General features: G+C 58.0%; 101 protein-coding genes and 3 pseudogenes (2 of these 104 running past the window's edge). 54 read left to right on the top strand and 50 right to left on the bottom strand.

Features of this window, described 5'->3' with window-relative positions; all coding sequences use genetic code 11:
* The 4 genes from ACZZ0G_RS02235 to ACZZ0G_RS02220 all read left to right on the top strand — a co-directional run.
* A protein-coding gene (locus tag ACZZ0G_RS02235) for a TetR/AcrR family transcriptional regulator (RefSeq protein WP_016986747.1) crosses the window boundary here: on the top strand, positions 1–133 show its 3' end. The gene continues 575 nt to the left of window position 1, outside the view; only the last 133 of its 708 coding nucleotides appear in the window; its start codon lies beyond the left edge, outside the window; it ends in the stop codon at positions 131–133.
* A 158-nt stretch (positions 134–291) separates the two neighbouring features.
* On the top strand, positions 292–1,302 hold the full coding sequence (nagZ, locus tag ACZZ0G_RS02230; protein ID WP_463555151.1) for a beta-N-acetylhexosaminidase: 1,011 nt from the start codon (positions 292–294) through the stop codon (positions 1,300–1,302).
* A 12-nt stretch (positions 1,303–1,314) separates the two neighbouring features.
* Positions 1,315–2,052 carry an S-methyl-5'-thioinosine phosphorylase gene (locus ACZZ0G_RS02225; protein ID WP_397484429.1) on the top strand — a complete coding sequence of 246 codons (738 nt, stop codon included), beginning with the start codon at positions 1,315–1,317 and terminating at the stop codon, positions 2,050–2,052.
* A 9-nt stretch (positions 2,053–2,061) separates the two neighbouring features.
* Complete coding sequence (locus ACZZ0G_RS02220; protein ID WP_463555150.1) at positions 2,062–5,355, top strand: DEAD/DEAH box helicase; 3,294 nt, start codon at positions 2,062–2,064, stop codon at positions 5,353–5,355.
* A 168-nt stretch (positions 5,356–5,523) separates the two neighbouring features.
* Here ACZZ0G_RS02220 and ACZZ0G_RS02215 read toward each other — a convergent pair whose 3' ends face one another.
* Genes ACZZ0G_RS02215 through mfd form a run of 3 tightly spaced genes read right to left on the bottom strand, consistent with a single transcriptional unit; the run spans position 5,524 to position 12,252 of the window.
* A complete protein-coding gene (locus ACZZ0G_RS02215; protein WP_463555149.1) occupies positions 5,524–8,214 on the bottom strand; it encodes a DEAD/DEAH box helicase in 2,691 nt (896 codons plus the stop codon).
* A gap of 11 nt (positions 8,215–8,225) precedes the next feature.
* Positions 8,226–8,792, bottom strand: coding sequence for a CsiV family protein (locus tag ACZZ0G_RS02210; protein WP_463555148.1), 567 nt, complete (start codon positions 8,790–8,792; stop codon positions 8,226–8,228).
* 10 nt (positions 8,793–8,802) lie between these two features.
* Positions 8,803–12,252, bottom strand: coding sequence for a transcription-repair coupling factor (gene mfd, locus ACZZ0G_RS02205; RefSeq protein WP_463555147.1), 3,450 nt, complete (start codon positions 12,250–12,252; stop codon positions 8,803–8,805).
* Positions 12,253–12,606: 354 nt separating this feature from the next.
* Between mfd and ACZZ0G_RS02200 the strand changes: the two genes are divergently transcribed.
* Positions 12,607–14,070 carry a glyceraldehyde-3-phosphate dehydrogenase gene (locus ACZZ0G_RS02200; RefSeq protein WP_016986741.1) on the top strand — a complete coding sequence of 488 codons (1,464 nt, stop codon included), beginning with the start codon at positions 12,607–12,609 and terminating at the stop codon, positions 14,068–14,070.
* 159 nt (positions 14,071–14,229) lie between these two features.
* Here ACZZ0G_RS02200 and tcuC read toward each other — a convergent pair whose 3' ends face one another.
* A complete protein-coding gene (tcuC, locus tag ACZZ0G_RS02195; protein WP_463555146.1) occupies positions 14,230–15,528 on the bottom strand; it encodes a tricarballylate/proton symporter TcuC in 1,299 nt (432 codons plus the stop codon).
* A gap of 116 nt (positions 15,529–15,644) precedes the next feature.
* Between tcuC and ACZZ0G_RS02190 the strand changes: the two genes are divergently transcribed.
* Positions 15,645–16,628, top strand: a complete 984-nt coding sequence (locus ACZZ0G_RS02190; RefSeq protein WP_463555145.1) for an FAD:protein FMN transferase — start codon at positions 15,645–15,647, stop codon at positions 16,626–16,628.
* 201 nt (positions 16,629–16,829) lie between these two features.
* Positions 16,830–18,224 (top strand): Si-specific NAD(P)(+) transhydrogenase, encoded by a 1,395-nt coding sequence (gene sthA, locus ACZZ0G_RS02185; protein ID WP_158955726.1) that lies wholly within the window; start codon positions 16,830–16,832, stop codon positions 18,222–18,224.
* Positions 18,225–18,266: 42 nt separating this feature from the next.
* Here the strand turns inward: sthA and ACZZ0G_RS02180 are convergent, their stop codons facing one another.
* Both ACZZ0G_RS02180 and ACZZ0G_RS02175 read right to left on the bottom strand, forming a co-directional pair.
* Positions 18,267–18,989 carry a glycerophosphodiester phosphodiesterase gene (locus ACZZ0G_RS02180; RefSeq protein ID WP_007910500.1) on the bottom strand — a complete coding sequence of 241 codons (723 nt, stop codon included), beginning with the start codon at positions 18,987–18,989 and terminating at the stop codon, positions 18,267–18,269.
* 14 nt (positions 18,990–19,003) lie between these two features.
* Positions 19,004–19,585, bottom strand: coding sequence for a PilZ domain-containing protein (locus tag ACZZ0G_RS02175; RefSeq protein ID WP_150651522.1), 582 nt, complete (start codon positions 19,583–19,585; stop codon positions 19,004–19,006).
* Between the two features lie 94 nt (positions 19,586–19,679).
* On the opposite strand from ACZZ0G_RS02175, the gene ACZZ0G_RS02170 reads away from it, so the two are divergent.
* The 3 genes from ACZZ0G_RS02170 (at position 19,680) to ACZZ0G_RS02160 (ending at position 22,929) form a co-directional block, all read left to right on the top strand.
* The gene (locus tag ACZZ0G_RS02170; RefSeq protein ID WP_034156426.1) at positions 19,680–20,930 is read left to right on the top strand and encodes a lipoprotein-releasing ABC transporter permease subunit; all 1,251 of its coding nucleotides are present in this window, start codon (positions 19,680–19,682) and stop codon (positions 20,928–20,930) included.
* Positions 20,923–21,621, top strand: coding sequence for a lipoprotein-releasing ABC transporter ATP-binding protein LolD (gene lolD, locus ACZZ0G_RS02165; protein ID WP_095121059.1), 699 nt, complete (start codon positions 20,923–20,925; stop codon positions 21,619–21,621). The genes ACZZ0G_RS02170 and lolD overlap by 8 nt, the downstream gene beginning before the upstream one ends.
* 63 nt (positions 21,622–21,684) lie before the next feature.
* Positions 21,685–22,929, top strand: a complete 1,245-nt coding sequence (locus ACZZ0G_RS02160) for a lipoprotein-releasing ABC transporter permease subunit (protein ID WP_102902248.1) — start codon at positions 21,685–21,687, stop codon at positions 22,927–22,929.
* A 39-nt stretch (positions 22,930–22,968) separates the two neighbouring features.
* Here the strand turns inward: ACZZ0G_RS02160 and ACZZ0G_RS02155 are convergent, their stop codons facing one another.
* Both ACZZ0G_RS02155 and ACZZ0G_RS02150 read right to left on the bottom strand, forming a co-directional pair.
* Positions 22,969–24,315, bottom strand: coding sequence for a heavy metal sensor histidine kinase (locus tag ACZZ0G_RS02155; protein ID WP_463555144.1), 1,347 nt, complete (start codon positions 24,313–24,315; stop codon positions 22,969–22,971).
* Positions 24,315–24,995, bottom strand: a complete 681-nt coding sequence (locus ACZZ0G_RS02150; RefSeq protein WP_463555143.1) for a heavy metal response regulator transcription factor — start codon at positions 24,993–24,995, stop codon at positions 24,315–24,317. The genes ACZZ0G_RS02155 and ACZZ0G_RS02150 overlap by 1 nt, the downstream gene beginning before the upstream one ends.
* A gap of 165 nt (positions 24,996–25,160) precedes the next feature.
* Here ACZZ0G_RS02150 and copI point away from each other — a divergent pair, with 165 nt between their 5' ends.
* Both copI and queF read left to right on the top strand, forming a co-directional pair.
* The gene (gene copI / locus ACZZ0G_RS02145) at positions 25,161–25,694 is read left to right on the top strand and encodes a copper-resistant cuproprotein CopI (protein WP_463555142.1); all 534 of its coding nucleotides are present in this window, start codon (positions 25,161–25,163) and stop codon (positions 25,692–25,694) included.
* 61 nt (positions 25,695–25,755) lie between these two features.
* Positions 25,756–26,586: an NADPH-dependent 7-cyano-7-deazaguanine reductase QueF gene (gene queF, locus ACZZ0G_RS02140; protein ID WP_463555141.1), complete on the top strand. Its 831-nt coding sequence runs from the start codon at positions 25,756–25,758 to the stop codon at positions 26,584–26,586.
* Between the two features lie 186 nt (positions 26,587–26,772).
* Here the strand turns inward: queF and ACZZ0G_RS02135 are convergent, their stop codons facing one another.
* Both ACZZ0G_RS02135 and ACZZ0G_RS02130 read right to left on the bottom strand, forming a co-directional pair.
* A complete protein-coding gene (locus tag ACZZ0G_RS02135; RefSeq protein WP_463555140.1) occupies positions 26,773–27,036 on the bottom strand; it encodes a DUF4404 family protein in 264 nt (87 codons plus the stop codon).
* A gap of 108 nt (positions 27,037–27,144) precedes the next feature.
* Positions 27,145–27,765 (bottom strand): HAD family phosphatase, encoded by a 621-nt coding sequence (locus tag ACZZ0G_RS02130; RefSeq protein WP_463555139.1) that lies wholly within the window; start codon positions 27,763–27,765, stop codon positions 27,145–27,147.
* Between the two features lie 198 nt (positions 27,766–27,963).
* Between ACZZ0G_RS02130 and ACZZ0G_RS02125 the strand changes: the two genes are divergently transcribed.
* A complete protein-coding gene (locus ACZZ0G_RS02125) occupies positions 27,964–28,653 on the top strand; it encodes an MlaA family lipoprotein (protein ID WP_463555138.1) in 690 nt (229 codons plus the stop codon).
* A 52-nt stretch (positions 28,654–28,705) separates the two neighbouring features.
* Here the strand turns inward: ACZZ0G_RS02125 and ACZZ0G_RS02120 are convergent, their stop codons facing one another.
* Complete coding sequence (locus ACZZ0G_RS02120; protein WP_463395446.1) at positions 28,706–29,005, bottom strand: PilZ domain-containing protein; 300 nt, start codon at positions 29,003–29,005, stop codon at positions 28,706–28,708.
* A 275-nt stretch (positions 29,006–29,280) separates the two neighbouring features.
* On the opposite strand from ACZZ0G_RS02120, the gene rssB reads away from it, so the two are divergent.
* Both rssB and rssC read left to right on the top strand, forming a co-directional pair.
* Positions 29,281–30,462: a two-component system response regulator RssB gene (gene rssB, locus ACZZ0G_RS02115; protein WP_150694584.1), complete on the top strand. Its 1,182-nt coding sequence runs from the start codon at positions 29,281–29,283 to the stop codon at positions 30,460–30,462.
* Positions 30,462–30,944, top strand: coding sequence for an anti-sigma factor antagonist RssC (rssC, locus tag ACZZ0G_RS02110; protein WP_003226553.1), 483 nt, complete (start codon positions 30,462–30,464; stop codon positions 30,942–30,944). The genes rssB and rssC overlap by 1 nt, the downstream gene beginning before the upstream one ends.
* A gap of 202 nt (positions 30,945–31,146) precedes the next feature.
* On the opposite strand, the gene tal is transcribed toward rssC, so the two are convergent.
* Together tal and ACZZ0G_RS02100 are read right to left on the bottom strand one after the other, a co-directional pair.
* Positions 31,147–32,073, bottom strand: coding sequence for a transaldolase (gene tal / locus ACZZ0G_RS02105; RefSeq protein WP_038362268.1), 927 nt, complete (start codon positions 32,071–32,073; stop codon positions 31,147–31,149).
* Positions 32,074–32,275: 202 nt separating this feature from the next.
* Positions 32,276–33,223 (bottom strand): cellulase family glycosylhydrolase, encoded by a 948-nt coding sequence (locus tag ACZZ0G_RS02100; protein WP_463555137.1) that lies wholly within the window; start codon positions 33,221–33,223, stop codon positions 32,276–32,278.
* 293 nt (positions 33,224–33,516) lie between these two features.
* On the opposite strand from ACZZ0G_RS02100, the gene ACZZ0G_RS02095 reads away from it, so the two are divergent.
* The 8 genes from ACZZ0G_RS02095 to ACZZ0G_RS02060 all read left to right on the top strand — a co-directional run bounded on the left by ACZZ0G_RS02095 (position 33,517) and on the right by ACZZ0G_RS02060 (position 43,098).
* Positions 33,517–33,957, top strand: a complete 441-nt coding sequence (locus tag ACZZ0G_RS02095) for a low molecular weight protein-tyrosine-phosphatase (RefSeq protein ID WP_463555136.1) — start codon at positions 33,517–33,519, stop codon at positions 33,955–33,957.
* 39 nt (positions 33,958–33,996) lie between these two features.
* Complete coding sequence (locus ACZZ0G_RS02090) at positions 33,997–36,225, top strand: polysaccharide biosynthesis tyrosine autokinase (RefSeq protein ID WP_463555135.1); 2,229 nt, start codon at positions 33,997–33,999, stop codon at positions 36,223–36,225.
* A gap of 40 nt (positions 36,226–36,265) precedes the next feature.
* The gene (locus ACZZ0G_RS02085) at positions 36,266–37,348 is read left to right on the top strand and encodes a glycosyltransferase (protein ID WP_463555134.1); all 1,083 of its coding nucleotides are present in this window, start codon (positions 36,266–36,268) and stop codon (positions 37,346–37,348) included.
* 15 nt (positions 37,349–37,363) lie between these two features.
* The gene (locus ACZZ0G_RS02080; RefSeq protein WP_463555133.1) at positions 37,364–38,476 is read left to right on the top strand and encodes a polysaccharide pyruvyl transferase family protein; all 1,113 of its coding nucleotides are present in this window, start codon (positions 37,364–37,366) and stop codon (positions 38,474–38,476) included.
* Positions 38,473–39,705 carry an MATE family efflux transporter gene (locus ACZZ0G_RS02075; protein WP_463555132.1) on the top strand — a complete coding sequence of 411 codons (1,233 nt, stop codon included), beginning with the start codon at positions 38,473–38,475 and terminating at the stop codon, positions 39,703–39,705. Before ACZZ0G_RS02080 ends, ACZZ0G_RS02075 begins: the two co-directional genes overlap by 4 nt.
* Positions 39,696–40,799, top strand: a complete 1,104-nt coding sequence (locus tag ACZZ0G_RS02070; protein ID WP_016986717.1) for a hypothetical protein — start codon at positions 39,696–39,698, stop codon at positions 40,797–40,799. Before ACZZ0G_RS02075 ends, ACZZ0G_RS02070 begins: the two co-directional genes overlap by 10 nt.
* A 12-nt stretch (positions 40,800–40,811) precedes the next feature.
* Positions 40,812–41,858: an acyltransferase family protein gene (locus ACZZ0G_RS02065; RefSeq protein ID WP_463555131.1), complete on the top strand. Its 1,047-nt coding sequence runs from the start codon at positions 40,812–40,814 to the stop codon at positions 41,856–41,858.
* Positions 41,859–41,967: 109 nt separating this feature from the next.
* Positions 41,968–43,098: an SGNH/GDSL hydrolase family protein gene (locus ACZZ0G_RS02060; protein WP_463555130.1), complete on the top strand. Its 1,131-nt coding sequence runs from the start codon at positions 41,968–41,970 to the stop codon at positions 43,096–43,098.
* Positions 43,099–43,226: 128 nt separating this feature from the next.
* On the opposite strand, the gene ACZZ0G_RS02055 is transcribed toward ACZZ0G_RS02060, so the two are convergent.
* Together ACZZ0G_RS02055 and galU are read right to left on the bottom strand one after the other, a co-directional pair.
* Positions 43,227–43,640 carry a mannose-1-phosphate guanylyltransferase gene (locus ACZZ0G_RS02055; RefSeq protein WP_463555129.1) on the bottom strand — a complete coding sequence of 138 codons (414 nt, stop codon included), beginning with the start codon at positions 43,638–43,640 and terminating at the stop codon, positions 43,227–43,229.
* 29 nt (positions 43,641–43,669) lie between these two features.
* Positions 43,670–44,503 (bottom strand): UTP--glucose-1-phosphate uridylyltransferase GalU, encoded by an 834-nt coding sequence (gene galU / locus ACZZ0G_RS02050; protein ID WP_463555128.1) that lies wholly within the window; start codon positions 44,501–44,503, stop codon positions 43,670–43,672.
* Positions 44,504–44,894: 391 nt separating this feature from the next.
* On the opposite strand from galU, the gene galE reads away from it, so the two are divergent.
* The 6 genes from galE to ACZZ0G_RS02020 all read left to right on the top strand — a co-directional run bounded on the left by galE (position 44,895) and on the right by ACZZ0G_RS02020 (position 51,094).
* Positions 44,895–45,911, top strand: coding sequence for a UDP-glucose 4-epimerase GalE (gene galE, locus ACZZ0G_RS02045; RefSeq protein WP_463555127.1), 1,017 nt, complete (start codon positions 44,895–44,897; stop codon positions 45,909–45,911).
* 230 nt (positions 45,912–46,141) lie between these two features.
* Positions 46,142–46,378 carry a hypothetical protein gene (locus tag ACZZ0G_RS02040; RefSeq protein WP_007910552.1) on the top strand — a complete coding sequence of 79 codons (237 nt, stop codon included), beginning with the start codon at positions 46,142–46,144 and terminating at the stop codon, positions 46,376–46,378.
* A gap of 90 nt (positions 46,379–46,468) precedes the next feature.
* Positions 46,469–47,584 carry a polysaccharide biosynthesis/export family protein gene (locus ACZZ0G_RS02035; protein ID WP_174244467.1) on the top strand — a complete coding sequence of 372 codons (1,116 nt, stop codon included), beginning with the start codon at positions 46,469–46,471 and terminating at the stop codon, positions 47,582–47,584.
* A gap of 11 nt (positions 47,585–47,595) precedes the next feature.
* Positions 47,596–48,261, top strand: a complete 666-nt coding sequence (locus tag ACZZ0G_RS02030) for a YjbF family lipoprotein (protein ID WP_463555126.1) — start codon at positions 47,596–47,598, stop codon at positions 48,259–48,261.
* The gene (locus ACZZ0G_RS02025; protein WP_463558810.1) at positions 48,261–49,019 is read left to right on the top strand and encodes a capsule biosynthesis GfcC family protein; all 759 of its coding nucleotides are present in this window, start codon (positions 48,261–48,263) and stop codon (positions 49,017–49,019) included. The genes ACZZ0G_RS02030 and ACZZ0G_RS02025 overlap by 1 nt, the downstream gene beginning before the upstream one ends.
* Positions 49,016–51,094, top strand: a complete 2,079-nt coding sequence (locus tag ACZZ0G_RS02020; protein ID WP_463555125.1) for a YjbH domain-containing protein — start codon at positions 49,016–49,018, stop codon at positions 51,092–51,094. The genes ACZZ0G_RS02025 and ACZZ0G_RS02020 overlap by 4 nt, the downstream gene beginning before the upstream one ends.
* Before the next feature lie 480 nt (positions 51,095–51,574).
* Here the strand turns inward: ACZZ0G_RS02020 and ACZZ0G_RS02015 are convergent, their stop codons facing one another.
* From ACZZ0G_RS02015 to ACZZ0G_RS02005, 3 genes are all read right to left on the bottom strand, one after another.
* Positions 51,575–52,969: an undecaprenyl-phosphate glucose phosphotransferase gene (locus ACZZ0G_RS02015; RefSeq protein ID WP_007950006.1), complete on the bottom strand. Its 1,395-nt coding sequence runs from the start codon at positions 52,967–52,969 to the stop codon at positions 51,575–51,577.
* A gap of 392 nt (positions 52,970–53,361) precedes the next feature.
* Positions 53,362–53,994: a winged helix-turn-helix domain-containing protein gene (locus tag ACZZ0G_RS02010; RefSeq protein ID WP_463555124.1), complete on the bottom strand. Its 633-nt coding sequence runs from the start codon at positions 53,992–53,994 to the stop codon at positions 53,362–53,364.
* Between the two features lie 279 nt (positions 53,995–54,273).
* Positions 54,274–55,014 carry a winged helix-turn-helix domain-containing protein gene (locus ACZZ0G_RS02005; RefSeq protein WP_463555123.1) on the bottom strand — a complete coding sequence of 247 codons (741 nt, stop codon included), beginning with the start codon at positions 55,012–55,014 and terminating at the stop codon, positions 54,274–54,276.
* Positions 55,015–55,519: 505 nt separating this feature from the next.
* On the opposite strand from ACZZ0G_RS02005, the gene ACZZ0G_RS02000 reads away from it, so the two are divergent.
* Entirely contained in the window at positions 55,520–56,353 is an 834-nt protein-coding gene (locus ACZZ0G_RS02000) for an undecaprenyl-diphosphate phosphatase (protein WP_110720582.1), read from the top strand.
* On the opposite strand, the gene ACZZ0G_RS01995 is transcribed toward ACZZ0G_RS02000, so the two are convergent.
* Positions 56,354–56,725, bottom strand: a complete 372-nt coding sequence (locus ACZZ0G_RS01995; protein WP_463555122.1) for a DUF2388 domain-containing protein — start codon at positions 56,723–56,725, stop codon at positions 56,354–56,356.
* Between the two features lie 75 nt (positions 56,726–56,800).
* Complete coding sequence (dusA, locus tag ACZZ0G_RS01990) at positions 56,801–57,775, bottom strand: tRNA dihydrouridine(20/20a) synthase DusA (protein ID WP_099756768.1); 975 nt, start codon at positions 57,773–57,775, stop codon at positions 56,801–56,803.
* A gap of 139 nt (positions 57,776–57,914) precedes the next feature.
* On the opposite strand from dusA, the pseudogene ACZZ0G_RS01985 reads away from it, so the two are divergent.
* From ACZZ0G_RS01985 to ACZZ0G_RS01975, 3 genes and pseudogenes are all read left to right on the top strand, one after another.
* Positions 57,915–58,091 (top strand): annotated as a pseudogene (locus tag ACZZ0G_RS01985) (site-specific integrase); the annotation flags it as partial.
* 244 nt (positions 58,092–58,335) lie between these two features.
* Positions 58,336–59,112, top strand: coding sequence for a zinc ribbon domain-containing protein (locus ACZZ0G_RS01980; protein WP_463555121.1), 777 nt, complete (start codon positions 58,336–58,338; stop codon positions 59,110–59,112).
* Between the two features lie 409 nt (positions 59,113–59,521).
* A complete protein-coding gene (locus tag ACZZ0G_RS01975) occupies positions 59,522–60,397 on the top strand; it encodes a hypothetical protein (protein ID WP_463555120.1) in 876 nt (291 codons plus the stop codon).
* Between the two features lie 512 nt (positions 60,398–60,909).
* Here ACZZ0G_RS01975 and ACZZ0G_RS01970 read toward each other — a convergent pair.
* The 4 genes and pseudogenes from ACZZ0G_RS01970 to ACZZ0G_RS01955 form a co-directional block, all read right to left on the bottom strand.
* A complete protein-coding gene (locus ACZZ0G_RS01970) occupies positions 60,910–61,698 on the bottom strand; it encodes an FRG domain-containing protein (RefSeq protein WP_463555119.1) in 789 nt (262 codons plus the stop codon).
* A gap of 140 nt (positions 61,699–61,838) precedes the next feature.
* Positions 61,839–62,213, bottom strand: a pseudogene (locus ACZZ0G_RS01965) (phage late control D family protein); the annotation flags it as partial.
* A 162-nt stretch (positions 62,214–62,375) separates the two neighbouring features.
* The gene (locus ACZZ0G_RS01960; RefSeq protein WP_463555118.1) at positions 62,376–63,338 is read right to left on the bottom strand and encodes a hypothetical protein; all 963 of its coding nucleotides are present in this window, start codon (positions 63,336–63,338) and stop codon (positions 62,376–62,378) included.
* A 325-nt stretch (positions 63,339–63,663) separates the two neighbouring features.
* Complete coding sequence (locus tag ACZZ0G_RS01955) at positions 63,664–65,115, bottom strand: RES family NAD+ phosphorylase (RefSeq protein WP_463555117.1); 1,452 nt, start codon at positions 65,113–65,115, stop codon at positions 63,664–63,666.
* A gap of 819 nt (positions 65,116–65,934) precedes the next feature.
* Between ACZZ0G_RS01955 and ACZZ0G_RS01950 the strand changes: the two genes are divergently transcribed.
* A complete protein-coding gene (locus ACZZ0G_RS01950; protein WP_463555116.1) occupies positions 65,935–66,297 on the top strand; it encodes a DUF6124 family protein in 363 nt (120 codons plus the stop codon).
* A gap of 87 nt (positions 66,298–66,384) precedes the next feature.
* Here ACZZ0G_RS01950 and ACZZ0G_RS01945 read toward each other — a convergent pair whose 3' ends face one another.
* The 3 genes from ACZZ0G_RS01945 to ACZZ0G_RS01935 form a co-directional block, all read right to left on the bottom strand.
* Entirely contained in the window at positions 66,385–67,800 is a 1,416-nt protein-coding gene (locus tag ACZZ0G_RS01945; RefSeq protein WP_463555115.1) for an amino acid permease, read from the bottom strand.
* Positions 67,801–67,926: 126 nt separating this feature from the next.
* Positions 67,927–68,979, bottom strand: coding sequence for an ornithine cyclodeaminase (locus tag ACZZ0G_RS01940; RefSeq protein WP_463555114.1), 1,053 nt, complete (start codon positions 68,977–68,979; stop codon positions 67,927–67,929).
* A gap of 49 nt (positions 68,980–69,028) precedes the next feature.
* A complete protein-coding gene (locus tag ACZZ0G_RS01935) occupies positions 69,029–70,063 on the bottom strand; it encodes a histone deacetylase family protein (protein WP_463555113.1) in 1,035 nt (344 codons plus the stop codon).
* A gap of 119 nt (positions 70,064–70,182) precedes the next feature.
* Between ACZZ0G_RS01935 and ACZZ0G_RS01930 the strand changes: the two genes are divergently transcribed.
* The gene (locus tag ACZZ0G_RS01930; RefSeq protein ID WP_099756755.1) at positions 70,183–70,683 is read left to right on the top strand and encodes an Lrp/AsnC family transcriptional regulator; all 501 of its coding nucleotides are present in this window, start codon (positions 70,183–70,185) and stop codon (positions 70,681–70,683) included.
* A gap of 13 nt (positions 70,684–70,696) precedes the next feature.
* Here ACZZ0G_RS01930 and ACZZ0G_RS01925 read toward each other — a convergent pair whose 3' ends face one another.
* Positions 70,697–71,362 carry a TIGR02466 family protein gene (locus ACZZ0G_RS01925; protein ID WP_463555112.1) on the bottom strand — a complete coding sequence of 222 codons (666 nt, stop codon included), beginning with the start codon at positions 71,360–71,362 and terminating at the stop codon, positions 70,697–70,699.
* A gap of 126 nt (positions 71,363–71,488) precedes the next feature.
* Positions 71,489–72,040: a UDP-4-amino-4,6-dideoxy-N-acetyl-beta-L-altrosamine N-acetyltransferase gene (gene pseH, locus ACZZ0G_RS01920; protein ID WP_463555111.1), complete on the bottom strand. Its 552-nt coding sequence runs from the start codon at positions 72,038–72,040 to the stop codon at positions 71,489–71,491.
* Between the two features lie 135 nt (positions 72,041–72,175).
* Between pseH and ACZZ0G_RS01915 the strand changes: the two genes are divergently transcribed.
* Positions 72,176–72,388 carry a hypothetical protein gene (locus ACZZ0G_RS01915; RefSeq protein WP_463555110.1) on the top strand — a complete coding sequence of 71 codons (213 nt, stop codon included), beginning with the start codon at positions 72,176–72,178 and terminating at the stop codon, positions 72,386–72,388.
* A 63-nt stretch (positions 72,389–72,451) separates the two neighbouring features.
* Here ACZZ0G_RS01915 and ACZZ0G_RS01910 read toward each other — a convergent pair whose 3' ends face one another.
* From ACZZ0G_RS01910 to ACZZ0G_RS01890, 5 genes are all read right to left on the bottom strand, one after another.
* Positions 72,452–74,107: a glycosyltransferase gene (locus ACZZ0G_RS01910; RefSeq protein WP_463555109.1), complete on the bottom strand. Its 1,656-nt coding sequence runs from the start codon at positions 74,105–74,107 to the stop codon at positions 72,452–72,454.
* A gap of 202 nt (positions 74,108–74,309) precedes the next feature.
* The gene (locus ACZZ0G_RS01905) at positions 74,310–74,495 is read right to left on the bottom strand and encodes a hypothetical protein (RefSeq protein WP_463555108.1); all 186 of its coding nucleotides are present in this window, start codon (positions 74,493–74,495) and stop codon (positions 74,310–74,312) included.
* 136 nt (positions 74,496–74,631) lie between these two features.
* Positions 74,632–75,423, bottom strand: a complete 792-nt coding sequence (locus tag ACZZ0G_RS01900; protein ID WP_463555107.1) for a transporter substrate-binding domain-containing protein — start codon at positions 75,421–75,423, stop codon at positions 74,632–74,634.
* A gap of 300 nt (positions 75,424–75,723) precedes the next feature.
* Entirely contained in the window at positions 75,724–76,995 is a 1,272-nt protein-coding gene (locus tag ACZZ0G_RS01895; RefSeq protein ID WP_463555106.1) for a hypothetical protein, read from the bottom strand.
* Between the two features lie 135 nt (positions 76,996–77,130).
* A complete protein-coding gene (locus tag ACZZ0G_RS01890) occupies positions 77,131–77,601 on the bottom strand; it encodes a hypothetical protein (protein WP_463555105.1) in 471 nt (156 codons plus the stop codon).
* 164 nt (positions 77,602–77,765) lie between these two features.
* Between ACZZ0G_RS01890 and ACZZ0G_RS01885 the strand changes: the two genes are divergently transcribed.
* From ACZZ0G_RS01885 to ACZZ0G_RS01870, 4 genes are all read left to right on the top strand, one after another.
* Positions 77,766–78,431 carry a ribonuclease T2 gene (locus tag ACZZ0G_RS01885; RefSeq protein WP_123595092.1) on the top strand — a complete coding sequence of 222 codons (666 nt, stop codon included), beginning with the start codon at positions 77,766–77,768 and terminating at the stop codon, positions 78,429–78,431.
* 135 nt (positions 78,432–78,566) lie between these two features.
* Positions 78,567–79,064 (top strand): PAAR domain-containing protein, encoded by a 498-nt coding sequence (locus ACZZ0G_RS01880; RefSeq protein ID WP_150811783.1) that lies wholly within the window; start codon positions 78,567–78,569, stop codon positions 79,062–79,064.
* A gap of 3 nt (positions 79,065–79,067) precedes the next feature.
* Positions 79,068–79,802, top strand: coding sequence for an alpha/beta fold hydrolase (locus ACZZ0G_RS01875; RefSeq protein ID WP_463555104.1), 735 nt, complete (start codon positions 79,068–79,070; stop codon positions 79,800–79,802).
* Complete coding sequence (locus ACZZ0G_RS01870) at positions 79,795–80,319, top strand: hypothetical protein (RefSeq protein ID WP_463555103.1); 525 nt, start codon at positions 79,795–79,797, stop codon at positions 80,317–80,319. The genes ACZZ0G_RS01875 and ACZZ0G_RS01870 overlap by 8 nt, the downstream gene beginning before the upstream one ends.
* 17 nt (positions 80,320–80,336) lie before the next feature.
* Here ACZZ0G_RS01870 and ACZZ0G_RS01865 read toward each other — a convergent pair whose 3' ends face one another.
* Complete coding sequence (locus ACZZ0G_RS01865) at positions 80,337–81,194, bottom strand: LysR substrate-binding domain-containing protein (protein WP_463555102.1); 858 nt, start codon at positions 81,192–81,194, stop codon at positions 80,337–80,339.
* Between the two features lie 110 nt (positions 81,195–81,304).
* Here ACZZ0G_RS01865 and ACZZ0G_RS01860 point away from each other — a divergent pair, with 110 nt between their 5' ends.
* From ACZZ0G_RS01860 to ACZZ0G_RS01850, 3 genes are all read left to right on the top strand, one after another.
* Positions 81,305–82,009 carry a haloacid dehalogenase type II gene (locus ACZZ0G_RS01860; RefSeq protein ID WP_463555101.1) on the top strand — a complete coding sequence of 235 codons (705 nt, stop codon included), beginning with the start codon at positions 81,305–81,307 and terminating at the stop codon, positions 82,007–82,009.
* Between the two features lie 15 nt (positions 82,010–82,024).
* Positions 82,025–82,798, top strand: coding sequence for an aldolase (locus tag ACZZ0G_RS01855; RefSeq protein ID WP_463555100.1), 774 nt, complete (start codon positions 82,025–82,027; stop codon positions 82,796–82,798).
* Positions 82,799–82,975: 177 nt separating this feature from the next.
* Complete coding sequence (locus tag ACZZ0G_RS01850) at positions 82,976–84,547, top strand: sensor domain-containing diguanylate cyclase (protein ID WP_463555099.1); 1,572 nt, start codon at positions 82,976–82,978, stop codon at positions 84,545–84,547.
* A gap of 145 nt (positions 84,548–84,692) precedes the next feature.
* Here ACZZ0G_RS01850 and ACZZ0G_RS01845 read toward each other — a convergent pair whose 3' ends face one another.
* The gene (locus tag ACZZ0G_RS01845; RefSeq protein WP_463555098.1) at positions 84,693–84,992 is read right to left on the bottom strand and encodes a hypothetical protein; all 300 of its coding nucleotides are present in this window, start codon (positions 84,990–84,992) and stop codon (positions 84,693–84,695) included.
* 186 nt (positions 84,993–85,178) lie between these two features.
* Here ACZZ0G_RS01845 and ACZZ0G_RS01840 point away from each other — a divergent pair, with 186 nt between their 5' ends.
* Positions 85,179–85,619, top strand: coding sequence for a carboxymuconolactone decarboxylase family protein (locus ACZZ0G_RS01840; RefSeq protein ID WP_463555097.1), 441 nt, complete (start codon positions 85,179–85,181; stop codon positions 85,617–85,619).
* A gap of 138 nt (positions 85,620–85,757) precedes the next feature.
* Here ACZZ0G_RS01840 and ACZZ0G_RS01835 read toward each other — a convergent pair whose 3' ends face one another.
* The 3 genes from ACZZ0G_RS01835 to ACZZ0G_RS01825 form a co-directional block, all read right to left on the bottom strand.
* Positions 85,758–87,350, bottom strand: a complete 1,593-nt coding sequence (locus ACZZ0G_RS01835) for a DHA2 family efflux MFS transporter permease subunit (protein ID WP_463555096.1) — start codon at positions 87,348–87,350, stop codon at positions 85,758–85,760.
* The gene (locus tag ACZZ0G_RS01830; RefSeq protein ID WP_463555095.1) at positions 87,347–88,456 is read right to left on the bottom strand and encodes an HlyD family secretion protein; all 1,110 of its coding nucleotides are present in this window, start codon (positions 88,454–88,456) and stop codon (positions 87,347–87,349) included. The genes ACZZ0G_RS01835 and ACZZ0G_RS01830 overlap by 4 nt, the downstream gene beginning before the upstream one ends.
* Before the next feature lie 96 nt (positions 88,457–88,552).
* The gene (locus ACZZ0G_RS01825; protein WP_463555094.1) at positions 88,553–89,317 is read right to left on the bottom strand and encodes an AraC family transcriptional regulator; all 765 of its coding nucleotides are present in this window, start codon (positions 89,315–89,317) and stop codon (positions 88,553–88,555) included.
* A 98-nt stretch (positions 89,318–89,415) separates the two neighbouring features.
* Between ACZZ0G_RS01825 and ACZZ0G_RS01820 the strand changes: the two genes are divergently transcribed.
* From ACZZ0G_RS01820 to ACZZ0G_RS01790, 7 genes are all read left to right on the top strand, one after another.
* Positions 89,416–90,549 (top strand): MFS transporter, encoded by a 1,134-nt coding sequence (locus ACZZ0G_RS01820; RefSeq protein ID WP_463555093.1) that lies wholly within the window; start codon positions 89,416–89,418, stop codon positions 90,547–90,549.
* A gap of 108 nt (positions 90,550–90,657) precedes the next feature.
* Entirely contained in the window at positions 90,658–92,385 is a 1,728-nt protein-coding gene (locus ACZZ0G_RS01815) for a ShlB/FhaC/HecB family hemolysin secretion/activation protein (RefSeq protein WP_463555092.1), read from the top strand.
* 97 nt (positions 92,386–92,482) lie between these two features.
* On the top strand, positions 92,483–96,952 hold the full coding sequence (locus tag ACZZ0G_RS01810; protein WP_463555091.1) for a hemagglutinin repeat-containing protein: 4,470 nt from the start codon (positions 92,483–92,485) through the stop codon (positions 96,950–96,952).
* 113 nt (positions 96,953–97,065) lie between these two features.
* Positions 97,066–97,443, top strand: a complete 378-nt coding sequence (locus tag ACZZ0G_RS01805; RefSeq protein ID WP_463555090.1) for a c-type cytochrome — start codon at positions 97,066–97,068, stop codon at positions 97,441–97,443.
* Between the two features lie 92 nt (positions 97,444–97,535).
* On the top strand, positions 97,536–98,027 hold the full coding sequence (locus tag ACZZ0G_RS01800; RefSeq protein ID WP_463555089.1) for a sigma-70 family RNA polymerase sigma factor: 492 nt from the start codon (positions 97,536–97,538) through the stop codon (positions 98,025–98,027).
* A 40-nt stretch (positions 98,028–98,067) separates the two neighbouring features.
* Positions 98,068–99,051, top strand: a complete 984-nt coding sequence (locus tag ACZZ0G_RS01795; protein WP_463555088.1) for a FecR family protein — start codon at positions 98,068–98,070, stop codon at positions 99,049–99,051.
* Positions 99,052–99,149: 98 nt separating this feature from the next.
* The gene (locus tag ACZZ0G_RS01790; protein WP_463555087.1) at positions 99,150–101,576 is read left to right on the top strand and encodes a TonB-dependent siderophore receptor; all 2,427 of its coding nucleotides are present in this window, start codon (positions 99,150–99,152) and stop codon (positions 101,574–101,576) included.
* A gap of 53 nt (positions 101,577–101,629) precedes the next feature.
* On the opposite strand, the gene ACZZ0G_RS01785 is transcribed toward ACZZ0G_RS01790, so the two are convergent.
* Together ACZZ0G_RS01785 and ACZZ0G_RS01780 are read right to left on the bottom strand one after the other, a co-directional pair.
* On the bottom strand, positions 101,630–103,138 hold the full coding sequence (locus tag ACZZ0G_RS01785; RefSeq protein WP_463555086.1) for a trypsin-like serine peptidase: 1,509 nt from the start codon (positions 103,136–103,138) through the stop codon (positions 101,630–101,632).
* 93 nt (positions 103,139–103,231) lie between these two features.
* Positions 103,232–104,383, bottom strand: coding sequence for an MFS transporter (locus ACZZ0G_RS01780; RefSeq protein WP_463555085.1), 1,152 nt, complete (start codon positions 104,381–104,383; stop codon positions 103,232–103,234).
* Between the two features lie 285 nt (positions 104,384–104,668).
* Here ACZZ0G_RS01780 and ACZZ0G_RS01775 point away from each other — a divergent pair, with 285 nt between their 5' ends.
* Positions 104,669–105,652, top strand: coding sequence for a diaminopimelate epimerase (locus ACZZ0G_RS01775; protein ID WP_463555084.1), 984 nt, complete (start codon positions 104,669–104,671; stop codon positions 105,650–105,652).
* A 15-nt stretch (positions 105,653–105,667) separates the two neighbouring features.
* On the opposite strand, the gene ACZZ0G_RS01770 is transcribed toward ACZZ0G_RS01775, so the two are convergent.
* The 9 genes and pseudogenes from ACZZ0G_RS01770 to ACZZ0G_RS01730 all read right to left on the bottom strand — a co-directional run bounded on the left by ACZZ0G_RS01770 (position 105,668) and on the right by ACZZ0G_RS01730 (position 113,945).
* Positions 105,668–106,513 (bottom strand): T6SS immunity protein Tli4 family protein, encoded by an 846-nt coding sequence (locus ACZZ0G_RS01770; protein ID WP_463555083.1) that lies wholly within the window; start codon positions 106,511–106,513, stop codon positions 105,668–105,670.
* A gap of 104 nt (positions 106,514–106,617) precedes the next feature.
* Positions 106,618–106,983: a hypothetical protein gene (locus ACZZ0G_RS01765; protein WP_463555082.1), complete on the bottom strand. Its 366-nt coding sequence runs from the start codon at positions 106,981–106,983 to the stop codon at positions 106,618–106,620.
* Positions 106,983–107,210, bottom strand: a complete 228-nt coding sequence (locus ACZZ0G_RS01760) for a hypothetical protein (RefSeq protein ID WP_463555081.1) — start codon at positions 107,208–107,210, stop codon at positions 106,983–106,985. Before ACZZ0G_RS01760 ends, ACZZ0G_RS01765 begins: the two co-directional genes overlap by 1 nt.
* A gap of 121 nt (positions 107,211–107,331) precedes the next feature.
* Positions 107,332–108,382: pseudogene (tssI, locus tag ACZZ0G_RS01755) on the bottom strand (type VI secretion system tip protein TssI/VgrG); the annotation flags it as partial.
* 231 nt (positions 108,383–108,613) lie between these two features.
* The gene (codA, locus tag ACZZ0G_RS01750) at positions 108,614–109,861 is read right to left on the bottom strand and encodes a cytosine deaminase (RefSeq protein WP_463555080.1); all 1,248 of its coding nucleotides are present in this window, start codon (positions 109,859–109,861) and stop codon (positions 108,614–108,616) included.
* Between the two features lie 16 nt (positions 109,862–109,877).
* Entirely contained in the window at positions 109,878–111,149 is a 1,272-nt protein-coding gene (gene codB / locus ACZZ0G_RS01745; protein ID WP_463555079.1) for a cytosine permease, read from the bottom strand.
* A gap of 245 nt (positions 111,150–111,394) precedes the next feature.
* Positions 111,395–112,207, bottom strand: a complete 813-nt coding sequence (locus tag ACZZ0G_RS01740; RefSeq protein WP_463555078.1) for an alpha/beta fold hydrolase — start codon at positions 112,205–112,207, stop codon at positions 111,395–111,397.
* Positions 112,208–112,423: 216 nt separating this feature from the next.
* Complete coding sequence (gene queD, locus ACZZ0G_RS01735; protein WP_007915588.1) at positions 112,424–112,780, bottom strand: 6-carboxytetrahydropterin synthase QueD; 357 nt, start codon at positions 112,778–112,780, stop codon at positions 112,424–112,426.
* 85 nt (positions 112,781–112,865) lie between these two features.
* Positions 112,866–113,945 carry a patatin-like phospholipase family protein gene (locus tag ACZZ0G_RS01730; protein ID WP_463555077.1) on the bottom strand — a complete coding sequence of 360 codons (1,080 nt, stop codon included), beginning with the start codon at positions 113,943–113,945 and terminating at the stop codon, positions 112,866–112,868.
* Positions 113,946–114,187: 242 nt separating this feature from the next.
* Between ACZZ0G_RS01730 and ACZZ0G_RS01725 the strand changes: the two genes are divergently transcribed.
* Both ACZZ0G_RS01725 and ACZZ0G_RS01720 read left to right on the top strand, forming a co-directional pair.
* Positions 114,188–114,496 carry a PepSY domain-containing protein gene (locus ACZZ0G_RS01725; protein WP_463555076.1) on the top strand — a complete coding sequence of 103 codons (309 nt, stop codon included), beginning with the start codon at positions 114,188–114,190 and terminating at the stop codon, positions 114,494–114,496.
* Positions 114,496–114,706 carry the 5' portion of a PepSY domain-containing protein gene (locus tag ACZZ0G_RS01720; RefSeq protein ID WP_038362521.1) on the top strand. Its footprint extends 101 nt past the window's final position, so only the first 211 of its 312 coding nucleotides appear in the window; its start codon is at positions 114,496–114,498; its stop codon lies beyond the right edge, outside the window. The genes ACZZ0G_RS01725 and ACZZ0G_RS01720 overlap by 1 nt, the downstream gene beginning before the upstream one ends.

The following is a 114,706-nucleotide window of genomic DNA, read 5'->3' as shown; positions in this document are numbered from 1 at the left end:
GCAAGTGATGCGCCTGATGGTGCCGTTCCTCGCCGCCGGTATGCGCGCTGAAACCGGTGTTACTGATACGGCTATGGCCACCGCACAACTGCGTCCGCGCAGCAAATCAACGCCGGTTGCCGCCAAGGTTTAACCGCGCACGGGTGGGCGCGGCTGCTTGTATCCGCTAAGCTAGCCGCCCATGCCGACTCTCGTTCTGAATCCGAAATCCATAGAAATTGCCGACCTGCCGAGCACTGCTTACGGTAGCGATTTGCTGTGGGTCGGGTTTTTCGTTTTCAAGGAATCTCTATGACTGCTGGCCTGCAAGGCTCGTTGATGGTGGACGTCGCCGGTACCTGGCTGACGGCCGAAGATCGCCAATTGTTGCGTCAGCCCGAAGTGGGCGGCCTGATCATTTTTGCGCGCAATATCGAGCATCCGCGCCAGGTGCGTGAGTTGAGTGCAGCGATTCGCGCGGTCCGCCCGGATCTGCTGTTAGCGGTGGATCAAGAGGGCGGTCGCGTGCAGCGTCTGCGTCAGGGCTTCGTGCGTCTGCCGGCCATGCGTGCCATCGCCGACAATCCGAATGCCGAATATCTCGCTGAACAATGCGGCTGGATCATGGCCACCGAAGTGCTGGCGGTCGGTCTCGACCTGAGTTTTGCCCCGGTACTCGATCTGGATTACCAGCGCAGCGCTGTAGTCGGCACTCGTTCGTTCGAAAGTGATCCCGAGCGCGCGGCACTCCTCGCCGGAGCGTTCATTCGCGGCATGAACCGCGCGGGCATGGCGGCGACCGGCAAGCACTTCCCAGGCCACGGCTGGGCAGAAGCGGATTCCCACGTTGCGATCCCCAACGACGAGCGCAGCCTCGACGAGATACGCGCCAACGACCTCGTGCCATTCGCGAAGCTGAGCAAGCAACTGGCAGCGATCATGCCGGCGCACGTTATCTACCCGCAGGTCGATTCGCAGCCTGCCGGCTTCTCCCGCCGCTGGTTGCAGGACATCCTGCGCGGCGAATTGCAGTTCGACGGCGTGATCTTCAGCGACGACCTGTCGATGGCCGGCGCCCACGTGGTTGGCGATGCCGCTAGCCGTATCGAAGCCGCTTTGACTGCCGGTTGCGACATGGGCCTGGTGTGCAATGACCGCGCCGCTGCCGAACTGGCACTGAGCGCCGCACAACGCATGAAGGTCAAGCCGTCCGCCCGAATCGCCCGCATGCGCGGCCAGGCATTCGCCAGCACCGATTACCGTCAGGATCCGCGCTGGCTCACCGCCATCGGCGCGCTCAAAGACGCTCAACTGATCGATTAAGGATTTTTCGCTATGACGGTTTACGCAATCATCGGTGGCACCGGCCTGACTCAACTCGAAGGTTTGACCATTCGCCAATCGCTGGCGGTCGACACGCCCTACGGCGCGCCATCGGCCGACGTGCAGATCGGCGAATACGCCGGCAAGGAAGTGCTGTTCCTCGCCCGTCACGGCCATCCGCATCGCTTCCCGCCGCACAAGGTCAACTATCGCGCCAACCTGTGGGCTCTGAAGCAGGCCGGTGCCGAAGCGATCATTGCCGTTAACGCGGTGGGCGGTATTCACCCAGCGATGGGCACCGGTCACTTCTGCGTGCCGCACCAGATCGTCGACTACACCAGCGGCCGCGAGCACACCTTTTTCGCCGATGATCTGGAGCACGTCACCCACATCGACTTCAGCTTTCCTTACAGCGAACCACTGCGTCAGCAATTGATTGCTGCGGTGGCTGCCGAAGGCTGTGAGTACAGCGATCAGGGCGTGTATGCCTGCACCCAGGGCCCGCGTCTGGAAACAGTCGCCGAGATCGTGCGTCTTGAGCGTGATGGCTGTGACATCGTCGGTATGACCGGTATGCCGGAAGCGGCGCTGGCCCGTGAGCTGGAACTGGATTACGCCTGTCTGGCGCTGGTGGTGAACCCGGCGGCGGGCAAGACCACGGAAGTGATCACCATGGCCGAGATCGAACAGGCGTTGCATGACGGCATGGGCAAGGTGAAATCGGCACTGGCGCGGGTGCTGGCCGGCTAAGGACTGCCCATGAGCATTCTCATCGAACGGCTTAAGTCGTTGGCCTGGACTCGGGCATTCAGTAGCAAGGCGCTGGCCAAGGCTCGCGCTTATGCCGCCGAGGACCGGGTAGAGATCATCGAGATCAATGACAAAAAGATCGAGGCGTTCTGCGTCGGTTCGGAAAGTCAGGCGTATGAACAAAGCATTTACCTGTCCGAAGATCGGCAGGGTTCCGTCAACTTGCGTTGCCTGTGCAGCTGTCCTGTCGTAATCGACTGCAAGCACTGCGCTGCGGTGCTCTATCACCTGCAGGGCAGTGTTGATGATGCGTCTGAAAGTGACGCACAGACCCAGTTGGGTCGGGCGCTGGAACATTGGCTTTCGACCATCCCCGTGCCGGCCAAACCCGCTGAAGAAGGCGCGCAAACCGCAGGCACGCGCCTGTTTTACAAGCTCAAGCCAACGCCTGTGAGCGGCAAGTGGCTGCTCGATATTTTCAAGGTTTCCCAGCTCAAGAGCGGCGAGTTGCGCGAAGTCAAACCGATGTACTCGCTGGCGGAAATGCTCATGCGTCAGCCCGGCTACCTCACCGAGCTGGATCTGCGCGTCGCCAGGCTGCTGGTTGCCATGCACTCCCATCACGCCTATTACAGCGGCTATCCGCTGGAAGGCAGCAGCGGCGCCGAACTGCTGGAAATGCTCTTGCGCACCTCGCGGCTGTTCCTTGATTTCGAGGATCTGCGACCGCTGGTGTCGGGGGCGAAACGCATCGGCCAGTTCGCGTGGGCCGAGCAGGCCGACGGCGGCTTCCGCGCGCAGTGGAGCAGTGCCGAGGCGGCGAAGGAAACCGTGTTGGCGCTGGAGCCGCTTTACTACCTGGACCGTGAGCAGCGGCAGATTGGCCCTCTGTTCAATGAACTGGAAGAAAAACTTGCCAGCCATTTGACTCTGGCGCCGGACATTCCGGCGCGTCAGGCCATGCAGTTCAGCCATCGCATGAGCGCGGCAACGAGAATCCCGCCGCCACACCAACTGACCGAACGGATCATCGACGACGTACTTCCACAGCCACAACTGACCCTCGTCAGCGGTCGGGAGCGCTCGCGCTGGGAATACATTCTCGAGCACCGTGCCGCCCTGGTGTTTACCTACTACGGCCAGCCGACGGTGGATCGCAACCCGGAAGTGATGATCCTCAACGGCACCGAAACCCAGCGCATTCAACGCCAGCCCGCGGTGGAAAAGAAACTGCGCCAGATCCTGCAAAAGCACGGTTTCAAGAAAGCCACGCGCAAGAGTTCGCTGGATCGTCCTGGTGAGATGTTCACGTTGCCGGATGATTCCGCCTGGCTCGGGTTTATGCACGAAGGGCTTGCCACGCTGCGCGCCTCGAACTGGGAGGTGGAGATCAGTCCCGGCTTTCATTTCAATGTGCAGCCAGTCGAGCATTGGTACGCCGAGGTCGAAGAAGAGGCAGGGCATCAGTGGTTCGATTTGCAATTGGGGATTGTCGTCAATGGCCAGCGCTACAGTTTGCTGCCGATCCTGCTGCACTTGTTGCGCACCCAGCCGCGCTTGCTTGACCCGGTCAATCTGGCACAACGCAGCGATGAGGAAAAACTCCTGATCGAACTCAAGCCCAGTGGTTTTGGCGACTCTTCGGGCGACAAGGTCGCGCTGCCGCTGAGCCGGGTCAAACCGCTGATGACCGCGCTCGGTGAGTTGTACCTGGGCGGTCATCAGGGCGATGCTCTGCGCTTGAGTGTCCCGGACGCCGCGCGCTTGAGTATGCTCGATGGCCTTCCGCTGGATTGGCAGGGTGGCGAGCGGCTGCGCACTTTTGCCAAGCGCCTGCAGAGTTCCAGTCACACCCACGTCGCTGCGCCGGCCGGCCTTAACGCGCAACTGCGCCCGTATCAGCTCGAAGGCCTGAACTGGATGCAAACCCTGCGCGAGCTTGAGGTCGGCGGCATTCTGGGCGATGACATGGGGCTGGGCAAAACCCTGCAAACCCTGGCGCATCTGCTCACGGAAAAACACGCCGGTCGTCTCGATTGCCCGGCTCTGGCGGTGATGCCGACCAGCCTGATTCCCAACTGGCTCGACGAGGCCGAGCGTTTCACCCCGCAGTTGAAAGTATTGGCGTTGCACGGCACGGGGCGGCAAAAGGATTTCGCTAGTCTGGCTGAGTACGATCTGGTGCTGACCACTTACGCGTTGCTGCCAAGGGATTTGGAGACATTGCAGCCGCAGTTGTGGAGCGTGCTGATTCTCGACGAAGCGCAGAACATCAAGAACCCGCTCAGCAAAGCTGCGCAAGCGGCCCGTGATCTGCAGGCCCGTCAGCGCTTGTGCCTGAGCGGCACGCCATTGGAAAACCACTTGGGCGAGCTTTGGTCGCAGTTTCATTTCCTCATGCCCGGTTGGCTTGGCGACAGCAAGTCCTTCAATCGCGATTACCGCACGCCAATCGAAAAGCACGGCAATGTTCAGCGCATGCAGCACCTGACAGCGCGCATCAAGCCGTTTTTGTTGCGACGTAAAAAGGATCAGGTCGCCACCGAGTTGCCGCCGAAAACCGAGATTGTCCATTGGGTCGATCTCAGCGACGGCCAGCGCGATGTCTATGAGACGGTTCGCGTGGCGATGGACAAAAAAGTGCGCGACGAAATTGCCCGCAGTGGCGTGGCGCGCAGTCAGATCATCATTCTTGATGCCTTGCTCAAGCTGCGGCAGGTCTGTTGCGATTTGCGCCTGATCAAGATGCCAATGACAGCGAAGGCACTGCGTTCCGGCAGTGGCAAGTTGGTCAGTTTGATGGAGATGCTTGAAGAGCTGCTCGGCGAAGGCCGAAGGATTCTGTTGTTCTCGCAGTTCACCTCAATGCTCGCCTTGATCGAGGAAGAACTGCAGCAACGTGACATTGCCTATTCGCTGCTGACTGGTGACACCACGGATCGGCGTACGCCGGTGAAGAATTTTCAGGGCGGCAAGGTGCCGTTGTTTCTGATCAGTCTTAAAGCCGGGGGCACCGGTTTGAACCTGACCGCGGCGGACACAGTGATCCACTTCGACCCTTGGTGGAACCCGGCGGTGGAAAATCAGGCAACCGATCGGGCGTATCGAATCGGGCAAAACAACCCGGTGTTCGTTTACAAGCTGATTGCCCGTGGCACGGTGGAGGAAAAAATACAGGCGTTGCAGCAAGAGAAAGCTGCGTTGGCCGGGGCGGTGCTTGAAGGCGGGACTACAGGAGGCTGGAAGCTGGAGCAGAGCGACATTGAGGCATTGTTTGCGCCGTTGCCTGTATCCAAGGGTTGAGCCTGGGGTTAACCGTTAGACCGAGGTGAGCCATTCGCGAGCAGGCTCGCTCCCACATTAGATTTGTGGGATTCACAAGATCCCTGTGAACACTGGATTGGTGAATGCCACAGATCCAGTGTGGGAGCGAGCCTGCTCGCGAAAGCTGTTTAACCAGCACTGCAGATTTCAGCGCTTTTCGAGCTTATCCGGCAAAGGCGCAAACAACGCTTCAATATCATCACTCTGCAACTTCCAGTCCCCGGCCTTGCGCCCATCCAGCACGCCCGCCGCCAAGTCGGATTTTTCCTTTTGCAGGTGCTGAATCTTCTCTTCCACCGTGCCCCGGGCAATCATCTTGTAAACGAAGACCGGTTTTTCCTGGCCGATTCGATACGCGCGGTCGGTCGCCTGATTCTCGGTCGCCGGGTTCCACCACGGGTCGTAGTGAATCACCGTATCCGCTTCCGTCAGGTTCAGACCCACACCGCCAGCCTTCAGGCTAATGAGAAAGATCTGACGCTTGCCGCTCTGGAATTCCTTCACCGGCGTGCGCCGATCACGGGTCTGGCCAGTCAGCAGCGCGTAGGACACGTTACGTTTTTTCAGCTCTTCCTCAATCAACGACAACATCGAAGTGAATTGCGAGAACAGCAGAATCCGTCGTCCTTCCTCGAACAATTCCTCAAGCATTTCCATCAGGCTGTCGAGCTTGCCCGAAGTGCTGCCGCGAGCGGGCGGGGTGACGTCGTTGACCAGACGCAAATCGCAACAAACCTGACGCAGCTTGAGCAGCGCCTCAAGAATGATGATCTGACTGCGCGCCACGCCTTTGCGGGTGATCTCGTCGCGGACTTTCTTGTCCATCGCCAGGCGCATGGTTTCGTACACATCGCGCTGCGCTTCGTTAAGATCGACCCAGTGGATGATCTCGGTTTTCGGCGGCAGCTCGGTGGCCACCTGTTCTTTGGTGCGGCGCAGCAGAAACGGTTTTATCCGACCGTTGAGGTGCTGAAGTCTGACTTCACTGCCGCGCTTTTCAATCGGCACGCGGTAATCGGCGTTGAAGCTTTTCACGTCGCCGAGCCAGCCCGGTAGCAGGAAGTGGAACAGTGACCATAGCTCGCCCAAGTGGTTTTCCAGCGGCGTACCGCTGAGGCACAGGCGCTGGCGGGCATTCAGTTCGCGTGCTGCTTGAGCGGCTTTGCTGTTGGGATTCTTGATGTACTGCGCCTCATCCAGCACCAGCACATGCAGCGGTTGCTTGGCCAGACGTTCGACGTCTTTGGGCAGCAGTGCATAGGTGGTGAGGATCAGGTCGTAATCCGCCAGATTGTCGAAATGCTTTTTGCGCGTGGCGCCGTACAGCGCGACCACTTTCAGTTGCGGGGTGAAGTGCGCCGCCTCATCCAGCCAGTTCGGAATCAGGCTGGTCGGCATCACCACCATGCACGGCCGATCGAGGCGTCCGGCGTTTTTCTCGCTGAGAATATGCGCCAGGGTCTGTAGGGTTTTACCCAGGCCCATGTCGTCCGCAAGAATCCCGCCGACTTCCAGTTGCCGCAGCGACTGCATCCAGCTCAAGCCTTCGAGCTGGTACGGACGCAGTGTCGCGTTCAAGCCTTGTGGCGCTTCAGCGCTGAAATCACGGATGTCGCGCAGGCGCTGAGCGAACGTGCGGATCTGCTCGCCGCCCTCCCACAGCAGCGGAATGCCTTCCAGCGAGTTGAGGCGTGTGGCATCGGCCTTGCTCAGGCGCAGGGTGGTTTCGCCCGGCTCCTGCAAATAGAACTCGCCGAGCGTCATCAATACCGGCTTCAACCGGCCCAACGGCAAAGCCACCTGCAGTGGCCCATGCTCGCTGGTGCGTTGCGGAATATTGACCAGAATCAGTTCGTCGTCGCGGCGTCGCGCGAGGCGTTCCGGGTTGAGGATTTCCGTATGCGAGCGCATCAGATTGAGCAGGATCGGCAACAGGCTCAGGCGCTCGCCGTTGACGATGATCCCCAGTTCCAGATCAAACCAGTCGCGCTCCGGCACCTGTTCGACGGTGGCGTACCAGTCATCCACGGCGGTCAGATCGAAGCCGAATTCCTCATCGATCTGCAATTCCCAGCCTTGAGTGCGCAGCTTCGGCAAGTCGTTGAGGGTGAAGGTCAACCAGGCGCTGTCGTTGACCATCTCGTACAGCTCGCCCGCGCTTTCCGGCAACGCTTTGCTTTGCCGCGTGGCGATACGAAAGCCGAGGATTCTTAACTGTTCGCGGTAGGACTGTTCGACTTCCGGGTGGCGTTTTATCCGCAGCGTCTGGGTTTCCTGGCGGATCAGGATGTCGCTGTTCTTCTGCCCGCTGACGTATTCGTCGAGATAGCTGAACGACAACGCCGCGCGATGCTGAATGTAGCGCTGCATCTTGCCGTTGCGCGGTTCGAAAGCGCTGAACTCGACACTGGCCAGCCACAGGCGTGGTAATGGCTGCACGTTGTCGACCAACACTTGCGGCGGCGCTTTCGGGCTGCGGTTTTCCAGCACCGCTTGCAGCTTTTCCAAAAGTTCGGCGTCTTTGGCGGCGGCGGGGTAATCGAGGGTTTCCTGGATTTTCAGCAGTACCGCAGCGCAGTGTTTGCAGTTGCTGCGAACCGGGCAGGTGCAACCGGCATCGACCAACAACAAAGTGCCTTTGGCTGACTCGCGCAGATGAATCGTCTGACGGTAAACGTTACCGCCAGAGCCTTCGCAACTGGCGGTGATCGTCGCATCACCGACCTGGGCGATGCGTACCCGGTTTTCCAGAGCGTAGCGGCGGCCACGCTCCAGGCTCTGTTCCTTGAATCGGCTGACCCAGGAGGGCGCCAACGGTTTACTCAGCGGCGGGTTCATAAGGACTTCGATCAGTCCGGAATCGCTTCAGGCGCTTCCCGTGGCGCAGGCGCGGTCAGGGACGTGATCTTGATCAGCAGGGCTAGATGGCCGTTGTCCAGGTAGTTGAGTTGGCCGTTCTTGGTGTGGCTGTCCTGTTTCAGGCGCTCGCTCGCGGTGACCAAGCCATTGGCGTCGATCTGATTGACCCAGAAGTCGGCAGTGACGTCGGTGAAACGCCCGAGTTTCATCTCCAGCGTGCCTTCGATCGGGAACTGGCCGAACTGCTCCTGGCCGTCGCTGACCGCAACTTTCGCCGGTGCTTCGCCGAGGGTTTGCTGCCAGGCCTTGTGCATCAGCACGCTGTAATCGCCGCTGGCGGTGAGTTTAGTCACCACGTCATTCAGCGCAGGTGTGCGTTTGCTGTCATCGCCCAGGCGCTGAGCGCCAGCGGCCCAGTCTTCCGGCGCGGCACGGCTGACGATCGCCGGTACGGCGTTCTGCCGGACCAGAATCATTTCGACCTGATACAGGTCATCGGCGAAAACCGAGGGTGCTGCCAAGGTCAGCAGCAAAGTCAGCGAACGAAACAGGCGCATTGGGCGTCCTTCAAACAGATTTCGGGAGGAGGCGCTCAAACAGCGCCTCTACAGTATTAAAGCGCTCTTCCGGGCGTTCCATCGGCACCTGGAACTTGAACATCGTCGCGCCTTCGAATTTGTAGCGTTTGGGCTGGCTCTGAATCAGCTTGATCAGCGTCATCGGGTCGACCGGCGTCTGCGCTTCAAACTCGATGCGTCCACCTTGCGGGCCACCATCGACTTTCTTGATGCCCAATTGCTCAGCCTGCAATTTCAACGCCGTGATGCGCACCAGATTCTTCGTCGGTTCCGGCAACAAGCCGAAACGGTCGATCATCTCGACTTGCAGATCCTTCAGGCCTTCCTCATCGGTCGCCGAAGCAATGCGCTTGTACAGAATCAGGCGAGCGTGAACATCCGGCAGATAATCTTCCGGAATCAGCGCCGGCACCCGCAGATTGACTTCCGGGCCACCGCCCAGCGGCTGATCGAGGTTCGGTTGCTCGCCCTTGCGGATCGACTTCACCGCGCGCTCGAGCATTTCCATGTACAGCGTGAAGCCCACGGCCTGGATCTGCCCGCTCTGGCCATCGCCGAGCAGTTCGCCGGCGCCACGGATTTCCAGGTCATTGGTCGCCAGCACGAAGCCGGCGCCGAGATCCTGAGTATTGGCAATCGCCTCCAGACGCTTTTCCGCGTCCGAAGTGATTTGCTGGCGCGGCGGCGTCAGCAAGTAGGCATACGCCTGGTGGTGACTACGGCCGACACGGCCACGCAACTGGTGCAGTTGCGCCAGACCGAATTTGTCGGCGCGCTCGATGATGATGGTGTTGGCGCTCGGCACGTCGATGCCGGTCTCGATGATGGTCGAGGCGATCAGCACGTTGAAGCGCTTGTGATAAAAGTCGCTCATCACTTGTTCGAGTTCGCGCTCGCGCATCTGCCCGTGACCGATGCCGATACGTGCTTCCGGCACCAGTTCGGCGAGGTCGGCGGCGCATTTCTCGATGGTTTTCACATCGTTGTGCAAGTAATAAACCTGACCGCCGCGCAGCAGTTCGCGGAGCAGGGCCTCTTTGACCGTGCTCTTGTTCTGCTCCATGACGAAGGTGCGCACCGACAGGCGTCGCGCCGGTGGCGTGGCGATGATCGACAAGTCGCGCATGCCCGACACCGCCATGTTCAGCGTGCGCGGAATCGGCGTAGCGGTCAGGGTGAGAATGTCGACTTCGCTGCGCAGGGCCTTGAGCTGTTCTTTCTGGCGGACACCGAAGCGGTGTTCTTCGTCGATGATCACCAGCCCGAGGTTTTTGATCTTCACATCATCGGACAGCAATTTGTGCGTGCCGATGACGATGTCGATCTTGCCTTCCGCCAAGTCGGCGATCGCCGCGTTGACTTCCTTGGCCGACTTGAAGCGGCTCATCACTTCCACAGTCACCGGCCAGTCGGCAAAGCGGTCGCGGAAGCTGTTGTAGTGCTGTTGGGCGAGGAGGGTGGTCGGCACCAGGATCGCCACTTGACGGCCACCGTGTACGGCGATGAACGCCGCGCGCATGGCCACTTCGGTCTTGCCGAAACCGACGTCGCCGCAGACCAGGCGATCCATCGGTTTCGGCGCGAGCATGTCTTCGCGCACGGCTTCGATGGTCGATTGCTGGTCCGGGGTTTCTTCGAACGGAAAGCCTGCACTGAACGTCGCGTAATCGGCTTTCGGGTCGGCGAACGCATAGCCTTCGCGGGCGGCACGACGGGCGTAGATGTCGAGCAATTCAGCGGCAACATCGCGCACCTGTTCGGCGGCTTTGCGTTTGGCTTTCTGCCAAACCTCGGAGCCGAGGCGGTGCAGCGGGGCCAGCGAATCGTCGCTACCGGTGTAGCGCGCGATCAGATGCAGGTTGGCCACTGGCACGTAGAGCTTGGCGTTCTCGGCGTATTCCAAGGTGAGGAATTCCGCTGCCTGATTGTCGATTTCCAGAATCGTCAGACCCAGATAGCGGCCGACACCGTGATCGATGTGCACCACCGGCGCGCCTTCGCGCAGCTCGGTGAGGTTCTTGATCACCGCGTCATTGCTGACGTCGCTGCGTTTTTCGCGACGACGGCGTTGCATCACGCGCTGACCGAACAGCGGACTTTCCGCTACCAGTGCCAGCGCCGGTTCGTCGAGCATCAAGCCCTCGTCGAGCGGGGCAATGGTGATCGCCAAGCGATCCTTGCTCGCGACAAAGTCCGGCCAGCTGTCGACGGTCTTTGGTCGCAGCTTCAGACGCTCCAGCAACTCCAGCAGGACTTCACGACGACCGGCGGATTCGGCGGTGAACAACACGCGACCGGGGAATTCATCGAGGAAACCGGCCAGCGCTGCCAGCGGTTGCGTGGCTTTGGCTTCGATCGCCAGATTCGGCAGTGCCTGCGCGGGGAAGCGCTCGCGGCCGACGCCGGTTTCCACGTCTTGCTGGCTGGCGACCACGCGTGGCCAGCTCTTCAAGCGGGCGAAGCAGTCTTCCACCGGCAGGAACAATTCTGCGGGCGGCAATAAAGGACGCGAAGGATCGACGCGGCGCTCTTCATAACGATTGCGCACATCGTTCCAGAAATTTTCCGCCGCTTGCTCGATGCCCGGCAGCGAGAATACTTGCGTGTCTTGCGGCAGATAATCGAACAGAGTCGAGGTTTCGTCGAAGAATAGCGGCAGGTAGTACTCGATACCGGCCGGGGTAATCCCGCTGCTCAGATCCTGAAAGATCGGGCAGCGCCGGAAGTCGACGTCAAAGCGCTCACGGAAGCGCGCCTTGAAGCGGGTGACGGCGTCTTTCTGCAGCGGAAATTCGCGGGCCGGCAGCAGCTTGACCGAATCGACCTTGTCGATGGAACGCTGGTTTTCCGGATCGAAGGTGCGCAGGGTTTCGATTTCGTCATCGAACAGGTCGATGCGGTAGGGCAGTTTGCTGCCCATCGGGAACAGGTCGATCAGTGCGCCGCGTACGGTGAATTCGCCGTGTTCGTAAACCGTATCGACGTAGCGATAGCCACTGGCTTCGAGCCGCGATCGCATCTGCTCAACGTCGAGCTTCTGCCCGACATCCAGCACCAGGCTGCTGCCGAGCAAAAACTTGGTCGGCGCCAGGCGATGCAACGCTGTGGTGATCGGCACTACCAGCACACCGTGTTCCAGTTCCGGCAGCCTGTATAGGCTGGCGATGCGCTGGGAAATGATGTCCTGATGTGGCGAGAACAGGTCGTAGGGCAGGGTTTCCCAGTCGGGGAAATGCAGTACGGGCAAATCCGGGGCGAAGAAACTCAGCTCCTGTTCCAGTCGTTCAGCGCTCTGGCTGTCGGCGGTCAGTAGCAGGGTGAAGCGCTTGGCAGCGCTGGCAGCCTCGGCAATCGCCAGGCTGAGGGCAGCACCGGGCAAATTGCCCCAATGCTGTTTACCTGCTTCGGCAGGGAGTAGCGGTAGACGCAGAACGGGCACGGAAGGTTGAGCTCCAGGCTTTGCGACAAAGTCGGTAATTGTAGCGGCGTCCGGTGCCGCCTGTCAGTTGCAGACTACGTCTATCTTCGCTGTTTGGACGAAATGTAGTGGTAACCATAAAAACCGGCCGTTTTTTTGTGGTTATGTAGTGCCGAAAGTGGGTGGTGTTACGGAGGGTTACAGACATCGTCTAACAGTCGTCGAAAAATTGACTGCGCTGAAAGCCCCGGTTTTACTGGGCTTGAGAGGGGCGTAATTTTTTTGAACGGAATTTTGTTACCGATTTCGCGACAAGCGCGCATTGCTACAGGAGGTTGTCGGCGGCATAATGTAGCCCCTTTTTTCTGCCCCTACATGTGGAAGGTTACCGTGACTCAGAAGCCCGACCAGTGTCTTGGTGAATGGATCGACCGTGAAGCACTCGCAGAAGCGATGATTCCGCTTATCGGTCAGCTCTACCGCAATAACAACGTGGTGAGCTCGATCTATGGCCGCAGCCTGATCAACCAGTCTGTCATCGCGATTCTCAAAGCTCACCGCTTTGCGCGCCACCGTTCTTCCGACGACAGCGAACTCTCCGTCCACGAAACATTCCCACTGCTCAAAGCCATGAGCGAGCTCAAGCTCGGCGCGGCTTCGGTAGATCTGGGCAAGTTGGCGTTCAAATTCCGCAACGAAGGCAATGGCCGCAGCGCCGAGCAATTCGTTCGTGAAGAAATGGCTGATGTGGTTGGCCAGCAAAACGCTTCCGCACGTAAAGGCACCGACGTTGTGCTGTACGGCTTCGGTCGTATCGGCCGTCTGCTGGCGCGCATCCTGATCGAGAAAACCGGTGGTGGCGACGGCCTGCGTCTGCGTGCCATCGTTGTGCGCAAAGGCGCCGAAAATGACCTGACCAAACGCGCCAGCCTGCTGCGTCGCGATTCGGTCCATGGTTCGTTCAACGGCACCATTACCATCGACGAAGAAAACAACACCATCACCGCCAACGGTAACCTGATCCAGGTGATCTACGCGAAGAACCCGACTGAAGTGGATTACACCCAGTACGGCATCAAAGACGCGCTGCTGGTGGACAACACCGGTGTATGGCGTGACGCTGATGGCCTGGGCCAGCACTTGCAGTGCCCGGGTATCGATCGCGTTGTTCTGACCGCGCCTGGCAAAGGCAAGCTGAAGAACATCGTTCACGGCATCAACCACGGTGAAATCACCGCTGATGACAAGATCGTCTCCGCCGCTTCCTGCACCACCAACGCCATCGTGCCGGTGCTGAAAGCTGTGAATGACAAGTTCGGCATCATCAACGGTCACGTCGAAACCGTTCACTCGTACACCAACGACCAGAACCTGATCGACAACTTCCACAAAGGCGATCGCCGTGGTCGTAGCGCCGCGCTGAACATGGTGATCACCGAGACCGGTGCTGCCACCGCTGCTGCCAAGGCCCTGCCTGAGCTGGCCGGCAAACTGACCGGTAACGCGATCCGTGTTCCGACGCCAAACGTGTCGATGGCCATTCTCAACCTTAACCTTGAGAAAGCTGCCACCCGTGAAGAGATGAACGAGTACCTGCGCTACATGGCGCTGCACTCCGATCTGCACAAGCAAATCGACTTCGTCAATTCGCAGGAAGTGGTTTCGACCGACTTCGTTGGCTCGCGCCACGCCGGTGTGGTCGACGCTGAAGCGACCATCGTTCAGGACAACCGCGTTGTTCTTTACGTCTGGTACGACAACGAGTTCGGTTACAGCTGCCAGGTTATCCGCGTGATGGAAGACATGGCTGATGTGAATCCGCCAGCGTTCCCACGCTAAGCGATAGCTGCACATGAAAACGCCCCGACTTTGGTCGGGGCGTTTTTGTTTGTGTGCCTTTTAGAACTGTTGTGTCAGTGCTGGCCCCTTCGCGAGCAGGGGATCTCCTGAGCGACACAGATCCAGTGTGGTAGCGAGCCTGCTCGCGAAAGCGTCCTGTCAGACACCGCCGGGTACGGCCGCTTGCGCGGTACGCAGTTCGTGCTTGTTGCCATGGAACAACACCAGCGTCGCAATCAATCCCAGCACCGCTGCACCACTGAGCCAGATCCCCGGCGCAGCCTTGTTATCCAGCACATGAATCAGATACGTACACGCCGCCGGGGTAAACCCGCCGAAGGTTGCCGTCGCCAGACTGTAGGCCAGCGAGAAGCCAGTCGTACGCACTTCCACCGGCATGATCTCGGTCAGCGCCACCACCATCGCGCCGTTGTACGAACCGTAGAGGAACGACAGCCACAACTCGACGATCAGCAAATGGCTGAAACTCGGATTCGCCACCAGCCACGACAGGGCAGGGTAAGCGGTGAGAATCGCCAGAATCGTCGCCGCGAGCAGTAAGGGTTTGCGTCCAATCTTGTCAGATACCGCGCCCATCACCGGTAACCAGAAGAAGTTCGACAGACCGATGCACACCGTCACCAGCAACGCATCGAAGTCCGACAGGTGCAACTCAGCCTTGCCGAAGGTCGGGGTGTACGCGGTGATCAGGTAGAAAGAAACAGTGGTCATCACCACCAGCGCCATGCCAGCGATGACGATGCCAAAGTTCTGACCGATCGAGCGGACAATTTCCCGCAAGGTAGGGCGATGTTTGCGTGCCTGGAATTCGGGGGTTTCCTCAAGCGAACGACGAATGACGAAGATCACCGGCACAATCATGCAGCCGATCAGGAACGGCACGCGCCAGCCCCAATCGCCCATTTGCTCCGGGCTTAGCCAGTGATTCAGGCCGACGCCGAGCAGGCCGGCGAAGACGACGGCTGCTTGCTGGCTCGCAGACTGCCAACTGACGAAGAAGCCTTTGCGGCCTGGTGTGGCGATCTCTGCCAGATACACCGATACGCCGCCCAATTCCACACCGGCCGAAAAGCCTTGCAGCAAACGGCCAAACAGTACGAGCAGCGGTGCGGCGACGCCGAGGGTCGCGTAACCCGGAACGCAGGCAATCAGCACCGTGCCGGCAGCCATCAAGGCCAGGGTAATGATCAGTCCCTGGCGGCGGCCGTGCCGGTCGATGTACGCGCCGAGGAAGATCGCCCCCAACGGACGCATCAGGAAGCCAGCACCAAAGGTCGCCAGCGCCAGCATCAGAGATGCAAAGGCGCTGTCAGTCGGGAAGAAGGTCTTGGCGATGGCCGTGGCGTAGAAGCCGTAGACCATGAAATCGAACATTTCGAGAAAATTGCCGCTGACAACGCGAAAAATCGCTTTGCCGTTGCCGGTCGTGGAGGACATTTCTGAGTACTCACTTTAAATCTTGTAAGAAAGCGTTTCGCTCGTGTCCCATAATGGCCGTCGCGGTTTTGCAGGGAGATGAATAATTGTTCACTGGACGATGGCGTGGGGTCGTGATGCTGGCTGGCCTTTTGGCCGGCTGCGGCAATGGCGATTCGATGGAGAGTTTCGGTGGCCCCACCATGGGCAGCACGTATTCGATCAAGTACGTGCGTCATGCAGGTGATCCCGACTCGTCGCTAGTTCGCAGCGAAGTGGAAGGGATCCTCGCCGAACTCGATCGGCAACTGTCCACCTATCGCAGTGATTCGGACATCGAGCGCTTCAATGCCTTGCTCGCGCACAGCTGTCAGAAAATGCCCGCATCGGTGCTCGAGTTGGTCCGCGTTGGCGAGCAACTGTCAGCACAAAGCGAAGGCTCCTACGACCTGACCGTCGAGCCACTGATGAATCTCTGGGGCTTTGGCCCGCAAGGTCGTGAAGAGAAAGTCCCTGACGCTAAAACGCTGGCCGATGTGCTGCAGCGCGTTGGCCATCAGCATCTGCACATCAATGGCGATCAGTTGTGTAAAGACGCTGCCGTCGAAGTCGACTTCAACAGCATCGCCGCCGGTTATGCCGTCGACACCATCGCGGCGAGGCTCGACGCGCTGGGTATTCACGATTACCTCGCTGAAGCCACGGGGGAATTAAAGGCTAAAGGCAAAAAACTCGACGGCGCGCCCTGGCGCATCGCTTTGGAAGAGCCCCGTTACGATCAGCAAGTCGCCGAACGCATCATCAATGTCGACGGCTACGGCGTCTCCACCTCTGGCGACTACCGCAACTATTTCCTGCAGGACGGCCGGCGCTATTCCCACACCTTTGATGCCCGCACGGGTGCACCGGTCCTACACGACCTGGCGTCAGTCACGGTGATTCATCCTTCAGCGCTGATGGCCGATGGACTATCGACGCTGTTGCTTATTCTCGGCCCCGAAAGGGCGTGGGACTATGCGGAAAAACATGACATTGGTGCATTCTTTGTGATTCGTGCCGATACAGGTTTTGTCATTCGCACCAGTCAGGCTTTCGAGCGCCTCAGCGGCAAAAAAAACTGACTGAGAACAATACGAAAGCTGGCGTTGTAGTGCAGGCAAAAGTAGCCTACGACGCGACCAAGGGTTAATGTGCGCGGCGTTGACGCTTCTATAGACTGTGTCCGGGTTCTTGATTGACCCCCAATTGTTCCTTCGCGCCGCCGTTCGGCGTGATTTAGCCGCCGGTGCTGCTGGCATCGCGGCCTGTTCTGAGGAGTACGCATGGCTGTCTACAACTACGACGTGGTGGTGCTGGGTTCCGGCCCGGCGGGAGAAGGCGCGGCAATGAACGCCGCCAAAGCAGGGCGCAAGGTCGCGATGGTCGACAGCCGTCGCCAGGTCGGCGGCAACTGCACCCACCTCGGCACCATCCCGTCCAAGGCACTGCGTCACTCGGTGCGGCAGATCATGCAGTTCAACACCAACCCGATGTTCCGGGCGATCGGCGAGCCACGCTGGTTCTCCTTCCCGGACGTGTTGAAAAGCGCCGAGAAAGTCATTTCCAAACAAGTCGCATCGCGTACCGGCTACTACGCCCGTAACCGCGTCGACGTGTTCTTTGGTACCGGCAGCTTCGCTGACGAGCAAACCATCGAAGTGGTCTGCGCCAACGGCGTGGTCGAGAAACTGGTGGCCAAGCACATCATCATCGCCACCGGTTCGCGCCCGTATCGTCCGGCTGACATCGATTTCCACCACCCGCGTATCTACGATAGCGACACCATCCTCAGCCTCGGCCACACCCCGCGCAAACTGATCGTTTACGGCGCCGGCGTGATCGGTTGCGAATACGCGTCGATCTTCAGCGGTCTGGGTGTGCTGGTCGAGTTGGTCGATAACCGTGGTCAGTTGTTGAGCTTCCTCGACTCGGAAATTTCCCAGGCGTTGAGCTACCACTTCAGCAACAACAACATCACCGTGCGTCACAACGAAGATTACGATCGCGTCGAAGGCGTTGATAACGGCGTGATCCTGCACCTGAAGTCCGGCAAGAAGATCAAGGCCGACGCCTTGCTCTGGTGCAACGGCCGTACCGGCAACACGGACACGCTGGGTCTGGAAAACATCGGCGTCAAGGTCAACAGCCGTGGCCAGATCGAAGTCGACGAGGCCTACCGCACCTGCGTGCCGAACATCTACGGCGCCGGTGACGTGATCGGCTGGCCGAGCCTGGCCAGTGCCGCCCACGACCAGGGTCGTTCGGCCGCTGGCAGCATCGTTGATAACGGTAGCTGGCGCTTTGTGAATGACGTGCCGACCGGCATCTACACCATTCCGGAGATCAGCTCGATCGGCAAGAACGAGCAGGAACTGACCCAGGCCAAAGTGCCGTACGAAGTCGGCAAGGCGTTCTTCAAGAGCATGGCGCGTGCGCAGATCGCCGGCGAGCCGCAAGGCATGCTGAAGATCCTCTTCCACCGTGAAACCCTGGAAGTATTGGGCGTTCACTGCTTCGGTTATCAGGCGTCGGAGATCGTTCACATCGGTCAGGCGATCATGAACCAGCCGGGCGAACTGAATACCCTGAAGTACTTCGTCAACACGACGTTCAACTACCCGACCATGGCCGAAGCCTATCGGGTAGCGGCGTACGACGGCCTCAACCGGCTTTTTTGACGGGCTCCGGCCGGTGGCCTGAGCCGGCCGGGGAGACCGATTTCAGCAATTCTCGAGGGTGGCAGTGGCCAAACCGGGAAAGTCTGTAATCAGGCTGTCAACGCCGAAGTCGGCGAGTCTGCGCATCAGCGCAGGCTCGTTGACGGTCCACACCGACACGTGCAGCCCCTGACGCTGCGCCTTCTGCAGGCGTTCCGGCGTACACAGCGTCCAGTTCAGCGCAAGAATCTCACAGCCATAGCTTGCCGCGACCTTCAATGGGTCGAGCCAGGCGTACTCGGCAACCAGTCCCCGCGACACGTCCGGCACCAGATCCAGCGCCGCTTTCAGCACTTCCCGCGAACTCGAGGTGATCGTCACCTTGTCGAGCAAACCATGGCGCTGAGCCATTTCGCGAATCGCCAGCACGGTGGTTGCGGCGCGAGTACGCGAAGCGCTTTTTACCTCAAGCTGCCAGTGCTCGAAATCACATTTCTCGAACAATTCTTCCAGCGTCGGAATCGGGCACGGCTTGATCCAGCCTGGACCACCCTTGCGCGCGTCGTAGGTCACCAGTTCGGCGGCGGTGTGTTCGACGACTTTGCCGCGGCGTTCCGTGGTGCGCTTGAGGGTCGGGTCGTGGATGACCATCAACTCACCGTCCTTGGACAGGTGCAGATCGAGTTCGCAGCGGCGCACGCCGTGCTTGAGACATTCCTGAAAACTGCTCAGGGTGTTTTCCGGTGCTTCGCCCTTGGCGCCGCGGTGGCCGTAGATGAGGGTCACGGTTCTTCCTTAAATTAAATGCCTGATTCGTTCTGTTCGCGGGCCAGACGTCGTTCCTGGGCCTGCTTCTGCAAGATATAGCGGGCGAGCAACTGGCGCTGGGCATCGGTCAAGTGTTCGAACTCGGTGCCGACGTCATAACCTTCGCCCTTGCGGTCGCAATGGGTGACGCGGGCGCGCAACAACAGGCCCAGCGCTTGCGGCATCAGCACCAGTTTCACCGACAGGTGTGCACCGGTGGCAATCGGCGTCGGGTACTGAAAGTCGATCCCGCCCTCGGAGATGATCACCGGTTGCGGCTCGCCAATCTGGCCGAGCACGGTCAGGGCGACCACCTGGCTGAGCAGGTCGATGCGTTTGTTCTGGGATTTCAGGAATGCGGCGATGGCCCGATCGCGCTCGCTGATCTGGCGCAACAGGTGCTGCGACTCGAATTCGCTCAGGTGCAGTTCGCTGAGCAGGTTGAAGAGTGGGGAAGCATCCTGCAACACTTCCTGGCCTGCGGCTTCGGGAGCGGACAGGGGCCGAATTTCCAGTGCGATCGTGTCCTCGATACGGTAGTATTCGCGGCGATCTTCTTCATCTAATGTCGACATGGCGAACCCATGGTAGCGGCGGTGGTCTGAGTGTAAAGCTGGTTATCGACCCCCGCCACAAGGACGTTCCTTTTCCCTCCGAACAAGCCCCGACATGTTCAGACCTCTCTTCGTATTTATCGGCACGCGTTATACCCGTGCAAAGCGTCGCAATCATTTTGTGTCATTCATTTCCCTGACTTCGATGATCGGGCTCGCCCTTGGCGTGGTCGTGATGATCGTCGTGCTGTCGGTGATGAATGGCTTCGATCATGAGATGCGCACCCGCGTGCTGGGCATGGTGCCCCACGCGACCATCGAATCCACTGAGCCGATCAACGATTGGCAAAGCCTGGCGACCCAGGTCAAGCAGAACCCGCAGGTGACGGCGGTTGCGCCGTTTACGCAGATGCAGGGCCTGCTGACCAATAACGGTCAGGTGTCCAAGGTGTTGCTCAACGCCATCGACCCTGCGCTCGAGCGCAATGTGTCGATCATCGACAACTTCATGAAGCAGGGCAAACTCGACGATTTGACGCCGGGCAGCTTTGGCATCGTCATCGGCGACAAGGCCGCGACCAAGCTCGGCGTGGGCATCGGTGACAAAGTCACCTTCGTCGCACCAGAGGTCAGCGTGACCCCCGCCGGGATGTTCCCGCGCATGAAGCGCTTCACCGTGGTCGGCATTTTCCATGTCGGCGCCGGTGAACTCGATGGTTATCTGGGCGTCACCAACCTGCAGGATCTGGCGAAGATGCACCGCTGGAAGCCTGATCAGGTGCAGGGCATTCGCCTGAAGTTCGACGACCTGTTCCAGGCGCCGCGCGTGGCATGGAACATCGCCCAGCAACTTGGCGAAGACCATTACTACGCCCGCGACTGGACCCGTACCCACGGCAATCTGTATCAGGCGATCCGCATGGAAAAAGCCATGATCGGCTTGCTGTTGTTGCTGATCGTCGCCGTCGCAGCGTTCAACATCATCTCCACGCTGGTGATGGTGGTGAACGACAAGAAGGGCGACATCGCCATTCTGCGTACGTTGGGCGCGACGCCGGGCACGATCATGCGCACGTTCATGGTGCAAGGCACGGTGATCGGTGTGGTTGGCACAGCGATTGGCGCGGTGGTCGGCATTTTCGCGGCGCTTAATGTCAGCGCAGCGATCTCGGCACTGGAAGGCCTGATCGGCCACAAATTCCTTAATGCTGACGTGTATTTCATTGATTATCTTCCGTCGCAGGTGCAGAGCCAGGACGTGGTCATGGTCTGCGCGGCGGCGTTGGTTCTGAGTTTCCTCGCCACCCTGTATCCCGCCTGGCGTGCCGCGCGCACCCAGCCGGCGGAGGCGCTACGTTATGAGTGAGTCGGGCATGAGTGAACAAGCAATCCTGAGCTGCCGCAACTTGGGCAAATCCTATGAAGAAGGCCCGGAATCGGTAGAAGTACTGGCCGGCCTGCAACTGGAGTTGCACCCGGGCGAGCGTGTGGCAATTGTCGGCACCTCGGGTTCGGGCAAAAGTACTTTGCTCAACCTGCTCGGTGGTCTGGACACGCCAACCAAGGGCAGCGTCTGGCTCGACGGTGAAGAACTGTCGGCGCTGAGCGAGAAGAAGCGTGGCCTGCTGCGTAACCGTGCGCTCGGTTTCGTTTACCAGTTCCACCACTTGCTGCCGGAATTCACTGCGCTGGAAAACGTCTGCATGCCGCTGTTGATCGGTAAGACGCCGATCCCGGAAGCGCGTCAGCGTGCGACCGCTTTGCTGGAACGGGTCGGCCTCGGCCATCGTCTGGAGCACAAACCGTCGGAACTGTCCGGTGGTGAGCGTCAACGTGTGGCCATCGCCCGTGCGCTGGTGAACAAGCCTGGCTTGGTCATGCTCGACGAGCCAACCGGCAACCTCGACTCGCACACCGCGCAAGGCATTCAGGATTTGATGCTGGAACTCAGCACCTCGATGCGCACGGCGTTTCTGGTGGTGACCCACGACATGAACCTGGCCCGCCAGATGGATCGCGTACTGCACCTGCAAGAAGGTTGCCTCACGCCTATCTGATTGGCTGAAACCCGGCGCCTGCAAAGGCGTCGGGTCTTTTATTTTTATACGGTGCCCCAGCGAATGTTCAGACCGTTATCGATCTTTATCGGCACGCGCTATACCCGCGCCAAGCGCCGCAATCGCTTCGTTTCGTTCATTTCGATGACCTCGATGATCGGCCTCGCCCTCGGCGTGCTGGCGATGATCGTGGTGTTGTCGGTAATGAACGGCTTCCAGCGCGAAATGAGCTCGCGCATCCTCGGCATGGTGCCGCACGCGACCATCGTTGGCGTCAAGCCGATTGATGACTGGCAGCCTGTGGCTGCCGCCGCGATGAAGAATCCTGAAGTGACCGCCGCCGTGCCGTTCACTGAGATGGAAGGCATGTTGTCCTATAAAGGCTTGATGCAGCCGATCCAGATCAGCGGCGTCGATCCGGCGCAGGAAGGCAAGGTCTCCATCGTTGCCCAGCACATCGTGCAGGGCCGTCTCGACGCGTTGAAACCGGGCGAGTTCGGTGTGGTGATCGGTGAGATCACGGCTCGGCGTTTCCGTCTCAATGTTGGCGACAAGATCACCCTGATCGTGCCGGAAGTCAGCACAGCACCGGGTGGCATCACCCCGCGCATGCAGCGCCTGAACGTGGTCGGCGTGTTCAAGGTCGGCGCTGAACTGGACGGCTCGATGGGCCTGATCCACGTCGCTGACGCCGCGACCATGCAGCACTGGGAGCCGAATCAGGTGCAAAGTGTGCGTCTGGCGGTCAAAGACCTGTACGCCGCGCCGAAAGTCTCCTCGGACATCGCTGCCGGGTTGGGCGCCGAGTTCAAGGCTGATGACTGGACCCACACCCAGGGCAGCCTGTTCAGCGCGATGAAAATGGAAAAAACCATGATCGGTCTGCTGTTGCTGATGATCGTCGCGGTGGCGGCGTTCAACATCATCGCAACGCTGATCATGGTGGTGAACGACAAGGGCGCGGACATCGCGATTCTGCGTACCATCGGCGCCACGCCACGGCAGATCATGGCGATCTTCATGGTGCAGGGCACGGTGATCGGGATTGTCGGTACGATCATTGGCGGCGTGTTGGGCGTGATCGCCGCGCTGAATGTCAGTCAGATCGTGGGCTGGATCGAGCGAGTCAGCGGGCAGCATATCTTCAGTTCTGATGTGTATTTCGTCAGCAATCTGCCGTCGGAATTGCAGGGTGGGGATGTGCTGTTGATTTGCTCGGCGGGCTTTATTCTGAGCTTCCTGGCGACGGTATATCCGGCGTGGCGGGCGGCGAAGATCGAGCCGGCTCACGCCCTGAGATATTCTTAAGCGACTCCATGCTCGTTCCCACGCAGAGCGTGGGAACGATCAGGTTCGAGGCAACTCAATCACAAACCGCGTCCATCCCGCTTCGGATTCGCAATGAATCTGCCCACCATGGGCCCGGGCGATGGATTGAGTAATCGCCAACCCCAATCCCGCATGCTCACTGCTGCCTTCCTGCCGCGCCGGATCCGCTCGATAAAAACGGTCAAACAGCCGTGGCAACAACTCCGCAGAAATCCCCTCACCACTGTTTTCGACTGAAACCCGCACAGCGTTCGATACATCAACGATTCGCACATTCACCGCGCCCTCAGTCGGGGTAAACCGCAGAGCGTTATCCAGTAAGTTCGACAAGGCTCGCCGCAACATACTGCGGTCACCTTCGATTCGCGCATGACCTTCGCGCGACAGCCTGATCCCGGCGTCTTCCGCCAGCGGTGCAAAAAACTCCAGCAATACATCCGCCTCATCCGCCAACGCCAGCGGTTCACGCTTGGGCATCAGCAAACCGTGATCTGCCTTGGCCAGATACAACATGTCGTTGACCAGTTGCGCCATCCATTGCAGTTCTTCGAGGTTGCTGTGCAGCGCTTCGCGGTAATCCTCGATCGGCCGAGGGCGGGTGAGGGTGACCTGAGTGTGGGTCAGCAGGTTCGACAATGGCGTGCGTAGTTCATGGGCGATGTCGGCGGAAAACGCCGAGAGCCGCTGAAACGAGTCGTCGAGGCGTGCGAGCATGGCGTTGAAGCTGTGGGCCATTTCCGCAAGCTCGGGCGGCATTTGCGCTTCAGGCAGTCGGGCATTCAGCGATTGTGCGGAAATCCCACGCGCGACCGCGCTCATGCGGCGTAACGGGCGCAAACCGCTGCGCGCGGCCCAGGCGCCAAGCAGTGCAGTAGCCAGTGCCGAGAGGCCGACGGTCAGCCAGATCAGATGCTGCATGCGTTGCAGGAAGTGCTGGTGATGGGTGATGTCCAGCAGCAAGGTCAGTTGCGCAGAATCGGGTTTGTCCGGGTAGAGCAGGGCGTTGAGCACGCGGTAATCCGTGACGTCATGGCTTATGGTCGACAGGCCGGGTTGCGACGGCAAATCCTTGGGTATTTGCTTCGAGCTGTCGTACCAGCGCTGGCCGTCGCCGCCAGTGATGCGCAGCGACAGATCCGCCTGACGGCTCAGTTCATCCGCCAGCCGTGCTTCACGTTGAGCGGGTTGAAGATCCTGCAAGGCGCGGCGCAGGCCGATCAGCTTGGCGTCCAGTTGTTGCTGGTCGAGCTCGATGAAATGCGCCTCGCTGGCGCGGTTGAACAACACCCCGGCGAATAGCGAAACCACAGCGGTGCAGGCGGCAAACAACAAGGCCAGCCGCGAACTCAGGGACAAACGACGCATCAGGCGCCACGCTCTTCGAGCACGTAACCCATGCCGCGCACGGTGTGGATCAGTTTGTTGGGGAACTCATCGTCGATCTTCAGGCGCAAACGGCGGATCGCCACTTCGATGACATTGGTGTCGCTGTCGAAATTCATGTCCCAGACTTGTGAGGCGATCAGCGATTTCGGCAGCACTTCGCCTTGGCGACGCAGAAGCATTTCCAGCAGCGCGAATTCCTTGGCGGTCAGGTCGATGCGCTGACTACTGCGTTCGACCCGACGGCGAATCAGATCCAGACGCAAATCGGCCAGTTGCAGGCTGGTTTCCTGTGGTGTGGCGCTACCGCGACGCAACAGGCTGCGCACCCGCGCGAGCAGTTCGGCGAAAGCGAAAGGCTTGACCAGATAGTCGTCGGCGCCCAGTTCGAGGCCATGCACTCTGTCCTCTACCGCGTCTTTGGCCGTGAGAAAAAGTACCGGCGTATCCAGCCCTGCGTTGCGCACGGCTTGCAGAATCTGCCAGCCACTGCGACCCGGCAGCATCACGTCGAGAATCAGCAGCGCATAATCACCGCTCAACGCCAGTTGCTGACCGCTGTTGCCGTCGGCCACCAGTTCCGTGTTGAACCCGGCCTCGGTCAGGCCCTGGCGCAAGTATTGGCCGGTTTTTGCTTGGTCTTCAACAATCAACAGTTTCATGGGCGACTCGGGTTTGTTCGGGGGTGTAGATACACAGGCTTTATACCGTGAGCGCAGGAGGCAAACGCCAACCTGACAAAGTTGTAATCTGCCTGTCAGGTAGATGCCAGCGCAGGCCAGCTAGAGTTTCCCACAGGCTGAACCTTATCTTGTTGGAGAACGACCATGTTTTTACGCCAATCCCTGACGTTGACTGTCTGTCTGTTGGCGCTGAGTTCGCCGGTGTGGGCCGCGCCAGCCCACACTTACGACTTTGGCCAGCCAGCGCCCGCCGCCAAAGCCACGCGCAGCATTGAGGTGGTGCTGAACGACATGTCGTTCGACCCGAAGGCCATTCAGATCAAGGCTGGTGAGACCGTTCGTTTTGTGCTGGTGAATAAAGGCCAGTTGTTGCACGAATTCAACCTCGGTGACGCGGCGATGCACGCCAAACACCAGCAGGAAATGTTGCAGATGCAGCAAAGCGGCATGCTGACGCCTACCAGCATGAAGGAAATGTCCCACGATATGGCCGGCATGGATCACGCAGCGATGGGCCATGGCATGAAGCATGACGATCCGAACAGCGTGCTGGTCGAGCCAGGTAAAACCGCCGAGCTGACCTGGACCTTCAGCAAGGCCACCAGCCTGGAATTTGCCTGCAATATTCCCGGGCATTATCAGGCGGGCATGGTCGGCAAACTGACTGTCAGTCAGTAAGCACTCAAAGGCGCGGGCAAAGGCTGGTAGAATCCGCTGATTCTTCAGTCAGGTTTCCGCCATGCATCCCGCAGCCGAACACTCGCCGCTGGGCAAATCCAGCGAATACATCGCCACGTACACGCCGTCCCTGCTGTTCCCGATTCCGCGAACCGCGAAATGGGCCGAGCTGGGCCTGACCGCCGAAACCCTGCCGTATAAAGGTGTGGATTTCTGGAACTGCTTCGAGTTGTCGTGGCTGCTGCCGTCGGGCAAGCCGGTGGTGGCGATCGGCGAGTTCAGCATCCCGGCGGATTCGCCGAACATCATCGAATCGAAGTCGTTCAAGCTGTATTTGAATTCGTTGAACCAGACGGCGTTTGCCGACGTGGCGTCCTTGGAAGCGACCCTGATCAAGGATTTGTCGGCCGCCGCCGGCAAACCGGTTGGCGTGCGCGTGCGTAGCCTGAAGGATGTTGAGGCGGAAGGCGTTGTGGCTTTGCCGGGCGTGTGCATCGATGATGTGGATATCAGCGTCAGCAACTACGAGCATCCACGTCCGGAACTGCTGCGTTGCGATGAATCACGCATCGTCGAGGAGACGGTTTACAGCCATCTGCTCAAATCCAACTGCCCGGTGACCAGCCAGCCGGACTGGGGCACGGTGGTGGTGGAATATCGTGGTTCGGCGCTGGATCATGCGAGCTTGCTGGAATACATCGTTAGCTTCCGCCAGCATTCGGACTTCCATGAGCAGTGTGTGGAGCGGATTTTCCTTGATCTGCAGCGCTTGTTGAAACCAGAGAAACTGACGGTGTTTGCACGTTACGTGCGTCGTGGCGGTCTGGATATCAACCCGTATCGCAGCACCGAAAGCGTGCAACTGCCGAACCATCGGTTGGTGCGTCAATAACGATCCGGAATGTGCGATATCCAATGTGGGAGCGAGCTTGCTCGCGAATACGGTGTGTCATTCAAGGATGATGTCGACTGACACGACGCCTTCGCGAGCAAGCTCGCTCCCACAGGGACTGTGTTTCAAGTCCGGAAATGAAAAAGCCCTGCCATCGCTGGCAGGGCTTTTTTGTCTGGCGGGGAATCAGATCCCCATGCTCCCCAGCGCATTGACGATATTGCGCAGGGTGCCGGCAATGGCCGGGTGTTCAAGTTCGAAGCGATCGACCGCCAGATTCACACCATCGACGATGCTGGCGTCTTGAGTCGCCGCTTCCAGTTGGATTTCCGATTCAATCTGCGCCATCAGCGCATGCAAATCCTCACGCTCGGCTTCCGACAGTGGCGGATTCTGATCCAGCTGCTCGCGCAGGGTATCGAGCTGTTTTTGCAGTTCTTGGGCGGGCATGGTGGTTTCCTTTTATCAATAGGCACTGGCATTGACCGCAGCCGCGCGCCAAAGGTCTATGGCTGACCTTTAGATTAATCCACTCCCGGCAAACCTGCATGATCCCGATCAGGGCTTTTCGCCTTTGAGGCGGCGCAGGCTGATGTCGGCGAGACAAGTGTCGAGTTCGCCCAGATGATCGATCACCGAATGCACGCCGAGGCCGAATAACTGCATCGTCGCCTTGCCACGCAGTTGTTCGCGTTCTTTCTGACTCAGCGCTTGCCATTCGCCCGGCGCCAGGCCGCACAATGAGCCACAGGAAGCGAGGCCGATGGTCCACAGCCCGGCATTCAGGCCGGCCTGCAACAGGCGCGGCTCTCCGCTGACCAGTACGCAGCCGTCCAGACTGGCGACGTTCAAGTCCATCAAGGCCTGCCAGCAGGCATTCGGCGCCGGCCATGGATTGATTGTTGCCGAATATTGCGTCGGTTGGATCGACGCCGGCAGTGAGGCCGACAACGATTGGGCGAGGGCAGGGGATAGGTCATCCAGCCAGGCGCAGGGAATCTGCTGACGCTGCAAACTGTGGAGACTGTCGAGCGCGCCCGGTGTGGCCTCGGCATGTTCGGGCAAGGCGTTCGTCAGTTGGCGGGCGCGAGCACCGAAATCCACCAGACAACCGCTGAGTCCAAACAATACGGCGGTCAGGCTGGGCGCGTTGACGGGCAAGGTTTCAGCGTGGGTCATGGCAACGTCCCTGAAATAGCGATAAGGCTAGTCATTTCAGGTGACAGTTGCGTGACGGCTATGTGAAACACGGCGTGGGAGGCGTCCTACAACTTTGCACAATTGGCCGACTGCTCAAACGGGCTTTTGCGCTTATACTAGCGGCCTTAATGCCCGGGCCCCGATGTCCGCGACAGTACACATCCAAGGAGTTTTTCTATGCGCTGGAGCTATCCGCTCGCTCAGCTAAGTGTATGTGCCGGCTTGATGCTGGCGCCGTTCGCCACTCAGGCGGCAACGGAAGAAGACCCTTGGGAAAGCGTCAACCGCCCGATTTTCCAGTTCAACGACTTCGTTGACACTTACGCGCTGAAGCCATTGGCCCAGGGCTATGAGTTCATTACGCCGCAGTTTCTTGAAGACGGCATCCACAACATGTTCCGCAACGTTGGTGATGTCACGAACCTTGCCAACAACATCCTGCAAGCCAAACCGGCTGCTGCTGGCGTCGACACTGCCCGCCTGATCTTCAACACCACTTTCGGTCTGCTCGGTTTCTTCGATGTCGGCACCAAAATGGGCCTGAACCGCAGCGACGAAGATTTCGGCCAGACCCTCGGTTACTGGGGCGTAGGCAGCGGTCCGTACGTGATGCTGCCGCTGATGGGCCCAAGCACCCTGCGTGACGCGCCTTCCAAGTATGTCGACAGCTACACTGGTATGTACCGCTACATCGACCACGTGCCTACGCGCAACTCGATCTTCGGTCTGAACATCGTCGACACCCGCGCCAGCCTGCTGTCGAGCGAGAAGCTGATCAGCGGCGACAAGTACACCTTCATCCGCAATGCCTACCTGCAGAACCGCGAGTTCAAAGTGAAGGATGGCCAGGTCGAAGACGATTTTTAATTTCGACCGGTAAACAGAAAGGCGACCTAAGGGTCGCCTTTTTTGTGTGTAGCTATTTCATCTCCAGGATGGTCAGGCCGAGCTTCTGACCGCCGTTGTCCTGTGCCCTGACCCAGACCACTTCGGTCTCTGCCTCAAGGCCGCTGAGTGCGGCGTGATCGGAGTCGATGCGTACGCTCAAACGGTCGCCGACCGCGAACTGGCGCGGCGCTTCGACCTGCATGCCGCTGCTGGAGAGGTCGATGCACACCCCTGAAATCTGATCGCCTTCATGAATCAACACGACATCGGCATCGACCCGCATGCGGATGAAATCGCGCTTTTCGCTGTAGTCCCGACTGGTTTGACTCATAGGTTCGTCCTTCCATTGGGTTACGGTTTGAGCTGTTCTTATAACTCTCGGTGATTTGACAAGTAAAGTCGTCAAGCGACCATCGGCGCATGCTTGAAACGCTCTGCGGATGGGAGTACCGTCTGCGCCTTAGAAGGGCACCTCTGGTGTAACCGTGTTTGCAGCCAATGCTCGAAAGCGGTGCAGTAGAGAGGCTAGAAAGCGAATCCAGTAGTCTGCGCAGGGCCAAATGCCTCGCCAACTACGCCAACCTAATTCTGGCGCCGTTTGCCCACATGCCAAAAACCAGTGCCACGCTGCTGATAATCGATGATGACGAAGTAGTGCGCGCGAGCCTCGCGGCCTATTTGGAAGACAGTGGTTTCAGCGTCCTGCAGGCCAGCAACGGCCAACAGGGTCTTCAGGTATTCGAGCAAGACACGCCCGACCTGGTCATCTGCGATCTGCGCATGCCGCAGATGGGCGGTCTCGAACTGATCCGTCAGGTCACCGAGCGGTCGCCGCAGACGCCAGTCATCGTGGTGTCGGGTGCCGGCGTGATGAACGACGCGGTCGAGGCCCTGCGCCTGGGCGCGGCGGACTACCTGATCAAGCCTCTCGAAGATCTGGCGGTGCTCGAGCACTCGGTGCGTCGGGCCCTGGATCGTGCGCGTCTGCTGGTGGAAAACCAGCGCTACCGCGAGAAGCTGGAAAAGGCCAACCGCGAGCTTGAGGCCAGCCTGAATCTGCTCCAGGAAGACCAGAACGCTGGTCGCCAGGTGCAGATGAACATGCTGCCGGAAAGCCCGTGGAGCATCGACGAGTTCAAGTTTGCGCACCAGATCATCCCGTCGTTGTACCTGTCGGGTGATTTTGTCGACTATTTCCGTGTCGATGATCGCCGGGTCGCTTTTTACCTGGCGGACGTCTCCGGTCATGGCGCCTCTTCAGCGTTCGTTACCGTGCTGCTGAAGTTCATGACCACGCGCTTGCTGTTTGAATCCAAGCGCAACGGCACATTGCCGGAATTCAAGCCTTCGGAAGTCCTTGGTCATATCAACCGGGGGCTGATCAGTTGTAAGCTGGGTAAACACGTCACAATGGTCGGTGGAGTCATCGACGAGGAGACCGGTTTGTTGACCTATAGCATCGGCGGCCATCTGCCGTTGCCTGTGTTGTACACGCCTGACAGTGTTCGATATCTCGAAGGGCGTGGTCTGCCGGTGGGGCTTTTCAATGAAGCCACCTACGAAGATCACGTGCTTGAGCTGCCACCGACGTTCAGCCTGACGCTGATGTCCGATGGCATTCTGGATCTTTTGCCAGAACCTACGCTCAAAGAAAAAGAAGCCGCTTTGCCTCAACGGGTGAAGTCGGCGGGCGGCAGCCTGGATGGTCTGCGGCAAGTTTTTGGATTGGCCACGCTAGGGGAGATGCCGGATGATATCGCCCTGTTGGTGTTGAGCAGGAATCTTTAATGAGTACCGGTAGAATCCAGTTCGCCGAGCAGGACGGCACCTTCGTCCTGAAGTTCGTCGGTGAAGTTCGCCTGACCCTGTGTTCGGCGTTGGATGCGACTATTGAGAAAATCTTCACCGCGCTGAATTTCAACGCGATCGTGATCGATTTGACCGAAACCCGCAGCATCGACAGCACGACGTTGGGCCTGTTGGCCAAACTGTCGATCCTGTCGCGGCAGAAGGTCGGCCTGCTGCCGACCGTCGTCACCACCCACGAAGACATCACCCGTCTGTTGCAATCGATGGGGTTCGAGCAGGTGTTCAATATCGTCAACCACCCGGTGCCATGTCCGGAGTGTCTGGACGACTTGCCTGATCAGGACCAGTCGGAAGAAGTGGTGCGGATCAAGGTGCTTGAAGCGCACAAGATCCTCATGGGCCTGAACGATTCCAATCGTGAAGCGTTCCATGACCTGGTGAATGCCCTCGAAAGACACTGATCTGATGCAGTGATGTTGTCTGGGCCGGCCTCTTCGCGAGCAAGCTCGCTCCCACACTGGATCAGCGTCGTTCATTAATCCCCTTGTGGGAGCGAGCTTGCTCGCGAAGGCGTCAGATCAGACGATACATTTTCCATGGCTGACTGAATAAAAAAGGGCGAACCTTAACGGGTTCGCCTTTTTTGCATTTCACCCACTCAAATCACAGCTTGGCCTGCAACAGCGCCTCAAGCTTCTCCTGGTCGCGAGCAAACTGACGAATGCCCTCAGCCAGTTTCTCGGTGGCCATCGCGTCTTCGTTGGACAACCAGCGGAACTGCGCTTCGTTGAGGCTCAGACGGGCTTCACCGGCGTTGCCGGGGGCCAGTTTGCGCTCCAGCTTGCCGGTATCGGCCGCCAGCTTGTCGATCAGGTCCGGGCTGATGGTCAGGCGGTCGCAGCCGGCCAGTTGCTCGATCTGATTGAGGTTGCGGAAGCTCGCGCCCATGACCACGGTCTTGTAGTCATTGGCCTTGTAATAGTTGTAGATGCGCGTCACCGACTGTACGCCCGGATCATCAGCGCCGGTGTAGTCGTTGCCGTTGGCCTTCTTGTACCAATCGTAGATGCGGCCCACGAATGGCGAAATCAGGAACACGCCAGCGTCAGCGCAAGCGGCGGCCTGAGCAAAGGAGAACAGCAGGGTCAGGTTGGTCTGGATGCCTTCCTTCTCCAGCACTTCGGCAGCGCGGATGCCTTCCCAGGTCGAAGCGATCTTGATCAGTACGCGATCACGGCCAATGCCGGCCTTGTCGTAGAGCTCGATCAAGCGATGCGCGCGTTTCAGTACGGCGTCTTTGTCGAACGACAGGCGTGCATCCACTTCGGTGGAGATGCGGCCCGGGATGACTTTGAGAATTTCCTGACCCACCGCAACGCCGAAGCGGTCGCTCGCCAGGCCGACATCGCCCTTGCAATCGCTCACGCAAGCATTCAGCAGCTCGGCGTAGGCCGGAATGGCCGCCGCTTTGAGCAGTAGGGAAGGGTTGGTGGTGGCGTCGACCGGTTTGACCCGGGAGATCGCTTCGAAGTCGCCGGTGTCGGCAACAACGGTGGTGAATTGTTTGAGTTGTTCCAGCTTGGAAGTCATGGGCGTGCTCTGTCCTATGGGTCTGATGACATTACCCGAGCGCTGACGGCCACTCAAGGGTAGGTGCGTGTATCGATGGCCCCTGCGGCAACAACCTGAAAACGATTGTTTGAAAGGCGGGGCGCGGTATCGATGAATACGATGCCAAAACAGCCAACAGGTTCAAAGCAACCGACCTGCGTACAGATCGGTTGCGCGGGGGTTACTCGGCGTTCAACAAGGCCTCGACCGACATGCGCGCCGGTTTCGGCTGACCGTCAGACGTCAGCAGGCCGAAGTTCTTCTCGCGATCGTTACTGCCGGAATCACTGTTTTTCCATTCATAGATGGATGTCAGCGGGATCTTCAGTTTTTTAACATCGCCGATAAACGCGTTGATCTTGCTCGCTTGACCTTCAGGCCCGCCATTGGAACCGAGCGCCGAAATGCCCCATTCACTGATGACCCCCGGCAGATGGAAGTTCTGCTGGATGAAGTTTTGCGCATTGCTGATCTGCGTGGCTGTCATGCCATAGGGGTGATAGGACACCGCGCTCAGGCATTTCGGGTATTCGCTGACGATGCGGTTCAGCGCCACGGTGGAAGCAGAACCAGCGCTGGGCGGCCGGGCGAAGCCGTAACCGATCACCGGCGTCGATGGCGGTTGCGCCTGCAGCGTTTTGCACACAGCGCTCATGAATGGCACGAACGTCGTGTCGAAATTGCGCGTCGGCCAGTAGGTTTCCAGGTCCGGTTCATTCCACAGTTCGATGGCGACCAGTTGCGAGCCGTACGACGTTTCCAGTGTTGTCACGGCATTGGCGAAAGACTCGCCAGCGCTTGTCAGTTCAGCGCTATTCAATGGTTTGATCGCGCGTACGGTCAACAACACCGGCAGCCCGGCGGATTTTGCCGCCGCCAAGGCATCGCTGACCTGTTTCTGGTAGGCCTTGGCGCTCAGGCTGTCGCTCCACACACCTAGACGCACAAAGCCGAAACCGGCCGACTTTATCTGCGCGGCGTCAGCGGCGGAGAAGTTCTGGATCTTCACCTGAACACCAATGTTCTTGGCTGGAAGGTTGGGAAACAGTTCGCTGGCGTGCACCTGAGTTGTGGCCGCCGCCATCACGAGTGCCAACGCGCCGAGTTTTTTGAGATGTGTTGATTTCATGTCTGCTCTCCTGAAGAGAAGTGACAACTGCGAATAAATGATCTCTTTCTCGATTTTCGAGTGGAGTGATGGCACTTAGTGCGCGAATGTTATTTTTTGTCGGAAATCAAACAGGCGAAAATCACAGTTATTTTTAGTCCGCTAATTGTGGTTGGGGGACTTTTAGACGCTGTGGTACTTAATGCTCCAGTACTAACAGGGCGAATCTATTTCTGAGTGCAGGAAGATCTTGAGGGTTCATTCAAATGCTCTCGGGATGTTGGCCGTTTGACATTACACAGGAAAGTAAAACCTTGTTCAGAAAGATCCTTGTTGTTTGCGTGGGCAATATATGCCGAAGTCCGACGGCAGAATTGTTATTGCGCAATGCGTTGGGCTCCTCGGCCATCAGTGTGACGTCCGCAGGCCTTGCTGCACGGGTCGGCGAAGGTGTCGAGGCGTCGGCCCGGCAGGTCCTCGAAGATCACGGGCACAGCGCCGACATGTTCCAGGCACGGCAACTCACGGCCGACATCGTCAATGAATCGGATTTGATTCTGGTCATGGAAAAACAGCATGTAAATCAAGTGCTGAAGATTGCCTCTCACGCCAGAGGCAAAGTATTTCTGCTCGGCAAGTGGCAGAGCGAGCGCGAAATACAAGATCCGTATCGTCAAGGCAAGGCCGCTTTTATTCATGCCCATGCATTGATTGAAGATGCTGTCAGCTCATGGGCACAACGCCTCGCGCGTTGATGAATATTCTTCAGATCAATGAATGGTAAGAACAGACTTATGCAGTTACCGTCCGTAATCGGCACCCGCGACAATGATCAAGACAGTATTGATCTGCTCGGTATATTCGGCAGTTTGATCGACCAGAAATGGTTGATCGGCGCACTGACCGGGGCCTTTATGGTCACCGGTGTGGCCTACGCGGTGTTGGCCACGCCGGTGTACCTGGCGAATGCGCTGGTGCAGGTCGAACCGAAAAAGAACGACATGCTCGGTTTCTCCGACCTCAACAGCATGCTCGGTGGGCAATCACCGTCGGTGACCGAAATCGGCATCATTAAATCCCGCGCGGTGATCGGCAAAACCGTCGACGACCTGCGCCTGGACATCGATGTCACCCCCAACACCTTTCCGATGATTGGCGGTTTTCTCGCCCGGCGTTATCGCGGCGAAACCGAGACCAGCGTTGCTGCGCCGCGTTTCGGCCTGAACAGCTACGCCTGGGGTGGTGAGCGCCTGGAGTTTGCCCGGCTCAATCTGCCCAAAGAGTTGTTGGGCAAGAAACTCACCCTGATCGCTGGTGAACAGAAGCACTTCCAGTTGCTAGATGACAACGACAACCTGCTGGTCGACGGCGTCGCCGGCGAAGCCTTCGCGCAGGACGGCGTAGAAGGGCAGATCACCCAACTGCAGGCCAACCCCGGCACGCGTTTCGAAGTGGTGCGCAACCCACGGATCGTGACCATTCAGGGTTATCAGGATGCGCTGGATATCTCCGAGCAGGGCAAGGAATCGGGGATTATCAAACTGGCGCTGGCCAGCAGCGACGCCGCTGAAGCGGTGAAGATTCTCAACAAGATCGCCGCCCTGTACGTCGACCAGAACGTGCGCCGCACCTCGGCGGAAGCGGCGCAGAGCCTGGCCTTTCTGCAAAGCCAGTTGCCGCAGGTCAAACGCGATCTGGCCAAGGCCAGCGATGCGCTGAACGTCTACCAGACCCACGGCAAGACCGTGAACATCTCCCTGGAAACGCAATCGGTGCTCGGTCAGTCGGTGGCGCTGGAAACGCGGATCTCCGAGCTGAAAATGCAGCAGGCGGAGATGGACCGCAAGTTCACCAGACAGCACCCGGCCTATCGTGCGTTGATGAGCCAGATTGGCGAACTGACCCAGCAACAGAAATCGCTGGAAGGCAAAGTCGGCGATCTGCCTGCCACGCAACAAGAGCTGCTCAACCTGACCCGCGATGTCGAAGTCGCTTCGCAGATCTACACGCAGTTGCTGAACAAGGCCCAGGAGTTGGACATCGTCCGCGCCGGTGCGGTGGGTAACGTGCGTTTGGTCGACACCGCCGATGTCGACCTGACCAGTCCGGTCAAACCGAAAAAAGCCCTGATCGTGCTCATCGCCACCTTCCTCGGCGCCTTCGTCGGTGTGGCGTTGGTGCTGCTGCGCAAATCCTTGAGCCGTGGCCTTGAAGGCCCGGAAGCCATCGAACAACTCGGTTTGCCGGTGTACGCATCGATCCCGTACAGCGCCTTGCAGGATGAAGAAGACAACAAAAAAGGCCGCGCCCGCGACGGCGTCGACAAACCGGCGTACCTGCTGGCTTTGCGTAATCCCACGGATCTGTCGATCGAATCGATCCGCAGCCTGCGCACTTGCCTGCATTTCGCCGGACTGGATTCGACCAACAACCGCATCATGATTTCCGGGCCGAGCCCGCAGGTCGGCAAGACCTTTGTCTCCTCCAACCTCGCCGCCGTCATGGCGCTGAGCGGCCAGCGCGTGGTGCTGATCGATGCCGACATGCGCAAAGGTCACCTGCACAAAACCCTCAACACGCCGATCACCAACGGCCTGTCCGATCTGCTGGTCAAGCGCTGCAGCATCGATCAGGCGATCAACAAAATCGAAGTCGACAACCTGCACTTCATCAGTCGCGGTCAGGTGCCACCGAATCCTTCCGAGCTGTTGATGCACGCCAACTTCCGCGAATTGCTGGCGGAACTGAGCGAACGCTACGACCTGGTGATCATCGATACGCCACCGCTGCTGGCAGTGACCGATGCGGCCATCGTTGGCCGTGAAGCCGGGATCAGCCTGATCGTTACGCGCTTCGGGGTGAACCCGGCCAAAGAGATCGAACTGACCATTCGCCGCTTCGCGCAGAACGGCATCGAGTTGAAAGGCGCGGTGTTCAACGGCGTCGAGAAGCGTGCGGCCAGCTACTACGGCAACGGCGGCTACGGCTATTACAACTACGAATACGCGTCCGACAAATCCTGACTGTCAGCGACTGTTTTTTCCTGTTTGAAGTGGGTGATTTGTGAAAAAAATACTGCACGTGGCAGAGACGATCAAAGGTGGCGTCGCGACGGTGATCCGTACGATTTCGGCTTCGCCTGAAGGCGATGCGGCGAACTACGAGCTGGTGTATCTGGTGCCGGAGGATCAGGCCAGGGAATTGCACGGCATCGGCGCGCAGCAGATCCGCACCTTTCCTCGCACCGGGCGCAATGTGCCGTCGCTACTGCGTTTCGCCTGGCGTCTGACCCAGGTGATGCTCAAGGAAAAACCTGATGTGGTGCATTTGCACAGCACCTTTTCCGGGGTCATCGGTCGTTGCGTGTGTGTGCTGCTGCGACCGTGGCGCAAGCCGAAAATCGTCTACTGCCCACACGCGTTTTCGTTCCTGATGGAAAGCTCGCCGACCAAGCAGAAAGTCTATGCGTGGATCGAGCGGGTGCTGCAGAAAGTCACCGACGTGATCATTTGCGTCAGCCAGTACGAGCTCGACCAAGCCGCACGCTTCGGCATTGAGCGCAAGCGCATGAAGCTGATCTACAACGGCATTCATCACCGGGATGACGCGCCCAAGGCAGACAGCCCGGCGCCGATTCATCTGCTGTTCGTCGGTCGCCTCGACTATCAGAAAGGCTTCGACGTGTTGCTCAAGGCCTACGCCAAAGTCCAGCGCAGCGATATGAAGCTGACGGTGGTTGGCAGTGCCGTCAACGAGGATGCGGTCGAGTGCCCACCGATGGACGGCGTCGAGTACCTGCCGTGGGTCACGCCGAGCGAAGTGCAGGCGCTGTACCAGAAAGCCGATGCGCTGATTGTGCCGAGTCGCTGGGAAGGTTTCGCCATGGTGCCGCTGGAAGGCATGGCCATGGGTTTGCCGGTGATCGCCAGCAATTGCACGTCGCTGCCTGAACTGGTCACCAATGAAGTCTCCGGTTACGTCTTCCCGTCCGGTGATCACCAGGCGCTGGCGGATGTGCTGACGATCATCCAGAAGCCGCGCCTGCTCGACCTCGGTAACGAAGGTCGGAGCATCGTCCGCGAGCGTTTCAGCGCCGCGTTGATGATTCGCCAGACCTACGACCTGTATCGCGCTCCCACTTTTTAAGTAGAACTCAAGCATATGAACGTAACGATTTTGCATGGCTACAGTGCGTCCAACTCCGGTGACGGCTTGCTCGTCGATCTGGCCATCGCGCTGGTGCAGCGCAACTTTGGTGAAGACACCGCGATCAGCGTGGTGGCTTCCGATCCGGATTCTTTCAGCTACTTGCCGCACCCGCGTTTCGACGCGCCGGTGATGGCGGCCAAGGGCTTGGGCCGGGTCAAGCAAGCAGTGTTCCTCAATCAGTCCTACGCCGGGCTGGCGGATCTGTTGAAGAAAACCGATCTGATCGTCGGCGTCGGCGGCGGTTACATGCGTTCGAAAAGCGCTTTCGAACACATCAAGCTGAAACTCGGCCACGCCAAACAACTGGAAACCGCCATCCTCAGCAAAGTGCCGTCGGTGTACCTGCCGCAAAGCATCGGTCCGTTCCATGGCGAGAGCAGCAAGATCGTCGAGCATTACGCCAGCGCCGATGCGGTGTTCGTGCGCGACAATCGCTCCTCGGCGATTTTTGATGCCTGCGCCAACGTCTACCGCGCACCGGATCTGGCGGTGCAATCGCTGGCGAGCAAAATCCTTCAGCAAGCAAAATTCACCCGCTGCGCATCGTCGCCGGCCACGGTCTGCGTGGTACTGCGCAAGCCGCCGGAGTGGAGCAAAGAGAAGAAAATCGCTTACGTGGCCAATCTGAAAGTGCTGCTGCAGCGTTTGAAGAACAAAAGCAAAGTGGTTTGCGCCGTACAGAGCGCGGTGCGTGGCAACGATGACGGGGCGTTCTATCGCGAGCTGGGCATCAGCGAAGACCTGTTGTCGTTGAAGGCGACGATTGCCAAATATCAACCGGATCTGGTGATTTCCGTGCGCTTGCACGGCGCCATCGAATCGCTGCTCTCCGGCGTGCCGGCGTACCACATCAGCTACGAGCGCAAAGGCTTTGGCGCCTATCAGGACATGGGCGTCGAGGACTGGGTAATCAACGGTGGAGACATCAATGTCGACACCATCATCGACACGGTTTACGCGCCGAATGCGTTGTCGAATTTCGGCAAACGCCTGACCGACACCTGCCGTGAAATCGAAGCGAAAACCGTGGCCATGGACGAAATCATCAAGGGTGTCGTTCGATGATATTTCGGCTGCTGCTTCGCGGCGGAGCGTTAGGCGCGAAGTTTTTGCTGGTGTTGGCGATCACCCACTACCTCGGGTATGAGGCGTTGGGTTTTTACGGCGTGGTGGTCGCGGCTTCGTTGATCGCCTCGAAGTTTTACAGTGTGGGATTCAGTTCCGAGATCAATCGCTTGATCAGCGTCGGCGGCAGTTCGCGCCGGGTGGTCGACAAGGTTTTGCTGCTGTATCTGGCGGTGGGGCTGCTGCTGTCGGTGGTGACAGTGCTGATTTATTCACTGTTCCAGACCGTTGAAGCGACTGCCGCGCTGATCCTTTGTGTGACGCTGGTGTTGCTTACCGAACACCTGTCGTTCGAGATCAACTCGTTCGTGTTTTCCGCGCAGAAAGCCACAGCGGGCGCATTGCTGTTTTTCATCAAGACCGGCCTGTGGGCGGTGTTGGCTGTGGGCGGGATGATGCTCGGTTGGGTGTCGGGCATCGCCAGTGTGTTGTGGCTGTGGGTCGCCGCCAACGTGCTGGTGATTATCGCCGGTTACTTGATCGTGGTGAACGTTCATCACGGCCGAGAGGCCGGGACACTGGCCACCGCCACTGTGTGGAAAGCGGGATTACCGTTTTACCTCGGCACCGGGTTGATCGCGTTGAGTCAGTACGCCGAGCGGTTCCTGATCGCCGACCTCGAACCGTACGCCAAACTGGGTCAATACGTGTATGCGTGGTCCGCGGCGAACACCTTGCAGGCGTTGTCGTACGCGGTGGTGGCGGTGGTCGGGATTCCTCTGTTGGCCAAGCGTTTTCAGGCCGATCAGCAGGCGTTCACGGTCAAGCAACTGTTCATCAACAAGTGGGTCATGCGCTCGCTCGTTGTATCGGCGGCGGTGGCGGTGGCGATTTATCTGTTCTTCAACGTGGTGCTTGATTACGTCGCCACCAGCGTGCCGCGTCCAGACAATGCGATCCTAGGCGTGCTGATTTTTTCCTTCGCCTTGCGCGCGATTGGCGACATTGTCTGGGGCGGTTTGATTGCCTCGAAAAACAGTCGCGTATCGCTCGCCAGCGCGGCGATCTGTCTGTTGGTTTCGGTGCCGGTCAGCTATGTGTTGATCAAGCATTACTCGATTTACGGCGCGGCGTGGGGCAACGTCTTCGCGATCATCGTGCAGCTTGTGGTGATTGCCGTGCTGACCCGTGCGACGGCTGGGAAAAAGGCTGCGTTGTCATGGGCCTGAAACTGCCGTGCATCGAGTTTCGTGGCAAGCGACTCGATTCGTATGTGTCGTTCCTGATCCTCTTCACCGGGCTGTTTCTGTCGGTGGCCATGCCGCTGCTGATCCCCCGTGATCCGGGTCCGGATGCGATGACCCTGTGGTCGTCCTACGCGCGTGCCGACAACTGCAACTTCTGGAACCCGTTCTCGCCGGATCGCTCGTCCTACGAGTGTTCGGCGTTTCTGCTGCGGCCCACCGGGATCAACCTGACCAATGCCTGGGCTTACGGCATGTTCTGCAATTTTTTCCTCACGGCGATACCGGTGGTGGTGTTTCGGCGCATGCCGTTGGCGATCTTCGGCACGCTGTGCCTGTGGGGGATCGTGCGCTCGTTCTTCCTGGAGAACCTGACCAAGGAAATCATCGTGTCGGTGGCGGTGTTGAGCATTTTGCTCAGCTCGCTGACGCGCAAATATCGCGGCGGCTTTTTCCTCTCGGCAGTGATCTACGGCGTGCTCATCCGGCCGTACTGGATTCTGTTTTCGCTGTCGTGGGTCGGTGTCTGCGTGATGAAAAAGTACGTGTCGCGCACGACCTTCTTTCTGATGCTGTTCTTGTTTTATCTGGCGGTGGCGATGTCGATCCAGCTCGCACTGGGCTTTCCGGTGTCATCGATTCGCGCCAGTAACAACGAACTGCGCACGGCGGGCGAGGAGGGCTCCAAATCCTTGATCGTCTCGTGGCTCAGCGGCAGCGATTTTGTTTCGCAGGCGCTGGACTCGATGATCATCTTCTTTCGCTTGTCGTTCCCGGTGGAGCTGATTCTGCTGTCCGGGCCGGGTCAGGTGATCTTCGTCGCACTGATGATCATGACCGCGTTGCTGCTGTTCAAAGTCATCACCTCGACCGATTACAAAGGCGCGCCGATCCAGACCAAACCCAAGGAACTGATCGCGATTCCGCTGGCGTTTTTGCTGGTGCAGGGTTTGTTCGAGCCGGACTTTGGCTCCTTCGCCCGGCACTTCTCGATGGTGGTGCCGGTGTTGTTTGTCGGCCTGGGCTTGATGCTGCGGGCGAACAAACCGGTGCAGGTTGAATCACGAATTCTGAATTGAGGCAGGTGCTTTATGTCGAGCAAGAAAAAGTCCCTGGAGATTGAAACCCTGCGCGGCCTGGCGTGCCTGCTGCTGGTGCTCTATCACGTCATCGGCCCGCTGGGTGGCGGGTTGAAGATCGATATCGGCTCGCCGTTCCGGGTGCTCGCCGATTCGATGGTGTACGTGCGCATGCCGCTGTTCACGTTCATCTCCGGGTACATCTATTCCATCTACAAAATTCGTGGCAATGACTTTTCCGCGTTTTTCAGCGGCAAGGTACGGCGTTTGATCGTGCCGCTGTTTTGCGTCGGCGTGCCGTTCTCGGTGTTGCAAGCGGTGGGGCCGGGGGTGAACAAGGATGTCGGCGTGATCGACGCGTTGTTGTCGTTCTGGGTGCCGATCAACCACTTCTGGTTCCTGCAGGCGGTGTTCATTATTTTCATGTTCGTCGGGTTGTTGGAGTGGCGCGGGATGCTGCGTTCGGCGACGCGGTTGTATGGGTTGTTTGCGTTCGCGGCTGTGTTGTTTCTGCTGCCGTCGTTCACGTTCGATGCGTTCGGGATCAATGGCGCGATTTACCTGTTGCCGTTTTTCGTGGCGGGGATGATTGGCCAGGAGAACGTCGACGCGCTGAAGCAACGCTTCAAAGTGATCGGGCCGTTGGTGTTTGTGCTGATTTCGTTGACGCTGTTGTATGTGGCGGCGATTGATCGTGAGTTGATTGTTGATCGTCGCAGTTTGATCGGTCTGACCGTGGGTTGCGTGTCCTGCATCGCGCTGCTGTCGAGTGATGTGCGCTCGAAGGCGCTGACCTGGCTCGGTGGCTATTCCTATGCGATTTTCCTGTTTCATGTGCTGTTCGCGGCGACGTCGCGGTTTGTGCTGGGGCGGTTGGGGGTGAAGGATGAGAGCTTGCTGGTGCTCGGCGGCTTGAGTTGTGGCTTGCTCGGGCCGGTGGTGTTGTCGATGGTTTTCAGTCGGTTCAATTTCACTTCTGTGCTGTTCCTTGGGGAGCGTGCGGCGAAGAAGAAACCCTTGGTGCCTGGCACCCCGGTGGTGCAACCACAAAGCAGCTAAGAGCTTCGCGAGCAAGCTCGCTCCCACAGGGATGGTGTGACTTGTAGAGATCCACTGTGGGAGCGAGCTTGCTCGCGAAGGGGCCATTCCAGACTGAAGGAAATTTTGCATGTTGGCAGTAGATGACGCTCAACCCGTCGCGGCGTCGGTGGTTCAGGTGGGCGATGCGCGCGAGCGTTTCTCGCAGTGGCGTGAAGGCAAGGCCGGCAAGGTCTTGTCGGTTTCGGTGATCGGCGACAGCTACAGCGCCGGGCAGGATTTCTACCTGAACAAACTGGTGCAACGCGTGGCCGGGGAGGTGGGGTTTGCCGGGCCCGGTTACGTCGGTTTCAACCATGGCGCGGCGTTGGGCGGCACGCATTTCAAATACACCCGCAGCAGTGACAAGTACTTTGGTGGCGACTGGAAGGTTTCAGACCTGGGGCAGGCGAGTCCGGACAGCCGCACAGTGACGGGGCGCCCAGGTGCCTGGCTGCAAGTGGATGCCAGCCCTACGCCGCGCATCGATAGCGCTGTCACTCAGGCGAAACTGCTTTACCTCGGCAATGGCGAATCCAGCGAGATCCGCTATCGCTGGTCACCTTCAGAAGACTGGCAGCCCATGACGCTGACAGGCGCAGGGGTTCAGGAAGTGCCATTGACGGGCCTCTCGGCAGCGAAAGACTGGTCATTCAAACTGGAAGTGTTAAAGGGCTCACCGACGCTGTTCGGCGTGTGGATGAGCAACGATCACAATGGCGTGCGCGTATCGAAACTGGCGGCATCCGGTGCGGCTTCTGCCGACTTCTATCACCAGGATCCGCAATGGCAGGTGCAGTGGAAAGCCGCTGTGTCGAAAATCCCCGCTGACGTTTACCTGATCATGCTCGGCGGCAATGATCAGGGTTTCGGCGTGAAGCCTGCGCAGTACCTGCAGAACGTTCAGGGGCTGGTGGGCATGCTGCGTGAGATTCAACCGCAGGCGAGCATCAACCTGATCATGCGTCAGGACACCACGCGCTCCAGTGCGTATCCGATGTCGGCGTACGCACAGGTGCTTGAACCGTGGGCGCGGGAGCAGCATCTGGGGTACGCCAATCTTCAGTGTGCGTTCGGGCCGGACGTTAAACGCTACGCGGCGGCGATGATCGGCCCGGACAAGATTCATCCGGTGCCGGCCACGGGCGGGAAGGTGATTGCCGATTACTTCTACGGCTGGATCATGGGCGCCAAGGACCGGTGCGATGCCGCCCCTAAATAACACGCAAACCCCAGAGCGGTGATCGTTCCCACGCTCCGCGTGGGAATGCATCCTGTGACGCTCTGCGTCACTCAGCGAAGGGACGCGGAGCGTCCCGGGCGGCATTCCCACGCGGAGCGTGGGAACGATCAGGCGTCCGGTGTGAAACTGTCGACCTGCTCAAGCAATTCCGCAAGCTTCTGCGGCATCAGCCGCGTATCGCACCGAGTCTCAACATTGATGATGATCGCCGGATCGTTGCAGCAAATCCGCACGCGAAAGCGCCAGTCGCTGAAGATCACTTTCAGCCCGTCACGGTCATCCATTTCCAGCGCCTGCGCGCCATACAGCTTTTTCAGGTGAGCGAGCAGGGGATAGGGATCGCGCAGCGGCCGGCGGATATCACCGGACGCCGGAAACACGCCGATCCGCTCCACCAGCAGAATCGTTCCCAGCCAGGATTCATTGGCGCTGGGCAACGGCTGATGGCGGGACAACCAACTCATCACCCCGAGGTTACCCACCTCGCGTTCAATCTCTACGGAATGTTGTGCAATGTTCATGGTGGCCTCGTCGGGTGGGGGGAGCCGTCTCAGCGGCCCTTGAGATAGACGTTTTCGTAGCAGAAGTTGGTCGCCTGCAAGTAACCTTCGGCATCACCGCAATCAAAGCGCAGGCCTTTGAATTTGTAGGCCAGCACGCAACCGTTCTGTGCCTGTTTCATCAGCGCGTCGGTGATCTGGATCTCGCCGCCCTTGCCTGGCTGGGTGTCGGCGATCAGGTCGAAAATATCCGGCGTGAGGATGTAGCGACCGATGATCGCCAGGTTCGACGGCGCGTCTTGCGGCGCTGGTTTTTCCACCATGTTGTTGACCCGGTAGATGCCGTCGGAAATCAGCTCACCAGCGATCACACCGTACTTGTGAGTCTGGTCGGCAGGGACTTCCTGAATCGCGACGATCGAGCAGCGGAATTTCTTGTACAGCTGGATCATCTGGCTGAGTACGCCATCGCCTTCGAGGTTCAGGCACAGGTCATCGGCCAGCACCACGGCAAACGGTTCGTCGCCGATCAGCGGACGACCGCTGAGAATCGCGTGGCCCAGGCCTTTCATTTCCACCTGACGGGTGTAGGAGAAGGTGCAGGTATCGATCAGCTCGCGGGTGCCGGCGAGGAATTTCTCTTTCTCGGTGCCACGGATCTGGTGTTCGAGTTCGTAGCTGATGTCGAAATGGTCTTCCAGCGCACGCTTGCCGCGGCCGGTGACGATGGCCATGTGTTGCAGACTGGCGTCCCGTGCTTCTTCAACGGCGTATTCGATCAACGGCTTGTTGACGATCGGCAGCATCTCTTTCGGCATGGCTTTGGTGGCCGGCAAGAAACGCGTGCCATAGCCGGCAGCGGGGAACAAACATTTACGAATCATAAAAGTATCCTGGACAGTCATGGAACACAGGCGACAGATGCGCGCACTAATAACGGGCGTACAAGTTCAATGTTGGATTGAAGGCTTACTTTAATACCTGAGTCAGGTTATTAATGGCAAATGCGAGTGACGGTAAAACACGACAATGTTATGAGATGTCGGTAAGTGCGTTATTGGTTATTTTTAGTCGGTATCTGTTGATAGTGATGAGTGCACAGGGAGTGCTAATAAGTAGCGGGGCAATACAGTGTGACCTGCAAAAATATTTATTGCCAGTCATTGAACTAGTTTTGTTTTCGGTTGTTGTCGCCTGTTTGTGTGGATTGTGACACATCTTCAATAAAACAGGCTTGACACGCTACTTGTCACTCATCCAAAGACGGATCGAACTATGAAGATTCTGGTAACGGGTGGTGCCGGTTATATCGGCTCGCACACCACACTTGCGCTGCTCGAAGCAGGTTATGAAGTTGTCGTACTGGATAATCTTTGCAACAGCAGTGAAGCCGCGTTGCACGCCGTTGAGGGCATATGCGGCAAGAGTGCCTGGATGATTCGCGGCGATGTCTGTGACCGGGCACTGCTTGACCGGATCTTCCGCGAGCACAACATCGAAGCGGTACTGCATTTTGCTGGCCTGAAAGCGGTCGGCGAAAGCGTGCGCAAGCCGCTCGAGTACTACGAAACCAACGTCAGCGGCAGCATCAATCTGTGCCAGGCGATGGCGGCGGCGGGGGTGTTCCGGCTGGTGTTCAGCTCCTCGGCCACGGTGTACGGCGAGCCTGAGCAGATGCCGATCCGCGAGGATTTCCCCACCGGCAATCCGACCAATCCCTACGGCCAGTCCAAGCTGATCGTCGAGAATGTTCTGCGTGACCTGAGCCTGGCCGAGCCGCGCTGGAGCATCGCCTTGCTGCGCTACTTCAACCCGATCGGCGCGCACGACAGCGGCCACATGGGCGAAGACCCCAACGGCATCCCCAATAATCTGGTGCCTTACATCAGCCAGGTCGCGGTCGGAAGCCTTCAGGAATTGTCGATCTTCGGCAACGATTACCCAACCGTCGATGGCACCGGTGTGCGCGATTACATCCACGTCGTCGATCTGGCGGACGGGCACTTGAAGGCGTTGCAATCGATCTCCGAACGCACTGGCATTCATACCTGGAACCTTGGCACTGGCGATGGCTACAGCGTTCTGCAGGTGCTCCACGCCTTCGAACAGGCCTGCGGGCAACCAGTGCCGTACCGGATGATGCCGCGACGCTCCGGGGATATTGCCGAGAGCTGGGCCGACGCCTCCAAGGCTGCGAAGGAACTTGGCTGGAAAGCCACGCGCAACTTGCAGGACATGGTGACTGACACTTGGCGCTGGCAATCGAACCATCCCCAAGGCTACTCGCGATGATGGCCATTTAGTCCAATGTTATTTTCAGTCAGCTTGTTAGATAACGTCGGGAAATTACACTGGCAATGCCTTTTGCAAGTCCGTAGATATAAACCTGCCGTTCGACTTTTATCAGTTGGGTAAGACTGTGAAAGAACGACGGATCATGTTCGCGCTTTTTGCGGACTTGAACTCACCACCGCTAACTCAGACCGGTTTTTTAACAGGTCGAATGTTAGAAAGGAGTTGATATGAAAAAAGTGATGGCAGTTGCCCTGTTGACGATGTTGAGCAACTGGGCTGCCGCCGCTGAAGCACCGCTGACAGCGGTAACCAATGTAGGTGGCAACGTGGCGGCTTCTCAAGCGCCCGCAGCCAGTACTGCAATGGTTGCCAGTGCTGTAGCGGCGTCTAACAGCGGTGGCAGTGCCAACGGCGGTACCACCGGTACGACGGGTACCACCGGTACAACCGGCACGCATAACTAACAGGAAGTTCTGTTAGTGCAGTACAAGGTCGCCCGACGCAAGTCGGGTGACTTTGTTTTTGGATTCGCCCTTGAATAGCGTAGTGCCATTATGACTCGTAGTGTTTATCTTTTAATGTTGGCAAGTCTCGCTTTGCAAGGTTGCATGTTTTCCCCCGGTCAATACCTCAGCACCAGTGACATCACCCGCCAGGGTGCCAGCGAAAGCAGCCGGGTCGAGCTGATCCCGATCACGCCCAAGCTGATCGCCATGAACCGCGCCACGCAAAAGCGTGAGTCGTTGCCGCCGGAGCTGTTGGCGACCCCGGCCGAATACCGCATCGGCAACAATGATGTCTTGTACATCACCGTGTGGGATCACCCTGAGCTGACGGCCCCGTCCGGCGCGCAACAACAGATCGATGCCAACGGCCGACTGGTACGCTCCGACGGCACGCTGTATTACCCGTTCATCAAGGAAGTCCAGGCCACCGGCCGGACCATCCAGCAACTGCGCTCGGACATCGAACAGCGGCTGTCGGCGTTCATCGCCGAGCCGCAAGTCGATGTCGCGGTGTTGCGTTTCGCCAGCCAGAAAGTCGTGGTCACCGGCGCGGTCACCAAGGCCGGCCCGCAAGCGATTTCCACCAATCCGCTAAGCGTGGTCGAAGCCCTCGGTTCGGCCGGCATCGACACCAACAACGCCGATTTGTCCGGGCTGCTGCTGACGCGTAAGGGTCGCACTTATCCGCTCAATCTCGACTCGCTCAATCAGCAGGATTCCGAGTTGCAGAATGTCTACCTCAAGGGCGGCGATCAGCTGTATCTGCCGTACAACGACAACAAGCGCATCTACGTAATGGGCGAGGTCAATCAGCCGCGCGCGCTGAGTTTCAAGACCGCGACGATGAACCTCACCGACGTGCTCGGTTCGGTCGGTGGCCTGGCCCAGACCACCTCCAATGGCAACGCGGTCTACGTCATTCGTGGTGTGGAAAACCTCGATGTCGAGCCGGCCAAGATCTACCAGCTGGAAGCCGAATCGCCGACCGCCATGGCGCTCGCTTCGCACTTCGAAGTCCGCCCGCAGGACGTGGTGTATGTCGGGCCTGCCAACGTGACTCGCTGGAACCGTCTGATCAGCCAGTTGGTGCCGTCGGCATCGATTGTCGGCACTGGCGCTTCCGCTGCGAAGAACTGGAGCGAATACAGTAACAACAGCAAATAAGGTCGCCGACTTTGAACATTCTGAAAGTTGGCCTGTGCCTGATGGCGGCCTCGTTGCTGTGTGGCTGTAACCCGCTGATGAGCGCTTCGTTGAACAACCTCAAAGCCGCAGTGGTCGGCCCCGATGAAGTCGACGTGTCGGCGGCCGAAGTGGCCGGGGTCAACTACCCGCAACTGAAACTGACCACGCCCTCCGGCTCCGGGGTGCTGGCGCTGGTGCGTGAGCGCGAAGACCTGCAGTTCTGGGTCGCATCCGGCAAGCAAGTGCTGCTGCTGCGCAATGGCCTCGCTGTGCGCACCATTGGTTTGGGCCTGGAAGGCGATCTGGATGGCACGCGGTTGGCCGATGACGCGCCGTTCAAGCAAGGCCTGCATCACGTCGCGGACGGTTTCACCACGCGGCGCTGGATCGACCTCTATAAGGGCCAGGAAGTCGGGGTGATCGTCAACAGCCGCTTCTCCCGCCGCTCGGAACAGACCCTGCAGATTCTCGACAAGAAATACACCGTGCTGCGTGTCGATGAACACATTGACGCCCCGGCCATTGGCCTGAGCGCGACCAATCGTTACTGGGTTGACCCGCGTGACGGTTTCATTTTGCAGAGCGAGCAGCAACTGACGACGCAACTGCGCGTCAAGGTTGTGCAACTGACCCCTGATCGCAGGCACCTGCCGTGATGCGCCTGAAAATGTTGTCGGCGAGTTTGATGCTGATCGCGAGTGTGAGTCAGGCGGCCGTCACGGTGTCGGGCGATATCGCCAATCCCGGGGCGATCCCGCTGCCACCCAACGGGCGTTTGCTCGACGTGATCGGCGAAGCCGTGCCGAATGCCGAAGGCTACTGGCTGGCGGGCGGCTTGCTGCGGCAGTCGCTGATTGAGGAGCAGACACGGCTCAAGGTCGGTGTGCTGTTTGATCTGGATGTGCTGCAACGCATGTCGATGCTGTTCGACCTGCCGAGTCGTGCAGCGCTGGCGCAGCGCATTGCCGAAGAAGTGCGGCGGATGCCGGTGACCGGACGGCAGATCGCCGATCTCGACCCGGTGGCGCTGGAAGTCGGCTTCGCGCGCAACATTCGCCTCGACGACGGTGATCGTCTGGTTTATCCGAAGCGCGTCGATGAAGTGCAAGTGTTGGGCGCGGTCGCCGAGCCGTGCCACTTGCCGTATCAGCCGTTGCAGGAGGCGCGTGAGTACTTGCAAGGCTGTTCGATCCTGAGCGATGCCGAAGCCGATTACCTGTGGCTGATCCAGCCCAACGGCGTGTCGCGACGCGTCGGCATCGCGCACTGGAATCGCGAGTCCGGGCAGTTTCCGGTGGCCGGCAGCAAGATTCTGGTGCCGTTGAAAAATGATGATCTTGATCCGCCTCTTCCTGAACTGAATCAGCAGTTGGCCGAATTCATTGCCACGCAGCTGGCCGAGGTGGTTCGTTGAAGTTACGTTTCGCAGCTGTATTGTTATTGCCCTGCGGTCTGGCGCATGCCGAGCCGCGCATTACCCAGAATGACTTCGGTGGCACCGGTCTGTTGCAGACGCCGACCGCGCGCATGGCCCCGGCCGGCGAGTTGAGCGTCAACGCCAACCGCACCGATCCGTACAGCCGCTACAGCGTGTCGTTGCAGCCGCTGGACTGGCTCGAAGGCTCGTTTCGCTACACCGCGATCACCAACCGGCCGTACGGCTCGGAGGCCCTCAGCGGCAGTCAAAGCTATAAGGATAAGGCGGTCGACGTCAAAGTCCGGCTGTGGCAGGAGAGCCACTGGCTGCCCGATGTGGCGCTGGGCTTCCGAGACGTCGGCGGTACGGGTTTGTTCTCCAGTGAGTTTTTCGTCGCCAACAAGCGCTACGACAACTTCGATTTCAGCGCCGGGATTGCCTGGGGTTACCTCGGTAATCGCGGCGATCTCGACAACCCGCTGGGCTACGTCAGCGATCGCTTTGATACCCGGCCGGCTCTTGAAGGCACCGGTGACGTCAACTCGGGTTCTTACTTTCGTGGCCGGCCGTCGTTCTTCGGTGGTGTGAGCTATCAGACGCCGTGGGATCGCCTCAGCCTGAAACTCGAATACGAAGGCAACGATTACAAAAACGAGCCGAAGGACAATGAGATCAAACAGGACTCGCCGATCAACCTCGGCGCGGTGTTCAAAGTCACCGACTCGGTCGATGTCAGCGCGGCGTGGGAACGCGGTAATACGGCGATGTTTGGCGTGACCTTTCACACCAATTTTGTCAGCCGCAAGGCACCGGCGAAGACTTACGACCCGACCCCGGAACCGCTGCCGGCGAAGATGCCGACCACAGCGATGGATCAGGTCAACTGGGCTAACGTCTCGCAGCGTTTGCAGCAGAATGCCGGCTACAAGGTCGAGCGCATCACCCAGCGTGATTCCGAGCTGATTGTGTATGGCGAGCAGCAGCGCTACTTCCATTCGTCCAAGGCTGTCGGGCGGGCGAGCCGGATTCTCGACAACAGCGTTAACGACGACATCGACTGGTTCACCGTGGTCAACAAGCGCTACGACTTGCCGCTGGAAGAAACCAGTGTGCCGCGCCAGACCTTCCGCGAAGTGATCAACAACGAAGAGCCACTTGAGTCGCTGCACCGCACCACCGAGATCAACCCGGCGATGCCGCACAACGAGAAAACCCTCTACACCGAAGCACCGCAGCATTTCAGCTATGGCGTCGGGCTGGGCTTCAAGCAGAACGTCGGCGGCCCGGATGGCTTGCTCTATCAATTGAGCGCTGATGCCGACGCCGAATACCGCTTTAACCGCAACACCTGGTGGAGCGGTTTGCTCAGTGCCAACCTGGCCAACAACTTCGACAAATTCACCTACGACGCGCCGAGCGGTCTGCCGCGTGTGCGCACGGATTTGCGTCAGTACCTGACCACGTCTAACACGACCATGCCGTTGTTCCAGGTCAGCCATGCCGAGCAGTTGGACAAAGACTGGTATGGCATGGTGTATGGCGGTTATCTGGAGTCGATGTTTGCCGGTGTCGGCGGTGAGGTGCTGTTCCGCCCGACCGGTGAGCGCTGGTCGGTGGGCGCGGATCTGAACTGGGTGCGTCAGCGTGATTTCGATCAGGGTTTTGCCCTGCGCGATTACTCGGTGGTGACCGGGCATGTCACGGCGTATACCGATTTACCGTTCGATACGTTGGCGGCGGTGAGCGTCGGGCGTTATCTGGCTGGGGATTGGGGTGGCACCGTGGACATCTCGCGCGAGTTCTTCAATGGTGTGCGCTTTGGTGCATGGGCGACGATCACCACGGCGGGCAGTGCTGAATACGGCGAAGGTAGTTTCGACAAAGGCATCTACCTGTCGATACCGTTCGACGAAATGATGAGCATGTCGACCATGCGCCGCGCCAACCTGGTCTGGGCCCCGCTGACCCGTGACGGTGGTGCGCGACTGAGCCGCAGCTACCAACTGCACTCGATGACCGATAGCCGGGAAGGGGATATGTTCTATCGTAATTTCGAGAAGATCACGGAGTAAGCGCGGATCTCCCGAACACCCCGCAAACCAGTGGGAGCGAGCCTGCTCGCGATAGCGTCGGCACAGTCAGCATTATTGTTGCCTGACCCACCGCTTTCGCGAGCAGGCTCGCTCCCACATCGGTTATTTGTCGCATCCAAAATCCTGGAGCAATCCCGAATCCCTGTGGGAGCGAGCTTGCTCGCGAAGGCGTCAGCACAGTCAGCATCCTAGTTGCCTGACCCACCGCTTTCGCGAGCAAGCTCGCTCCCACATTGGTTATTTGTCGCATCCAAAATCCTGGAGCAATCCCGAATCCCTGTGGGAGCGAGCTTGCTCGCGAAGGCGTCAGCACAGTCAGCATCCTAGTTGCCTGACCCACCGCTTTCGCGAGCAAGCTCGCTCCCACAGTTTTGCGTCTGCCGATCAGTCAATGCCAGCGCCAAATCCCAGACACAAAAAAGGGGACTTTCGTCCCCTTGCGGTATGCAGCTTCGAACCTCAGTAAATATCCTTCGACAGCAACGTAAACGGCGTCTTCACCAGGATCTTCAGATCCAGCCACAACGACCAACTGTTGATGTACTGCAGGTCAATCTCCACGCGCTTCTGCATCTTGTCGATGGTGTCCGTCTCACCGCGGCAGCCGCTGATCTGGGCCAGCCCGGTGATCCCCGGTTTAATCCGGTGACGCGCCATGTACGCGAGGATTTTCCCCGAGTAGTAGTTGTTGTGCGCGACAGCATGCGGGCGAGGGCCGACCAGGGCCATATGCCCCTGCAACACGTTGAACAGTTGCGGCAGCTCATCCAGCGAAGTGCGGCGAATAAAGCGACCGACTGCGGTAATGCGCGAGTCATTACGGCTGGCCTGCTTCACGTCACGGTCATCGTGAACACGCATCGAGCGGAACTTCCAGACCTTGATCACCTTGCCGTTCCAGCCATGACGATCCTGCTTGAAAAACACTGGGCCGGGCGAGTTGATCTTCACTGCCAGCGCAATGATCAGCAGGATCGGGCTCAGCGCGATGATCGCCAGAAACGCCACGGTTTTCTCGACCAGACTCTTGCTCAAAGCCGCAGTAGGGCGGCTGGTCAGCGGGCTTTCGTTTAAATAGATCGCCGGCAGACCGTCCACAACCTTCACGGAGTGATTGAGCAGCGTCAGACTGTTCAAGTCCGGCACCCACACCACATCAACGTTGGCCCCTAGCAAGTCACCATAAATCGCCTCGATTTTCGCGGCTTCGCACAACGGCAGGGTGATGTACAAGCGACGGATGTCATGCGCCTCAATCAGCTCCAGCAACTGCTCCTGATCGCCGACCACGCGCGGTGCATCCGAACCCAGCGCAGACACATCACCATTGCTGACCAAACCTACCAATGGCAGGTTTTCCAGTTGGCTGAGCTTCTTCGCCAGACCCAACGCCAGCTCGCCAGTGCCGACGATCAGCGTCTTGTGTTCGCTTTTACGCGAACGCTGGTAGTACTTGGAAAACGCATGCAGCGGAGCGTAGAGAAACGCCTGACCGAGGAAGCCATACACCGCCCAGCTCAGAATCACCTGCCGCGAAAACAGCTCATCGGCCTGGCAGACAAAGGCGATGCACGCCAGCGCCGCCATGGTCATCGACCAACCCATGAACAGTCGACCGAGACCGGTCAGGTAGTTGTCACGTTTGCGATAAACACCGCTAAACGTATAAGCCGGCACTGACGCCAGTACCGCCAGGGTTGCACACATCCGGTAGTAAAACGCGACCGTCCCGGTGTGCTGCTCGGCGAGTATGAACAACAGCGTCACCACAAAGCCTTGTGCCAGCGCCCATTGGCCCCAAAAGGTCAGTCCCTTGAGGCCTGTGCTTCGATTGATACTTAAAGAAAGATCCATACGGTATCCCCAAAAGACGTCCATTCAGGTTTCAACAGTTGAAAACCGAGTTGTTATGCAGACTTATTGTTTTTGTTCTAACGAGTGTCCTGAGGTAACAACATCGATATGCCGAACTGTCGTCAGTCAATAGACTAAGTTATTGGCTGGAATGGTGTCTGACGAGTTCTAACAAGATGGCACAGTGCCAACTTTTTAATAATTAAATAGAAGGGTGTTAGAAAAGGTCGTAGAGCGAGGGGTGAATAAAGTATGTTGTATTTGTTACTGTTGGAAGGGTGGAGGCAGGGAATTGTTAATTCAGGGAGGAAGATGAAGCCAAACAGAGTGCTCTTGTTGTTTTTGTAATCGCACTTTTGTCTGTTTGTTCTGTTCGTGGAAGTCTTGCGGGGTTACGCGACGATTTCCTGAATCAGGCAATAACCGCGGTTTCTGACGGCACGAAACAGTCGCTCACCATTACTGGCGCTTTTGAATTTGTCTTGCAGGCGACTCAGGCACATTTCCAGGCCGCGATATTGTTCCGGTTCTCGACCGATGCTGAGAATCAGCTCGTCACGACTGACAACGCGCTCTTCATGGCTGAGCATTTTGCGGACCAGTGCAGTTTCAAGGCCGGTCAGGCTGATTTCGACACCTTCTTTGACCAGTGCCCCCTGATCATGGTCAAGATGCCAGGTTTCATTGCCAGGCATGTCACCTTCAATGGCAGGCGGCATATTGCGGGTTTCCGCAGTTATCGCCGGGGCATTCTGGAAGGGATTGGCCGATTGCGCTGCCAGCCATTCGGACTCAAGTGTGGCCAATATCCGCTGAGTATCGTGTTCAATACTGCGCGCAACATTTTTTCGACTGATGTTTGGATATGTGAACTCCATCACCATTGGAGCGGAAGAGGGCGAATCAACCCCTTCAAACGAGTTGAAGCGTTCCCTGGACAGGATGCTCTCCAGTTCACGTTGCGACGTTGTACTGTGAGTCACGACAACAAAATATTTCCTTGGGAGGGTTGTACTAGTTTCCATGTCTCTCTCCTAAATACACACCAAAATTGGCTAAAAGAAAAATCGGCAGGCGAGCAATGACTTCCTCGGAAGTAATCGATAGGCAGGGTCTGGGCCCAAGATTGGCCCTCGATAAATTCCACTCGATCTGCTGCTATGTTATGGAGTTTTATTGTTATGGGGCGTGTTGTCGCGCTCATTCAATTGCTTGATTTGAAACAGGCGTGAAGCAGAACGGGAGCTATATGGTTGCATCAGACGATCCTTCGTACGTATGCAAAAGGGAAGGCTGCCCGAGACTCAGGCAGTCGATATCAGACCCCGCAGCAGGCGATAGCCATAGCCGCGAATGCTCTGAATCGCGTTTGTACCATACATGTCCTTGATTTTTCCACGCAAGCGACTGATTGATTTTTCCAGCGCTCGAGGGTCGTAGAAATTGCTGTTGAGGCCCATGATGCTGGCGATTTCATCATGGCTCAGGATGTGATTGCTGGTTTGCGCGAAGGCTTCGAGGATCTTCATTTCCGCAAACGAGATATCGAGTTTCTTGCTGGCGTCCGTCAGGCAGATACGCGTCGGATCAAGTGTCAGATTGATATCCCGTTGCCATTCTTCACTGTTGAAGAACTCGCCCAGCAACTCGGCGCCATCGTCGGAAAGGGTATTGAGCTTGATACAAACATCCGCGCCAGCCAGATAATATTTGATCTTGTTGAAGGCGCCGCGACCGGTGATGACCGCGCAAATGATCGGCTTCAAGTTGTCGCTGCGCAGGTTCTCGACCAGCGCCAGATTGTCTTCGAGGGCCTGTGGGCTGTCGATAACCAGGAAGATCGCTCGATACGAACCAGACTGTTCATTCAACTGATATGAACTAGTGTACGCATCGGCTTCGAGCGCCATATCAGTGCGTAAATGCTGGGCGACTAGCGCTTTGAAATGTTCAGCCACGCCACGGGTACGACCCAGAGTAAGAACACCAGGTTCGTCGTTTGTCGGGCGCGGACTTCTAGTCGCTAAGTTCCCTGAGAGCATCATGCATTGACTCGAATTAAGTGCTGACATCGGGATGTTAAAGCACCGGTTCTCATCTGTGACTGACAATTGGTAACATTTGCGCGGATTTTAGACGTGTCTCGCGAGTTTTCTAACAATAATTAAGCTTTTCAAGCTTTTAGTTGATTTTCTCGGAGGGGTGAACTACTGCTTAGATGGTGGCGATATGCAATGGTGCCACTATTTTGAGGTGAATGCGATAGCTTTGTCTATGTCCAATTGCCACTGTCTGGCCATCTCGGAATAATGTGATATTGATCACACTTTATTGGCAGAGCAACTTTTTTCTGCAAGAAGGCCTAAATATTTCCTGCGTAGTTCGTCAGCCGACGATTACTAACATGGCTTGAGTGTGTCTTTTAATAAGACGTAATCTTCTTGGCTGCTGAACTTTTGCGTTTATGTATGTCAATGGTCTCACTGCAGATACTCAACCCCTGAGTGTTATTACCCGGTCGCTCATCAAGAGCGCTCTGACGGAGGATTAATGGATTTCTGGACCCTTTTCCAGGTGTTGATATTAGGTGCGGTAGAAGGCCTGACCGAGTTCTTGCCGATCTCGAGTACCGGCCACCAGATCATCGTCGCCGACCTGCTGGAATTCGGCGGTGAACGCGCCATGGCGTTCAACATCATTATTCAACTGGGTGCCATTCTTGCCGTCGTCTGGGAGTTTCGACCGAAGATCTTTGAAATCGTCAAAGGCCTGCCAACTCAACGCAATGCTCAACGTTTCACCCTCAACTTGCTGATCGCCTTTCTGCCCGCCGTGGTCTTGGGCGTATTGTTTGCCGACGCCATCCACGAATACCTGTTTAACCCGATTACCGTCGCCGTGGCATTGGTCGTCGGCGGCATCATCATGCTGTGGGCCGAACAGCGCAGCCATGTGATCAGCGTCGAACACGTCGACGACATGCGCTGGTCCCACGCACTGAAAGTCGGATTCGTACAATGCCTGGCGATGATTCCCGGCACCTCACGCTCCGGCTCGACCATCATCGGCGGTCTGCTCTTCGGCCTGTCGCGCAAAGCCGCCACCGAGTTCTCGTTCTTCCTCGCCATGCCCACCATGGTCGGCGCCGCCGTGTACTCCGGCTACAAATACCGCGACCTGTTCCAGCCCAACGACTTGCCAGTCTTTGCCCTCGGCTTCGTCACTGCCTTCATCTTCGCGATGATCGCCGTGCGCGGCTTGCTCAAGTTTATTGCCAACCACAGCTATGCCGCGTTCGCCTGGTATCGGATCGCGTTTGGTTTATTGATTCTGGCGACTTGGCTGTTTGGCTGGGTCAACTGGACCGCCGCAGCGGCGGCCTGATCACTGAACGCTGATCAACGCCGCCACGGCGAGATCGTTTAATGCCGAAACCGGCGACTCCTGGCGGTAGCGCTGCAAGGCCGAGGTGAAATACGCGGCCTGCAGCATTCCGTCGCTGGCGAGATAGAGTCGCGCGTCTTCCTGTTCTTCAGCAGAGTAAACACGCTTGTGACTGTCGGTCGTTTCCTGGCTAGACGAAATAGGTGCGAGGATTAAAGACACCAAGGTGAAGCCGGAAAACTGCGTGACCTCCCACGGCGTATCGGTACGGCCCATGCAAAAGCCATCGCAGTGCGCATAAACGTCGGAAGTGAAGCTGAACAAAGCGAGGAGGGTGAAACGCTTGAAAGCAGAAAAAGTAAACGCGGGCATAAACAAAAGACATCCTGTCAGTACAACAAAACACCGGGCAACGCTCATGCGTCACCCGCACACTCAAAACTTCAATCAACGACCTTCAAGCAACTCAGCCGCCTGATCCAGCAACGCCAACGGATCCTTGGCCTTGTGAATATCCACCGACAACAACTGACGGAATTTCCGTGCCCCCGGGAACCCCGTGCCCAGGCCCAACACATGGCGCGTGATGTGATGCATCGCCCCACCCGCCAGCAAATGCTCGGCTATATAAGGACGCAACTGCGCCAACGCCTCAGCCCGACTGATCACCGGCGCCGAACTGCCAAACAACTGCTGATCCACCTCCGCCAGCAAATACGGATTGTGATAAGCCTCACGCCCCAACATCACCCCGTCAAAGGTCTGCAAATGTTCATGGCAAGCCTCCATCGTCTTGATCCCGCCATTCAGCACAATCTCCAACGCCGGAAAATCCGCCTTCAGCTGCGCCGCGACGTCATAGCGCAAAGGCGGAATGTCACGATTCTCCTTCGGCGACAACCCCTCCAGAATCGCAATCCGCGCATGCACGGTAAAACTGGTGCAACCGGCATCGCGCACGGTACCGACGAAATCACACAGCTCCGCGTAACTGTCCCGACCGTTGATGCCGATGCGATGCTTCACCGTTACTGGAATCGACACCGCGTCTTGCATTGCCTTCACACAATCCGCCACCAGTTGAGGGTGACCCATCAGGCACGCGCCGATCATGTTGTTTTGCACACGATCGCTTGGGCAGCCGACGTTTAGGTTTACTTCGTCGTAGCCGTGTTCCTGAGCCATGCGCGCGCAGGCGGCCAGATCCAATGGAACACTACCGCCGAGTTGCAAGGCGAGAGGGTGCTCGGCTTCGTTGTGACGGAGGAAGCGTTCGTGATCGCCATTGAGGAGAGCGCCGGTGGTGACCATTTCGGTGTAGAGGAGTGCGTTCTTCGACAGGAGGCGTAGGAAGAAACGGCAATGGCGGTCAGTCCAATCCATCATGGGTGCAACACTAAAGCGCCGAGACAGCGTAGGCATTGGTTTTACTGGGCTAAGGCTCTGATTCTGTACCATTTTACTCAACGTGTTTTCGGCGTGTTTTAGGGCGTTTTCAGGCGTTTTTCAGGTCTCGGTGGTACGATGTACCACTCCAAAACCGACGCGTACCACTTTCGATATGGCAGCTATCAGGGCAAGAAAACTGGCGGATGGGTCTGTGAGCTACACCGCTCAGATCCGCATCAAGCGTGACGGAGTGCAAGTCTACCAAGAGAGCCAGACCTTCGCCCGGAAACACGCTGTACAGGCTTGGGCGCGTAAGCGTGAAACGGAACTGGATGAACCAGGTGCGATCTAGCGGTCGCAGCGTAAAGGTGAGCGCAAGCTCCCGACACGGCAAATTTTCTTGAGTTCTATCAGCACATCACGGACTTGGATCGAGAGGTGCTGCTCGTATGGTTTCGGCTTTTGCAAAAGCCGCGAGCATTGATGGGAAAAAGGAGAACGGCTGACCTGGTCAATGACTGCTCAGGTGGGTAGGCGCAATACGCCGACCACGATGGCCGGCTTTTTCATGGATATAGAAAGGAGCGGTTCAAATGGCTTTGAAGCCCTGCAAGTCTTGCAAACATAAAGTAGATATTTCAGCGAAGGTTTGTCCCAGCTGTGGCGTTGCCGATCCGGGAGTCACCTTGGGCCAGAAGATCGGCGGGTTTGTCATTCTGGTAATCATCATCGCTGTGACAGTGTCGATGTGCTCAAGGGATAACAAAGACGAGCCTATCGAAAAGGTAACGCAGAGTGTTGCGACCAAGGCTTACACGATCACTAAAGACGATTTCCAAGAGGGACGACCTCGTAAAGTTGAAGTCGTATTACCCAAGGGTGTAAGTGATGCGGAGCTGGCTGAAGTGGCTAAGGCCGTTCGCGCCGATACAAAGTCGAAGCCCAAGACGACATTCATCGGCTTCAGGATCGAAGGCCAAAACGACAAGGCCTACTGGGCCAATGCCAGTTTTGACCCTGACTACAAAAGCTCGCTCATCGGCCTTAGCGCGCAGGACTATGAAACTCTGAAGGGGCTGGACCTGAAGGAGTATCCAGATCGCCTTGGTTCCTGGTTACGCGACGGAGCCCTTGGTCATTTGGTCGTGTTGTACAAACGCGATGGCAAATATTCCATGGACCAAATCTTTGCAAGTGGTGGGAAAAATACATATAACTATCGAGCAAAGAAGCTTGCTGATGGTGAACTACGCCTAGATGAGCCAGACAATATGTTCAATGAGTACTACATAGTCGATGCAAAAGGGAATTTGCAGGGATGGGGTGAGAACGGTGTCTACATGACCCTGCCGCCGCGTCCGGTACTGTAAAACCCGGCGCAACTGTTACTTACATTCCAATGTGGTGCATAGGTACGGGAGTAGCCATCTGGGAGGTGACACCCATTCAGTCCGGACCCAAATAATTTGGTGGGGCTGGTGGCACAGAAAAACGTGCTGAGAATGGGTGACTCCCGGGCGGTTCAGGTGCTGCGAATGGCGCCCCGCCCATCACAAGGAATGGAGTACGCACGATGGAAAACCTTACCTCTTTTTGCAGCTTCTCGCGAAGCTAGGACGACCAGCAGCGCCAAGACGTGCTGAGGATCATAGAGGCGTTTGTGCAGTTATGAAGTAAGGCAAGTTCAAGTAGGGGGCCGGTATCTTACTGGGGCCTTAAGATAAAAAAACCGATGAATCTTGTGGTCGAACTATAAGGTTATTAACTAGGATGCATCTGTTGAAAGAAGAGATTAAGCATAAGCCACTTTCACAAACAGTTTCTTTTTGGTTGGCTCTCGCTACGCCTATATGTCTGGGGCTTGTGCTAGGAATAATTATTGGTGTGAATTCTTCGCTGGGCGATATTTGCTTTGCGTCTGATTGTGTTAATTATTTTATTGAGGTGTATAAGGTTCCGCTTGCAATTTCAGGTTTTTCCTTGCCGCTTGTTGCTATGGTCGCTGCAATTCAGCGATCGAAAGAAGCATTTGTGCAAATCCGAATTGGACATCAGCAATACTACGAAGCTGTGAAAAATAATAGGGTGGGGAACTTTCTTAAGCATAGAGAAGGATTTTATAAGCTTGTAGAAAACTTTTGCGATGTAGAGTCTGATAATCGAGTCAAATGCACGGTTCGGGTTGATGTTGGTTATCTTTATATGAAGCTTTTTCCAAGGCATAGCTTCAATTCTTTAGAGTTTGATCAGGAGCAAAGTGAGTGGTGGGTGAGGTTGCGTGATAGTTTTCAACGGATGGATAATAACATAAGCAATGGAGAGGTGTTTTCCGGTGCTTTTGATTTGGGTAGTTTTCTTTATGATCTTCAAAGGGTTCAATATATTCTGACTATCCGTTTGAGTCCATCGATTTTTTGTGGTTATGAATGTGATGGACAAAAACTTGGCTCTGTTGTTCGTGGTGCTGAAGAAAATATCAATAATGTTATTGAGACTGCTGCTTTGGTTTTGAGGTTTTATTTGGCGCTAAGCTTTTATGGTGGTCATGAGGTTTCTCTTGGATCGCATAGTGTGTTTTATAGTCCGAGAATTTCTGAGATGCTTGAGGGAGCTGAAGTTAATGTGAAATTTGAACCGGTCAAACACGATATATAGATATTCGGCGCGGAGCGGGTGTGGGTTTGAAGTGATTTTAATTGCGATAAATAGGGGCGATATAGTATTTCCTCCACTTTCCCATTCCCGGGAAATAATTCACGTTTCTATCTTTTAGGGTGTACAGCAATGGAGGCGCTAGGGCTTAGTGTAGTCACCAGTCGTCACCGTTTTCTCTACCCCGGTTTTCTGGTCGCGCTAGTATGCGATGATCCCGTGCAGTCTGGCATGTACACTTCTGCCAGATCCTCGACGGTTTCGAACGCGTCAAATAGAGCTGTGCATGTCAGTGCAGAGTGAGCAGTAGTGCAACTATTCAGTGGTAATTGAACTGGCCCTGCACAAGCATGAGTGAATTGTCGTGCGTTTGTTCAGATGAATAGGTGATTTGCATAATAAAGATATCGTCCGTTTTCAACAGAATATTTGCTTGGAAATAGTTCTAGCCCGACTTGGTGTCAGGCTAGTTGATTTTGAGAAGGTTTGCGCAGTGTCTGTATTTTTGAGGCTGCTTAGTAATCATCTATATTTAGATGAATATTGCAGAACTCGGATGCACCGGGCAGGTCTGGGAAAAGCGTAGAGTGGTTTATGTTCATTCTGTTAAGGTATTGAAGGCATTCATTTATACCTTCCGTTGGGATCATTATTTTAAGAAGGTCGATTTCGTCACTGCCCGGGGTGCAATGGCTATTTATCCATGATTCAATGTCTACGTTATTCGGGCCTCGGGTGAACAGTCCGCGTTGACTAACCAGTCTCGCATTTTCGTCACTCAGGGGGCGAACTATTTTTATTGTTTGTTTTCTTCCGTTTACTAAAGGCAAATTTTCGTTTGCAATGATTTTTGCGTTCATGTCTTTTATTGATCCTTGCGAAATTGCAAAGACCGTTAGAAATGGGGTTTTTTCAAGCTTTGCTGAGTTAGCTGCAAAATATAAAGCTACAAAAGGAGACTCTGTCCAATCGAGCAGTGGCGTAGCGAGTCCGTGATGCTGCCCTAACGCCCACCAATCATTCTCATCCTCCATCTTGGGCGGGTTTGAACCACGGCGCCCACGAGTCTCAAACTTAAATCGTTCCAAGTGTTTAGCGCGCTTGTAAGATTTTGGGTTTTTAATCAATCTGTCAATCGTTGGTTCAAGCTTCCATTCACTATTCCCATGCCCTCTGTAAACATAATCCACATAACCCAGCATTTCTTGGTTGATGAAGTCAGAGAAATATTTCCACGAAGCTAGTTTGAAAACTTCTATCCCTTTATTAAGGTTTGTTGAGGTCCATCTTGAGGTTCTTCCCACGGTGCATCACCCAGCGACTGTTATGGAAAATAACCTCTATCGTACAGCACGCAGAAGATGGTTCCTATATGCTAGGGGATACGGAGCTGTCCAAATTTCGAAGACACGCATGTTAAAATTTTCTAGTCTTTAGCAATTAATCAAATCCATTCACGATCCACAGCTTTCTTCTCTGTTCGCTCAGTGGCATACAACCATCGCAACCATCGCAACCATCGCAACCATCGCAACCATCGCAACCGTCGCGGCTTACTCTGATCCCCAGCCGTCACGGTCTTTTCCGTTCCAGTCTTTTTGTCGCGGTAGTACGCGATGATACCTGCGAAGACTCGCTTGTTCTCCTCCGCCAGATCCTCAACAGGGTCCTCCGGTAACTTGCTCTCTAGCTCAAGGCTGACGGTGTAACCGCTGTTCGCGGTTAGCGGGTGTTGCACATTCCCGCCGTACCAGATGATTTCGTCGATCTCAGGTTTCACACCTTCCAGCGTATAGGTCAGCTCAGATAACGAGGGACGCGCAGGAGTTGAACGAGAGAAATTCGTTAAAGTTCGTTGGCGGTGAGGTGAAGTACTACGGCCAAAGGTGGACTTCTGTGTACTCTTTCATTCGGAAAAGCACGTCTGGACTTCCAATGTCCTGGGAGAGGATGCCGCCTTGAAAGCTTGGTTTGCTTTTTTTCACTCGTCACTAAGGGGCGGAGCTTGGTCTACCTGCACCGGCTCGTACCATTGCTCAAACCCATATTCACCGAATTCCCAACAGTCGAGGTAACCACCGATGTAGTTTGAATCGCTCGCTATGTCTTCCAGAATATGCTTGCGAATAAACTCTTTGGCTCCGCGGACTGGTTTACGCCCTCGGCTGCGGGGGGCGAGGACTCGTTCTACGGCCTCAACTTCCACACTCGCTTCCTTCATTGCAGCCTCAGCCTCGGCCAGCAGCTTTGTCTGGCCTAATACCACTATCTCCCCGTGATCCAGTTTGCGAATCGAATGGACGGCCTTGCACGGCAGCTCACTCATATCCAGATCAAGCTGGACGTGGTACAGCTCGTGAATTCGCTTCTCCCAGCAAAATAGCGAAATTGCCATCTCGCACTGAATAGATGCGAAAGTGCTTCGGTCAAGAAGACGATGTCCGGAGACGTCTTTCAACGCTCTGGTAATCACATGGGAGATGACTTCCATCTGGAAGGATGCGCTCAGCTTGGGAAGATTCTGGCCTTTGAACACTATGTCTTCAGCCCAAATCTCGGCGGAATTATGCCGGATAGCCGTAGGCGCGCAGTGCTTGACGACCTGGTAGGTCCTGTGTGCAAAGGTATAACGAAGCTTACCTAGGTGCTCCTGAATGCCATTTAGCATGTGATTGAAGGTAAGCGCGCTGCCTGCGAATGCGATTCCGCAGGTGCTCTTGAATGTTTCGTGATAGTCGGTGAAATATCCCTCGGAATCGAAGCTCGGTGACCAGACTCGAACAGGAATAGCGCGTATTTTTTTGTACGTGTCGATTAAGCGGTCTCGCTTTTGAGTCCTTTCATTGTACTGGGAAAGTAAGGTGTCACCGACAATGAACGTATCGTCGTAGCGGGCACGTCCAAAGAACTCCTGACCAGAATACCCGGCGACTATCAGCGTCATTTGCATTCCTCTGCCTATTTTTCGGAGCAGCATTCTAGCCTTGGTCGTACACCAGCACTCATCTTTTGTATAACGCAAACCCCAAGGTCTTGGCAGAGAAAGTATTGCTGCTCCATTGGCTGGATAGACCATTACGCTCCATATGGGGTGAGAGAAAGACTAAGATTTACTACGTTCTCCAGAGGGCGAGGCGGGAAGCGCCGGCTGACCCGGCGCGACTAGGTGGACTTTAACTCGCTATGTAGGCGCTAGGCTGATTGGTAGGATTTAGCTAGCGTTTAAGGGGAGAAAGAGTACTGACGTGGTTCAAGCTATGCCACACGGGTCAGAAGTCGCCATTATCCTGCCATTGGCTCCGTCTGCGAGTGACCTTGTAGGGAGTGCATTTCACCTCAACTTTCTCAACATGATGGACCTCCACCGACTCCGGAAGGACCTCAAGGGTGTATTGAGTCGGCGCTGAATCGGACTGGTCAGAATCTAGGTGGAGGTCCCAGAACATTTCTCCCAGCGAAATTGATCTTGCAGCAACGCCATTATGGCTGTCAGGAGGGGGGATCACTTCGCTGACATCAAACTCAGGATGGGGACCATCTTCGTCAAAACCAACTGTAGTTGCGCTGAGTTCCGTTCCTGCAGGTAGGTCCATTTCTCGAACTCGCGAGGCCTTGTGGAACAGGACAATGTTTCGCCCTCCAGTTGCTTGCGTTGACTCGAAAACAATACCGTCAAGTACGGGGGTATTTTCGGTGGCGAGGAAATCGGACACCGCTTGTGTCGCTAGGTAATCGAGTTCTTGGTCAGCCGGCATCACTGGACGAGTCAATTTTTTACCCAGAGTGCGAAGAAACGCGACGCGGTTCAAACTCTGGACTAGATTGGGATCGAACACACTTCCGCCGATGTGGGTCTTCTCGAGAGCGGATAGGTCAAGAAGACGCAACGGTCGAATGATCTTGAATGCAGCTAGCGCAACGTCGCTGCCAACTGGCGGGCGGACCTCCGCGAGAGCAACTTTCTGTGCCGTTGCGCCGTAGAAAACGGATATACCACGGGCGTTCATTCTCCCTGACGCGGCGAAGCGGCCCGGTGGCGAACCCAGCTCCTTATCGGGTCTGCACATCGCCGGCTTCAGAGCTTCGTGAGACTGAAAAACCCTCGCCCTGTAAAGTACGCTGATTGGCGTATCAGGCCCTGCATCTACAACTAAGGGAGTACTCTCCCATGTATTGAGAAGGTCAATATCACCGAAAACGGCACCAAGGTGGGCTGCTGCATTACGGCTAAAATACCGCGATTCTGTTTGCAGGCTCCTCTCAAATTTCTCCCACTTGAACTGCCACTCCAAGTCACTAAATCCCTTGAGTTCATAGTAGGACTCAGAGTCGAATTCAGCTTCCCCTCCCAGCTGCTCCATTCCCTGGTCGCAGTATTTTTCGCTCAGTAGATTGAGCACGTCTGACGCCGCCGAATTAGGAATTCCTGCTGTATCCTCAATGGCAGATAGAACCGGTTCGCCACCGCGCTCCCAGTCGTACTGGGATTCCCCGTCCCGGAGAAGAGCATATTGCCATTCGTTTGGTTCTGGTGACGTGCGTATGTAGTGCTCTTGAAATGCTATCTCTATCCGATCAGCGAGCGCTTGTAGCGGCCAGCCCGGGAGAATACTGCCGCAGTATGAACACTTCGCAGCATCAGAGTCCTTTATTTCATTTGTAAGGATGTGGTCGCCTACGCATTGGTGACAGATGCGCAAAATGTTTGAATCAAATTCCATGAATGCCCTCCTGAACTTGCTGAGCATCATCCATTTTGGGGAGGCACTCAGCAACTGAAGCTTTCGGCAGGCTGCAGAGATTTAAACCTTAAACGTGTCGCCGGAGGGGCATGTCATTGGCGCCCTAGCGTCAATTTTTGTTTTGCTTGCTCAAGGGTTGAGATCTGCACCACTGCTCGGACAGTGCACGTCCGCCTTTGTCCGATATCTGCCTGATGCAAAGGCTGCCGGATGTAAACGCAGTTTGCCCAGAGAAAAGGGTAGTTAAGAAGGCGTGGTGGTACAGAATTGGTACAGGAAAAATCGAAGGTTACTGTAAGCCTTTGTTTTAATGGTCCTTGTAGTTAATCGTTCCAATCCATCATCGGAACGACGGAAGGTGCTTGGAAAAGGACCGCGGTGTCCGATGCACTGATGACAGTATTAAGTCGATCCGCGTGCTCGTAGAGCCTTTCCAAACGGAAAAAACGTGGTTGTTTAAATGAAACCTGTTGCTGCAGTCCTTAGCCTACATCACCTTGCGCCTCCCCCTACACCTAAGACAGAATCCCCCGGCTTGTGCCTCTAGCCCGCAGGTTCTATCGTCCCTACGTCACTGAAAACCAGTGATCGGGTTTGGTAGCCCGTCTCCGTCAGAAGCACAAGACTACTGTCTTGCGAGGGCGTTTCTCGTCTTCGTTTTATGGTGGTCATGCGCGGGGCGTCTTCGGATGCGCCGGGGTTCCTGACGACCGGTCTACCAACCTGCGTATGGCCTCCACCCTTCGTTTGGTAGCGAGAGTGATGGCTCCTTTTCGTTTATCCGTCAGGAGTTACACCATGTTCAAACCAACACCGAATCCACCAGAAACCGATCCCGCATCCCCCTACGAATCCCTCAACTCCAAAAAACTCCACGAAGCCGCCGAGCGCGCGCTCGATCACTACCTCCTTCCCGCCGGCCACATCATGTCCAGCGTCAACGAGCCCGAGCGTATGTACCTCGCCAACCCGAAGTACGACTCAGAATCCCTCTTGGCCAACGCCAGTGAAACGCTGAGTTCCGCCTCGGAAATGCTCAACAACTTCGCCGCGACGCTCGACCCCTCGCACCGCAAAACCGCGCTGGGCATTGCGCAGGTGGTGATGTTGGGCGAGTTGGCGGTGAATCAGGCGTTGGATAACGTTGAGGTGAAGGCGTAAAGCCTGTCCCGCCGTGGGCAGGTGAAATGCTCGTTCACTGATAACCAAAAGCCGTCACTTTTCAGGTGACGGCTTTCGTTTGCAGCTCTAGCCAAACTGACTAGCCGATTCAACCGCAGATTTCGGCTTCCTCAACCGCGTCAACTGGTAAGCAATCGCCAACCAGACAAACCACCCCGGCATCACCATCAACGCAATCCGCGTGTCAGGCCGCAACGCCAGCAACCCCAGCACAAAACCCAAAAACGCCAACGAGAACCACGCCATCGGCACACCACCGGGCATCTTGTAAGCCGACTTCGCATGCAGATCCGGACGTTTTTTGCGGTAGGCGATGTAAGACGCGAGGATGGTCGACCAGGTGAAGATCACCAGAATCGCCGACACGGTGGAGACGATGGTGAACGCGGTCATGACTTCCGGCACGATGAACAGCACCAGCACGCCGACCAGCATCAACAGCGTGGTGAACGCCAGGCTCAGCAGCGGCACGCTGTTGCTCGACAGTCTCCGGAATATACCGGGAGCATTGTCCTGATTGGCCAGCCCGAACAGCATGCGGCTCGATGAAAACACGCCGCTGTTGGCCGAGGAGGCCGCCGAGGTCAGGACCACGAAGTTGACGATGCCGGCCGCTGCGGGAAATCCGGCGACGAGGAACAGTTCGACAAACGGGCTTTTGACGGGGGAAACCTGCTGCCACGAGGTCACGGCAATAATGCAGGTCAGCGCGAGGACGTAGAACAGGATGATCCGCAGCGGAATCGAGTTGATCGCTTTGGGCAGGGTTTTCTCCGGCGAGCGGGTTTCGGCGGCGGCGGTGCCGATCAGCTCGGTGCCGGCGAAGGAGAAGATCGCCATTTGAAATCCGGCGAAGAAGCCGAACAAGCCGTTAGGGAACGCTGCCTGTTTGTCCACCAGGTGACTCAGGGACGCGGTGACGCCGCTGGGCGAGACGAAGGAGCTGGCGATCAGCACGGTGCTGACGCCGATCAGGGTCACGACGGCAATGATCTTGATGATCGCGAACCAGAATTCCACTTCACCGAACAGCCTGACGGTCAGCACGTTGAGGGCGAACAGGGTCGCCAGCATGCCGACGGCGGGTATCCACGCCGGTACGTCGGGGAACCAGTACTGGAAGAAGCCGCCAACCACGACGGCATCGCCGATCACCGCCACGCTCCAGCTCAGCCAGTACGACCAGCCGAGGAAGAACGCCGCGCGCGGGCCGAGGTAGGCGCCGGCGAAGTCGGCGAAGGTTTTGAAGTTGAGGTTGGACAGGAGCATTTCGCCCATGGCGCGCATGACGAAAAACACGAACAGGCCGATGATCATGTAGATGAGGATGATCGACGTCCCGGAGAGCGCGATGATCTTCCCGGAGCCCATGAACAGGCCGGTTCCGATGGCACCGCCCATGGCCATTAACTGGATGTGACGATTGCTGAGCGTGCGCTGCAGCGCGGGCTGTTCAGGCAGCCCGGAAGGGTTCGATTTCATTGCAAAACCTCTTGATTTTATGTTTTTGAGTTTTGGCAGAAAGTAGGTGTCGAGCGTTCTTGTTAGAGGTGCAGCGGCTGATCACAAGGTGAATCGCCCCCTGTGGCTTGGGGGCGGTGATTGCGATCAACTGACGGTGCGCAGACGCGAGGCTTTGGCCGGTTGCGGATCCAGCAGTTGAAAGAGGTTTTTGATGTTGGCCGGCGTCGGCACCAGGTGGATGCGCTGGCCGATTTGCTGTGCCTGAGCCAGGTCTTTCAGGTAACGCAGTGAGGAAAAGTCCTCAAGGGCAAAACCCACCGAATCGAACACCGTCACCTGCGCATCGTTTTCGCGTCCGGCGACTTCGCCCTGCACAATGCGGAAAAACTCGATCACCGGGGAGTCGGCTTCCAGTTGCTGAATGTCGCCCTCAATGCGCGTCTGCGGCTCGAATTCGACGATGACCCGGGCGTTACGCAGGATGTCGGCGTGCAGTTCGGTTTTACCCGGGCAGTCACCGCCGACCGCGTTGATGTGCATGCCGGGCTCGATCATTTCCGGCGTCAGAATCGTTGCGTAGGCTTTGTCGGCGGTGACCGTGGTGACGATGTCCGCGTCCTTTACCGCGTCCTTCACCGAGCTGGCCAGAATCACTTGGATGTCCGGGAACGCCGCGAGGTTGTGCTTCAACTTGAGCGACGCTTCGCGATCGATATCGAAGATGCGGATTTCGTTGATGCCCAACATTTCATGAAAGGCCAGCGCCTGGAATTCACTCTGCGCACCGTTGCCGATCAGCGCCATCGAGGTCGCACCCGGGCGAGCCAGCGATTGCGCGACCAGCGCGGAGGTGGCCGCCGTGCGCACGGCGGTGGTCAGAGTCAGTTCGCTGAGCAGCGTCGGATAGCCACTCTGCACATCCGCCAGAAGACCGAAGGCCATGACCGTGAGCAAATTCTGCTGACCGTTGTTCGGGTGGCCGTTGACGTATTTGAACGAGTACTGCCGGCCGTCGTCGGTGGGCATCAACTCGATCACGCCGTCTGCCGAGTGATTGGCCGTGCGCGGCGATTTATCAAACTGCGCCCAGCGTGCGTAGTCCGCTTCGATATAGCCGGCCATTTCGCGAATGGCGCGGCGGATACCGACTTGGGTGAACAGGCGTGCAGCCTCATCGACATCAATAAAAAGCGTCATGGTCTTGTTCTCCGATCCAGTCATTGAAAGGTTTTAAAGCGGGTGCGGTTCAGCTGCGTTTGCTCTCGAAACCGTGCAGCACGTTGACGGCGTTGATGCCGATTTCATCGACCATGTAGCCGCCCTCCATGACGAACAGGGTCGGGCAGCCGACGCTGGCGATCAGTTCGCCGATGCCAATGAAATCATCGCTTTCCAGCAGGAAGTGGCTGATGGGGTCGTCCTTGAACGTGTCGACACCGAGGGAAATCACCAGCACTTCAGGCGCGAACTGCTGGAGCTTTTTGCAGGCGTGGAGCAGGGCGTTGCGATAGCTCTCCCAGGTGGTGTTTTTCGGCAGGGGATAGTTGAGGTTGTAACCCTCGCCGACACCCGCGCCGACTTCGTGGCTGTAACCTGAAAAGTACGGATAGGACACCGCCGGTTCGCCGTGCAACGACACGAACAGGACGTCGCTGCGTTGGTAGAAAATGTTCTGCGTGCCGTTGCCGTGGTGGAAGTCGACATCGAGCACCGCGACACGTTTGGCGCCCTGGGTGATGGCTTGTTGCGCGGCAATGGCGGCGTTGTTGAGGTAGCAATAACCACCCATATATTCGCGCGCGGCGTGATGGCCGGGCGGGCGGCACAGGGCGAAGGCGCTGTCGTGGCCTTCATCGATCAACGCCAGGCCGGTGAGGGCGATGTCGGCGCTGGTTTTCACCGCTTGCCAGGTCGTTGCGGTGATTGGCGAGCCGGCATCCATGGCATAGAAGCCGAGCTTGCCGTCGATGAACGTTGGCACCTCTTCGCCGGCCAGATCGCGCACCGGCCAGACCAGCGGCAAGGCGTCGTGAGTGCGACCGGTTGCGCACCATTCGCCCCAGGCAGTTTCGAGAAAACTGACGTAGCGCTCGCTGTGCGCGTTGACGTAGCACGAGCGGTCAAATGCGCGCGGTTCGACGATCTGCCCGAGGCCGACCTGTTTGACCCGGTTGTGCACGGTATCGGCGCGACTCGGTTGTTCGAACGACGGTTTGAGCGCGCCGTCTTTCAATTCGGTGCCGTGGTGCAAACGGTGGGAATCACTGAAAACTGTAAACATTCTGCGCATCCGTTATTGTTAGCCAGTGCAAATATTCTGTTCCGGCTGGGCTGCGCTTTCTTTGCTTTCTTTTCGTGTTTAAGTTGATTATTCGGGCGTTTTTACTCAGGAATGGCGTTATGCAGAAAAAAATATCCAAACGCATCAGCCTCGACGAGACCGACCTGGCGATTCTTGAGTTGTTGCAGGAAGACGCGAGTATTTCCAACGCTGAACTCAGCGAGCGGCTGTCGCTGAGCCTTACGCCGTGCTGGCGGCGGCGCAAGCGCATGGAGGAAGCGGGGGTGATCAAGGGCTATCAGGCCAACCTTGATCGGCGAATGCTCGGCCTGGATATCATGGCGTTCGTGCACATTCGTTTTTCCACCCATGCCGACCACGCGCCCGACGCCTTTGAGGCGGTGATTGCGCAATTGCCGCAGGTGGTGGCCTGTCACAAGATCACCGGCGATGCCGATTATGTGTTGCAGGTGTTGGCAGAGGATCTTGATAGCTACAGCGACTTCATCGAGCAGGTGCTGAGGCGTCAGGTGGGGATTGCCTCCATTCAGTCCAGCCTAGCGTTGCGCGAGGTCAAGACCGGTAGCCGGATTGCGATCCCTAAATCGGGAAAGGATTGAGCGGGCAGGCTACTCAAGTTCCAAAATTAAACGCGATGGATATGCGCGGTCGCTTCCCTTCAAAGCGTCTTACCGAATGCATCAGCCATGAGGGGAACATGATGAACGTTCCGCTTTTGGCGGCGCAGACCGTGCTGAAGCCGGCAGTCAGGCAGTCTTCGACTCTCATGCGCAAGGCCGGGTTGTAGGCCGAAGCGACCATTCCGCGTGGGTCGATGAATTCCAGGTCTCCGTCTACGGTCGGGTCATCTTCTCGTCCGCCGGCATCGACCCAATAAACCCCGGACCAGAACGCGCCGGGGTGTCCATGAAGTGAATTGCTGTGACCCGCTTCATTTACATTGACCCAAGCGTTGAGCTTCCATTCGAAGTGCGGCTCGGTCAGCCCGTATTGGTCGCTATGAACGGCGGTGAGTTGGCCGGCGAATGCTTTGGCGAATTCAACCAGCGCTGCGCAGGCGTCCCCTTCCCAATTCGCGAAGTCATTGGCTGACTGCCAACCGCCGTCGTTGCTGCGTTGTGTACCGTTGCGATCTTGGGCCATGCGATCGGTGACGATGGCTTTCAACTCAGCATTGAGTTCTTCTGCGCCCGGGTACTGGAGACTCGCCAATGGAGTTGCGAACAGTCGTCGAATGTTTATCAGCTCTGGATCGACCAGTTGGATGCCCGATTGCATTTGAAGTTTGATTCCTTTCGGTGAGTTGCAATAACGATACCGAATGAAAAAATCAGTTGATGTAAACCTTTGTTAAACCCGATGGGGATATTGTAAATGTCGGAATTGCTGCGGCTTTGGCGCCAATCACGCAGCGCTGATCCGTTCGACTAAGGGCGCCAGGGCAGGGCGCTTGTTTTGCCATTCGTCTTTGGTGATGCCCAGCAGAACAACGTCGATCCGCACACCCTCCCTCAAGATGTTCTGCCGGCGAACGCCTTCAACCTCAAACCCGAACTTCTGGTGCATCTTCACCACCGCCGCGTTCATCGCCAGCACTTCGCAATTCAACTTCTCCAACCCTGCCACGCCAAACGCGTAATCGAGCATCCAGAACTCGACCACACTGCCCAAGCCCTTGCCCTGCAACCCGACGTCCAGATAAAACGCCCAGTCCGCGCTCTTGTGCAGAGCGTTGATCGCATTCAACGAAACAACCCCGACCGCTTGCTCATCCTTGATCACCACAAACACTTGCTGGCGTGGATTACCCTGCAAAGAGTTCAGCCAGTTGAAATGTTCCTGCTCACTGATTTCATGCGACGTGTACATGAACTTGCGCACGTCCGGCTGATTGCGCAGGGTGCGGACATGGGCCTGAATCGCAGGGCTGGCGTCGGTGAGTGGCAGGAATTGCATGGGGATGTCCTTGTCGGCGGATAAGCGATTCTGAACCGGCGCTGTCGATCAGCAAAGTTTCATCTTGCCGTACGCAGCGCGGGTCTAGGATGTTGGCACAAGATCGTCGCTGTTCATCCCGAGGGGAATCGTGCCATGCGCCTTAATGTCGTCAAAGTGCTGTTGATCGCCGCAGCGGTATCGGTGTTGAGTGCCTGTTCGGGCGCGGGTGGCTTGACCACCACCCGTTGTTTCTCCAGCGACTGTCAGTCGCCGGAGGGGCGCAACGCCAACACGTTGAAGTTTGGTGGCAACAGTATCGGCAGCAGTCTCAATCAGTACAGTTCTGGCATGTTGAAGGATGACTAGATAAATCAAATCCTGTATGTAAAAAGCCCCGCGGATGCGGGGCTTCGTGTTTAGCCGCTAGATTCAGTTCCAGGCGCCTTGTGGGCGGTTTGCACGCAGGTAGTCGGCAAATGGATCGCTGTTGGCAACTGCAACGCCGTGTTGTTCCAGATAGACACCCGGCTTGAAGTTCGTGCCTGGCGACGGCGGGTTGATGCCGCTCGCCCATGCCCGTACATAGCGTCGTACATCCTGCTCCTTGCTGTTGAACACGCCGGAATCGAGGATGGTTTTGACATCCAGTTTTTCCTGTTGCGCACGCACGGCCGCCTGAGTACCGATGGCTTCCAGTTCAGCGACATATTTGTCCATGTCGAAGTAGCTGGCGGACGCATCATGGCTGAGCGTGGCAGCCTGTTCGTACAATTGGCTGGAGTTGGCCAGGGCAAATATTTTCTGAACCGCGCTATCGACATCCAGGTAGTCAGCGATGCAAGACTCACGCAAGCCACACGTCGACAGAAAGTCGGAAATGCCTGTGGCCTTGTCGAAGCAAAGTACTGGAAGGCGAGCGCCCATAGCGTCGATGGCGACGTTTGGCAAAGGGTCCAGTCGGGACGAAATAAACAGCAGATCCGCTTCTTCGTAGGCAACTTCGATTGCCGATGTTTCATCCAGCATCACGAAACGATCCTGCAGCCCGGATCGCTTGATCTGGTCGGCCAGATATACCGAATAGCCATCTTCTACATCAGGGTTGAAACCCTTGCCGATCCAGACAAAGCGAAACTTCTCGCCGCCAGGTGTCAGCATGGTTTTGATGGCGCACTGAATGAAAAGATCGGCACCTTTGCGGAAGTTGACGTAGCCGGCGCCGAGGATCACGAACTTTCTGTCGGTGTCGCTGGCAGGGCGCATTTTGTTGCGCAAGTAGTTGGCGTCATCTTGCTTCTTTTGCGCATCGGTTGCCTGCTGAGGCAGTACGCAGTGCCCCTGCGGAATGATGTGCGCGGTCAACGGCAGCAGGGCCGGGCAGGAGTCCTGTGCGCTTCTCCAGGTCAGGTCGGCGGAGAACACCAGGTCGCTGGACCACAGTTTCGCATCGCTGAACAATGCGTTCGACTGAGGGTAGGCAGACGCAAATTCGTGGATCAGAGGGATGGCGGGAACAAAGTGTCGGGCCAATGGCTCCAGAACGACACGGCATTCCATGCTGTTGACCAGTGCGAATTTGAAGTTGTAATCACTGCACAGTTTCTCGATGGCGAACTGTGTGTATTGAACGTTGTTCTTCAGCCGAGGGCTGGCCATTGTGGCGACGGCAGCGGCTTCGAAAGATTCAAGAAGTGCGCCTTGACCCAACAACAAAGCCACTACGTTGTAACGGCTGGCCAAGCGCTCGACCAGATTGAGTGCAAGTATTGGAGCACCGGAACGGGACGCTTCATGGCTGACCACCATGACTGTTTCGCGCGCCGGATCAAAAGCGCGGTTATTCGACAGCTTGATTTCTGGCAGGGTGACTATCCGCCAGCTTTCCTGATGACCGTGGTTCAGATAGTGAGCGACCGGATCCATGGCTGTACCCAGGTCCGGATTGAGCTTCAGGTACAGCGCTGGGTCGAAATTCGCCGGAAGCTTAACGCGATTGGCGACAGTAGCTTGACGTTTAGCAACCACTGGCTCAGCCACTTCAACGGCCGGGATGGCTGGAACGGCTTCGGTTTGAACAGAGATCAATGGCTCGCTTTGAACCGGAGCAGACACTTCAGGAGTTCTCAGGTTTTCTGATTCTTTGTTGGAAAACTTGAGAAGTTTTGAGAGAAACCTGTTGCGAGCCAAAATCTGTTCCTTTTAATTGAGCTGTATCAAAAACGAAGTCTACCGGGGAGATTACCCATGGAATGCAGAGGCTGCCGGGGTGCGCCTCTGGTTCTCTTTATTAAGCAATATCCGCGGTCAGCGCATGGCTGACAATTACTGCAATTTCGTCGTCAACCGAGCAGGGACGGTGCTTCCGTGCCGGTTGTGCATCATACACATTTTGTACAGCTTTCAGATGAATGTTGACATGCAAGGCAGGTGTTTTTTCAACTTCGTTACACAGTTGTGACCAGTTGATGATCATTTCTCGGGTGTTTACCGCAGAATCGCCAATACTTTGGCGATATTGGTGTACGGAACATTGACGCTTTGCGAATTGAGAGTGCTTCAAGAAGAGCTTGTCGGCGCCTGTGAAGTGGACTCGGTTTGAGACGCCAGTTTTAGAGGGGCGCAGGCACCGCAATCCATTCGCTCAAAGTTTTCTGGTAATTACCGGTGACCTTGTTCAAGTGCAGCCACTGATCGACATACAGTTTCCAGCTGATGTCATCGCGCGGTAGCAAGTAAGCCTTCTCACCATATTGCATGTACTGATGTGGATTCACCGCGCACAAGCCCGGTTTCAGTTTCTGTTGATACAGCGCTTCCGAGGCGTCGGTGATCATCACGTCGGCCTGGTTGTCGAGCAGTTGCTGGAAGATCGTCACGTTGTCGTGCAGGGACAGTTGCGCCTTGGGCAGGAAGGCGTGGACGAAGGCTTCGTTGGTGCCGCCGGCGGGTTCGACCAGACGCACGTTGGGCTGGTTGATCTGTTCGATCGTCTGGTACTTGCTGACATCGGCGCAGCGCACCAGCGGGATTTTGCCGTCGGTGTCGAGGGTATTGCTGAAGTAGGCTTTTTTCTGCCGTTCGAGCGTCACCGAGATGCCGCCCATGCCGATGTCGCACTTGCCGGCCTGCATGTCCGGCATCAGGGTTTTCCAGGTGGTTTGCACCCATTGCACTTTGACGCCGAGACTGTCGGCCAGTGAGCGGGCCATGGCGATGTCGATGCCTTCGAAGTCGCCATCGGTGGGTTTGAACGTGTAGGGCTTGTAGTCGCCGGTGGTGCAGACGCGCAACTGGCCTTGTTGCTGGATGCTGTCGAGGTGTGAAGGATTTTGCTCGGCGTGGGCGCCGGCGGCAACGGTCAGCAGCCCGCAGAGGATCATTGTGTTTTTTAGTGTTGTCATTGTGATCGGGGCCTGTGAAAAGGAAGGTGGCCCAGTGTAGTGAAAGGCTTTCCCGGGTGTCATCCCGCTTCCGGACCTAACGTGCAGACCCAATGCCCCGTTGCGCATCGTTTTTGCCGTAGATATTGAGTTCGGCGAATGCGCTCGCCGTACTTCAGGCGTAACGGGCCGGTGTCGGAGAATTTGATGCCGTTGCACGAACCCTGCGAATTTCTACGAAAGTGTGTCCTGAAGTGTTGGAAGGCATGCGCTGGAGGTTCCCGTTTGACTCATGTCGGGAGGGCTAACCAGCGCCAGCTTTCAGTTGGCTGAGTAGGGGATTACAGTTTTGACAGGTTCAGCCAATTGCTCAATGCGGCGTTGGAGTTGGAGGACCTGTGGCGAGAGATGAATCGGCTTGAGAACGGCTGAGCGCAAGTGCTCCCAGCCGACAACGTGTTCGGCACGCTGCTGCCAGGTCAGTACCGGCGCAAGCCTTGGACGCAAAGGTTTCTGAGTGACCTTGCTGTTGCGTGTCGCGATGCACAAGCGGGTGTAGCGAGGCAAGTCATACAGGTTCAATCGCTGCAGGTCTCTGCTGCACAGCAGCAAGATGTCGCCAAAGGCAAACAACGGAAACGCCGTGACTTCGACCTTTTGTTTTTCATTGAGTCTGGTTTGCCACTGCCGGTTATCCACATCGCTCAGGCTGATGTTTTCGTCGAGTATGAAACGCGCCGGCTGCTGACGAATCGCCAGATTCCCAGCGGCGGCGTTGGTGATACTTGGCATTGCACCTGGCGATAAAAGGAGAAACCCGCTGAACAGAACCAGTGCTGTTGCGATTGTGTAAGCGATACGCGCAAAGACATGACCTTTGCTGATGTAAAAAATGAAAACGGGGAGGAGACTGAAAATGAGTGTGCCAAGGGAAAACAGCCCGACAACCACTACCGCCTTCGCGTTATCTTCGCCGACGTAGGTCGAGATGATCAGCAATGTGGGGAGTGACGCACACAGAACGGCAAAGCCGATCATGCTACCGATCAAGAGTCGGAAACCGTTTTTCTTCCAGCCTCCCATTCGACGGGTGTTTTTGTTGAAAATCTTTCGAAAGCGTTTGAACAGGAAAAGTGCGAAGTAGACCAGCAGGGTCAAGGAAAAAACAAACAGCATCGAACCTGCGGCGCTGAATGTGTTCGGGAACCTGAAAAGCAGAAAAATGAAGGTTCCAAAGCCAAAAACCATAGGAAGCAGCAAAAAGGCAGCGATCTGTTTGTGCCTTCTTGGCACTTTTTCGAACATTGATACGGTAATACCGTAGAACCATGCGCTGGCGGAAAGTACGCCAAGGTAGCCCACCATGATCAGTACGATCAGTAAAAGCCAGATAGCCAGGGCTGACTTGGCATCGCTGCCTGCCAGGAACAGGTCGGTACGACCAATTGCCCGGGTGTAGACGTATAGCCCGAGAATTGCCAACCCTGCGCCGAGGAAGCCCAGAGTGACGGTGATCTGGCTCCAGTAATAAAGAACACGTTTGAAGTTGCGCTTAAAAAACTGGGTAAACGTTGGTGCGGTCGAAGCATCCATGCGTAAAGGCTTTCCATCGATTTTGGTTTGTGGGTCCTGTAACGACAAACGGCCAGAATTCTTTAGGAAGTCTGGCCGTTGAAATGGCGGGCCCGTGTTGTTCGGGGCGAGAGTTCTTGTGGTGGCGTGGAGAACTTAAAGCCCCAATCCTTTCTGCACCGCGAGCAAAAGATTGTTTTCGGTCAGCGCGATGGCATCCAGCTGCTGGCCTGTTTCAATCGACTGCACCCACCAATGGCTTTCACCATGCTCATCCACGGTACGCAGCAGATAGGTGTCCGTGGCTGACGGGATGATCTGCACCCGACCGGCGCCATCCTCGGTAAACCGTGCAATGGGATCGAATGTCAGGCTTTGATGGTTGGCCTCTATCACCAGTTGGTCAATGGCGTAATCGTGGGATTCACCATCGGGCGAGGTTTCGCAAACGTGGGTCGGATTGCGCCGAATCTTCAGGCCGACTTCGGTCACCGGTTGCAGCCACGCCTCGATGCGGTGGTACAGGTCGTACACCTGCGCCGGCCAGCAATCGATCTCCAGCGCGGCATCCGCGTGGGTGTGCCGGGTTTGCTTGAGTTTGGCGGCGAGTTCGTCTGCTTTACTCATTTCGGATCCCTTGGTTTGATGTCTGCCTGTTAATCGTAGACCTTTCAACAGCGTACGCGTTGCCTTGCGTCATGCGCTTGCAACACAAGCGTGTCGAAATCAGCGCTGGCCAAGTCTGGTCAGGATCGAAAACCACGGACGCAGGCGTCCCAAGGAGCGGGTAGATGAAAAAGCTGTTTACAATTTTGGCAGTGATTGCGCTGACGGCCGGTAGCATCGGTTTGAGTTCGGCGCGGCAATCGCAGTCGAGCAAGGCCCAAGCGGAATCGGTGGCGGGGGTGTTCGATTACTACCTGCTGGCGTTGTCCTGGTCGCCGACCTTTTGTTTGACCCACAAAGATGACTCGCAGTGCACGGGCAAGGGCTACGGCTTCGTGCTGCACGGCCTGTGGCCGCAATACGCCAAGGGTGGCTGGCCGGAATCCTGCCCACCGCTGACCACGTTGAACGCGGCGCAAACCAGCCAGGGCCTGACGCTGTTCCCGACCAAAAAACTGCTCGACCACGAATGGTCCAAGCACGGTACCTGCAGTGGCCTCGGCGCGATGGGTTATCTGGATGAAGCGGACAAAGCCGTGGCAGCGGTGAAAATCCCGGATGAACTGCAACCGTTCAGCAGTTCCTATTACTTCGAAGCCCAGGAAATCGCCGACCTGTTCCGCAAGGCCAACCCGGGGATTCCGGCCGATGGCATCGCCGTCATTTGCAGTGGCCCGGAACTGTCGGAAGTGCGCGTGTGCATGGGCAAGGATCTGCAGTTCGGCGCCTGTGGAAAAGGCGTGAAAACCCAGTGCCGGGCGGGGGATATCCGGGTGCCGCCGTCGCGCTAACCTGAGCGGTTTCCACGTATCAAAAAGGCGCCCGATCGGGCGCCTTTTTTGGTCTGGAGGTTTGAAGTACCCGGCGAACTCCCGCATGCTTGCGCCCCCGAAAGGATGACCACGTTACATTGCAAGGAGCTGTTCATGAGCGGAAAACCCGCCGCCCGCGTCACCGATCCAACCGCCTGCCCACTCCCGGGACATGGCACCAATCCCATTGTCAGTGGCTCGCCGAATGTCAATTTCGACGGTCTGGCGGCTGCGCGAATGACTGACAAATCCGCCTGCGGCAGCCCGATCACCGGCGCTGTGGCTTCGACGGTGTTCATCAATGGCTTGAACGCCGCCACGTTGGACAGCACCGGTGGTCACGGCAATGTCGTCATCGGCGGTTCAGGCACTGTCATCATCGGTGACACGGTGACATCGGCTCCCTTCAGTGGCTTGTTACCGATGCCGGTGCATTTCACTGACCGGTTGAAACTGGTCAATGACGTGACCGGTGAGCCCATGCCTGATCATCCCTACGTGATTCAGCGCGCTGACGGACGTCTGGAACATGGGGTGTCTGACGCCAACGGATTTACTCACCAAGTCAGCTCGCACTTGCCTGAAACCATCAAGTTGTTTTTGGAGGAGTGAGGTATGGCTGCTGAAACGGTAACGTGCGCAAAGGGCAACAATTACAAGCTTCACAAGGAACATGCGCTGACGGACAAGAAGGATGTCAGTGACAAGCCTGTGCCGGTGGAGAGTACCAAGGCGATTGTTTTATTTATTGGTGGGGCTGGCGACAAAGAGAGATATTACTTTTCCGGACCGTATAAAAATATCCGAGAGGCATGGGTGACATTTGATGACCGCACCCGAAAGTTGCAAAAACAGGGTAGGTACAAGTCAGATTGGTTAGGCTACAACGAGGTCAGAGGAAAACAGGATATTCAGCGTCATGTCTTGAGCCTTATTCCTTACAAGAGTTGTCCTGTTTATATCGTCGGACATAGCCTCGGTGGATGGAATGGCGCTCATTTGACAAAAATCATGTCGGAATGGGGCTACCGGGTTCAGATGCTGATCACTCTTGATCCGGTAGGAGAGGGGGCTTTGGTTTGGCTGGGGTCGGATATTTATCGCGAGCGACCTGAGCCAATTACCAATGACTGGATAAATATCAAGGCTGCACCCACTCAGAGAGACCCGTCAGATGGGGTGGCTGATTTTGGCGAGAAATGGCTTGTTTCATGCGGTCCCTCGGTGAATGTCAGTGTCGATACGAACCATGCCAACGCATTCGGGCTATTCAATGCGCCCATAGCAGGCGGGAAATCGGCGAGCGACTTCTTGTTCGAATCCATCATGAAGGAGTTTTCGGGTGAGTAAGTTCTTACTTTGCGTGTTTCTATGTATTTGTTCCGGTTGTGCTAAAGACCATATAAAACCTCCTGCGAACTTGGTCTTCCGCTCTATTGAGAGGGATGATAGTTCGCTTCTGTATGTCATTCGGTATCAGTCGGATGTCGATGTCCTTAATCTTTTTGATCGAGGAGAAAGGGTGGGTATGGCTTCAGGCATGCTCGAGTGCGCTTTGTCGGATGACCAAGATTTTTCTATTAAGAAATTTATGCGATTTACTGCATTTGGTGTAATACAACCCGAAAAAGACGCCAGCAGTAAAATGGGGTTCTCCTACTTGACCCGTACATTCATGAGTGAACTTTCAAACGGTGGGGGTTCGCAGCGAGACTTGTCAGCGTCAGAACTGAACCAACTCCTCTCCAACAAACAACAGATCCCCTGCAAAGTCGTCGTCACCGCCTACGGCTACAAACCCTACTACTCCAACACCATGAACATACCCGTCGCGGATCTGCTGCGGGAAATCAACAAAACCCGATAACAGAAGCAAGGGGGATTTCAGGCGAATCCCCCGGCATCCACCCCCAACTCCCCACGCAAAAATTCCACCAACCCGCGCTGCAACCCGCTCAACACCCCATCACGGCTAACCAACGCCAACTCCGTCGGCGCCAGTTCCGGCAGATCCGTACACACCTGATGCTCAGGCAACACCGCCGACACCGGCAGCACGGACACCCCCAACCCCGAAGCCACCGCTGCTTGAATCCCGGTCAGGCTGTGGCTGCCAAACGCTACCCGCCACGGTCGCTGGGCAACATCGAGCAAACGAATGGCGCGCTGCCGATACAGGCAGCCTTGCGGAAACAACGCCAACGGCAACACGCCGCTCGACGAATCAAATTCCGCACCTTTGACCCACACCAGCCGCTCCGGCCAGGTCGCCCACGCCGGGCCGCTGTCGGGTTCGCGCTTGATCAGGGCAATGTCGATGTCGCCGGCATCCAGACGCTGGCGCAGGTCGAGGCTCATGCCGCTGAAGGTTTCCAGCCGTGCTTGCGGATGGCTGCGAGTGAAACCGGCGAGGATCAGCGCCATGCGCCGCGCGTCAAAGTCCTCCGGCATGCCGATTCGGAGGATTTCCAGGTCGAGGTCGCTGGCCAGCGCTTCGGTGGCTTCGGCTGACAGCGCCAGTAAACGGCGCGCGTAGTGGATCAGCAGTTCGCCGTGCTCGGTGACGGCGACATTCAGTCCGGTACGATCACGCAGCAGCAAGGCGTGGCCGACCAGCTCTTCGAGTTTGCGCACCTGCTGGCTGACTGTCGACTGAGTGCGGTGCACGCGCTCGGCGGCGCGGGTGAAGCTGCCTTCGTCGGCCACGCAGACAAAGGTTTTCAGCAGATCCAGATCCAGCATGGCGGGGTTTCTCGATAGTGGTTTTTCAACTGACTATTGGCGGTTTATTTAATTTCACACTATCACCGCGCGCTCATAAGCTGAAGTCCTCACCACGGAGGATTCGATCAATGACACTCATCCACACCCCGCGCCCGCAATGGCTGACCTTCGATTGCTACGGCACTTTGATCCAATGGGACGAAGGCCTCAAAGCCGTGGTCGGAGAAATTCTCAGCGAGAAGGGCGAGCATCAGGTCGACGTCGGGCATCTGATCGAGGTCTATGATCGCCACGAACATCGCCTCGAACAGACCCCGCCGCACCGTTCGTTCCGCGAGCTGAGCACCCTCGGTCTGCAATTGGCCTTGGAGGAATTGGGTCTGCCCAGCCTGCCCGACGACAGCCAGCGTCTGGCTGCCGCGATTCCGGAGATGCCGCCGTTTGCCGAGGTGATCGAGACCCTGCGTGAATTGAAAACCATGGGTTTCAAACTGTGCATCGTCTCCAACACCGACGACGACATCATCGCCGGCAACGTCGCGCAACTCGGCGGCCACATCGACCGGGTGATCACCGCACAGCAGGCCGGCGCCTACAAACCGGCGCCACGGCTGTTCGACTACGCTCATCAGCAATTGGGCGTCAGCCGCGCAGAGGTGGTGCACATCTGCGCCAGCCCTATGCTCGACCACACGGCGGCGCGGGACATGGGCTTTCGTTGCGTATGGATCGATCGCGGCACCGGTCGCCAGTTGCTGCCGGATTATCGCCCCGACGCGATCCTCAACCGCCTCGATCAAGTGTTGCCGCTGTTCAAATCCCTGGGCTGGTAATCTCGGAGAATCCTCATGGCTCACACCCTGACCACCCGTGCGCGGGCCTCATGCCCGACAGCCGTGAATCTCGACACCGAAGCGATCATCACCGCGCGCAACGAACTCGCAGCGTGCTTTCAACTGGCCGCGTTGCACGGTTTGGAGGAGGGCATCTGCAATCACTTTTCAGCGATGCTGCCGGGCCATGACGATCTGTTTCTGGTCAATCCCTACGGCTATGCCTTCGCCGAAGTGACCGCGCAGAATCTGCTGGTCTGCGACTTCGACGGCAACGTGGTGGAGGGCGAAGGCCAGCCGGAAGCCACCGCGTTTTACATCCACGCGCGCCTGCACCAACAGCTGCCGCGAGTGAAAGTCGCGTTCCACACCCACATGCCTCACGCCACGGTGTTGTGCCTGCTGCAAGGGCCGCCGCTGTTGTGGCTGGGGCAAACCGCACTGAAGTTCTACGGGCGCACGGCGGTCGACGAGGACTACAACGGCCTGGCACTGGACGCGTCCGAAGGCGATCGCATCGCCGGCGTCATGGGCGATGCCGACATTCTGTTCCTGAAAAACCACGGCGTGATCGTTGCCGCGCCGACCATCGCCGAAGCCTGGGACGACCTCTATTACCTCGAGCGCGCCGCTCAGGTGCAACTGCTGGCGATGGCCACGCAACGGGAATTGAAACCGGTGCCCCATGCAATTGCCCAACGGGCGTACGAGCAGATGCGCGAAGGCGATCCGGCCAGTGCGCGGGCACACCTGCACAGTGCGATGCGGCGCCTGGCCCTTCACAACTGACTAACCGTAAAGGAGCAATCGAAAATAAATCGACGAACAGCGATCATCCAATCTCGTTGCGCGCCGATATAGCTGGGCGGGAGCGGGGCGTTTGCCCCGTAGATTCCGGTGGGCTACGCTCACAGACATAAGGGTTTTCCCGCTGGCGCCCTTGTCGTACCTGCCCAGGACTTGCTTTTGCCTATCCCCATTCACGATCCGCATCAGGCCCCCGGAGGCACCCTTAAACGCCTGCCGCTGCGCAAAGCGGCGGTGCTGTTTATCGTTGCGGTGGGGTTGTGCCTGTCCGGTTTGCTGTACCTGCAACTGGAGCAGTCGCGACGGCAGGATCTGGCGGTGGCGAAAATGGCTTCGAGCAACCTGACCCGGGCGATGGCGCAGCAAGCCGAGGACACCTTTCTGGCCGCCGATCTGGTGATGACCAGCCTGGTCGACTGGATTCAGGATGACGGCTACGGCACCACGCAGAAGCCGCGCCTGCAGAAAACCTTCGCCCGGCGCGTGCAGCAACTCGATCAGTTGCATGGCATGTTTCTCTTCGACACGCAGGGCCAGTGGGTGATTACTTCATTCACCGATTTGCCCCGTGGCAATGGCGTGGCCGACCGCGAGTACTTCAAATTCCACCAGCAGAATGCCTCGACACTGGCGCACATCGGCCCGGCGATTCGCAGCCGCGAGAACGGCGAGTGGATCATCCCGATTTCCAAACGCGTCAATGATCACGCCGGCAATTTTCAGGGAGTATTGCTGGCCGGGATCAAGATGTCGTACTTCGACCGTTTCTTCGAAAGCTTCAGCCTCGATGATAAGGGCATCATGTTTCTCGGGCTGAGTGACGGCACCTTGCTCGCCCGCCGTCCGTTTGATGAAAACCTGATTGGCACGTCGCTGGCGCAAGGGCGGATTTATCGCACGTTGCTGCCCGAGGCCGCTGCCGGCACCGCGATGATCGATTCGGTGGTCGATGGCGTGGTGCGCTTGTACGGCTATCGACGTTTGGCGGCGTATCCGCTGGTGGTGTCGGCGGCGACCTCGCGTGACACGATTCTCGAGGGTTGGTACGCGCGCGCATTCCAGTCGAGTGTGATTGTCGCCCTGGTCATTCTCGGCGTCGGCCTGTTTGGCTGGGTGTTCATTCATCAGGTACGTGATGGCGAACGGATCGAGAAAAACCTGCGCAAGGCGCAGCGCACGCTGGAGCAGATTGCGACTCACGACAGCCTGACCGGGCTGGCCAATCGACGTCTGTTCGAGCGTTCGCTGGAGATCGAGTTCGCACGTGGCGCGCGGCAGGTCAGCCCGGTCAGCCTGATCATGCTCGATATCGATTTCTTCAAGCGGTACAACGATGCCTATGGCCACGTGGCCGGCGATCATTGTCTGACTCAGGTCGCCCAGGTGCTGCAGACGTGCTGTCAGCGCAAGTCCGATCTTGCGGTACGCTACGGCGGTGAAGAGTTTGCGGTGTTGTTGCCGGACACCGACATCAACGGCGCGCTGGCGATTGCCGGGCAGATTCGCCGCAGTGTGATCGACAAGCACATCATCCACAGCGGCTCGCCGACCGGGTATCTGACGGTGAGTCTGGGCTGTTATTCGTTTATCCCGAGCGGCAATGACAGCCTGGAAGTGTTTATCCAGCGTGCGGATGCGGCGTTGTATCAGGCGAAAAATGCCGGACGCAATCGTGCAGCGGTGTTATCGCTGGACAGCGGCCTGGCCGAGCTGATGCGCTCGGACCGCTGATCCAAGCCTTGGCACAAACCCTGTGGGAGCGAGCCTGCTCGCGAAGAGGCCGTGTCAGGCAGATAAAAGTCACCTGACACGACGCCTTCGTGAGCAGGCTCGCTCCCACATGGGACCTTGTCTAATTGGGGTGGCTCTTGTTCGTTCAGCCGCCAGTGCCACCGCCCGCACCGCCAGTCCCGCCGCCGGCCGAACCAGTGCCGCCACCAGCCCCCGAGCCCGAACCGCTGGCCCCGCCATTGGTGCCAGTGCCGGAACCCATACCCGAAGAACCGCTACCGCCCGAGGGTGCGCCCGGGGTGTTATCCGGTGGCGTGGTTGTGCTGGTCGCGCCACCGGATTTGGTGCCGGTAGCGTCAGCGCCGTCGTTGGCGGCGAAGCTGGCGGCCGATGCCGTGGCCAGCAGGCCGGCGAGCAATAACGAGGTGAGTTTGCGCGTGATCATGATCCGTCTCCAGAAAGGGCATGTACCTGATATTGGTCTGACGCGCAGAACCCTTGGTGCCGATCGGCTGACGAGCGGTCGGTGGCGAATCCGAGTGGCCTCCTGATCTTCTGGAAGATTGGCTATTTGCCGAACCCGGTCCGAGGACTAACGTAGCCACACATTCACTTGCTGCCCGGAGCTACCATGCAACCTCGTACCGATTTCTACACCGCCTCCCCAGACGCCTTGAAAGCAATGATCGCGCTGGAAACTGCAGTGTCCAAACTGCCGCTGGAAAAGACCCTGATCGAACTGGTCAAGCTGCGCGCTTCGCAAATCAATGGCTGCGCGTTCTGCATCGATATGCACACCACCGATGCGATGAAGGGTGGCGAAACCCCGCGTCGACTGTTCGCGGTCACCGCATGGCGTGAAGCGCCGTTCTTCAGCGACCGCGAACGCGCCGCGCTGCTGTGGACTGAATCGCTGACGCAACTGAGCCTGACCCACGCGCCGGACGAAGATTACGACGTGGTCGCCGCGCAGTTCACACCGAAGGAAATGGTCGACCTGACCGTGGCGATCAGCACCATCAACAGCTGGAATCGTCTGGCGGTGGGCTTCCGCAAAACCCCGCAGGCTTAAGCCTCAACGCATAACCCCTGTGGGAGCGAGCCTGCTCGCGAAAGCGGAGTGTCAGAAAACAACCATGGTGACTGACACGACGCCTTCGCGAGCAGGCTCGCTCCCACAAGGGAAATGGGTATGGCCAGAAAATAGTGATCAATGCCCATCCGCACTCGGCGCGGCCGGTGGTTGCACCTTGCGCATCAAGGGCACCATCGCTGTGGCGATGAGGAAACACACGCCGATCATCAAAAAGGTGTCGCCGTAGGTCTGGGTTTGCGCCTCGCGGTAGGTCAGCAACCACAACTGGCGCAGGCTGGCGGTGACACCGACGTCGCCGCTCTGGCCCAGATTCGCCAGGTTGCCACCGACCTGCGACAGCCACTGGTTCATCGCCTCATTGCTGCTGTTCAGATGCTCGGCCAATCGCGTGAAATGCAGATTGGTGCGGTCATTGAGAATGGTCGCGCACGCTGCAATACCAATCGCCCCACCCAGATTACGCATCAGATTGAACAACCCCGACGCATGCTTCAAGCGTGCCGGCGCCAACCCTCCCAAGGTCAGCGTCACCGCTGGCGGCACCGCCAATTGCTGGGCAATCCCGCGCAACGCTTGCGGCAGCATCAATTGCCCCGCGCCCCAGTCGTGGGTGATCGGGCTGAACTCCCACATCGACACCGCGAACAAGCCGAGACCGATCATCATGATCCAGCGCAGGTCCATGCGATTGGCCAGAAAGGCATACAGCGGAATCGCCATGATCTGGAACACGCCGGTGGAGAAAACCGCCAGACCAATGTCCAGTGCGCCATAGCCGCGGACGCGGCCGAGAAACAGCGGCGTCAGGTAAATCGTCGCGAACAGACCAATGCCGGTGACGAACGAAAAGAAGCAACCGAGGGCGAAATTGCGATCCTTGAGCGCGCGCAGATCGACGATCGGATTGGCCACGTGCAAGGTGCGGCCGATGAAGGCCAGGCCGGCGAGGCCGCTGATCCACGCCGTGGTGAGGATGGTCTGATCGCTGAACCAGTTCCAGCGCGGGCCTTCTTCGAGGGTGTATTCCAGGCAGCCGAGAAACAGCGCGAGAAACACCATGCTCAGGTAGTCCGCGCCTTTTAGCAGGGACAATTCCGGCTGGTCGATTTTCACCAGCATCGGTACGGCCACGGCAACGAAAATCCCCGGCACCAGGTTGATGTAGAACAACCAGTGCCACGAAGAAATATCAGTGATCCAGCCACCGATCACCGGCCCCAATGTCGGTGCCAGTGACGCGACTGCGCCGATGGTCGCGGCGGCGATTACTCGCTGTTTGCCGGTAAAGAAAAAGAACGCGGTGGTGAACACCAGCGGAATCATCGAGCCGCCGAGAAACCCTTGCAGCGCGCGAAAGGCAATCATGCTCTGGATGTTCCAGGCCACGCCGCAGAGCAGGCTGGCGAGGGTGAAACCGACCGCCGACGCGCAGAACAACCAGCGTGTGGAGAACACTCGCGACAGCCAGCCGGACAGCGGAATCACGATGATTTCGGCGATCAGGTAACTGGTCTGCACCCACGCGGTTTCATCGGTGCCGGCGGACAGTCCGCCGCCGATATCGCGCAGCGACGCCGAGACAATCTGGATATCCAGCAGCGCGATGAACATGCCAATGCACATGGTCGCGAAGGCGAACACCTTGGTCGCGGTCGCCATGTCGGCGGCGTTGAACGGTTGCGCCGGGGCGGCGAGGGCGGTGCTCATGGCGCGACGGCCACAGCGGTGTTTTCGGGATGTGCGCGGGTATCGACTTCTGCAGTCACCGACAGGCCCGGGCGCAAGTGCCCGAGCACGCCGTCAGCCGGATCGAGGAGGATGCGCACCGGTACGCGCTGGACGATTTTGGTGAAGTTGCCGGTAGCGTTTTCCGGCGGCAGCACGCTGAACTGCGAGCCGGTCGCGGGGGCGAGGCTGTCGAGGCGACCGTGAAATTCCTGACCGGAAAGGACGTCGGCACGAATGCTTACGCGCTGGCCGGGTTTCATCCGCGCCAATTGGTCTTCCTTGAAATTGGCATCGACCCACAGGCCGCTGGCCGGCACCACCGAGAGCTGTTGTGAACCGGCCTGGGCATAGGCGCCAACCCGTGCGCGGCGATTGCCAATCACACCATCGAACGGTGCGCGCAGTTCGGTGTAGCCGAGGTTCAACTGCGCCAGATCGCGTTCGGCGCGGGCTTGTTGAAGGGCGGCGCGGGCCTGTTGTTTCTGCGTGTCGATCACCGCCAGTTGGCGTTGCGCGGCGAGCAGTTCGGCTTGCGCACGGGCGCTTAGGGCTTGCGCGGTTTTGAAGGTGGCGTCGGCGCGTTGTGCGCTTTCTACCGACACCGCATTGGTGGTGACCAGGCGTTTGTAGCGCGCGTTGTCATCCCGCGAGCGCGCGGTTTCCGCGCCAGCGGCGTCGATGCCGGCGCGGGCCTGACCGATCACCGCTTGTTGCAGTTGTTCGGTGGCATCGAGGTTGGCCAGCAGCGCTTCTTCGGCGGCGACCGCGCCTTCGGCTTTGGCGAGGTTGGCGCGATAGTCGCGGGCGTCGAGGCGAATCAACACGTCGCCAGCCTTAACGTGCTGGTTGTCGCTGACCAGCACTTCATCGATGTAACCGGCGACTTTCGGCCCGATCACCGTGACGTCACCACCGATATAAGCATCGTCGGTTTCTTCGAGAAAACGCCCGGTGCCCCACCAGTGCACGGCGTACATACCGGCGAAGATCAGCGCGAGCAAGCCGGCGCCGGGAAGCAGCAAGCGTTTAAGCAGGGGCGGCTTGGTCTTCACCACAACAGGTTCGAGGGTGGGCATGCTGGTCATGGCGGATTACCTGATCAATCGGGTCGTTATTACGGCTGTAATATGACGCAGGTAATATTTAGTCGCAAATGATTTCTGCCACCGATCGTCAGTTGCTCATTTGAGCCAGTGGCCCGGTGTGCTGCCGGTCATGGCTTTGAAGAAGGCGATGAAGGCGCTGTCGCTGGCAAAACCCGTTTCGAAAGCGCCGTAACTCAGGCTGCGCCCGGTGGCGAGCAATTCCATCGCGCGCATCAGGCGCCACTGCTGGCGCCATTGCTGATAACTCATGCCGGTTTCGCGCTGGAAGATTCGCCCGATGGTGCGACTGCTGGCGCCGATCTGCTGCTCCAGCACTTGCAGTTCCGGCGGCAGTCGCTCGGGCGTTTTCAGCAGGGGCGCCAGGCGTTTGTCCGCGGGTAATGGCAACAACATCGGTTGCTGCGTCGCTTCAGCGATTTCGCTCAGGCACAGGCCGAGCAGGTGGGCGAATTTGCCTTGCTGCCAATCCGTGGCGAAATCCGCCAGCGCCATCGGTTCCAGCACGGCGCGCAACAAAGGGCTGACTTCGATCACGCAGACTTGTTGCGGCAGCGTGGCGCACAGTGCGGGGATCAAGTAGATGGAGCGGTAATCGACACTCTGTTGCATCACCGCGCGATGGCTGACACCCGGCGGAATCCACGCCGCCCGCGACGGCGGTAACAGGCACAATTGCTGCGCCAGGGTAATCCGCGTGCAGCCTTGTCGCGTGTACAGCAATTGTCCGCGTTGATGGCGGTGCAGGCCGGAATCGTGATCGCCCAAGGTCGAGGCGATACCGATTACCGGGGCAGGAAAACGATCAGCGTCAAAGGTTGCATGGGCGTCGAGCCAAGCCATGGGTTGTCCGATTTCCGCGATAAATTGGCAGGGTTCGGATAATACGCCAGACGGCACTTCTTAAACTCCTCGGCGATTTATTGGAGGAGTGCAGAAGGATGAACAGTAGAAATTTCTTATGGCTGGCGATTGCCCTGCTGATGTTTCCGCAGATCGGGCAAACCCTGTACAGCCCGGCGCTCGGTGATATCGGGCGGGTGTTTCAGGTCGGCCCGCAAGCGGCGGCGCAGACGTTGTCGGTGTATTTCCTGGCGTTCGCCGTGGGTGTGGTGGTGTGGGGACGTCTGTGCGATCGCATCGGTCGACGCCCGGCGATGCTTACCGGCCTGGCCATTTACGCAGCCGCCACGCTGTTCGGTCTGCGGGTCAGCAGTTTCAACGGCTTGTTGGTGGCACAGATGGTGGCGGCGTTCGGTGCGGCGGTGGGTTCGGTGGTCACGCAAACCGTATTGCGCGACCGCTTTAAAGGTGCCGAACTGGCGCAGGTGTTTTCCCTGGTGGGCATCGCGCTGGCGGCCAGTCCGGCGCTTGGTTTGTTCAGTGGGGCCGGGTTGGTGCAACTGTTCGGTTATCGCGGCGTTCTCGGCACATTGTTGTTGCTGGTAACCGTGTTGTGGTTGTGGAGTTGGTACACCCTGGCTGAAACCCGGCCACGGCCAGTCCGTTCTGTCGGCCTGCTCGAAACTCTCGGGCGAATGTTGCGCGACCCTGGCATTTGGCGCTCAGCCCTTTGGATCGCTTCGTTCAATGTGGCGCTGTTCAGTTACTACAGCCTCGGCCCGTTCATTTTTCAGCGGCTGGGGTTGGCCGCCAGCTGGTTCGGTTACAGCGGCGTGCTGCTTGCGCTGGGCTCAGGTTTTGGAGCGTGGCTCAACCGGTATTTATTGCAGGCCGGGTTCAAACCTTTGCAGTTGATTCGCCTCGCGTCTGTCATCGCATTGCTGGGCGGCGTGGGTGTCTGGTCGTTGCAAAGAAGTGATGCTTTCGTCCTGCCGATGCTGCTGGTGGTGTTGGCGTTTGGCCTGGCGATCCCGAACATTCTCGGTTCGGCCCTGGCCAATTACGCTGATCGGCTGGGCACCGCCGGGGCGTTGTTGGGTTTGATGTATTACCTGCTGATCGGCGCGGGTCTGATGCTCGCCGGCTGGTTTCAAGCCCTCGGGGAAACCCTGATAGCGTGCAGCGCCGTGGCTTTGCTGCTGACAATAAAGCCCGGCAAAGCAATTGTTTAAGAAATGTAAGCGCTGTAGGAAGCGTCTTGCTTTTGTGTGGGATGGCTCCGACTATCACGATTATTGATGACGTGGCATTACGCCATTTGATGATCGCAAGGAAGTTGCGTGCCGTTTCCGTTTCGCGCTGTTTTTCGTCGTTGTGCCACGCGTTGCCCGCTGCTGTCGGCCTTTGTGTTGAGTGTCTGTGCCTCCTCGATTGAAGCAGCCGAGCCTGTCGCGCCGGGCCAGGAAGTGCTGCGCCAGCAACAACAGCAGCAGCGCGATCTGCAACAACTGCAACTTGAGCAAAGGAAGCGGCAGTTAGAGCGCGGCGCGTTCGGTTCGGCGCCGCTCACGCCGGCCATCCCGCAAACCGTCGCCCCTGATGAGCGTTGCTGGCCGCTGAGCGGCACGCGCATCGGTGGTGTCACGCTGATCGACAGCGACAAACTCAACGCGCGGATCAAACCGCTGCTGGCGCCGTGTATGGGCGTCGGCCAGATCAATCATCTGCTGGCGACCATCACCGCGAGCTACGTCGACAAGGGCTACATCGCCAGCCGCCCGTATTTGGTTAGCGCACCGGCAGCGGGGCAGTCGCTGGATATCCGCGTTGACGAAGGCTACATCGAGTCCATCGAACTGGCCGATCAAAGTCTGCCGGTTTCGTTGGGCGGCGCGTTTCCGGGGATGCTCGGCGAGCCGCTGAACCTGCGCGATCTGGAGCAGGGCCTCGATCAATTGAATCGCCTGCGCTCGATCGATCTCACCGCCGACATCGCCCCCGGCACCCAGCCCGGCGCCTCGCGGATCATCCTGCGTTCGCGCACGTCCGCGCATTCGCGCTGGGCCTTGAACGCGGGCATCGACAATCTTGGCAGCGCCAGCACCGGACGTGATCGCGACACCGTCAGTCTGAGTCTCGACAGCCCGTTGCAACTCAACGATTTGTTGAGCCTCAGCGCCAGCGACACGCTCAATCAGGGCGATCGTTACAGCCGCAACGCCAGCCTGTATTACGCGATCCCTTACGGCTACTGGACTTACAGCGTGTTCGCCAGTCACGCCGAATACCGCGCGCCGTTCAAACTGCCGAGCGTGACCTTTCACAATACCGGCATCACCAGCCAGGTCAGTCTGCGTGCCGACCGCGTGTTGTGGCGCGACCAGAGCCGTCAGCTCAGCGCCAACCTGCAACTGGCGCACAAGGATGTCGACAGTTATCTGCAAGACGTTCGCCTCGGTATTCAGAGCCCGACCCTGACCGTGGCCGAGGCCGGACTCAATCTGTTCTGGCTCGACCGCGCGGTGTGGAACCTCGACATTAATTACGCTCAGGGCCTGCGCTGGTTTGGCGCCGACGATGACTCGCAGCAGCAGATCAACAACCTGCCCAAAGCACAGTTTCGCAAGTACCGCGCCGGCCTCAGCCAATGGCGCAATGGTCAGCTTGGCGCGCAGGTCTGGCAGTGGCAGAGCCAGCTCAATGTGCAGTACAGCCCGGACCCGCTGCCAGCGATCGAACAATTGCTCGGCACCGACGACTCGGCGGTACGCGGCTATCGGATCAGCAGTGCCTCCGGTGCCAGCGGTGCGATCTGGCGCAACACCTTGCGCCTGCCGCTGCGCAGCGAATGGCCGGTGCAGATCACCCCGCGTGTGGGCCTCGACCACGGCTGGATCAAGGCTGATCACGGCGCGCAGGGCCAACGCCTGAATGGCGCCAGTGTGGGTCTGAATCTGGGCTGGAAGAACCTGCAAGTGGACGTCGATTACCAGCGCGCTCTGAACATCCCGAACGGTCTGCAACATGAGCCGGAAACCTGGCTGATGCGCGTCGGCCTGCAAATCTGAACAACGCAGTGAAACAACAGCCGTCGGATCTGAGCGCGTCAGCCACGGCCAAGACTAAACGCGCAACGTGATGCCGTACTCACATGGAGACGTTTTTATGCCAGCACACACCTTTGCATTTCATCTTTCGCCTCGGGGCAAATTGCGCTGGGCGATTGCCAGCCTGTTCTTCGCCGTGCACCTGCCGAGCGCGCTCGCCGGTGGCGTCGTGGTCGCACCAGGCCCCGGCGGCACTGCGCAATTGCAGACCCAGGGCGGTGTGCCCATCGTCAACATCGTCGCGCCCAACGGTTCGGGCCTGTCGCACAACCAGTTCCTCGACTACAACGTCGACCGCCAAGGCCTGGTGCTGAACAACGCCTTGCAGGCCGGGCAATCGCAACTGGCCGGGCAACTGGCGGCCAACCCGCAACTGCAAGGCCAGGCCGCGAGCGTGATCCTCAACGAAGTGATCAGTCGCAATCCTTCGGCCATCAACGGCGCGCAGGAAATCTTCGGTCGGCCTGCCGATTACGTGCTGGCCAACCCCAACGGCATCTCGGTGAATGGCGGCAGTTTCATCAACACGCCGAACGCCAATCTCGTGGTCGGTCGCCCGGAATTGAATGACGGCAAACTGCAAAGCCTGAACAGCCGTGACGCCAGCGGTCAGTTGCAGATTCACAGCGGCGGCCTGCGCAACGGCGAGGGTTCGATCAACCTGATCGCGCCGCGTATCGACAGCCAGGGCGCGATCACTGCGCGCGATCAATTGAATCTCACGGTCGGGCGCAATCAGGTCGATTACGCCAGCGGTCAGGTAAAAACCGTGGATCCGGCGGGCAATACCGCTGATCAACGCATCGATGCCAGCCTGTTCGGCGCGATGCAGGCCGGGCGCATCAATATTGTCAGTACCGCCGAAGGGGCAGGCGTGCGGGTTGGCCCGGTGCAAGTGGTTGGGCGCGATGGCGTGCAGATTCGCTCGGCCGGGGATTTGAGTGTCAGCGGTGAAGCCGTGGCCAACAGCCTCGACGTGACTCGCGCCGGTATTCGCAGCAGTCAGGGCGATGTCGCTTTGCACAGCGGCAAGGATCTGAATCTGGCCGCCACTGACGTTAGCGGTCGCGACGTCACAGTCAACGCGAAACGCAACCTGACCCTGTCCACGGTCGAAAGCCGCAAGCTTCAGGAGAAGCGCGAAAACTGGAACAACAGCACCATCGGCATCACCTGGGAAACCTACGATCGCACCCAGACCGACAGTGAATCGCGCCAGCACGGCAGCCAGATTATCGCCAGTCGTGACGCCAAGTTGTTGTCCGGCAAAGACACTGAACTGAAAGCCGCCAAAGTCGAAGCCGCGAAGAATCTCGACGTGCAAAGCGGCGGCGATCTGCGCCTGACCGCCGCCACAGAAAGCCACACCCAGACCGATCAAGGCAACCACCGCAAGCACCTGTGGAAAGCCGACTGGAACAGCAGCAGCGAAGAACAGCGCAGCGTTACCAGCCAATTGAAGGCCGGTAACATCGCCCTGCAAACCGCTGCGTTGTTGCGCTCAGAAGGTGCTGAATTGAGCAGCGCCGGCGACGTGCAACTGGCCGGCAAACAGGTGGAAATCACCACCGCCACGCACGCCAATCGCAGCAGCGACAACCGTTATTCCGGCGATCTGGTCGGCGGTGGTTTCTTCGGCAAGACTGGCGACGCCGACAAGGGCAAGACCCAGCATCAGGGCAGCAAGATCAACGCCAGCGGCAAGTTGATCGTCAAGGCTGACGATGTGCGCATCAGCGGCAGTCAAGTACGTGGCGGCACTGACGCCAGCGTGATCAGCGATAAAGGTTCGCTGGTCATCGATGGCGTGCAGGACACCGCGCACAGCAACAATCACGACAAGGACAGCAAGTTCTTCGGCATCACCAAGGATGAGTCGCGGCAGAACAGCAAAGACAGCAGCACCGTGCGCAGCGAACTGGTGTCCGACAGCAACCTCAAGCTCAAGAGTGCCAAGGACATTGAAGTCGCTGGCTCGACGGTCAAGGCTGACGGTGCGTTGACGGCCGACGCAGCGGGTGACGTCAACGTGCATTCCGCGCAGAACACCCATGACAGCAGTGACACCACGCAAACCCGTGGCTTCGATGCGTACGCCAAAGAGCAGACGCCGGAGCAGTATCGCGCCGGGATTCACTACGAAGACAAACAGCAAACCGTCACCAGCAACGATGTCACTCAGCAAGGCTCCGGCCTCAGCGGCGGCAGCGTGCAGGTGAAGGCGGGCGGTGACGTCACGCTCAAAGGCGCGGAAGTGAAATCCACCGCTGGCGACACGACGTTGAGCGGCAAGAATGTCTCCTTGCTCGCCGAAGCCGACAGCCACAAAACCTCCACCGACAGCTCCAGCACCGGCGGTGGTTTCTACTACACCGGCGGCCTCGACCGTGCCGGCAGTGGCGTTGATTTCGCCCACAGCACGGCGCAGGATTCGACCAGCAAAACCACTGCGCAAACCAGCAACGTGCAGAGCAGCGGTGGCCTGACCATCAATGCCGACAAACTCGCCACCGAAGGCGCACAACTCAAGGCTGGCAACGGTCTGAATGTTGCTGCCAACGAGATCGACAATCGCGCGGCCAGCAACACTGGCAGCAGCACGCACAACGAGAGCAACTGGTCGGCGGACATCGGCGCCAACGTCGAATACAAAGACATCGCCCGGCCGATCGCAGGCGCAGTCAAAGACGTGCTCAACGGCAAGGTGCCGGACAAGCACGCGCTGGCCAATCTCGGTCAGCCGAACGTTGGTATCGACGTCGCAGTTGGTCACGGCAGCGCCAGCAAAACCGAGCAGAACAACAACGCTGTGGTCAGCCGTTTTGACGGCGGCACTGTCGATGTGAAAACCACTGGCACGCTGCACGACCAAGGCACGCAATACAACGCTAGCGCCGGCCAAGTGAACATCAGCGCTGACCAACTGCTCGCCGACGCTGCCAGCAACACGCACAGCAGCAGCGCGAACGCGGTGGATGCCAAGGTCGATGTGCGCGTCTACACCAAGACCGGTGAAGACGTGAACGTCGCTGGCAGCGGCGCGGGTGGCAACAGTGCGTCGAGCAAGGACAGCTCCAGCGCCGTGGTCGGCGCTTATGCCGGCAGCCAGGGTGTGAACATCAAGGTCGGTGGCGACGCGCAGTTCGAAGGCAGCCGTTTCGACGGCGGGCAGGGCGGTGTGAGCATCAACACCGGCGGTGATCTGGCGCTGAATCAGGCCAACGACCGCCAGAGCAACAATGACAGCAGCCTGCGCGGCAATGGCTCGCTCACGGTCGGCACCTTGCCGGGTACCGATGGCACCAACGTCGATCTCGGCGCCGGTTTCCAGCTCGATCACACCGGCAAGCAAAGCACTGACACGCAGGCCCACGTGGCGAGCATCAGCGGCAATGGTCCGGTGCAACTCAGCAGCGGCGGCAATCAAGTCCAGCAAGGCAGCAAGATCGACAGCGCTGGCGCCGTAAATCTGCACGCCGACGGCAAGCTCGATCTGCAAGCCGCAACCGACACCCACACCGCCACCGGCAGCAACCTCGGCGGCGGCTTGAAGGGCGGCGGCAGCAAAACCAGCAGCGAGAAGAGCCGTGATCAGGGTGGCAATCTGAGTGGCAACTTCAACATCGGTCGGGTCAACGAGGATTCGAAAACCCTTACCGGTGGCCAGCTCAGCAGCCAGAGCGGCATCGCGTTGAGCGGTGATTCGATTCATCTGCAAGGCACGCAAGTCAGCGCACCGAACGTCAGCATCGACGCGCAGAAGGGCGGTTATGTGCAGGAGTCGGCGCACTCCACCGACCACCGCAATAACTGGAATGTCGCGCTGAATGCCGGCGGCAACCTCAGCAGCAAAACCCCGACCGCCGCTGATGAGAAGGCCAGCAGCGATCACGGCTTCAATGCCGGGGCCAAGGTGGGTGTGGATTACTTGCAGGGCAGCACGCAGCAGAACAGCCAGATCAAGGCTGACAGCGTGGTGTTGAACAGCGCCGGTGATGCACAGCTGGCGGGTGCGCGTATCGACGCTAAAGATGTCAGCGGCAAGGTCGCAGGTGATCTGAGCGTTGAAAGCCGTCAGGACTCTAGCAATCACGCCAAGGTTGATGTCGATCTGGGCCTGACGGCGAAGAAAAATCCACCGAGCGACAAGGAAAAACTCGCCGGCACCGACTACAAGCCGACGCTGAACGCGCAGGGTGAATATGCACACAAGGACAGCGTTGCGCAGGCGTCCGGGATCAGTGCAAATCAAGGTCTGAACCTCGCGGTCGGCGGCGCGACACAACTGACCGGCGCGCGGATTTCGGCGACGCAAGGGAAGGTCGATCTCGGTGGTTCGAAGGTCAGCAGTAGTGATCTGAATAACCTTGACGTCGGCATTAAGGCTGGCCTCGATCTGCCGCATAAAGCCGAGGAAAACGCACCGAAGGTTTCCTATGAAAACGGCAACCTGAAAGTCGGCCCGGTCACTTTGAGCGGGCATCTCGACACCCAGACCCTGCAAGCCGGGATCGACGAAAAAGGCTAAAACCAACGGTAGTGGATGTGCCAGATCTGCCATCCACCACCGAACCCTGTGGGAGCGCCAGGCGTTAAATCTCGCGCATCATGCGCGACCTAAAGATGCCAGGGAGGCAAACAATGAAAACAGCATTCTTCGCTGTACTCGGGGCTTTGTTGATCGCCCAACCATCCGTGTCCTTCGCGGATAACAGCAACGGCAAAAACCTCTATTCGCAGCGCTGCGCTGTGTGCCACGGCGCCGATATAAAGGGCACCGGACCGCTGGCGCAGAAAAGCAATCCACCCACACCTGACCTGACAACGCCCGCGTTCAAAAAACGCCTGAATGAATACCCGGGCGTGATTGTGTCGTCGATCATCCTTCGTCCGAACGGCAACCTGATTCCGAAAACGCTGAAGGACAACGGCGTAAAGATACCGCCCCATGCCTGGAGCGTTAAGGATCTGCGCGATCTGCATGAGTACATGAGTGGTGTGATTTCAATCAAACGATGATCCGGATGTTCGGTCGAGGAATCCATTGCTTCGGCTTAATGGTAACCATTACTATTCACACCCTTTTCCTCAGCACGCCGCCCATATCCCCCATGCGTCCCCGCAGACCCGGCTTTTTCGAGCATTACGAAGAGTTGATCGGCACCTGGACTCGTCGCCTGCGCAACCGCGCGCAGGCCGAGGATCTGGCGCACGACACCTTTGTGCACGTGCTCGAATCCGATTCAGCGGCGGTGCAGCAGCCACGGGCGTATTTGCACCAGACCGCGCGCAATATTGCGGTCGACGGCTATCGGCGTGAGGATCGGCGTGGCGCCATGGAGTCGCAGGCAATCGATCACGGAGAGTCGTCGTCCGGCGACCCGGAGCATTACATGCATGCGATCCAGTTGGCTGACTCCATTGAACGGGCGCTCAGCGAGTTGCCGGTCAATTGCCGCAAGATCTTTGTCTGGCAGAAGATCGAAGGTCTGACCCAGGCCGAAATCGCCGAACGCCTGGGGCTGTCCAAGAACATGGTCGAAAAGTATATGATCCGCACCCTGCGGCATCTGCGTGATCGCCTCGACGGGTTGCAGTCATGAGCCGCTGCGACATTTCATCCCCAGCCCAACAGGACATTCCATGATGGATACGCGTGATTGCGCGTGCGGGCAAACAACGGTGCGCGATGACGCGGCTCGCTGGTTTGTGCGATTGCAGGAGCCGGCCGTTGATGCCGCCGAGCAGCAGCGCTTTGACGCCTGGCTGAATGAACATCCGCAGCACCGTGACGAATTCCAGTTGCTGCAGGGCTTGTGGTCGGCAGCGGATTTGCTGCCGGCGTCACGCCTCCAGGCCCTTGCTGAAACGTCGCCAACACGCCGTGGACGCCGTCCGTTGTTGCGGTATGCGGTGGCCGCCAGTGTCCTGGCGGTGGCGATCGGCCTGGGTTTGTTCAGCGGTTTGAATCATCCGGGCGGCTACAGCGCCGAGTTCGCCACGGCGTTGGGTGAGCGTAAACATGTGGCGCTGCCGGACGGTTCGGTGATCGATCTGAACAGTCGCAGCCGCTTGCAGGTGCGTTATGAAAAGGATCGTCGAGTCATTGAATTAAGCGAAGGCGAAGCGATGTTCAGCGTCGAGCACGATACTTCGCGACCCTTCGTGGTCGAGGCGGGCAGCGGCAAGGTCACGGTCACCGGCACCCGTTTTGATGTGCGCCGCGATGTCACGCAAACCCGCGTGGCGGTGGAGCAGGGCACGGTCAAGGTGCAGGGCCACAACTCGCCGGATAGCGAATTCATCAACCTGACCGCAGGTCTCGGCACCCATGTCGATGCGCAAGGAAAAGTCGCCGCAGCCTACGCGGTCAACGCAGCGGAACTGACGGCGTGGCGCAGCGGCAAACTGGTGTTCAACAACGCCAGCCTCAGTGAAGTCGCCGCCGAAGTGTCGCGTTATCGCGACAAGCCGCTGACCGTTGCCAATCCGGCAGTGGCCAGTCTGCGCCTGACCAGCGTGTTCAAATCCGACAACACCGACGCCTTGCTCAAAGCCTTGCCAAGCATCCTGCCAGTGGCCGTTCGCACCCTTGCCGATGGCAGTCAGGAAATAATCGAAAAATAAAATTCAGGTTTTTTTCGAGTTCATCGTCTTCCTGTTCAACTGCAACTGGTTTGCATTAACAGCCGCACACTCTTGCGATCCACAGGACTACGTACGACTTGAAAAACACCACTGCCAACAACAAAAAATCCCCTTGGTTGCCGCTCGCTCTGGCGCTGGCGGTCAGCGCCGCGATGCCGCTGGCGTTCGCGGCTGAAGCCATTCATATCCGCGCGCAGCCGCTGGGTCAGGCCTTGAGCGAACTGGGCCAGCAGACTTCACTTCAGGTGTTTTTCAGCCCGGATCTGGTTGCCGGCAAACAGGCCCCGGCGGTCGATGGCGACATCTCGCCGGAGCAGGCGCTGCGCCAATTGCTGCAAGGCAGTGGTCTGGATTATCAGATCAATGAAGGTTCGGTGACGCTGTCGCCGGCCGCAACTTCCGCCGCCACCAACGGCCCGCTGGAACTGGGCGTGACCGACATCAAGGTGGTCGGCGACTGGCTTGGTGATGCCAACGCTGCCGTGGTGCAGAACCATCCGGGTGCGCGTACGGTGATCCGCCGCGAAGCGATGGTCGAGCAGGGCGCGATGAACGTCAGCGACGTGCTCAAGCGCGTGCCGGGTGTGCAGGTGCAGGACTCCAACGGTACCGGCGGCAGCGATATTTCCCTGAACGTCGGCGTGCGCGGTCTGACTTCGCGTCTGTCACCGCGCTCCACCGTGTTGATTGATGGCGTACCGGCAGCGTTCGCGCCGTACGGCCAGCCGCAACTGTCGATGGCGCCGATTTCCTCGGGCAATCTCGACAGCATCGACGTGGTACGCGGCGCCGGTTCAGTGCGTTATGGGCCGCAGAACGTCGGCGGGGTGATCAACTTCGTCACCCGCGCGATCCCGGAAAAAGCCACCGGCGAAATCGGCACCACCCTGGAAACCACTCAGTACGGTGGCTGGAAACACATCGACACTGCGTTCCTCGGCGGCACCGCTGATAACGGCATGGGCGTGGCGTTGCTGTATTCCGGCGTCAATGGCAACGGTTACCGCGAGCGCAACAACGGTAACGACATCGACGACGTGCTGCTCAAGACGCACTGGGCGCCGACCGATCAGGACGATTTCAGCCTCAACTTTCACTACTACGACGCCACGGCCGACATGCCCGGCGGTCTGACGCAGAAGCAGTACGACGCCAAACCGTACGATTCGGTACGTGACTACGACCAATTCACCGGTCGGCGCAAAGACCTGTCGTTCAAGTGGATCCGTCAGATCGACGAACGCACTCAGGCGGAAATTCTGACCTATTACACCGACAGTTTCCGTGGCAGCACCATCGCCGCCCGCGACCAGAAAACCCTTAGCTCGTACCCGCGTTCCTACTACACCCTGGGTATCGAGCCACGGGTGTCGCGGGTTTTTGATGTCGGCCCGACTACCCAGGAAGTCAGCGTCGGTTATCGCTACCTGAAAGAGGCGATGCACGAATCATCGAGCCGCGTGGCGCTGGTCAATAACCAGCCGGTGCTCACGCCGACCTCCGACGGCCATGTGTTCCAGGACCGCACGGGTGGCACCGAAGCCAATTCGGTCTACATCGATAACAAAATCGACGTCGGCAACTGGACCATCACCCCCGGCATTCGCTTCGAACACATCAGCACCGACTGGCATGATCGCGCGGTGCTCGACACCGCTGGCAGGCCTGTGCAGGCGAAAAACCGCAGCATCGAGAGCAACGAACCGTTGCCGGCGCTGAGCGTGATGTATCACCTGTCGGATGCGTGGAAACTGTTCGCCAACTACGAAACCTCGTTCGGCAGCCTGCAGTATTTCCAGCTCGGTCAGGGCGGCTCGGGTGATCAGACCGCCAATGGCCTGGAGCCGGAAAAGGCCAAGACCTACGAGATCGGCACGCGCTACAACGACGATGTGTGGGGCGGGGAAGTGACGCTGTTCTACATCGACTTCGACGACGAGCTGCAATACATCAGCAATGACGTGGGCTGGACCAACCTCGGTGCGACCAAGCATCAGGGTATCGAAGCCTCGGTGCATTACGACATGGCGGCGCTGGATCCGCGTCTCGACGGTTTGACCGCCAACGCCGGTTTCACCTACACCCGAGCCACCTATGAAGGTGAGATTCCGGGCTTCAAGGGTCGGGATCTGCCGTTCTACTCGCGTCAGGTGGCAACCGTCGGTTTGCGCTACGACATCAACCGCTGGACCTACAACCTCGATGGTTTTGCCCAGTCGAAACAGCGCTCGCCGGGCACGGGTGTGAATGCCGACGGCAGCTTCAACGGCAACTACATTACCGAAGGCACGGCGGATGGGCAGTATGGCGACATCCCGGGTTACGTGACCTGGAACGTGCGCGGGGGTTATGACTTCGGGCCGCAGGTATCGAACCTGAAGTTGGGCGCCGGGGTGAAGAATATCTTTGACAAGCAGTACTTCACCCGCTCCAGCGACAACAACTCGGGGATGTATGTCGGCGCGCCGCGCACGTTCTTTGTGCAGGCCAGCGTAGGTTTCTAAGGCTCAAGCCATTGCTGAACCGGTTTCCTCTGGTTCAGCAAAGCGCTCTCAGGCTATTCGGGAATCAGAAAGTTGATAACGGGTCCGGGATTGCCCGCCAGATCTGCGCCCTTGAGGCAAATGCTCTGCCGGCCGTTTGCAAGGGAAACATGGAACACGCCTGTGGAGGGCGATACGCGCTGGAATCCCTGCCCGTCATTGCAGTTGATGCTCCCGGGCTGCCCGGACTTGTATTGAAATTGAAAGGGATCCAGATCCGGTGAGACCGGAAAAACCCTGACATCGTAGTCATCGTCACCCACCCATTCGATTTTATAGGCCGGTGCCAACGGCGCTGGTGCTTCCAGCAACCACCGCCAATAGACGCTGGGGGTTTTTCCATCCGATTGTTTTGGCACGTCCGTAGGCCGCTGTTGGCCAATCAGGCAGAGAAAATATAGCCCCGCACCTTCTTTGAGATCATGGCTCAACTGTTGCTCGGAACCCGGGCGAGCGGTTTGTACCTGGCTATACCCAGCAAGCGACTGGCATTCGTCCAGCGTGCGCGTATAGCGATAGCGGTAGTAGGGAGCGCTCAATGCGAAGGTTTGCAGCCAATGCCATGGCACGACTGTTCCGTGCTCGTCACGCTCGACTTTGATGTAATCGCTGTTTTGCGATGATGTCGGAAAAGACCATGCTGCTCCCAGCGGGCAGTCACCCGGACGCGGGTCGAAACGCCCCTTGGTGAAGCAAGCACCCAGGCCTTCGGTTGTGGAGGCGTAGTTGGTGTCAGTTCGCTTGTTGACCTGCCCGGCAACGACTTCGCAGGGGGCGCCCTTGTCACATCGATTACGGTCACTTCCGCGCGTGGTAGTGCCCAACACACCCACGACTTCATTGGTATAACGCGCAAGCAATGGTGAGCCGGATAATCCACTGACAACATCGAGGCAACGGTTGCTCGATTGTCCTACCCACCGCCACGGGCCTTCGATGACCGCCGCCGAATGTTCCTGTTTGCATGCCATTCGCTGAATGAAGCCGTTCACGGGCGCGCCGGTGATCAGAATATTTTCTTCGGGGGGCAAGGGGGCATGCGCCAGTTTCAGAGGCTCGATACCGTCGCTGATCAACTGTTCCAGAGGCTGTTCAAGTTCAACGATAGAGATGTCCTGGCCACGCAGCGTGCTCCAGCCAATCCGGCTTACCGCATAAGAGCGACTGTGCGGTTGCGTGTCGAAAAAATAATTGAACGTAACCCGACCCTTTGCAGGCTGATTGACGATGACCTCGTTATTGCCTATCTCCGGATGTGTGCAGTGTCCGGAGGTCAGTACATAAGCCGGATTCGACACAGTACCGGGTTCTCGTGTGTCAATGAGTGTACCGGAGCAGGTCATGCCGCCTTCAACTTCGACACGGCCAATGGCTTGCCAATGCACATAATGTCCGTTGGCATTGGCCAGCCGCTTGGCGGGAGCAAAATTGGCTTCGCCTTCGCCCCAGTCGTATCGATTGACGGAGGCGCATCCCTGGAGAAGAGCGATCAGTGCAAGAGCCGATCCAATTCGAATGTTCATGACAGATTTCCATTTCCGCGGGGCTGGAAATCACCATGATTCAAAGGGTCAAGGCCTGTCTACTGTCAAACCTGACAGGTGTCGCGCTAATCTTCATACTTTCAATGTCTTACCGCCGATGGCCACCGCGACCAACAGTACCGCCATCAAGCCAAAGGCAAAACTCAAGCTACTGGCATGGGCGACAAAACCGATCACCGCCGGCCCTGCCAGAATCCCTGCATACCCCAAAGTGGTAATTGCCGGCACCGCGATGCTTTCCGGCATGACGGTCTGCTTGCCCACCGCCGTGTACAGCACCGGCACGATGTTCGAACAACCGGCACCGACCAGTGCATAACCAACCAGTGCCGCTTGCCAGCTCGGCGCAAATGTCGCGAGAAACAGACCGGCCGCCGCCAACAGACCGCCAAACAGAATGATCCGCGTGGCACCGACCAGCCGCACAATCCGGTCACCCATCAAGCGTCCGGCGGTCATGGTCAACGCAAACGCTGCATAACCCAATCCCGCATACGCGGTGTCGATCCCGCGTTCCTGCGCCAGAAACACCGCGCTCCAGTCCAGTGCTGCACCTTCAGTGAGAAAGACGATGAAGCACATGCCGCCGATAAACAGCACGATGCCGTGGGGGATGGCGAACGCCGGCCCGGAACTCTCACTGCCATAGGGCAACATGTGCGGCACGCATTTGAACAATGCCGCGATCAGCACCACGACCACCACCAACATGGCTGCGAGAGGCGTCAAGCCGAGGCCGAGCAAGGCACTGACCCCCGCCGCGCCGACAATCCCGCCGAGACTGAACAGGCCGTGAAAGCCCGACATCATGTTCTTGCCGCTGGCGCGCTCGACAATCACCGCTTGCAGGTTCACCGTCGAATCCACCGTGCCCAGGCCGGCACCGAACACGAACAGTGTGGCGATCAGCGCCGGTATCGACGACACCGTGGCCAGCAATGGCAACGCCGCGCAGATCAACAAGGTGCCACCAGTGGCGACGCGCCGACAGCCGAAGCGCGTGGCCAGAATCCCCGCCAGCGGCATCGCCAGAATCGAACCGACCCCCAAGCACAACAGCAATAACCCCAACGTGCCCTCATCCAGTCCGGCGCGGGCCTTGGCGTACGGCACCAACGGCGCCCACGCGGCGATGCCGAGCCCGGCGATGAAAAAGGCGATGCGCGTGGACATCTGTTGCAGGCGTCCGGGGACGAAGGTGTCTTGGGGGGTGAGGCTGGTCATATCGATCCTTGGCAAAAAACGTCGCGTCCCCGAAGGACAGTGATACGGCGACGAGGTTCGATCGCTCATCATTCGAGGCAGTACAGCCGACATCCTACCCTGTGGGAGTGAGCGGGCTCACTAATCAGCGGTCATGCACCGATTCCTGTGGGAGCGAGCTTGCTCGCGAAGGCGGTGTGTCGGATAAAGAAAATATCGGCTGACACACTGCATTCGCGAGCAAGCTCGCTCCCACAAGGGATTGCGATTTACAGTGGCCTTCTTGGGTAACAGGGACAAACACTGATGACGCAGTTTTACGATGCACGGGGCAATATTTACGGGGTGATTGCGCCGCAGGCACTGCGCGACGCGGGCATTGCCTTGCCTGCCAGCGCCACCGAATGCGCCTTTTCGCGCCAGTCCTGGAGCGAAGCAGCAATCAAACTCTGCTGCGACTGGCCCGAAGATCAACGCCCGATGAACAGCAAATCCCACCGCAGCGACGGCCTGCTGATCGGTCCTTTCCAGACGTCGCCACCGTTCGACGTATTGATCGTCAACACCGACGGCACGCTCGCCGAGCGCAGTGGCAATGGCCTGACGATTTTCTCGCAAGCACTGACCGAGCAAGGCTTGATGCCGGAGGAGGGCACGTTGTTGCGCGTGCATCAGGACAAGGGTGACGCCGTGGAAACCTCGGTGAAACCGGCCGAAGTTGAAGACACTCAAGGCTTTTGGCTCGATCTTGGCCAACCCGGTTTCGGGCCGCGCGCGGTGGGTGCGCAGAGCGTTGAAAACGTCGACTTCAACGGGCGAGACGTGAGTCTGGTAAAGGCTCTGGCGACACTCGATGCGGCATGGTCACGCAGCCAGTTTGTGCGAATCGGCAATCCGCATTGCGTGACGCTGCTGGATGACCGGGCGGCGTTGCCGAGCAACCAACAGATGCGTGAATCACCACTGAACCAAGGGTTGACCGAAATCGCCTACGCCATGCCCACCGGCGCCGGTGATCCATGCCCGGCAGGTGTCAATCTGCAATGGGCGGTGCTGGAGTCACCCCAGAAAATCCTCGCCCGCGTGTTCGAACGCGGCGAAGGGCCGACGGCGTCTTCTGGCACCAGTGCCAGTGCGGTGGCCTGTGCGGCCTGGCGTGTGGGTTGGGTGGCGGCCGGTGAAGTGCAGGTGGTGATGCCCGGCGGCACGGCGCCGATCCTGCTTGACGCAGAGCACGGGCAATTGCGCGGCGTCAGACTGTTTGGCACCGCGCGACGGATGGCGCACTGAACGTAGTGCACGGGGTTATTTTTGGGTGGATTCAGGAAGAGGACGCACGCTTTGCAGCGTATGCAACAGCAGCGTTTTTACCTGTTCAAAACCCAAAGGTTGATGATTCGCGAAGCTTTCGACTTTCAGCACCAGCGCAGGACTGCTTTCGGAGTTTGTATGCCCAGCAGTAAGAGTGAAGCGTTCCGCGGTTTCTCTGTCGCCGTTATCCGGATCAATACCTCTATAGCGGGCACCGCCTATAACACCGTCAATAGCGCCGATTTTGGCAGGTTCAGGGCCAAACCTGTTGCGTTCAACGGCGTTCGCGAATGGATTGGCAAACATTGTGGAGGTTAACAAGGGTAAAAGCTTCAGCGCTTTATCACTGTCATTGCTCAAGTTCAGGCTGTAAAGAAGGCGCGGATTTTTGGTGGGATGCCATGCCAGCGTAACAGCGTAATTCTCGCGGCCATTGTCGGCAATAAAGCCGAAAGGCAAGCAAAACCCCGGCTCTTGCGGTATTTCGAATGGGGCTCGCGGGCGGAAATTTGCCAGTACTGTCTGGACTTTGGGTTTCAGTGTTTCCAGCGCTTGGTCAGTTTGGTTACCTGGCGTCCTGTCAGTGACGGTGAAACGGTAGACGTGGTCGCCACGCCAAAGCAATGCGACCAGTTTTCCGGGGGCCCAGGAAATCTGTGCATCGACTATGTCCCAGTCAACATAACGCTCTTGCTCAAATTGGGCATCAGACGGATAGGTGGCGAGCTCTTTTTGATAACGTTCAAGCTCTGACTGGAGTTTCTCGGTGGGCCGCCCACTTTCGGTAAACGCTGCGATGGTGCCTCTGAGCATGACGGTCTCTGAATAGAGTTTGCTCAAGCGTACGCGTTTGTCTTCCAATGCATACCGTTCAGCTTTCAAGGCGTTGAATTGTTCTGGGTTACTTTGCTCCAGCTCCCATGTCAGCGCTTGTTTGATGGCGTCTATTTTTTTTCTATGGCGCGTGTTTGCGCGCCTTCCATGTCAGGGCCGTGGCGATCTTTCAACTGCTGAAAAACCGCCAGTGTTGTCGGTGGACTGACCTCGATATCGAAGAGATAGCCATTTTTCCGGAAAGGGCTGTCGCCATAGCTCAGTTGCTTTTCGCTGGGGTCAATATTAGGCGAATAGATTCCAAAGTCCGGATAGTTCCAGTGCCCGCCGGCGACGTGCCATTCAATGTCTCCCGGTACATCGAACAGCGTCCGGCCGAGGCACTCGGTACGCCATTTCGGGTTATCTGCAGGGGCTGCATTTGCCCAAGCCTCAGCTGGCGTCAAAAGTGCCAGCATCAGGGGGAGATGGCGCATCAGGTTCTTTCCTTGCTCTGAGTGTCTTGCGCTAAAACGGCATAGTGCTGAGATGTTGCAGCTCTGTCACGCGTGGGTTCGATTTTCGCCAGGATCGTAAGGTTGAACCCTGAGTTATTGTTCTCGTATTTGGTCCAATGGATCGGAAGTGCGGTGATGAATCCAAATACTGTGGTCGGGTGCTTGCCGGCCATGGTGCTGAGCCAGAATTCTTTTTCAAAGGGCATGGCGTTGCTTGCACCTTTGACCGCGGCGCTGGAAGAGGGCGGTGCGACCGATACCTGTCCCCACAGTGGCCAGATGGATGCGTCGTTGCGAGGGACGTGGCGAAAAGCCTGCTCATAGGCCTCTGCAGCCTTGGTGGAAGTCGTCTTTGTTGTCGGTGGTGTCGCTGGTCACGCCTTCTTCGAGGACTTGCGGCTGCTTGCCTTCGTGGAAGATTTCGGTGAGCAACCACAGGTCATTCCACTCGCTGCGCGGGTGGTCGGACATGGCCATGAAGTGGCCGCTGACCAGTTTGGTCTGGTCGCCGCGACCTTCGGCCTCGCGGTAGTCGGCGCGATGGCGTTCGAGGGCGCGTTGGCTGAGGAACTTGCCACGGGCGCGGTCGATGAAGCGGCCTGGGTAGTCGTAGTCTTCGAGATCAGGCTCGGTGCTCTCGCCGTCCGGTTTGTAGGCCGCTTCCATTTGCAGGCGTGGTTTTTTCGAAGTCGTAGTCGCGGCGCGTGGTGCGGCTGGTGCGGGTTTCCAGGCGCAGTTTGAAGCCTTTGATCACCGGTTCTTCGGCGACCATGCCGCTGCCTTGCACGTAAGCGGTCGGCTGGCCGAGATCGGGGAACACGGTCTGGTCGTCGCCGAACACCAGCAGGTGGCCTTTATCGCTGTGCTGGAAGTGGTAGTGAATGCCTTCCTCTTCGCACAGGCGCTGGACGAAGTGCAGGTCGGTTTCGTCGTATTGCACGCAGTAGTCGCGATCCGGGCACGGCTGGCTCAACTGGAAGCTGTAGGCGTTGCCCTTGATGCCGTGTTCTTCGAGGATCAGCGCGATGAGTTTCGGCGCCGACATCTGCTGGTAGATGCGCTGGTTGGTGCGGTGATGCAGGTATTGCAGTTGCGGCACCATCGACACTTTGTAGCGGGTCAGGCGCTTGCCGGCATCGCCTTGGGCAACGCGGTAGATCTGGCCGTGGATGCCCGAGCCTTGTGGATCGAATGCGAGAAACGCCTGCTTATGCAGGAGCTGTTCGAGGTCCAGATCCGGGTTTTCACTGACCAATTCCAAGTCGAAACGAAACGGCTGGCTGATGCCTTCGGTGCCGGTGAACGACAGCACTTGCAGGTCGCCGACGTAGTCTTCCACTTTGAGGCTGAAGTGGGTTTCGTTAGCGGGGTTGAACATCTCAGGCTCCTTGAGATTTACGCCGGTCATCCACGGCCGTTTTGCATCGGTCTGGAGAACGCAGACAGGAGCTGGATGTTAAAGGGAAAAAGTTGCGCAAAAAGTTGCGCACATGGGAGTAGGTCCCCGGTCTATAAGGGTAAAAAGGAAGTGATTCAGAATGTTTCTTGGCGAAGTGCCATCAGTCAAGCCCGAAAAGACGTGGTTTTCGGGCTTGTTTTGTAAGTTCGTTCAGACCAGTTGCGGGGCAAACTCCACCACCGGCATCTGCCGCTTCATCAACACCTTGCCACCGCGAATCGAATACAACGGCAAGCCCTGACTGCGGATCACCTCGTAATCGCTGTCCGCCGAGAGAATCAGCAGATTCGCCGGACGCCCCTGTTCCAAACCATAGCGATCACCCAAGTGCATGGCTTTGGCGCTGTTATCCGTGACCAGATCCAGCGCACTTTGCAGGTTGCGATAACCGAGCATATGGCAGATGTGCAGCCCGGCTTCGAGCACGCGGAGGATGTTGCCGTTGCCAAGCGGATACCACGGGTCAACGATGGAATCCTGGCCGAAACAGACGTTCATGCCGGCTTCGAGCAATTCATTCACACGGGTCACGCCACGGCGTTTCGGGAAGTTGTCGAAGCGCCCTTGCAGGTGAATGCTCTCGGTCGGGCAGGAGACAAAACTGATCCCGGAATGCCCGAGCAGCCGGAACAGTTTCGCGCAGTAAGCGTTGTCGTAAGAGCCCATCGCCGTGGTGTGGCTGGCGGTGACGAGAGCGCCCATGTCGCGGCTGCGCGCCTCTTCGGCGAGCACTTCAAGGAAGCGTGAATGCGGGTCGTCGGTCTCGTCGCAATGCACATCGACCAGGCACCCGGTGCGCTCAGCCAGGTCCATCAGAAACTTCACCGAACTGACGCCCTGATCGCGGGTGTACTCGAAATGCGGAATCCCGCCGACCACGTCAGCGCCCATGCGAATCGCTTCTTCCATCAGCTCGCGGCCATTGCGGAACGACTCGATGCCTTCCTGCGGAAACGCGACGATTTGCAGGTCGATCAGGTGACGGCTTTCCTCGCGCACTTCGAGCATGGCTTTGAGGGCGGTGAGTTGCGGGTCGGTGACGTCGACGTGGGTGCGCACGTGCTGGATGCCGTGGGCGGCCAGCGCTTGAATGGTTTTCTTCGCGCGGGTCTTGGTGTCTTCTTCGGTGATGGTGACCTTGCGCTCGCCCCAGCATTCGATGCCTTCGAACAGCGTGCCGCTCATATTCCAGCGCGGCTCGCCGGCGGTGAGGGTGGCGTCGAGGTGGATGTGCGGTTCGACGAAGGGCGGCACCACCAGATTGCCGCCGGCGTCGAGGTCATCCGGGCCAAGGGTCGGCGCTTCGGTCTGGCGGGCGATGCTGTGGATCAGGCCGTCTTCAAGGTGCAATTCGTGCAAACCTTCCTGGTTGCGCAGTCGGGCGTTGATGATGTGCATCAGGCGAATCCTTTTTTTATAAGTCTTGTAGTGGCGCGCTGGCGCTGCGGGCGCCGAGCAGACCGGTGACGATGACATACGTTAGCGCGGCAGCGGCGATGCCTACCAGCGGCGCGACCCATGGCGAGCTGAACGCGGCGATGGTGCCAACCGCGTAGGCCCCGAGCCCCGCCCAGTTGAACGCCGGCAACCGTGCGTCGGCCAGACGCGGATAGTGCCCGCGCCAGCGGTAGAAGAAGTCAGCCATGATCACCCCGCCAATCGGCGGAATCACCGTGCCGAGCAGAATCAGATAGGGCACGAGCATGTCGTACATGCCCAACAGGGCGAGCAGGGTGCCGATCACCGCACCGGCGAGGGTCACGGTCTTGCGCCGGCCGGTGCGCAGCAGGTTGCAACCGGCGACGGCGAAGTTGTAGATCGTGTTGTCCTGGGTGCTCCAGATGTTCAGCAACAGCATGGCCATCGCGGCCATGGCGAAACCTTGCAACAGCAGCACTTCCACCACGTCCGGCTGTTGATAGACGATGGCGCCGTACGCGCCGATCAATACCATCAGGCCATTGCCGATGAAGAAACCGATCAGACTGGCCAGCACCGCCACCCGCGCTGAACGGGAAAAACGCGTCCAGTTGGTCGCTTGCGTGGCGCCGCTGACGAAGGTGCCGAACACCAGAGTGATCGCCGTCGACCAGTCCAGCGAACCCGTCGGCACGACGCTGAGCAAACCTTCGAAGCCGCCGACTTTTACCGTGGCGACCCACATCGACAGCAACAGCAGCAACATCATTGCCGGCACCGCGATGTACGACAGAATCTCCAGCCCGCGATAACCGACGTAGGCGGTGGCGCAGAACATCAGACCGAACAACACCATCAGGCCAAGCACCGTGCCTTCGTCGAGATTGAAGTATTTGCCAATTACCACGGCAGCGGTCGCGGTGCCCCAGGCGTACCAGCCGATCTGGGTGAAACCGAGGATCAGGTCGCTGAGTTTGCTGCCGACTTCACCGAAGCAGAAACGCCCCATCAGCACCGAGTTGAGGCCGCTTTTAAAGGCGATATAGCCGAGGCCTGCCGCATACAGACCGAGCAGCAGATTGCCGACGATGATCACCGCCATCATCTCGCTGAAACTGAACGCCACGCCAAGCTTGCCGCCGGCAAACATGGTTGCAGTGAAAAACGTGAAGCCCAGTAACACCATGGCCGTCGAGGCCAGGCCTTTGCGCGCATGCATCGGGACTTCGCTGAGGGGGTAATCGTTGCCGGGAGCGTTCTGCGTCATGGGGCGGTCCTTGCTGGAAAGGGAGAGACGCGGGGAAGGGTTGCAGTGGTCGTGCCAAATGCCGGGTGGCGCGGGTTATGTATAGACGAGCCGTGTAGATTGGCGCGAAAGCGGTGCAACTGAATGCACTCAGGCCCAATGTGGGAGCGAGCCTGCTCGCGAAGACGGTGTGTCAGACGATATTTGCTGTGACTGATGAACCGCATTCGCGAGCAGGCTCGCTCCCACAGGGGATTTGTGTTGGTTTAGAGAAAGCGCAGCAGCGCGGCGACGATTGCTTCCGGGGCGTCTTCCTGAACGAGGTGGCCGGCGTTGGGGATAGCGTGGAATTGTGAGCCGGGGATCATCTGGTGCAACGCCCGACCACGCTCGATGGGGATCCACTGATCCTCCTCACCCCAGAGAATCTGCACCGGGCAGCGAATCGTCGGGTATAGGTTTTCAGCTTCACGGGTGTAGCACTCATCCATTTGTGCAATCTGCCGGTAGAACGCCGCTTGCCCCGGATCGCCCAGCCATGGCTCAACGTAGGGCGCGAGTTCGTCGTCAGGAATATCCCGGTGAATCGCCCCGCGAATATAAGTCGGCACAATGGCGCGCTGGATGTAATCGGGCAGGCTGCTGAACGCCGCTTCATGCTGACGCACATGCTGCACGAACGGCGAACCCCAAGGCGACAATGCCACCGGATCGATCAGGGTCAGGCTGCGGTAATCCTTGTTGTTGAGCAGATGCGCACGCAGCACGGTGGCGCCGCCGAAGTCGTGGGCGACGACGTCGGGGTTTTTAATATTCCAGTGGTCGAGTAGCTGAGCCAGCAGTTGGTTTTGCACGCCGAGGGAAACATCGCCGTCGGGTTGCTCGGATCGCCCGTAGCCCAAAAGGTCGAAGTAATGCACGCGATGCGTGGCGAAAAAGTGCGGTGCGATCCGATGCCACACGTACGACGAAAACGGTGTGCCATGCACGAACACCAGCGGCGGGCCGTCGCCGCGTATGGCGTAGCGTATCTGTCGGCCGTTGAAGTCAAAGACCTGATCCAGCAGCCAGTCTGTCATCGGCCTGTCCTCTTGGCGGGTGGGAGCCAAAAAGCATAGGCGTAAAAAAACAGCCGTGAAGGCTGTTTTTGAGGATCAGCGCTGTTCTCCTGTGGGAGCGAGCCTGCTCGCGAAGAGGGCGTGTCAGTCGATATAAATGTCGGCTGACACACCGCTTTCGTCGGAACGCCGCCCGGAGCAGGCTCGCTCCCACAGGGATAGTTGGGGTGTCAGAGGTTACTCACCGCGATAGATGCAACCGCTGGTGCACGTCTCGTGAATACGGATCGCGCTCAGTTCCGGCAGCAACGGCTTCATTTCATTCCAGATGAATTTGGCCAGCACTTCGCTGGTCGGGTTTTCCAGACCGGGAATGTCGTTCAGGTAGTTGTGATCGAGACGCTCGTACAGCGGCTTGAAAATCGCTTTGATCTCGGAGAAATCGCGGATCCAACCGGTGTGCGGATCGAGGTCGCCGCTCAGATGAAGCGCCACTTTGAACGAGTGACCGTGCAGACGTCCGCACTTGTGGCCGTCCGGGACGTGCGGCAGGCGGTGGGCGGATTCGAAAGTAAATTCCTTGAAGATTTCCACAGTATTTTCGGCTCTGTTCAGATGGCGTTCGCCGCAGCGATTCGGGCAGGCGGCGAGTTTACCAGCTTGTGTTTGGCCGTGCTGACTAAAGGGTCAGCAAGCGCTCGGCGAGGCGACCATTGGCAGTCAGTTCAAGGAATTCGTCACCCAGACGGCGGCTCTCGTCCATCGCCGCGTGCCAGTATTTCTGCCGGCTCGGCGCATCGCCCATAAAGCGTTTGAAGTCGTTACGGTCGGGCAGTTTGCCGTAGGGCAGGCGCGCCAGATATTCCTTCGACGGCGCGAGCAACAGCACGTCCTGCAAGCGCTCTACCGAGGCCTTGCGCCACGGCAGGGTTTTGTCGAACCAGCCGGGAATCACCCGGTCGGTGAAGTGCGGATAGAGCACGATGCCGTCGCCGCTGTAGGGCAGGTCGAGGTGATAGTCGAGCAGACCGCCATCGCGGAACGTACCGGCGCCGGCGCCCGGGAGGTCGCGCACACCTTCCATGACCATCGGGATCGAACCCGAAGCCAGCAGTGCCTGGCGCAGGTTGCCGGCATTCAGGGCGACGAAGCGCGACGGGAAATCGTTCAGCGCATTGACCGGCGGGGCGAGGCGCGGGTCGTGGATGATCAGCCGTTCGAAATGTCGCGACAGCCGTGCACGGCCGCGCAGGTTGTCGGCAATCACCGAGCCCAGTGCCAGACCCAGTCGTCCGCGATGGTCATCGGCCAGACGCCCCTGACTTTTCACCACCATGATGTTCAGACGGTAGTGGGCGTTGTCGAGGATGCTCGCATCGCGGCCGTCCAGCAGGTCATTGAGCATGCGTTGCGAGCTCTGACTGATCTCGGCCATGGTCACGCCTTTGTTGAAATTCTGCTCGGCGTACAGGTGGCCGAGACGACGGATGCCTTCGGCGGCGTCCGGCAGGCAGGCGCTGGCGAAGCGCCAGGAACCGACCGAGGCGCCGATCAGCGAGCGTTCACGCGGCGCGCTGGGCAGCCATTCACCGAACAATGCCAGATCCAGCCCCTGAATCCCCAACGCCTTCGGCCCACCGGCAGCGCCGGGCAGGGTGCCGACGTCGGCGGCGTTCAGGCCTTGCGCACGAATCCGCGCCAGGGCGCGCGGGCCGGCCTTGAGGGTGAGGGCGGGGAATTTGATGTGGATGGCGGTCATACCGGTCTCGATCGTTAGCAAGCGAAGCATTATAGAACGATGATGTCCCCTGTGGGAGCGAGCTTGCTCGCGAAAGCGTAGGGTCAGTCAACGATGATGTGTCTGATACACCGCCTTCGCGAGCAAGCTCGCTCCCACAGGGGATATATGTTGAGCTGGAGCAATGATGGCAATTCAGTTTCAGTTAAGTTCATCCCGTTAAGGTGCCCACCGTAAGCAACACATAAAAATACGGAGACACCATGAAAACCCTGACTGCCCTGTCCATTGCCTCGATCATCGGCTTCACTGCCAGCCTCGCCCACGCCCGCGATCTCGGCCCTGACGAAGCCCTGCGTCTGCGTGACGCTGGTACTATCGTCTCCTTCGAGAAGCTCAACGCCGCTGCGCTGGCCAAACACCCGGGTTCGACGATCACTGAAACCGAGCTGGAAGAAGAGTACGGCAAGTACATCTACCAGATCGAAATGCGCGATGCGCAGGGCGTCGATTGGGATCTGGAATTAGACGCGGTGACTGGGCAGGTTCTCAAGGATCATCAGGATAAGTAATGAAGGTTAATGTTCGCGCCACCAGCCGTACGGCATTGGCGCTGGTGATTTTTTGCTCGGCAGCAATGGCCCGCGACCTCGACCAGGACGAGGCCCTGAGTCTGCGGGAGAAGGGCGTGATCCTGCCGCTGGAGCAAGTGCTGCAGCAGGCCATGGACCGCTACCCCGGCGCAAAATTGCTGGAAGTCGAGCTGGAAGAAAAACACGACG

Source organism: Pseudomonas sp. AC169 (assembly GCF_979258515.1).
Note: the sequence above shows the minus strand (reverse complement) of the source record. Positions and strands in the feature narration are given on the sequence as shown.

Bases quoted from the DNA above. Each gene is read 5' to 3' on its own strand.
- nagZ (WP_463555151.1), top strand. From the start codon at position 292: ATGACTGCTGGCCTGCAAGGCTCGTTGATGGTGGACGTCGCCGGTACC.
- ACZZ0G_RS02225 (WP_397484429.1), top strand. From the start codon at position 1,315: ATGACGGTTTACGCAATCATCGGTGGCACCGGCCTGACTCAACTCGAA.
- ACZZ0G_RS02220 (WP_463555150.1), top strand. From the start codon at position 2,062: ATGAGCATTCTCATCGAACGGCTTAAGTCGTTGGCCTGGACTCGGGCA.
- ACZZ0G_RS02215 (WP_463555149.1), bottom strand. From the start codon at position 8,214: ATGAACCCGCCGCTGAGTAAACCGTTGGCGCCCTCCTGGGTCAGCCGA.
- ACZZ0G_RS02210 (WP_463555148.1), bottom strand. From the start codon at position 8,792: ATGCGCCTGTTTCGTTCGCTGACTTTGCTGCTGACCTTGGCAGCACCC.
- ACZZ0G_RS02200 (WP_016986741.1), top strand. From the start codon at position 12,607: ATGTGGAAGGTTACCGTGACTCAGAAGCCCGACCAGTGTCTTGGTGAA.
- tcuC (WP_463555146.1), bottom strand. From the start codon at position 15,528: ATGTCCTCCACGACCGGCAACGGCAAAGCGATTTTTCGCGTTGTCAGC.
- ACZZ0G_RS02190 (WP_463555145.1), top strand. From the start codon at position 15,645: ATGCTGGCTGGCCTTTTGGCCGGCTGCGGCAATGGCGATTCGATGGAG.
- sthA (WP_158955726.1), top strand. From the start codon at position 16,830: ATGGCTGTCTACAACTACGACGTGGTGGTGCTGGGTTCCGGCCCGGCG.
- ACZZ0G_RS02175 (WP_150651522.1), bottom strand. From the start codon at position 19,585: ATGTCGACATTAGATGAAGAAGATCGCCGCGAATACTACCGTATCGAG.
- ACZZ0G_RS02170 (WP_034156426.1), top strand. From the start codon at position 19,680: ATGTTCAGACCTCTCTTCGTATTTATCGGCACGCGTTATACCCGTGCA.
- lolD (WP_095121059.1), top strand. From the start codon at position 20,923: ATGAGTGAGTCGGGCATGAGTGAACAAGCAATCCTGAGCTGCCGCAAC.
- ACZZ0G_RS02160 (WP_102902248.1), top strand. From the start codon at position 21,685: ATGTTCAGACCGTTATCGATCTTTATCGGCACGCGCTATACCCGCGCC.
- ACZZ0G_RS02155 (WP_463555144.1), bottom strand. From the start codon at position 24,315: ATGCGTCGTTTGTCCCTGAGTTCGCGGCTGGCCTTGTTGTTTGCCGCC.
- ACZZ0G_RS02150 (WP_463555143.1), bottom strand. From the start codon at position 24,995: ATGAAACTGTTGATTGTTGAAGACCAAGCAAAAACCGGCCAATACTTG.
- copI (WP_463555142.1), top strand. From the start codon at position 25,161: ATGTTTTTACGCCAATCCCTGACGTTGACTGTCTGTCTGTTGGCGCTG.
- queF (WP_463555141.1), top strand. From the start codon at position 25,756: ATGCATCCCGCAGCCGAACACTCGCCGCTGGGCAAATCCAGCGAATAC.
- ACZZ0G_RS02135 (WP_463555140.1), bottom strand. From the start codon at position 27,036: ATGCCCGCCCAAGAACTGCAAAAACAGCTCGATACCCTGCGCGAGCAG.
- ACZZ0G_RS02130 (WP_463555139.1), bottom strand. From the start codon at position 27,765: ATGACCCACGCTGAAACCTTGCCCGTCAACGCGCCCAGCCTGACCGCC.
- ACZZ0G_RS02125 (WP_463555138.1), top strand. From the start codon at position 27,964: ATGCGCTGGAGCTATCCGCTCGCTCAGCTAAGTGTATGTGCCGGCTTG.
- ACZZ0G_RS02120 (WP_463395446.1), bottom strand. From the start codon at position 29,005: ATGAGTCAAACCAGTCGGGACTACAGCGAAAAGCGCGATTTCATCCGC.
- rssB (WP_150694584.1), top strand. From the start codon at position 29,281: ATGCCAAAAACCAGTGCCACGCTGCTGATAATCGATGATGACGAAGTA.
- rssC (WP_003226553.1), top strand. From the start codon at position 30,462: ATGAGTACCGGTAGAATCCAGTTCGCCGAGCAGGACGGCACCTTCGTC.
- tal (WP_038362268.1), bottom strand. From the start codon at position 32,073: ATGACTTCCAAGCTGGAACAACTCAAACAATTCACCACCGTTGTTGCC.
- ACZZ0G_RS02100 (WP_463555137.1), bottom strand. From the start codon at position 33,223: ATGAAATCAACACATCTCAAAAAACTCGGCGCGTTGGCACTCGTGATG.
- ACZZ0G_RS02090 (WP_463555135.1), top strand. From the start codon at position 33,997: ATGCAGTTACCGTCCGTAATCGGCACCCGCGACAATGATCAAGACAGT.
- ACZZ0G_RS02080 (WP_463555133.1), top strand. From the start codon at position 37,364: ATGAACGTAACGATTTTGCATGGCTACAGTGCGTCCAACTCCGGTGAC.
- ACZZ0G_RS02075 (WP_463555132.1), top strand. From the start codon at position 38,473: ATGATATTTCGGCTGCTGCTTCGCGGCGGAGCGTTAGGCGCGAAGTTT.
- ACZZ0G_RS02070 (WP_016986717.1), top strand. From the start codon at position 39,696: ATGGGCCTGAAACTGCCGTGCATCGAGTTTCGTGGCAAGCGACTCGAT.
- ACZZ0G_RS02065 (WP_463555131.1), top strand. From the start codon at position 40,812: ATGTCGAGCAAGAAAAAGTCCCTGGAGATTGAAACCCTGCGCGGCCTG.
- ACZZ0G_RS02060 (WP_463555130.1), top strand. From the start codon at position 41,968: ATGTTGGCAGTAGATGACGCTCAACCCGTCGCGGCGTCGGTGGTTCAG.
- ACZZ0G_RS02055 (WP_463555129.1), bottom strand. From the start codon at position 43,640: ATGAACATTGCACAACATTCCGTAGAGATTGAACGCGAGGTGGGTAAC.
- galU (WP_463555128.1), bottom strand. From the start codon at position 44,503: ATGATTCGTAAATGTTTGTTCCCCGCTGCCGGCTATGGCACGCGTTTC.
- galE (WP_463555127.1), top strand. From the start codon at position 44,895: ATGAAGATTCTGGTAACGGGTGGTGCCGGTTATATCGGCTCGCACACC.
- ACZZ0G_RS02040 (WP_007910552.1), top strand. From the start codon at position 46,142: ATGAAAAAAGTGATGGCAGTTGCCCTGTTGACGATGTTGAGCAACTGG.
- ACZZ0G_RS02035 (WP_174244467.1), top strand. From the start codon at position 46,469: ATGACTCGTAGTGTTTATCTTTTAATGTTGGCAAGTCTCGCTTTGCAA.
- ACZZ0G_RS02025 (WP_463558810.1), top strand. From the start codon at position 48,261: ATGCGCCTGAAAATGTTGTCGGCGAGTTTGATGCTGATCGCGAGTGTG.
- ACZZ0G_RS02015 (WP_007950006.1), bottom strand. From the start codon at position 52,969: ATGGATCTTTCTTTAAGTATCAATCGAAGCACAGGCCTCAAGGGACTG.
- ACZZ0G_RS02010 (WP_463555124.1), bottom strand. From the start codon at position 53,994: ATGGAAACTAGTACAACCCTCCCAAGGAAATATTTTGTTGTCGTGACT.
- ACZZ0G_RS02005 (WP_463555123.1), bottom strand. From the start codon at position 55,014: ATGATGCTCTCAGGGAACTTAGCGACTAGAAGTCCGCGCCCGACAAAC.
- ACZZ0G_RS02000 (WP_110720582.1), top strand. From the start codon at position 55,520: ATGGATTTCTGGACCCTTTTCCAGGTGTTGATATTAGGTGCGGTAGAA.
- ACZZ0G_RS01995 (WP_463555122.1), bottom strand. From the start codon at position 56,725: ATGCCCGCGTTTACTTTTTCTGCTTTCAAGCGTTTCACCCTCCTCGCT.
- dusA (WP_099756768.1), bottom strand. From the start codon at position 57,775: ATGCCTACGCTGTCTCGGCGCTTTAGTGTTGCACCCATGATGGATTGG.
- ACZZ0G_RS01980 (WP_463555121.1), top strand. From the start codon at position 58,336: ATGGCTTTGAAGCCCTGCAAGTCTTGCAAACATAAAGTAGATATTTCA.
- ACZZ0G_RS01960 (WP_463555118.1), bottom strand. From the start codon at position 63,338: ATGACGCTGATAGTCGCCGGGTATTCTGGTCAGGAGTTCTTTGGACGT.
- ACZZ0G_RS01955 (WP_463555117.1), bottom strand. From the start codon at position 65,115: ATGGAATTTGATTCAAACATTTTGCGCATCTGTCACCAATGCGTAGGC.
- ACZZ0G_RS01950 (WP_463555116.1), top strand. From the start codon at position 65,935: ATGTTCAAACCAACACCGAATCCACCAGAAACCGATCCCGCATCCCCC.
- ACZZ0G_RS01945 (WP_463555115.1), bottom strand. From the start codon at position 67,800: ATGAAATCGAACCCTTCCGGGCTGCCTGAACAGCCCGCGCTGCAGCGC.
- ACZZ0G_RS01940 (WP_463555114.1), bottom strand. From the start codon at position 68,979: ATGACGCTTTTTATTGATGTCGATGAGGCTGCACGCCTGTTCACCCAA.
- ACZZ0G_RS01935 (WP_463555113.1), bottom strand. From the start codon at position 70,063: ATGTTTACAGTTTTCAGTGATTCCCACCGTTTGCACCACGGCACCGAA.
- ACZZ0G_RS01930 (WP_099756755.1), top strand. From the start codon at position 70,183: ATGCAGAAAAAAATATCCAAACGCATCAGCCTCGACGAGACCGACCTG.
- ACZZ0G_RS01925 (WP_463555112.1), bottom strand. From the start codon at position 71,362: ATGCAATCGGGCATCCAACTGGTCGATCCAGAGCTGATAAACATTCGA.
- pseH (WP_463555111.1), bottom strand. From the start codon at position 72,040: ATGCAATTCCTGCCACTCACCGACGCCAGCCCTGCGATTCAGGCCCAT.
- ACZZ0G_RS01915 (WP_463555110.1), top strand. From the start codon at position 72,176: ATGCGCCTTAATGTCGTCAAAGTGCTGTTGATCGCCGCAGCGGTATCG.
- ACZZ0G_RS01905 (WP_463555108.1), bottom strand. From the start codon at position 74,495: ATGATCATCAACTGGTCACAACTGTGTAACGAAGTTGAAAAAACACCT.
- ACZZ0G_RS01900 (WP_463555107.1), bottom strand. From the start codon at position 75,423: ATGACAACACTAAAAAACACAATGATCCTCTGCGGGCTGCTGACCGTT.
- ACZZ0G_RS01895 (WP_463555106.1), bottom strand. From the start codon at position 76,995: ATGGATGCTTCGACCGCACCAACGTTTACCCAGTTTTTTAAGCGCAAC.
- ACZZ0G_RS01890 (WP_463555105.1), bottom strand. From the start codon at position 77,601: ATGAGTAAAGCAGACGAACTCGCCGCCAAACTCAAGCAAACCCGGCAC.
- ACZZ0G_RS01885 (WP_123595092.1), top strand. From the start codon at position 77,766: ATGAAAAAGCTGTTTACAATTTTGGCAGTGATTGCGCTGACGGCCGGT.
- ACZZ0G_RS01880 (WP_150811783.1), top strand. From the start codon at position 78,567: ATGAGCGGAAAACCCGCCGCCCGCGTCACCGATCCAACCGCCTGCCCA.
- ACZZ0G_RS01875 (WP_463555104.1), top strand. From the start codon at position 79,068: ATGGCTGCTGAAACGGTAACGTGCGCAAAGGGCAACAATTACAAGCTT.
- ACZZ0G_RS01865 (WP_463555102.1), bottom strand. From the start codon at position 81,194: ATGCTGGATCTGGATCTGCTGAAAACCTTTGTCTGCGTGGCCGACGAA.
- ACZZ0G_RS01860 (WP_463555101.1), top strand. From the start codon at position 81,305: ATGACACTCATCCACACCCCGCGCCCGCAATGGCTGACCTTCGATTGC.
- ACZZ0G_RS01855 (WP_463555100.1), top strand. From the start codon at position 82,025: ATGGCTCACACCCTGACCACCCGTGCGCGGGCCTCATGCCCGACAGCC.
- ACZZ0G_RS01845 (WP_463555098.1), bottom strand. From the start codon at position 84,992: ATGATCACGCGCAAACTCACCTCGTTATTGCTCGCCGGCCTGCTGGCC.
- ACZZ0G_RS01840 (WP_463555097.1), top strand. From the start codon at position 85,179: ATGCAACCTCGTACCGATTTCTACACCGCCTCCCCAGACGCCTTGAAA.
- ACZZ0G_RS01835 (WP_463555096.1), bottom strand. From the start codon at position 87,350: ATGAGCACCGCCCTCGCCGCCCCGGCGCAACCGTTCAACGCCGCCGAC.
- ACZZ0G_RS01830 (WP_463555095.1), bottom strand. From the start codon at position 88,456: ATGACCAGCATGCCCACCCTCGAACCTGTTGTGGTGAAGACCAAGCCG.
- ACZZ0G_RS01825 (WP_463555094.1), bottom strand. From the start codon at position 89,317: ATGGCTTGGCTCGACGCCCATGCAACCTTTGACGCTGATCGTTTTCCT.
- ACZZ0G_RS01820 (WP_463555093.1), top strand. From the start codon at position 89,416: ATGAACAGTAGAAATTTCTTATGGCTGGCGATTGCCCTGCTGATGTTT.
- ACZZ0G_RS01810 (WP_463555091.1), top strand. From the start codon at position 92,483: ATGCCAGCACACACCTTTGCATTTCATCTTTCGCCTCGGGGCAAATTG.
- ACZZ0G_RS01805 (WP_463555090.1), top strand. From the start codon at position 97,066: ATGAAAACAGCATTCTTCGCTGTACTCGGGGCTTTGTTGATCGCCCAA.
- ACZZ0G_RS01800 (WP_463555089.1), top strand. From the start codon at position 97,536: ATGCGTCCCCGCAGACCCGGCTTTTTCGAGCATTACGAAGAGTTGATC.
- ACZZ0G_RS01795 (WP_463555088.1), top strand. From the start codon at position 98,068: ATGATGGATACGCGTGATTGCGCGTGCGGGCAAACAACGGTGCGCGAT.
- ACZZ0G_RS01785 (WP_463555086.1), bottom strand. From the start codon at position 103,138: ATGAACATTCGAATTGGATCGGCTCTTGCACTGATCGCTCTTCTCCAG.
- ACZZ0G_RS01780 (WP_463555085.1), bottom strand. From the start codon at position 104,383: ATGACCAGCCTCACCCCCCAAGACACCTTCGTCCCCGGACGCCTGCAA.
- ACZZ0G_RS01775 (WP_463555084.1), top strand. From the start codon at position 104,669: ATGACGCAGTTTTACGATGCACGGGGCAATATTTACGGGGTGATTGCG.
- ACZZ0G_RS01765 (WP_463555082.1), bottom strand. From the start codon at position 106,983: ATGCGCCATCTCCCCCTGATGCTGGCACTTTTGACGCCAGCTGAGGCT.
- ACZZ0G_RS01760 (WP_463555081.1), bottom strand. From the start codon at position 107,210: ATGCCCTTTGAAAAAGAATTCTGGCTCAGCACCATGGCCGGCAAGCAC.
- codA (WP_463555080.1), bottom strand. From the start codon at position 109,861: ATGCACATCATCAACGCCCGACTGCGCAACCAGGAAGGTTTGCACGAA.
- codB (WP_463555079.1), bottom strand. From the start codon at position 111,149: ATGACGCAGAACGCTCCCGGCAACGATTACCCCCTCAGCGAAGTCCCG.
- ACZZ0G_RS01740 (WP_463555078.1), bottom strand. From the start codon at position 112,207: ATGACAGACTGGCTGCTGGATCAGGTCTTTGACTTCAACGGCCGACAG.
- ACZZ0G_RS01730 (WP_463555077.1), bottom strand. From the start codon at position 113,945: ATGACCGCCATCCACATCAAATTCCCCGCCCTCACCCTCAAGGCCGGC.
- ACZZ0G_RS01725 (WP_463555076.1), top strand. From the start codon at position 114,188: ATGAAAACCCTGACTGCCCTGTCCATTGCCTCGATCATCGGCTTCACT.